This window comes from Malacoplasma penetrans HF-2 (genome assembly GCF_000011225.1).
GTDB lineage: Bacteria > Bacillota_I > Bacilli_A > Mycoplasmatales > Mycoplasmoidaceae > Malacoplasma > Malacoplasma penetrans.
The window spans coordinates 807,402-922,744 of the sequence record NC_004432.1 but is presented as its reverse complement, the minus strand read 5'-3'; the positions used below and the strand labels follow the sequence as shown (position 1 = coordinate 922,744).

Here is a 115,343-nt window from a genome sequence, read left to right as displayed (position 1 = left end):
TATTAATGTACTTGAAACATTAGGTTCAGGTACAAGAAATTTTGATTTACAAATTCCTATTTCTAGTATTAATTTTAATGTTCCTAATATGCAAATCTCAGTTAGTGGAACTGATGTAAGAACAACTAATACTACCATTAACTTTAATTACAATATTGGGATTAATTCTCAAAGTAGTTTGCCACAATTAACTTCTACTCCAAGAGGTAGTTCTAGTGAGGCAAAAGATCCAAACAAAATTTTAGTAAAACTTGGATATGCTGAGATTGCTTCAAATAAAGAAATAACTTTAAACCAAGAAGTGCTTCAAGAAGAGTTTGGAATTTATAATGTAGAATTTTCAAATGCTTCAATCAGTCCAAGCAAAAACACACAAAATGGGTATTCTGGAGTTTATACAATCACTTTGGATGTAACCCCAATTACTAACAAAGGTTTTGTTTGAGAAGATGGATCTTCAAATACTAAAAAGATATCTTTTGATACTAATGTTGATGTTGCTTTAATTACACCAGCAATAAATAAAACTATTAATTTAACAGGTTCATTAACTAGGATTTTTGATGTAAATACCCCAGCTAGCTATAGAAAAAGTACTGATATTATGATTGCACAAGACATTCATGCTAATTTAGAAAAATATTTTTCCAATGGAAATGATATAAAAACTGTTAACAATTTAACAATAGATGCTTCTGGTTCATTTCCTTCTGTTTCTTCATGAACAGGTTTAGCATATGCTAACTGATCAAGTAATGTTAAACACTCTACAGTATATGCATCTTCTTTGCCACAAATAAATATAACTTCACTAAATGATTTAAAAACTAAATGAGATTCTCAAGGACTTCAAAATATTTTGTTAGAATCTGGTTTGAAATTTAGCAACTCAACTTTTACTATTCAAAATTTATTAGGATTTACAGATGGAGATTTAGTTCACATGAATATATTTGTAGAATCAGGATATGGTGAAGATTTTACAGTAGATTTGCAAATCCCAGTTTCTGATATTAATTTAACAATTCCTGGACTTAGAGTTACTGCTAATGGTGAAAATGTTCAATATTTATTAATTGATACTACAAACTTTACTTATAACATTGGTATTGATGATACTGTGAATTTTGTAAAACCAAAAACTGGAGTTACATCATTATCTTCTGCAAACAAAAATAAAGTAAATGAAGCTTTAGTTTCTTTAGGCTTTGCAACTAGAAATTCAGGTTCTTATACTTTGAATTCAAATAAAATTTCAGCAGCATTAGGAGTCTTTAATTGTACTTTTGAAGGTGTTTCAATTACTGAAGATCAATCAAAACCTAACAACTTCACTATTGTGTTAAGAGCAACTCCAAATGTAAATTATTACTGAGAGAATGGTTCAAGAGATTATAAAGAACTTTCTTTTAAAGTAGATCTTGTTTCTTCTTAATAAATTATTTATTTTATAAAAATCTAAAGTTGATAAATGACTTTAGATTTTTTTATTTTTTGTAAAAGAGATTAAGATAATTAACTTTATCAAAGGTAATCATTAAAAGTTTAGATAGTCAATTCTTAAACAGTAAAATGATATAAAGTTTTAATGATTATTATAAAAATCACATCAATACAATTTATTAGTAATACATACCATTTAATTTCTTGTAATACCATTTTTACTACTATTTAAATAACTATTGATTAGGACAAATAATTAAATTTTTTAATATGTTATAACAAGTAGGAAATAATTTTGATATTGTTTCAATTTACTTTTTACTTTAATAGATTTTATTCCTTAAAGTAATAAGCATGAAAGGCACTATTGTTAATTTAAGGTATGAAATCACAAAGAAAAAAATTATTGAAAATCCTGTCAATAACAGGTATTTTTGTTGCAACTGCAGCTGTTCCTATAACATTATTATCTAAATATGTAATATCAGCTAGTTTAACAAATTCTAAAAATCAAAATAATCAAGATAACAACAATCAAGATGGTGGAGGAGACACTACACCACAAGCTCAAACAATTGTTCCTAAATTAAAATCATCTATTAATTTATCTGGTTCATTAGACAAAATATTTGATGCTAAAAATTCGTCTTCTTCTAATACTAATTCTTTGATTGCACAAGAGATTAAAAATAACTTAGATAAATCTTTTGATAATGCATCAGATTTGGAAAAAGTAAATAATCTATCAATTAGTGTAGATGGTGGTTTTTCAGGTGGTGTAACTTGAGGAAACAAACAATATGATCAAAATATTGGGTGAGGTAAAGAAACTGTAGGTAATGAAATTTTATATGGATCAAGTTTAGATCAGTTTAATATTTCTTCATTAGATGATTTTAAATCACAGTTAAATAATGATACAAAACTGAAAGATATTATTTCTAAGTCTGATGCTTCTAAATTTGATTCAACTGCAACTTATTCAATTGCTAGTGGAAGTAATCTAGGCTTAGTTGGTGATAATTTAGTTCATGTTAATGTTATAGAAACTGATGCTTCTAGCAACACTAAAAGTATAGATTTACAAATTCCAATCTCTAACATTAACTTAAATGTTTCAAATATGATTGTTTCAGTAAGTGGGGATAATGTAGAAACACAAACTAATAAAACAACTAATTTTTCTTACAATGTTGGTATTAGTGATCAAAGCCAATTTACAAATCCAGTTGATGCCCCTGTTGCAAGTGCTTCAGAAGTTAAGAGTGCAAATAAGATTTTAGTTAAATTAGGATATGCTGAAGTTGCAGCAAATAACCAAATAACTTTAAACCAGGATTTATTAAAAGAAGAGTTAGGAATTTACAATGTAACTTTTTCTAACGCTAATGCTTCAATTGCTCCAAATGGTTCAACAACAGATGGAACAACAGGTTCATATAAAATTTCTCTAGATGCCACTCCAACTCCTAATAAAGATTTTGTATGAGAAGATGGAACTTCAGATACTAAACCAGTATCTTTTAATGTTAATGTAAGTGTTGATGAAATCACACCATCATTAAATTCAACTCTTGATTTAAAAGGTTCATTAAGTAGAATCTTTGACACTAGTGGAAGTGGTACTAGAAAAGATACTAATACTGTAATTGCTGAAGATATTAAATCAAATTTAAATAATTATTTTTCTAATGGTAATGATTTAAAAACAGTTGAAGATTTAGATGTAACAGTAAATGGTAATTTCCCAACTTCTACTTGAACTGGAGTTGCTTATGATACATGAAAATCATCAACATCTTATACTGGTATATATTCATCAGAATCAGCACAAATTGATATTACTTCACTTAATGATTTAAAAACAAAACTAACAACTAAAGGTTTGTATGGAATCCTTTTAGCAGCAGGTTTAAAATTTAGTGGTTCTAGTTTTGCTATTCAAAATGAAATAGGTTTATCTGGTGGTGACTTATTGCATGTCAATATAAGAATAACATCCGAATGGACAACAAATCCTTTCACAGTAGATTTAGCAATACCAGTATCTGATATTAATTTAAAAGTTTCTAATCTTGGTGTATCAGTTTCTGGAAGTAATGTAAAAGCATTATCTAATGGATCTGTTAACTACACCTATAATGTTGGGATTGATGATACAGTAAACTTTGTTAAACCAACAACTGGTGTAACTGCATTATCTTCTGCTAATAAAACAAATGTTAATGAGGCATTAGTATCATTAGGGTTTGCAACTAAAAGTGGAACTAATTACACTTTAAATAAAGATAAAATATCTGCAGCTTTAGGAGTATTTAATTGTACTTTTGAAGGGATATCAATCCAAGAAGATGCATCTACTGCTAATAACTTTACCATTACTTTAAAAGCAACTCCTAATACTAACTATTATTGAGAAGATGGAACAAATGTTCCTAAAGAACTTTCTTTTAAGGTTGATCTTACAGTTTCTTAATAATCTATAAATAAATAGTTTAGTAACTTATAACATTTAATAAAAGATAGAGTCAATTGAAGTAACTCTATCTTTTTATATTTTTAAATATTTAAAATACTTATTTATATAATTTCTATTTAATCAGAAAACATTAAATGGACTTTTGACTTAGACTTATTTTTTTGTTAAACTATGGTAAATTTTAACGATTGAGCACTATGAGTGCTATTTTATAATTTTAATAAATAAGAACAGAAAGTTTGGTAATTGAAAAATGGCTAGAAAGTTAATTAATAAGAAAAGAATTTTAAAAACTCTAGGAATATTATCTTTTGGTATAGTTCCTATTGTTTTGTCTTCTTGTTCTTCTACTAGTACTTTAATTTCTAGAACTGTATCTAAAAATGATGGTAGTTTATTTGAAACTTATACTACATTAAAAGAACAAGCAAACTATGCATTGAATAGTGATACTGGAATGAAAGAGTTCTTAAAAGGAATTACAGATGACTTAATTCTTAATTGATTATATAGATTAAGCCAAACTTCTAATGTTAGTTTTTCTAACTCATATAACAACCAAAGAACACAAATTAATGAAGATTATAAAGATTTAGTAGACTCTTATAAAAAGACTCACGGAAGCTCTTGAGCTTTAAAATTTCAACAAGAGGTTTTAGATCCAGTAGGTGGAACTGAAGATGCTTATAAAAAAGACAAATGACATTCATGAGCTACTAGTCAATTTGAAACTTATTTATTTAATACAGATTATTTAACTTATAAAGATGCTAATGGAAATATAGTTGAACAAAGTCAATTAAGTTCAAAAACTGTAAGTGACTTATATACTGCTTTAAAAAATCAGAATTTTCAATTTGCAGTTCCAACTTCAAATACAAATGATTATGATGCTCAATATGCTAAGTTCATGCAATACATTTGAGATCAATATGTGCAAATTGAAAATCCATATGTAGTTAATATGTCTTTATGAAAGTATGGAACACCAACTCAAGGTCTTGGTAGTTTATATACACATGCTGAAAGTACTACAACTACACAAAATGAAGATTCATCAAATAGTGATTCATCATCAGGTGAAGATTCAGGTTCAACAACTACTACAAATACAGGAAGTTATATTTACCCATATTTTGGTAATGATTCATCAACTTCTTCTACTTCTGCAACTGGTACTTTAACTAAGTTTGCAAATTTTGTTAGTGCTGCAAATTCAGTGAGTGAAAGTGATGTAACATTGCCATCAACAGGTAATAATAGTTCTTCTCCTACTTCATCCAAAGTCAAAATCCCTTTCAAATCAACATATGACTCAGATGGGTATGGATTATTATATATTCCTAATTCTTATACTGATGACTCATCAACTTACATTCTTGCTAAAAACACTTCTATATATAGTGATCTATATATAGAGTTTGCTGCTGCAAGTAGTTATCTATTCTGGAGAAATAGTGGGATAACAGGCACTGATGTAAATATGGAAGCTGCTACAACTGGTACAACTTCTGGTAATTATGGAATTCCTTCAATAGATAAAGAAATTGAAAAAGATATATCAAATTCATCTGTTACATCTGATCCTACTTCATGAGTTGACTCAACAACAGGATTAGATAAGTTAACAGGTCAGTTTGTATCTACTGCAGACATATTTACAGGTTCAAGTGGTAAAAGCTATGAGCTACAACTAGATAAATCATATGTTAACCAAATTATTAATCCCAACGGTTCATTAAAAAGTTTATTAAATAAAGATTTATATGTAGTTGATTCATTTATTCCTAAAAATAACAATTTAACTAATTTCATGATGTTAAGAAACTCAGCTGGAGTTCATGCAATTTCAATTGATGGATATTATTATGTTAATGGTGCTTCAGAAGCTAAATCTACTTTAACTACAGCTGAAAAGAAAAAGAGAGCTGGACAAGTAGTTTTATTTAGATCTTTATACAATAATTTAACTAATAAAAACAATGGTGAAAGTGACTACAGTTTTTCAATTGATGTACAGAGTGAATTAAAAACTTTCTATACAAATAACCTAACATGATTAATTTACAATTATGCACAACAAACAGATCAAACATTATTTGATATGAAAGCTTTAACTTCATTATCAGATTCAGAAAAAACATTAGCAACTTCAATTAACAATTACTTACATGAAATTTCTTATTATACAAAAACAGATGACTATAACAAAGCTTTATACAATGGTAAAAGTACATATAGTGCAAATTATGGAATTGATGCATATAAAAATGGTTTAGCAGCTCCTTGAACTTACCAATCATTTACTGATACTGATTCTAATAAATATGATTCAAATCCAATTATTTCATTCCAAGTAGGAGCAACTGCAAGTATTGTAAAAAATCCTTTTGATACTACAACTACATCAAGTGCTTTAAACTATGATGGTTCAACTTATGTTTCTAACACTAGTTTAAAATCTTCAGTTACTGCATTAACAAATAACTTAAATGTATTAAGCAATGTATCATTTGAAGGTTTTAGATATTCTCAATATATTTACTCTAATCTATCTTATGTAAATTCAGCTATGAATGCTTTTGCTTCAGAGGGATCTAACTTAGCTAATTTAGTTAAGATAAATTATTTAAAGAGATATGTAAGTAATTATTTTGATGAATCTACATTGCAATTTAAAACAGGTCTTTCACAAGTTAATAATAAAGATTTAACTGAAAATCTTAACTATGGTTTATCAAACTTCTTCTTTAACTCTACCTTTGATGCTAGTACTAATAAGTGATTAAAATTCAGTGCAGCTGATACTGAATCATGAAATAAAGTTGTAGAACAAGCTCAAGGTGCTACTAACAAACAAAAAGAAGAATTGAAGAATTATAAAGTTAAACTTTGAAGACAAGAAAATCAAGTTTTAACTTCAACAGCAATTAGTAACTATTTGAGTTTATATACAACAGTTGCTTCAATAGTTTATTTATTGAATGATAATGCAAATTACTTTATGAATTATCTTTCTAACCAAATAACAGTTGGAAGCACTAGTTATATTGCATGACAAACTTCTCAAAATACAACATTAGAAAAAGAAGCTGGAACTTCTGCAACTGCTTTATTAAGTGCAAGTGTATTAAAAAGAAATATTAACAATAACTTTGTATCTTCTTATATTGGTGGAGAAAACTTGTATACTTCTAGTGGTAATTTAACGGTTACTTATGAAACAGATTTAAATAAATCTGGATGAACAGATACTAAAAGTCCTAATGTTGGTGGAAAATCTTCTTATCAAGATTCAACTACTGCAACTTCATATTATTCAATATCTAGCAATATGTTAGGTTTCTTAGGTTTACAAACAAGCTCTAGTAATTCTTTAAATTCTTTAATTACAGATAGAATATTTACAAACTTATCAACAGACAATCCTAATGGAACTGGAATTTTATATGGATATGGTAACAGCTATGATTCATTAATTAGTTATGTACAAAATATAACTAATATCAGTTCTATAAATACTATTGCAAATGATTTAGCATCAAAACTAAAACAATCATCTTTAAAACAAGTTGCAGATGATAGAAAGCTATCTTTAAGTCAAAAGAAAGAAAGAATAGTTACTGCTTTAACTAATTTAAGTACTAATTCATCTGAATCAATTAGAGATGTATTTAAATCAAGAAATGGAATAGTAACTGGAGATCAAACTTCAGAAAATAATGCACAAGGATTAATTACAGATTCTGCTAATCCTAGCACTCAATTCTCTTCATATGTTATTCAAATTAATAATAATGATGTTTCATCATTAAGTAGTTTCATTACAGTATTAAGTAATAACAATGGAGGAGCAAGTAGTGGAAGCACTCCAACTAAAGAAGATAATGCTTATGATATTTTCTCTAACTTAGTTGTTCAACAAGCAGTTAATACAACTTTACAAAGTACTATTTTAAATTTAATCATTGCTTCACAAGGTAAAATTAATGCATATGATGTAAGATTATTTACATCTCTTGGGCCACAATGATTAGCTAACTGAAAAGTTACAAATGGATCTTCATCTAGTTCATCAGGTGATAGTGGTAGTGGAGATTCTTCATCAAGTAGTTAATGGAAGTTAAGGGTATAGATTATGAAAAGAAAGAATATTAGAAAATTAATGTCTATGTTATTTACAGTTGGTGGAGTTATTACTGTACCTGCTGTTTTAACTTCTTGTAGTTCAATTTCAAGCGATTTATTAAATGAACTTGTAAGCAAGGGAAATGGTTTAAACATTGCTTCTAATACTTCATTAGCTGATGTTGTGAAGTATTCTTTAACAACTAGTACTGGTAATAAAAAATGATTATCTCAATTAGTAAATCAAGCAATTTACAATTGATATAATCATTTATCAAGTTCATCTAGTCAATCAAGTGAAAGAGCAGGGTATTCTAGAATTTTAAATACTCAAACTAAAACTATTAATGATGACTGAAAAGATACTTATGATTCTTCTAGAAAAAGTGAAGGAAGTAACTTTAATTTAAAATTTCAACAAGATACTTTAGATCCAAATGGTGGAACTGAAGATTCTTGAAAAAGACAAAAATAATTGGATTGAGCAAGTTCTACTTTCTCAACTGATCTTTTTGCTAATTTATATTTATCGGTAACTGATAGTAATGGTAACTATGTTAACCCTACAGTTGAAATTCTTCAACAAGCTTTAGAAGAAAGTTCTAACACTTCTGGTTCATACAAGTTTTCATTCTCTTCAAATGCTTTAAACAAATCTGTAGATACCTATGTAGCTAGTGAATATGCAAGTTTTCAAAAATTTATTTTTGATCAATGAGTTCAATCTGAAAACCCATTCATGATTAACTATGTTCAATGAAGTTACTCAAACCCTGAAAGTGGATTGGATGCAGTTTATAACAAAGATGCAATTGGAATGTCTGCAACTAGTACTACTGCATCTGCAAGTTATACTTTCCCATACTTTAATAACACAAAAACAAATGATGCAAATAGTAGTGTTTTAAAATTTGAGAACTTTATTAATGATGGTACAAAAACCGCAAATGCTTATGCAGATGTTGGAACTAAATCAATAAGTTTGGGGTTAACAAATTTAAATAGAACAGGTTTATATTCAGATGATACTTCAGCTAGTTATAAGTTAGTAATTAACACTAGTTCTTATAGCGACTTACAAGCTCCTTTAGCATTAGGATCAACATATTTATTTGATACAGCATTTACTACTTCTACAACCGGTGGCAGTGGTTCACAACAATCAACCACAGGAATTGATTACACAGAAAGAAGTAAGTTAACAAAAACTGCAAGTACTAATACTTCTACAGGTTCACTTGATCCAATTACTTCTAACTTTATTGTTGCAGATAAAGAAACTTTAAAGAACTCTACTTTAAGTGCTAGTGGTACACCAAGCAATGGAACTACTTATATACCTCATACTCAAATTGCTGATACTCTAGTTAAAAAGATATTATCTGATAATGCTTATACAAGTTTAACAAGTACAACAGGTGGAAGTAATAATAACTATAATTCTAGCAATGGCCTATATGCAATTGATGCATTTATTCCATCTAATACAAACTTAAACAATGTTTTATTTTTAAGAGACTCAACTGGGGTTTATGCAATAACTTTAGATGGTGAAAGTTATATTGCAAAAGCAACATCATTAAGTGATGCAAAAACTAGAGCAGGTAATGTTGTTTTATATAGACACTTACAAAATAAAACAAATTCAAATGCAGGACTATCAATTGATTTATCATCTAGTTTAAGTACATTCTTTACTAACAATAAAGATTGATTAGTTTATAAATATGCTACTACTCAATCAAATCAAAAACTTTTTGATTTTAACTTCTTAAGTGAGAGTGCAAGAAATGTATTAAGTGATTTATCAAATTATTTATACATAGTTGATAGATATCAAAGAATTGAAGCTTATCAAGAAGCAGTGTATTCTAACAAAGCTACATATTCTGGTAACTATGGAACTAAAACAGTATTAAATGGTTTTGCTTCACAATTCCCTTATACTTTTACAGATAGTGCAAATAGCTCTTCTGCAACAATTGGATACTACAAACAGTTAAGTACTTTAAAATTAGAAAATCCATTTGGAACAAGTGATTCATCAGTTGGTAATTACTTTACAACTGATCCATATGATACAACTAGTGGAATTTATAAAAAATTAAATGATGGTATTATAACTTATGTTAATTCATTGTCCATAAATCCATTAACTTCTTCTTTTGCTGGTTTTCAATATAGTGAATATATTCTTACAAATGACTTCTTTTTAAACCAAGCTATATTAGCAGTTGGCAGTGATGGTAATTTATTAAGTGATTTAATTAAGAAAAATATATTAGTAAGTTCTATCCAAGAAAAACATAGTGGTGCATTAACTAGTACTGATTACATGAATTATGATTCATATCAAGTAAAAAGTTATAGTAGTTCTGTAGGGAATTCAAATAGTTCAAGTGAAGATGTATCTCAATATATTAATAGTGCATTATCTAATTATTTCTTTAATTCAACATTTGATAGTAGTTCGAATAAATGAGTTAGATTAAAGCAACCTGTATACACAGATTATAGTGATGGAACTAAATCAACTTACCAAACACTTTCATACACTAATCTAGATACATATAGAAGAGATATGTGAGTAAATGGTAATTTAAGTTATACAAGTTCTAGTGCTGATAACTATGTATCATTCTTAACTGTGTTAGCAACAATTGATTATTTACTAGATAATGGTGGTTTAAATTTCTTAAGCCAATTATCTTCAAAATTATCTGATAGTGATACTAATTTATCATTCTTAGTTTGAGAAGGAAGCTCAGATGGTAATTTAGAAACAGGTAAGGATATAGCTAAAACAGGTTCTTCAACTTCTAGCACTGCTACTTACCTATCTGATGCAACTAAGTTATTGTATGGTGATTCAACTGATAATAAATACACAATTACAAATGTTGCTAACTCTCAATCTTCTGCATATTATCCAAGTAAATCAAATACCAATACATATGTAGAGAACAATAACAACAATTCAGCTTTCACAGATTCTACAACTTCATCAAATTATTATACTCATGTTGCAGATATGAAGAGTTTCCAAGGAATTCAAACAAATACATCTTCTTCAAACATTTCTTCATTTTTAACTACAACATTGTTTACTAGCCCTACAACTTATAATGATAGTAAAACTGGATTATTATATGGATATGCTAGTGATAGAGAATCACTTGCAAATCAGGTTGGAGAATACTCTGATTCTCAAGCAGTAGCTTTTGCTAGTACAATATCAAAATTATTTGGAATTGATACCTCAAGTGTGACTAATGGTAGATCATTAGCTTCAATAATAAGAACTGATAAAACTAATATACCTGAAGCTGCATTCCAACCAAGAAATGGATACATTAATAGTGGTACATTTTATAAAGATGCTTCAGATAGTGTAAATAATGTTAATTATGGTTCTTATGTTTTACAATTATCTAGTTCTAATTTAAGTAGCACAAATGCTTTTATCACTTATTTACAACAAAGTTTTAACTCTAATGATCCTGCTACTAAACCAAATGGATCAGCAACTCCTGGAACACCAAGTACAACAAATAACAATGCTGAAAATCAAGCTAAAAGTGTATTCTGAAACTTAGTAGTTCAACTAGCAACAGACTCTTCAGTACAAGGAACAGCAATATCAAGTTTATTAACAAATACTACAAGCAATAGAAAAGTAACTGTATATGATGTTAGATTGAATAACCAATTAGGTTCAAGATGAGCATCAAATTATAAAGATCAATCAAGTTCTTAATTTAAAAAACAATACAAAAGGAAAGATTACAATGAAAAGAATAAATAATAAATTTATTAATAAAACCAAAAAAGGAAAATTATTAAAATATGGATGAACTTTAGGATTAGGAGTAATTCCTGTAATTGCTTCTTCTTGTGGGGTAAGTTCTACATTAATTAAAAATTCTTACATTGTTACTGGTGATCAATTCACTAGTAATCTTTCACTTTCTAGTATTGCTACAAAATCATTACAGTCAACTAGTGGGATGTCTGCTTATTTAAAATCAGTAGTAGACAGAATTCTTTACAACTGATTAGTTAATTTAGGTAATAACAACAGTGAATATAAAACACTATTGGATAACAAAAGAAATTCAATTAATAACAGTTACAATGATTCAGTAAAGTCTTACAAGAAAACTCATGGAAGTAATTGAGAACTTAAGTTTCAACAAGAAGTTTTAGATCCAAATGGTGGGACAAAAGAAGCATATATAAATAGTCAATTATATTCTTTTGCTAGATCTACTTTTACTGACAAATTATTTTCTACTTTTTATTTATCAATTTATGATACTTCAAAAAATGAAGTAGTAATTTATCCTACAAAAGAGAATATTTTGGATGCATTAAAAAATTCATCAGGAATTACTAATAATGGTACAAATGCAAATCAAAATTTAAGATTTAAATTTGATAATAAAGTTGATTTAACTGCTGATGCAAATGAAGAACCTAATAAATCATTTGCAGCATTCCAAGATTACATTTATCAAAAATATGTAGAATATGAAAATCCTTATATTGTTGACAATGTTCAATGAAATTATTCAACACCAAGTGGATCTGATGGAATAAATTCACTTTATAAAATTCCAACTAATAGTTCATCTGGAGAAGGTGATTCAAATAGTGGTGATTCTTCAGGAAATTCTAGTGGAGACTCATCTTCTGGTGGAAGCACAGCTTCAACAAGTTCTTTTGTAACAAGAAGATCAAATTCTACAAGTGAAGCAGTACCAACTGCAGATGATGACTCTTCTTCTGGGGATAGCGGAGATTCTGATAGTGATAGTAGTACAACAACTACTGCAAATTCAGGTAGTTATGCTTTTCCATATTTTGGCAATGAAAATGGTACTAACAGTTCGTATGGTACAGTTACTAAATTTGTAAATTTCTTAAATGGTTCTTCAACTACAAGTAACTATATTACAAATACTGATACTGGTTTAAAAAGTATTGATAAGATTCATACTGATGGTGACTCAACTTTAAAACTAGTAAAAAATAGTACAATATTTAATGATCAAAGTGCAGAGTATGCTTCAGCTGTATCTTATTTGTATGGTGTTTTAAGTAGTACAAATGGTACAACTAATGGCACATCACAAATGACTGATATAAAAGGTCAAATTACACACAATATTGATCTAACTTCAGCTACTAATGGTTTAGACTACATTACTTCAAATTTTGTTTCAACTAGTAATTTATATACAAGCTCAAGTGGTTCAACACCTAGTATTAATTCATTATTGTTACCAAAAGAATATCTTTCTAACATTATTAATCCCAATGGTTCTTTAAGTGCTTTAAGTTCAAATAACTTATATGTCGTTGATAACTTTATTCCAGGAACTATAAAGACTAGCAGTTCTTCAACTGCTACTGGAAACCCTTTAGATAAATTCATGTTCTTTAGAAGTTCAACAGGAGTTGAAGCTGTATCAATTGATGGAAGTACAGTAATTGAAAAAGCAACAACAGTAAAAGATAAAAAAGCATATGCTGCTAATGTTGTTTTATATAGATACTTTATGGGCTCTGAGGGTCACTCAAATTTCACAATAGATTTAAGCTCAGAATTATCAACATTCTTTAGCTCAAATATAGATTGATTAATTTATCAATATATTAATGAAGGAACTAATTTTGCAGGTATTGATGGAACTTCAACTTCTCAAACAATGTTTAACTTAAGTGAAATCAGTGCAAATGACCAAACATTAGCTAGAGCAATTTCATTCTTTGTTCCAGCATCAACTTATTACAATAATATTTATTCAGCAGCTGAAAAAATGTATGCTGCTAAAAAGACATATAACCAAAATTATGGATATAGTGTTTATAGTAATGGGTTAGCTTCAAACTTTAATTACAACTATGGACAATCTACTGACGCTCAAAACAATTATGTAAATCCAAATATTTTTTATGAAAACACATTAGTTGCAGCGACTGCAAATAGCCCTTATTTAACAACTGCAACTTCTAAAAATGTTAATGCTACTACAGGGTCATCAGGCACTAGTGGTTCTTTATACCAACAAGTACTAAATAGCATAAGTAGTGTTGTTAGCAACATTAATAAACAAGATGCAGATTATAATAGATACACTCAATATTTATATTCAACTAACTATTATGTAAATGCAGCAATGACTTCAGTATTATCTAATACTGGATATGTATCTGCAGAAATTCAAAATCCTATTTTAAATAACTATATTGGTAGTTTTTATTCAGTAACAAATGGAAGTAATAGAAATAGTTTTTCTTTATCAGCAAATCCTTTTAGTACCAGCAATTCTTCTGATAGTACTAGCACAGGTGAACTCCAAACATACTTACAAAATGCTATGTATAATTTCTTTTTCTTAAGCAATTATACTGGTGAATCAAATAGTTTAATTTCATTTGGTGCAACTACAAATACTAAAAGCAGTTCTTCAATTTCAACAAGTAATAATGCAACAAATCTTTTAGGAAATATAAGAAGTTATAGTTTTGATCTTTGAAATGATAACAACTCTAAAGATATATCAACTCAAGCATCTAATTACAATACTTTATATAGAACAGTTGCAAGTATTAAATATCTATTAGGAACTGATTTATCTAACTTCTTACAATATATGAGAAGTTATGTAGGTAATGAAAAAGCATATGTTGCATGACAAAATTCTGAGAATACAAATGTTGGTGCTTTGAAAACTGGAACAACTACATATACAACGCCAACATCTCAAAGTTTAATAACACAATCTAATTTATCAATAAATACTAATAATGCAATTTATGGTAACTATGTTGGTAAGAGCCCTTACACTTCTTCTTCAAGTGGTGGAGGATCAACTTCAAGTCCAGCTAATGCTTATAACTTAGACACAAACACTTCTTATCAATCAAGTATTAATACAAGTTATTTTTCAATAACTTCTAATTCATTTACTAGTAATGGAAGTAGTGGTGGAGGATCTAACTCTTCAGTAAATACAGGATTTATGGGATTACAATTATCTTCATCAAATAGTTTACCTTCAGATGTAGCTAATGCATTATTTACAAAACCATATGATTATAATATTGGAACTACTGGTGTGTATTATCAATATGGTACTAAAGAAAATTTAAAATCAGAAATTACAAATACTATTACATTAGCTAACCTTACAACATTAGCTACTAATTTAGATTCATTAACAAACTATGCTCATAACCTTACTGGAATTATAAATAGTACTAAATCTTTAAATGAAAAGAAAGCTGATTTAATTAATGTAGTTGATTCATTAAGTGAAGAAGAATTCAAACAATTTAAAGGTTATGTTGGAAATTCTGTAACAAGTGGTAGCACTACTACAATCAATTCATATTCATCTGATGCAACTTCAGTTGCTAAATATGGAACATATGCAATTGAATTAAAAGCAAGTGACTTTAATTCTTTAAGTTCATTACAAACTGCACTTGGTGCAAGTAGTGGAAATGCAGAGTCATACAAACTAGCAGATGAAATTATATGTAACTTAATTGTTCAATATGCTTCACAAGCAAATAATCAAACTTATTGAATTTCAAATATTGTTGGAAACAACAAAATTAATATCTATGACATTAGAGCATACAATGCAATTTCAAGTGATGGAATTACTTGAGTTAGAAACTTTAAAACAATATCTAAATAAAAAGATTTAAAGTTAATTTTTTTTAAAAGATAAGAGACAAACTCTTATCTTTTTTTATTTTTCAACATTTTTTATTATTAAAATCTTTTTATATTTGTGTATGATATATTATTATATTGTTTTGTGAAATTCTACTATAATATTAAATATTTGGTTTTAAGATGAAAAAAATAAAAAACAAAAAACAAGCTTTTAAAGCTTTAGGTTTGCTTGCATTTGGTGTGACACCAATTGTTTTATCTTCTTGTTCTTCTTCTAGTACTTTAATTTCTAGAACTGTTTCTAAAGGAAATGGTTCTGCTTTATCTTCTAATACTACTTTAAGTAATTTTGCAGATAATGCATTAAATAGTGATACTGGAATGAAAGAATATATGCAAACAATTGCAGATGACTTAATTCTTAATTGATTATATAAATTAAGTCAAACTTCAAATGTTAGCTTTTCTAACTCATATAATAATCAAAGAGCTCAAATTAATGAAGATTATAAAGATTTAGTAGATTCTTATAAAAAGACTCATGGAAGTTCTTGAGCTTTAAAATTTCAACAAGAAGTTTTAGATCCAGTAGGTGGAACTGAAGATGCTTATAAAAAAGATAAGTGACATTCATGAGCTACTAGTCAATTTGAAACTTATTTATTTAATACAGATTATTTAACTTATGAAGATGCAAATAGTAATATTGTTGATCAAAGTCAATTAAGTTCAAAAACTGTAAGTGATTTATATACTGCATTGCAAAGCCAAAAGTTTAAATTTGCAGTTCCAACTACTAATACAAATGACTATGACAAAGAATATGCACAGTTCATGCAATACATTTGAGATCAATATGTGCAAATTGAAAACCCATATGTTGTTGATATGTCATTATGAAAATATGGTACTCCAACTCAAGGTATTGACCAATACTATACATTTGCTGAAAGTACTACAACTACTGAAAATGATTCAAGTGATGATTCATCTTCAGATAGTGATTCAGGATCAACTACTACTGCAAATGCCGGAAACTATATTTATCCATATTTTGGTAATGATTCATCAACTTCTTCAACTTCTGCAACAGGGACTTTAACTAAGTTTGCAAATTTTGTTAATTCAGCAAATTCAGCAACTGATACAAATGTTACTTTGCCTTCTACTGGTAATGGTGGTTCAGGTGGAGGTTCTGGAACACAAGTTAAAATTCCTTTTAAATCTTCTTATGATACTAACGGTTATGGATTATTAAATATTCCAAATTCTTATACAGATGACTCGTCAACTTATATTCTTGCTAAAAATACTTCTATATATAGTGATCTATATATAGAATTTGCTGCTGCTAGTAGCTACTTGTTCTGAAGAAATAATGGTATTACAGATGGTAATACAAATTTTGAATATTCTGCAGATGCAACTAATAGTTCTACACATTATGGCATAGATTCAATAGATAGCAATATTCAAAAAGCTATTGGAACAATTAACAATAGTAACTTAGATCCAGATACAACAACAGGGTTAGATTTAATAACAAAACAATTTGTTTCTCAAACAGATATTTTTTCAGGTTCAAGTGGGAAAAACTATGAATTAGATTTAGATTCTTCATATGTTAATCAGATAATTACTAAAAATGGTAAATTGAATGGTTTAAGAGACAATAAATTATATGTCGTAGATTCATTTATTCCCAGTGATAACAATTTAACTAATTTCATGCTTTTAAGAAACTCTGCTGGGGTTCATGCAATAACTATTGATGGTTATTATTTTATTAATGGTTCAAGTAATCAAACTTCAACACTAAGTGTTTCTGAAAAGAAAAAAAGAGCAGGACAAGTTGTTTTATTTAGATCACTATACAACAACTTAACTAATAAAAGCACTAATGAAAGTGACTATAGTTTTGCAGTTGATGTTCAAAGTGAACTAAAAACTTTTTATACAAATAATCTTACTTGATTAATTTATAACTATGCTCAAACAGAAGGACAAAATCTATTTGAGATGTCTTCTCTAACTTCTTTAAGTGACAGTGAAAAAACATTAGCTACTGCAATTAATAATTATTTGCATGAAGTTTCATATTATACAAAAGTAGATGATTACAACAAAGCTTTATATAATGGTAAAAGCACATATAGTGCAAACTATGGAATTGATGTATATAAAAATGGATTAGCAGCTCCTTGAACTTATGAATCTTTCACAGATGCAGATGCTACAAAATATGATTCAAACTCTGTTATTTCTTTCCAAGTTGCAGCAACAGCTAGTATAGTTAAAGATCCTTTTGCTACAGTTGCAAATGGTCAAACTGCACCTACTAACAACTATGATGGATCTACATATATTTCAAATACTAGTTTAAAATCATCTATTACTACATTAACAAATACTTTAACAGCATTAAGTAATGTGTCATTTGAAGGGTTTAGATATTCACAATATATTTACTCAAATTCTTACTATGTTAATACTGTTCTTATAGCTTTTGGAGCTGAGGGTTCAGATTTACAAAATTTAGTTAAACTTAATTATTTAAAAAGTTATGTAAGTTCATATTTTGATGATTCAACATTACAGTTTAAAAGTGCATCAGTGGGATCACAAGACATAAAAGATTATTTAAATTATGGTCTGTCTAATTTCTTTTTTAATTCTTCATTTGATTCGAATACAGTTAAATGATTAAAATTTGGGGTTACTGAAAGTTTAGCTTGAAACAAAGTTATTGAAGCTCAAACAGGAGCAGTTAACAACCAAAAAGAAGAATTAAAAAATTATAAAATCAAACTTTGAAAACAAGAAAACCAAGTATTAACTTCAACTGCTATTTCAAACTATTTAAGTTTATATACAACTGTAGCTTCAGTTGTATATATGATAGAAAATAATGCTAGTTACTTTTTAAATTATTTATCTACTCAAGTAACAATTGGTTCAACTGCATATGTTGCATGACAAACTTCTCAAAATGAAGTTTTAGAAAAACAAGCTGGAACAGATGCTACTCAACTATTAAGTGCTAGTGTATTAAAAAGAAATGTTAATAATAACTTTGTTTCTTCATATATAGGTGGAGAAAATTTATATACTACAAGTGGTAATTTAACTATTACTTATGAAACAGATTTAAACAAAAATAATTGAACAGATGTTTCAAGCCCTAATATTGGTGGAAAATCTTCTTATCAAGATTCAACTACTGCTACAAACTACTATACAGTTTCTAGTGGTATGTTAGGTTTCTTGGGATTACAAACAAATTCTACTAATTCTATGAATTCTTTAATTACAGATAGAATCTTTACCAACTTATCAACAGACAATCCTAATGGCACTGGAATCTTGTATGGATATGGTGATAGTTATGACTCACTAATTAGTTATGTTCAAAATATAACTAACATTAGTTCTATTAATACTATTGCAAATGATTTAGCATCAAAACTAAAACAATCATCTTTAAAACAAGTTGCAGATGATAAGAAGTTATCTTTAAATCAAAAGAAAGAAAGAATAGTTACTGCTTTGACTAATTTAAAATATAATTCTTCAACAAGTATTTCTCAAGTTTTCCAAGCAAGAAATGGAATTGTAAATGGCACTGAAACTTCAGAAAACAATAATAAAGGATTTATTACAGATTCAGCTAATCCTACAACTCAATTCTCTTCATATGTTATTCAAATAAATAATAGCAACTTATCATCATTAGATAGTTTTATTACTGTTCTAAAAAATAATAATGGAACTACAGGTTCTTCAGGTACTCCAACACAAGAACAAAATGCTTATGATATTTTCTCTAACTTAGTTGTTCAGCAAGCAGTTAATACAACTTTACAAAGTACTATCTTAAATTTAATCATTGCTTCACAGGGTAAAATTAATGCATATGATGTAAGACTATTCACATCTCTTGGACCACAATGATTAGAGAACTGAAAAGTTACAAATGGATCTTCATCTAGTTCATCAGGTGATAGCAGTAGTGGGGATTCTTCATCAAGTAGTTAATGGAAGTTAAGGGTATAGATTATGAAAAGAAAGAATATTAGAAAATTAATGTCTATGTTATTTACAGTTGGTGGAGTTATTACTGTACCTGCTGTTTTAACTTCTTGTAGTTCAATTTCAAGTGATTTATTAAATGAACTTGTAAGCAAGGGAAATGGTTTAAACATTGCTTCTAACACTTCATTAGCTGATGTTGTGAAGTATTCTTTAACAACTAGTACTGGTAATAAAAAATGATTATCTCAATTAGTAAATCAAGCAATTTACAATTGATATAATCATTTATCAGGTTCATCTAGTCAATCAAGTGAAAGAGCTGGGTATTCTAGAATTTTAAATACTCAAACTAAAACTATTAATGATGACTGAAAAGACACTTATGATTCTTCTAGAAAAAGTGAAGGAAGTAACTTTAATTTAAAATTTCAACAAGATACTTTAGATCCAAATGGTGGAACTGAAGATTCTTGAAAAAGACAAAAATGATTGGATTGAGCAAGCTCTACTTTCTCAACTGATCTTTTTGCTAATTTATATTTATCAGTAACTGATAGTAATGGTAACTATGTAAATCCAACAGTTGAGATTCTTCAACAAGCATTAGAAGATAGTTCTAACACTTCTGGTTCATACAAGTTTTCTTTCTCTTCAAAAGCTCTTAATAAATCTGTAGATACTTATGTTGCTACTGAATATGCAAACTTCCAAAAATTTATTTTTGATCAATGAGTTCAATCTGAAAACCCATTCATGATTAACTATCTTCAATGAAGTTATTCAAACCCTGAAGAAGGATTGGATGCAATTTATGATAAAGATGCAATTGGGATGTCAGCAACTAGTACTACTGCATCTGCAAGTTATACTTTCCCATACTTTAATAACACAAAAACTAATGATACAAATAGTAGTGTTTTAAAATACCAAAACTTTGTTGGTAATGCATCTACATCAAATGTATATATTGATACTGGTTCTAAAGCTGCTGATTTAGGATTAACAAATTTAAATAGAACTGGTTTATATTCTGATGATACTTCTGCTAGTTATAAGCTAGTAATTAATACTAGTTCTTATAGTGATTTACAAGCTCCTTTAGCACTAGGATCAACATATCTGTTTGATACTGCTTTTACTGTTGCTAGTTCAGGTTCTAGTGGAAGTGGTTCTGCTACAACTGGAATTGATTACACTGAAAGAAGTAAGTTAACTAGAGCAACTGCAACTACAACAACAGGATCATTAGACCCTATTACTTCTAACTTTATAGTTTCTGATAAAGAAGCATTAAAGAATTCAACTTTAAGTTCTACTGGATCTAATTCAAATACTTCTACATCAACTTATATTCCCTATACTCAAATAGCAGATAGTTTAGTTAAGAAAATATTATCTTCTGGGGCTTATAGTAGTTTAACTACAAGTAGTGGTGGAAGTGGAGGTTCATCTAATGGTTACCAAACAGCAAATGGTTTATTTGCTATTGATGCATTCATTCCATCTAACAATGGACTAAATAATGTTTTATTTTTAAGAGACTCAACTGGTGTTTATGCAATTACTTTAGATGGTGAAAAATATATTTCACAAGCAACAACATTAAGTGATGCAAAAACTAGAGCTGGTAATGTTGTTTTATATAGACACTTACAAAATAAAACAAATTCTAATGCAGGGTTATCAATTGATTTATCTTCTAGTTTAAGTACATTCTTTACTAATAATAAAGATTGATTAGTTTATAAATATGCAACTTCACAAACAACTCAAAATCTATTTGATTTTAACTTTCTAAGTCAAAGTGAAAAAAATGCTTTAAATGATTTAACAACATATTTATATATTGTTGATAGATATCAAAGAGTTGAAACTTACCAAGAAGCTGTATATTCTAACAAAGCTACATATTCTGGAAATTATGGAACTAAAACTGTATTAAATGGTTTTGCTTCACAATTCCCTTATACTTTCACAAATAGTGCAAGTGCAAATACAACAACTTCAACTGCAGCAACAATTGGATACTACAAACAATTAAGTACTTTGAAATTAGAAAACCCATTTAGTGACACTGCAATCAATAGTTACTTCACTACTGATCCATATGACACAAATAGTGGAATTTATAAAAAACTAAATGAAAGTATTTCTGCATATGTTAGCTCATTATCTATTAGTCCTTTAACTTCTTCTTTTGCTGGTTTTCAATATAGTGAATATATTCTTACAAATGACTTCTTTTTAAACCAAGCAATATTAGCGGTTGGAAATGATGGTAATTTATTGAGTGATTTAATTAAGAAAAATATATTAATAGATGCATTTAATACAAATCATGCAAATGCTTTAACAAGCACTGATTATATGGACTATGATTCATATGAACTTAAAAATTTCACAAGTTCTGTAACTGGATCAAGTTCAGATGATAAAGATTATATTAATAGTGCATTATCAAATTACTTCTTCAATTCAACATTTAGTAGTAGCTCTAATAAATGAACTAGATTAAAAGAAACAGTAAACACAGATTATAGTGATAGTACTAAATCTACTTATCAAACTATTTCTTATACAAGTTTTGATACTTACAGAAGAAATATGTGAGTAGATAGCAATCTAACTTATACTAGTTCTAGTGCAGATAATTATGTTTCATTTTTAACTGTTTTAGCAACAATTGATTATTTACTAGAAGGTAATGGAAGAAATTTTATAAGCCAACTATCTTCTAAATTATCAGATAGTGATAGTAACTTATCATTCTTAGTGTGAGAAGGAAGTTCTGATGCAAATTTAGAAACTGGGAAAGCAATAGCTAAAAACCCTTCATCAAGTACAACTGGAACTGATAAATATTTATCAGATGCTACAAAGTTGTTGTATGGTGATACTACAGATAAGCAATTATTAATTACTAATAATGCAAATTCCCAATCATCTGCATATTACCCTAGTAAATCTAATATAAATACATATGTAGATCAAAACAATAATAATTCAACTTTCACAGACTCTACAACTTCATCAAACTACTATACACATGTTGCAGATATGAATAGTTTCCAAGGAATCCAAACTAATGTATCTTCTTCTAACATTTCTTCATTATTAACAGCAACATTATTCACTACTCCTACAACTTATAACACTAATAAAACAGGGTTACTGTATGGGTATGCAAGTAGTAAAGAAAATTTAAAGACATTAGTTAGAAGTTATTCTAGTTCACAAGTAACTGCATTTGCCAATACACTAGGAAAATTATTTAATATTGATACTTCAAATATTAATGATGTGGATTCATTAACTACATTGATTGATGACACTGCAAAAATTCCAGAAGATGCTTATAAACCAAGAAATGGCTATATAAATGAAGGAAATTTCTATAAAGATTCACAAGATAATGTTAATAACATGAACTATGGATCATTTGTTATTCAATTATCAAGTGTAGATTTAAACAACAATAACAATGGTGCTAATAACAATGGTGCTAATAACAATGGTGCTAGTGGTTTCTTCAATTATTTAAAAAACAGTTTTAGCACAAGTGATCCAGCTACTAAACCAACTTCGTCTTCAACACCTTCAACACCAAGTGCAACTAATTCTGAAGCAGAAAAACAAGCTAGAAGTGTATTTTGAAACTTAGTAGTTCAACTAGCAACAGATTCTTCAATCCAAGGAACTGCAATATCAAGTTTATTGACAAACACTACAACCAATAGAAAAGTAACAGTATATGATGTTAGGTTGAATAACCAATTAGGTTCAAGATGAGCATCAAATTATAAAGACCAATCTAGTTCTTAATTTAAAAAAGTAATACAAAAGGAAAGATTACAATGAAAAGAATAAATAATAAATTTATTAATAAAACCAAAAAAGGAAAATTATTAAAATATGGATGAACTTTAGGATTGGGAGTAATTCCTGTAATTGCTTCTTCTTGTGGGGTAAGTTCTACATTAATTAAAAATTCTTACATTGTTACTGGTGATCAATTCACTAGTAATCTTTCACTTTCTAGTATTGCTACAAAATCATTACAGTCAACTAGTGGGATGTCTGCTTATTTAAAATCAGTAGTAGACAGAATTCTTTATAACTGATTAGTTAATTTAGGTAATAACAATAGTGAATATAAAACACTATTGGATAACCAAAGAAATTCAATTAATAACAGTTACAATGATTCAGTAAAAAGTTATAAAAAAACTCATGGAAGTAATTGAGAACTTAAGTTTCAACAAGAAGTTTTAGATCCAAATGGTGGAACAAAAGAAGCTTATATTAATAGTCAATTATATTCTTTTGCTAGATCTACTTTTACTGATAAATTATTTTCTACATTCTTTTTATCGGTTTATGATACATCAACTAATAGCATAGAAGTTTATCCAAGCAAGGATGATATTTTAAATGCATTAAAAAATACTTCAGGAGTTAATGGAACAAATTCAAATTTAAAATTTAAATTTGATAACAAAGTTGATTTAACCACTAGTGCAGATGCAGAACCTAATAAATCATTTGCAGCATTCCAAGATTACATTTATCAAAAATATGTTGAATATGAAAATCCTTATATTGTTGATAATGTTCAATGAAATTATTCAACACCAATTGGATCTGATGGAATAAATTCACTTTATAAAATCCCAACTAATAGTTCATCTGGAGATGGTGATTCAAATAGTGGTGACTCTTCAGGGGATTCGTCTTCTGATGGAAGTACTTCTTCAACAAGTTCTTTTGTAACAAGAAGATCAAATTCTACAAGTGAAATAACACCAACTGCAGATGATGATTCTTCATCTGGTGATAGTGGAGATTCTGATAGTGATAGTGGTACTACAACTACTGTAAATTCAGGGAGTTATGCATTTCCTTATTTTGGTAATGAAAATGGAACTAACACTTCAGGAGGGACTGTTAAGAAATTTAGAGAATTTTTAACTAAAGCTATTTCTAAGTCTAATTTCATAGAAACTAGTGATACTGATGTAGGTTTAAAAAATATTGAAAAATCACTTACCGATGGTGATTCAACTTTAAAATTTGTAAAAAATAGCACTATCTTTAATGATCAAAGTGCAGAATATGCGTCTGCAGTTTCTTACTTGTATGGGGTGCTTGGCAAAACAAATGGTTCTAGTAACTCACAATTGCAAGATATAAGTAACAATATAAAACATAATATAGATTTAACTGCAACAACTTCTTTTGATAACATTACATCAAATTTCATTTCAACTAGCTCTCTTTATACAACAAGCTCTGGAAGTTCATCTGCAAATATTTCATATTTAAAATTAGATAAGTCTTATATTTCAAACATTATTAAAACAACAGGTTCTTTAAGTAGTGTGGCTAATAGTGATTTGTATGTGATAGATAATTTTATTCCAGGTACTGTAAAAGTTGATGGTAGTACATCATCTAACAATTCTACCAATTCTTTAGATAAGTTTATGTTCTTTAGAAGTTCTACAGGTGTTGAAGCAGCTTCAATTGATGGAAGCACTTTAATAGAAAAGGCTACAACAGTAAATGATAAAAAAGTAAAAGCAGCTAATGTTGTATTGTATAGATACTTCATGGGAAATCAAGGACATTCCAACTTTACAATAGATTTAAGTTCAGAGTTATCAACATTCTTTAGTTCTAATATTGATTGACTAATTTATCAATATGCAAATGATAGTTCACAAACAGGAATTGATGGAACTTCTCTTGGTAGACAAACAATGTTTGAATTAAGTGATATTAGTGTAAGTGATCAAGCATTAGCTAAGGCTATCTCATTTTTCACACCAGCTTTAACTTACTACAACAATATTTATTCAGCTGCAGAAAAAATGTATGCTGCTAAAAAGACATACAACCAAAATTATGGATATAGTGTTTATAGTAATGGTTTTGCATCTAATTTTAACTATGCATATGGATCAATAGATGATGCTAAAAACAACTATGTAAATCCTAATATCTTTTATGAAAATGCAATGTTAGCTTCAACTGCTAGTAATCCATATGTTGCTACTTCAACAACAAAAAATGCTAACACATCATCTAGCAGTAGTGGCACTACTACTTCATTATATGCTCAAGTATTATCTACTATAAATGCAGTGGTCAATGCAATTAATAAACAAGATGCTGATTACAATAGATACACACAATACTTATATTCAGATAATTATTATGTAAATGCTGCAATGACTTCAGTATTATCAAATACTAGTTATGTATCTGCTGAAATTCAAAATCCAGTTTTAACTTCTTATATTAGTAATTTTTATTCTGTTACATCAAATAATAACAATTACAACACATTTAATTTAAGTTCTACTAATCCTTTCTCTTCTTCTGGTAATTCTTCAATAACAGACTTACAAAATTATTTACAAAGTGCACTTTATAATTTCTTTTTCTTAAGCAACTATATTGGAGAAACTAATAGTTTATTTTCTTTTGGGGCAACTACTAATACTAAAACTGTTTCATCTATAACTACAAGTAATAATGCTACAAATCTATTAAAAAATATTAGAGATTATAGTTGGGATTTATGAAATGATAAAAATGCTTTAGATCCTTCTACTCAAGCATCTAATTACAATACTTTATATAGAACAGTTGCAAGTATTAAATATCTATTAGGAACTGATTTATCTAACTTCTTACAATATATGAGAAGTTATATAGGAAATGAAAAAGCTTATGTTGCATGACAAAATTCTACCAATACAAATGTTGGTGCTTTAAAAACTACAAGTAGTTACACAACTCCAACTTCTCAAAGTTTAGTTACTCAAGAAAATTTATCAATAAACACTAATAATGCAATTTATGGTAATTATGTAGGTAAAAGTCCATATAATAGTTCATCAAGTGGTGGATCAAATTCAAATGCTACAGCAAATGCTTATAATTTAGAAACTAATGCTTCTTACCAATCAAGCATTAATACAAGTTATTTTTCTTCTACTTCTAATAACTTAACTACAATGAATGGTAGTTCTACAAATTCTGTAAATGTTGGATTTATGGGATTACAATTATCTTCATCTAATAGTTTACCTTCAGATGTTGCTAATGCATTATTCACAAAACCATATGATTACAATATTGGAACTACTGGTGCTTTTTATCAATACACAAGTAAAGAAAACTTAAAAGCTGAAGTATCAAATATTATTACACTAGCAAATTTAACAACACTAGCAACTAATTTAGATACTGTAACTAATTCTAAATATAACTTCAGTGGAATTATAAACACTACTAAATCATTAAATGAAAAGAAAGCAGATTTAAATGCTGTAATTGATTCAATGTCTGATAGTGATCAGTTATTTACTCAATTTAAAAACTATGTTGGTGTTTCAACAAGTGGTACAACTACTACAATTAATTCATATTCATCTGATGCAACTTCAGTTGCTAAATATGGAACATATGCAATTGAATTAAAAGCAAGTGACTTTAATTCACTAAGTTCTTTACAAACTGCTCTTGGTGCAAGTAGTAGTGATACTAATTCTTACAAAGTGGCAGATGAAATTATATGTAACTTGGTAGTTCAATATGCTTCACAAGCAAGTAATCAAACTAATTGAATATCAAATATAGTTGGAACTAATAAAGTAGATATTTATGACATTAGAGCATACAATGCAATTTCAAGTGATGGAATTACATGAGTTAGAAACTTTAAAACAATTTCAAAATAATAGCAAAATAAACAAGACATAAGCTAATCTGTCTTGTTTATTTTTTATTAAAATATATAAAAATTTTAGTAACTCTAATATTAAAATTTTTGTGTATGATAAAAAACAAAAATCTGATTTTCAAAAATAGTATTTTTAGATCTTCTAACTTATCAAGTGAGTTAAAAGATTTTTTTATATCTATTTTTAATAAGAAACATCCTGATAATTATTTAAAATCAGAGTTTATTAAAAATACTTTTGTATCATCAAGTTTATTTTTAATTACTATATTGCTAATAGTTACAGGTTTTTTTGGATATTATGGAAACAGTGGAAACTATGTAATAAATGATAGATTAAACTTAGTTGGTAATAGTGCTGATCAAATGCCTCCAATTGGAGAAAGTAATCCAGTTACTAATTGAGCAAATTTAGGAATGATTCCTGCTAACTTAAGAGTAATTAGAGCAGTCTTTGATTTAGCTATTGTTTGAACCTTATTTTTTTATCTATATAGTATTAAGATTGGATTTATTTATATTAAAAGAAAAGCTAAACCATTTTATTGTTTATTTCCTTTTCTTAATTTAATTCCTATCTTCTCTTTGACTTTCATAATAGTTAATTGTTCTAAAAATATAGATTTATTAATTATTAAGTATCAAGTTAATAAATTTTTTAGTAGTGAAGATTTCTTATTAAGACAATTTAGAATTGGTTCTAAGAAAAGATTACTTTTGTTATTAGAGTGAATTATTTATTTGCCTTTAATTCCAATTTTATTTATTTCTGATTATAGTGATTCTCAATTAAATAACTGGGGAAATAATTTTTGATTTTATACTGTTTCATTTTTTACATTACAAGGTAATATGTTAGTTTTCTTATTTGTTACCTTAATATTATTTTTTCCAGGATGACAAATATTTAAAAATAATTTATTTCAAATTATGGCAACTACATACATTACTATTGTCACTACAGTGTGATGTTTAATATTATTACCTAACTTTATTTTGACTAATACTTTTCCAATATCAATTTATGGGAAAATATCTACAATTTGAATTCATATAGTTACACCTTGAACTTTTATATGACTATCAATTTATTTAATGAAAACAACTTATAAGTTTCAGTGTCATAGAAATATTTTTAAAACTGCAGCATTAGTCATTGTTTATCCATTAATGTATGCTTTGTATTTAATTATTTTGCCTTTTAATACTGGAGTATCAGTTTATTCTTGGGTTACTAATTTAAATCCAAATCTTGCAATCTTTACAAATTATTTAGATTCAGGTTCAGATATCAATTTTGGAAACCCAATTTATTCAGTATTTTTTGTATTGCAAGAAATCATTTTTGTAATAATTGGTTTAACTTATATTGTCTTTAACTACAAATGAGTTGATAGAAATAATCGGAAAATGAATTTTAATTAATTTCAATTTATAAAAATAAATTGTGGTAGACTTTATTAATTTAAATAATAGTTTATAAATATTATTAAAAAATAATCAAAAAATATTAAACCTATAATCCTACTTAATTGTTGATGGGTCTAATCTTATTATGATAATTTTCAAAAAATAGAAAAGGAGGAAGAAAAAACTTTTATGGACTTAGCAACAGGAAAGAAAATAGGTTTTTGAGCATCATTATCAATAACCCTAGGTTCAGTCATTGGAATTGGTATCTTTTTAAAAAATGGTAGTGTAATGAAAGCAATTGCAGAAAGCAATGGTGAATTTAATTATTTCAATTTTTGAGGATTGATTTTATCATGGGTAATTGCAGCTATTATTTCTTTATTTGCAGCTTATTCTTTCTCTGAAATTGCTACAAGCAAACAGAATAAGAGTGGATTAGCTGGATGAGTAGAAGTATTAGGTGGAGTAAAACCAGGATTTTTCACAAGAATTGTACACTCAGGATTTTACTACTCAGTATTATTAGCGTGTTTACCATCAATTGCATTAGAAGGGTTATTTAAAGCAATTAATAATGCTATTAATGGACCAACAGCTACTATGCACTTTGGTTGAGTATTTTTAGCAGGATTTTGTTTATTTATAGGATTAACAGCTTTAAACTTCTTTGCTTTAAAACTATCTAGTAGAGTTCAATTTGTTGGAACTATTATAAAAATGTTCCCACTAGCACTAGCAATTGTTGTTGGATTAATTGGAGTTAATGATTCTCATGTAATTGATAAAGGTACAACAGGTTTAGCACCAGGTGCTTTTTATCCAACTACAGATATGCAATTCTTTAATTTTTCTGGAATAATTACAGCACTTCCAGCAGTACTATTCTCATTTGACTCATTTTTAGTTGTAGGAAATCTTGCAAATGATGTTAAAAAACCTGAGAGGAATGTTCCTTTTATAGCATTACTAACTATAATAATAAGTTCTGTTATATACATCTTAATTTCAATAGGATCAGGTTTAACTGGAGAAAGCTCAGTAAGTGGTATATTACAATCATTTTTACCAGACAGCCCAAAAATAGCAAGTACAGTAGACATAATTGTTAATGTCTTTATTACATTAAGTGCAGTCTTTGTAGTAAATGCAATTCAAATGGGTTCACTAAAAAGCTGTGAAGGGTTAATTGCTTCAAAAGAAATTATGTTCTACAAAAACTTAGAAAACCTAAATGATAAAAAAGAAAATTTAGGAACACTAGTTTTATACTTAATTCAAATTCTTTTCTACATGCTTCTCTTTGGAATTCCAGCAGTAGTAATGAATAATGATGCAATTTTAGATAGTGCTACAAATGCTCCAATCTTAATTTTCTTCTTAGTATATGCATATACTATGATTATTGGGATTAAAGATAGATATACTAAAAAACAATGTAAGAGAGTTAAAGGGTATGTATTTACAGCAAGTGTTGCTTCTGTATTAATAATCATGGTCTTTATATATGTAATGTTCTACAACAACATTTATTTAGCAATTGTTAATGCTAATAGAGTAAGTAGCTCAGGATTATTCTTCTCTAATGGAGATGCTTGATATACAAAATATGATGCAATTTTATTCTGATTAATGTTTATTTGATGTATTGCTTTCCCAGTGGTAAATTACTTTGTTATTAAAAAACAAACTCCAGTGGATGAAAGAATGACAAATAAATTATTTAAACCAATAAAATGAAATAGTTTTATTAAAACTAGAAAATTTGCTACTAAGTAAACCAATTTCTTATTAAACTTTCATTGGATAATAACAATGAAAGTTTTTTATATAATTTTAAAATTTGTAATTTAAAATTTTATTTTTAATTTAAGATATTAAGGATATATAAAAATCTAAATTAAATTTAATAATGGAGAATATATGAAAATTACATCTGTTAAAAATGAAAAGGAATTAGTAAGTTTTGAAATTGATTTATCTGAAAAGAAATGAAATGAATTTTTAGATAAAGAAATTTTAAAAGCATCTAAAAATTTAAAGATGCCAGGATATAGACCTGGAAAAGTTCCTTTAGAAATCGCTAAGAAAAATATTAATATGCCAGTTTGCTTTGTTAATGCTTTAAGTTCAGCTAGAGAAAGAATTGAAGATTGAATTATTGATCAAGATGAATTCAAAAAAATGGCTGATGAAATTTGTGATTTTGATCCAGTTACTTCAAAACCAAATAATAGCAATAATGTTCTAAATAAAACAGTATCTTTTACAATGTCTTTTGGTAAGTACCCAGAATTCAAAGTTAAAAATGTTAAAGATATTAAAATTGAAAAAATTGAGTCAAAAGTAAACAAACAAATGGTTGATCAAGCAATTGAAAAAGAATTAGCTAAAAATGAAACTATGTCTGTAAAAGAAAGAGCTGCAAAATTAAATGATATTGTAATCATTGATTTTAAAGGGTATGTTGACAATGTTGCATTTGAAGGTGGAGAAGCTAAAAACTATGAACTTAAATTGGGTTCTAAATCTTTTATTGATAACTTTGAAGAACAATTAGTTGGCTTAAAAGCTGGAGATAAAAAAGATGTAAATGTTACTTTTCCAAAAGATTACCATGTTGCTAATTTAAAAGGAAAGAAAGCTAAATTTGAAGTAACAGTTCATGTTGTTAATGAAGTTGAAACTCCAAAACTTGATGATGAATTTGTTAAATCTTTAAATTTAAAAAATGTTAATACAGTAGCAGAATACAAAAAACATTTAGAAGCAGAGCTTCAAAAACAATTAGATGGAACAGTTGATAACCAAATTCAATCAGCTCTTTATACTGAATTAAATAAAATGGTTCCAAGTGATCTTAAAATTCATGAAGGTTTAGTAAACAATGTTGCTGAAATCTTTATTTCAAGATTAATGATTTCTTTAATTGGTAAAGTTGTTAACATTGATGAATTTGTAAAAATGATTGATGGTGGTAGAGGTGCTTTAACTAAAGAAAAATTAATTGAAGAAGAAAAAAACCAAGCAAGAGAATATTTAAAAGTTAAGTTTGCTTTAAAACAATATTCTAAAGTTGAAAAGATTTCTGTTTCAAATGAAGATATTGAAAAAGAAATTAAAGAAATTGCAGCTAACTCAAATACTAAAGAAAAAGAAATTAAAGAAGATTTTGCAGTTTACTCTTCTATTAAAAGAGAAGCACTTGATAAAAAAGTATTTGAATACTTAAAAAACCAAGTAGCTAAAGCTGCTAAATAGTCCATTATAAATTTTTTATACATAACTAAATTAATTAATTTAATTTAGTTATTTTTGTTTAAAATACTAGGTATAAAAAATTATCACTTAAATATTTAAAGTGCTAATTTTTTATGTATAATATGAAGTATTAGGTTTTATCAATACTATTATTTCAGGAGGGAACATGAATAATAAGAAGAATGAAAAAACAACAAATAATAAAGAGATTGCTAATGTTTTAGTTACTAGAGGAATAGTTTTTTATCCAAACACAAAAATAAGAATTGAGATTGGAAGAGAAAAATCTATTGCTGCTATTAATGACAGTAAAGAGAAAAAACAAAACATGATAGTTGTTTCTCAAGAAAACCCATCAATTGATTCTCCAAGTAAAAATGAAATTTTTACTGTAGGTACACTTTGTTCATTTGAAATAGATAACAAGCATCCAGATGGTTCTTATAGTATTATCTTCACTGGTATTAAAAGAGTAAAAATTAACAAGCTATCTGAAAAAGCATCAGATGGAGAAATTAAAACTAAATTCTTTTATGCTGATTATTCAGAAATTGAAGAAGATACTAAACTTAGTAAGTCTAATGAAGAAGCAATTAAAGATCTACATGCTAAATTTGAAAATGAATTAAACAATTTAACTTTCTTCCCTAAAAAAGATCTAGCTCTTTCAAAAGAAAATAGACATACTATAGTTGACTGATTACCAATTGCTTTAAAATTTTCTTTAGAAGAAAAACAACAATTATTAGAAGAACCAAGTCTTTCTAAAAGAATTGAAAAAATTTTAAGTTTCACAATTGATGAGAGAGTATCTCAAAAAATTGATTCTGAAATTTCAAAAAAGATTAACACTAATCTTTCTAAACAACAAAAAGAATTTTACTTACGTGAACGAGTAAGAGCAATTAAAGAAGAATTAGGTGATATTTCTAGTAAAGAAGATGATGCTGAATCTATTAGAGATAGAGTTAGAAATAATCCTTATCCAGAACATATTAAGAAAAGAATTTTATCTGAAGTAAACAAATTAGAAAGTTCTAGTAACTCTAATGAATACTCAATGTCTAAAACATATATTGATTGATTAATTGATTTACCTTACTGACAAAAAACTGATGATGTTGATTCATTGGCTGATGTTGAAAATGTATTGAATAACAATCACTATGGGTTAGAAAAAGTTAAAGAAAGAATTATTGAATATTTAGCAGTTAGAATGAAATCTAAATCTGCAAAAGGTTCTATTATTTGTTTAGTTGGTCCTCCAGGTGTTGGGAAAACTTCATTAGCTCAATCAATTGCTGAAGCTTTGAAAAAGAAATTTGTAAAAGTTTCATTGGGTGGTATGAGAGATGAAGCAGAACTTAAAGGGCATAGAAAAACTTATATTGGCGCAATGCCAGGTAGAATTATTAAAGCTATGAGTAAAGCTGGAGTTGTTAACCCAGTATTCTTATTAGATGAAATTGATAAACTTGGAAGCGATCATAAAGGTGACCCTGCAAGTGCAATGCTAGATATTTTAGATCCAGAACAAAACAATAGATTTAGTGATAACTACATTGAAGAAGATTACGATCTATCAAATGTATTGTTTATTGCTACTGCAAACTATGAAGAAAATATTCCAGAACCTTTACATGACAGATTAGAAATTATTAGATTAAGTTCTTATACTGAAAATGAAAAACTATCAATTGCTAAAAACTATCTAGTTAAAAAGATCTTAGTTGAATCTGCTCTTAAAAAAGATGAACTTAAATTTACTGATGATGGTTTAAGTTACATTATTAAAAGATATACAAGAGAAGCTGGAGTTAGAGAAGTTGAAAGAGCAATTAGACAAATTGCTAGAAAGTTTGTTGTAAGACAACAAAAAGAAAAACTTACTAGTCAAACAATAGGTGTTGAAGAGGTTAAATACTACCTTAAAAAAGAAATCTATGATTACACTAAAAAGGATAAAGAATATATGCCTGGTGTAGTTAATGGAATGGCTTACACTACTGCTGGTGGTGACTTACTTCCAATTGAAGCCACTTTTGCTCCTGGAAAAGGGAAAATTGAAATTACAGGTAACTTGAAAGAAACAATGAAAGAATCTGTAAATGTAGCATTAGGATATGTAAAAACAAATGCTGTTAAATTTGGAATTGATCCTAAAATCTTTGGAGAAATTGATTTACATGTCCATGTTCCAAGTGGTGGAATCCCTAAAGATGGGCCAAGTGCTGGAATTGCTCTAACTACTGCAATTTTATCTGCTCTTAAAAATGTTAAGATCCCAAGTAATGTAGCAATGACTGGTGAAATTACTTTAAGAGGAAGAGTATTAATCATTGGTGGTGTAAAAGAAAAAACTATCTCTGCATATCGTGGTGGAGCTAATGATATCTTTATGCCTAAAGAAGATGAAAGATATCTTGATGATGTTCCAGAAGAAGTTAGAAGCAAAATTAAGATTACTTTAGTTGATACATATGATGATGTATACAACAGATTATTTAAGTAGTTTTAAATCAATCTAAATATTAAAGATACTTGAGATAAATCAAGTATCTTTTTTATTTGCATAATAATGTTTTTCATAATCACAAATCATTTAGTAAGATTAATAAAACTTAAATATTTAATAGAAAGATAAAATTATTTTTTTATTAAAATATTTATTAGATTTGGTTTTTAATTAATAGTGTGGAGTTTTTTAAAATATGGAATCACTAAAACTTAATACTAAATATTTATTTGGTAAAAATGCCATTTTTGAATTGGAAAAAGAATTATCCAATTCAAAGTATAAAAAAGCATTAATATTAACTGGTAGTAGTTCATATAAAACTAATGGAAGTTTTGATGATTTAACTAAGGTTATCAATAAAGTAAATCTTCCTTATATTCATTTCTTAGGGATTGAACCAAATCCAAGATCTAGAACTATTGATAAGTGTGTAGATTTTGTAATTGAAAATAAGGTGGATTTAATTTTTGCATTAGGTGGTGGGAGTGTTGTTGATGCTTCAAAAGTTATAGCAACACTTGCAACTAATAAGAATTACTATGAAAGTAGTTGAGATTATGTTTTAGATTCTTCTCTTGCTAAAAACAAACCAATAGATATTATCTCTATTATTACATTAGCTGGAACTGGTAGTGAAAATAATGGAACAAGTGTAATTACTAATTCTGAAAAGTGAGAAAAGAAAAGTGTTTATAATGCATTAGCAACTCCAATCATTTCTGTACAAGATCCTTCTTATACTTTTACAGTAGATGCATGACAAACTGCTAGTGGAATATTTGATTGCTTTTCCCATTTATTAGAACAATACTTTGGTAAATCAACTTTTGATTGAACAAGAGAATATATCTTTGCTAATTTAAGAGTTCTAATTAATTATGCAAAAATGGTTATCTTAAGACCATTACACTTTGAAGCCAGAGCAAATGTATTTTGAACTACAACAATGGCTTTAAATGGTTTAGGAAGTTTTAAATGTGAATCTGATTGAAGTGTACATACTATTGAACATGCAATTTCAGGTTTATGAGATGTTACACATGGAGCAGGGTTAGCTTTTGTAACACCAACTTATCTAGAAATTAGATCTCAAAATGAACAATGATTTAAAGATAAAGTTATACAATTAGGAAGAAATGTTTTCAAAACTCAAACTCTTGAGTCTACAATTAAATTTATAGTTGATTTTATTAAATCAATTAATCTACCAACACGTTGATCTGAATTTGGTAACATTGCTAAGTTTGATGAAAAAGATGCAAGTTATTTATTGAATCATAGTTGTAGATTTGGTGAACCAAGTATGAAAGAAACTTATCAAAAAGTAATTTGAGCATTAATGGAGAAAAAATAATATGAGAAAAATAACAATAGGAAATTATTTATTAGAAAGATTATCTGAAATTGGAATTAAAGACATCTTTGGAGTACCAGGAGATTTTAATTTAGGTTTTTTAGATGACATTATTAAAAATGAAGACTTAAACTGAATTGGATGTACAAATGAATTAAATGCATCTTATAGTGTTGATGGATATGCAAGAGTAAATGGTATTGGTGCAATTCTAACAACTTATGGAGTTGGTGAATTAAGTGCAGTTAATGGAATTGCTGGAAGTTATAGTGAAGATGTTCCAGTTATTCACATTGTTGGTACACCTAAAAGAGAATACTTTAAAAGACATATGATTTTACACCACTCATTAGGAACAAGTGATAGTTTTGGAGCTTACAAAAAAATCTATGAAAACATCACAAGTTTAACTGTTTGATTAGATGCTAAAAATGCAATTAACCAAATTAACAATGCAATCAAATATGCTGTGTTTTATAAAAAACCAGTTTATATTATGATTCCTCAAGATGTTGCTAGTTTTGAAATAATGGCAGATTCTGATTTATTATCTTTTGCTTCTGGGTTTGATTTAGAAGAACATAAAGAAATTATTGAAGATGTTAAAAACAAAATTAATAATAGTAACCAAGCTGTAATAATATCAGGTCATAAAGTTATAAGATATGGATTAAAATCTGATTTAGAAAAGTTTGTTAATAGAAATGGAATTAATGTTGTTACAACAGGATTTGGTAAAGGTTCAGTTGATGAAACTAATGAATTGTATTTAGGTGTTTATAGTGGATTAAAAACTCCAGATGCAGCTATTGCTAAAATTATAGATACTGCCGATCTTGTTTTAATAATTGGTAACAAGTTTACAGATTTAACTTCATCATTTTTCCAATTAAACTTTAATAAAGATAATGTTGTAGAAATTAGTGATACTCATGTTAAGTATGACAATAAAATCTTTACTAACCACTCATTTGGATTCTTAGTAAAAATGTTAGCTAATGATACTAATATCAATTACAAAGGTTTAAGTGTTTTAGAAAATAGAGTTGCAGTTGAATTTAATCCAACAGAAGAAAAAATTACTTACAACAGATTACAAGTGGCTTTAAATAATTACTTTGTTGAAAAAGATATTTTAGTTTCAGATGTTGGTACTTGTACATTCTTATCTCAATACATCCAATTAAAAAAAGATATGAAATTTATTATGCAACCATTATGAGCTTCAATTGGATTTAGTTTCCCAGCAAGTATTGGTGCACAAATTGCTTCAAACTCTAAAGTAGTAAACATTTTAGGTGATGGTGCATTTAATATGGTGTTTAATGAATTAATCACTGTAATTAATAAACAAATTCCAATCACTACAATCCTTTTAAATAATAATGGTTATACAATTGAAAAAGTAATTCATGGAGATGGAAAACCATATAATGAATTACCAAAAGTAAATTACTCTCAACTTATTAAAGCTTTTGATCCAGAAGGTGAAAAAAGTATTTCACTAAGAGTTACAAATGAAATTGAACTTCAAGAAGCATTAGTAATTAGTAGAAGCTCAGATAAATTTGTTTTCATTGAAGTTTGTTTAGAACAAAATGATATTCCAGAAGCTTTAAAAGGTTTCTTTAACAAGTAATATCTAATATTTATAAATTAAAACCATCTCAAGTCAGAGATGGTTTTTTATATTTATTGAAATTGAATTAGGTCAATAATATTTTTATTTTTTTGGATTAAGAATATTTAATTATTTTATAAGTTGATTTATTAAAAAATAATTTAAGATATTAATTAGCAAATAGGTGAATTTATGATTGTTAACTGTATTGATATTGCTAATAATATCTTAGATAAATTTAAAAGTGATTTAGAAAAATTAAAAAAGAAAAAGATTATTCCTCACATGGCAATAGTTAAAATTAATGATGATGCTGCAAGTGATAAATATGTTTCTATTAAATTAAAAAAAGCTGCAGAACTTGGTGTTAAAACAACTTTAATAAGTGAAGGAATAAAAACACAAGATGATTTAATTAAGCAAATCCATATTTTAAATAATGATGATTCAATTGATGGATATATTATTCAATTACCATTACCAAAAGGATTTGATAGTAATGTCATTTGTGAGCATATTGATGTTAATAAAGATATAGATGGATTATCTAGTTTTGCAATATCTAGAAATTTAGCTAACTCCAATCTTTTTCACCCTAAACCTTGTACAGCTAATGGAATTATAGAAATATTAAAACAATCAAATTATTCAATAGAAGGTAAGCATGCTGTTATCATTAATAGAAGTATGATTGTAGGTAAACCTTTAATAGGTTTATTTTTAGAAAATAATGCCACTGTTACAGTTTGTCATACTAAAACACAAAACTTAAAAGAGATGACTAAAACTGCAGATATAGTTGTTGTAGCAATTGGTAAACCAGACTTTTTAACAAAAGACATGGTTAATCCCAATGCTTTTGTAATAGATGCTGGTATTAGTGTGGTAGATGGTAAAGTTGTTGGTGATGCAGCTAAAGATCTACAAGAATATGTTAAATATATTACACCAGTTCCAAATGGTGTAGGAAGATTAACTGTAGCTATGATATTTAAAAATTTAATGGATTTAGTAAAAGAAAAATACAATGAAAGAATATAAAGACTTATTAAAACTGGTTTTAGATAATGGGATAATGCAAGAGAACAGAACTGATACTGATGCTATTGCATATTTTGGAACACAATCTAGATATGATCTAACTAAAGGTTTTCCATTATTAACAACTAAGAAAATGGCTTATAAAGCAATTTTCCATGAATTATTATGATTTTTAAAAGGTGAAACTAATATTAAATACCTTGTGGATAATAATGTAAAAATCTGAAATGAATGACCTTATGAAAACTATAAAAAATCTCCATATTTCAAAAATGAATCTATTGATGAATTCATTTTAAAAATTAAAGAAGATGATTCATTTGCTAAACAATTTGGTGAACTTGGACCAGTATATGGAAGACAATGAAGAAATTTTAATGGGGTAGATCAAATTACTAATCTAATAGAAGAGATCAAGAAAAATAAGTATTCTAGAAGATTAATTGTAAGTGTTTGAAATCCTAGTGAAATTAAAAATATGTTATTACCACCTTGTCATTGTTTATTTCAATTTTTTGTTAATTCAAAAAATGAATTATCTTGTCAGTTATATCAAAGAAGTGCAGATCTATTTTTAGGAGTTCCTTTTAATATTGCTTCATATAGTTTATTAACTTATATGATTGCTCAAGTTACAAATACTACTGCAAAAGAATTTGTTCACACTATTGGAGTAGCTCATATTTATAACAATCATATTGATCAAGTTAAAGAACAACTAACTAGAGAACCATTGCAATTACCAACATTAGTATTAAATAAAAATATTAAAAATATCTTTGATTTTAAAATAGAAGATATTGAAATTAAAGATTATAATTCTCATCCAGCTATTAAAGGGAAGGTAGCAGTATAATGTTTATTTCTATTTGATGTGAAGATAAAAATAGAGGAATAGGTAAAAACAATAAATTACCTTGAAACATTAAAGAGGATTTAAATCTATTTAAAAAACATACTTTAAATAACACTATAGTAATGGGGAAAAACACTTTCTTATCAATTGGTAAAGCTTTACCAAATAGAAAAAATATTGTTATTTCTAAAACATTAGATGCATCCTTATATAAGGATATAGAAGTATATGATGATATTGAACAATTCTATAATGAATATAAAAATAGAGATGAATCAATATTTATTATTGGTGGTAAAAGTATCTATGATTATTTTATTAACAAATGTTCAATACTATATGTATCTAAACTAAATTCAGCATATGAATGTGATTTATTTATGGATAATAGCTTTGATGGTTTTGAAATAGTAAACCAAAAAGAATATGAACAATTTACATTTTTTGAATATAGAAAAGTTTAATCAACTTTATAATTGATATGCACAAAAAAGTGGAATAAATGATTATTTTAACTTTTACTTTTTTTAGTTAGAATATGATAACTTAGAAAGATGAACTATTAATTAACTGCTACTATTAACTAATTTATAGAGATTAGTTTTATAGCAGTTAATTTTAATAAACTTAAAGGAATTAAATAAATATGAAATTTTCAAAAAAATTATTATTAGGTACTGCTTCTTTTTCAGCTATAGTTTCAGTTCCTGTTTTATTAGCGAGCTGTGGAGCAGTTTCTTCTAATTCATCTGATCAAAACAATAATTCAGATAACAATGGATCAGGAAGTAACAATTCTAATAATAGTAATGAACAATACTCAGATGAATCTGCAGATTTAGAAGCTAGTGTTATGGTTTCAAATGGTACAAATGATAGAACTATGAGTGAAGCACAAATAAGTAGACAACAAAAAAATGCAGCAGATGCAAAAGTAGAATTAGAGGCTTTGCAAAAATATGAAAAGAAAGAAGGAGACGATGATTCTGATCCTGCTTTAAAAGCAATGGTAGATAAAGTAAATGAACATAATGCTAAAAAACAAAGTATTTCAGATAAATCATTTGATCTCCAAGCAAAGGTTGATGCAGTAACAGGAACTGAAGAAAGTGATTACATTAATGTATGAACTGAAATTGCTAAGGCATATAAAGAAAATAATATTGGTCATTTATTTGTTTCGAAATCACAATATTTAAGTACATATAAAGAAACACATAAATCTTTAATTATAGATAAGAACATAAATCAAGATATAAGCAATGATAATAAAATATATAGTTATTTTCTTAGTGACTATTTACATTTAGCATCATTAAAAGAAGAGTTTTTAATTTATGCTTATGCTAAGAAAATGGACAACCCCTATGTATTAGGCAAAGGTCAAGAAGATGTTAAAAATCTTTATGGTTATCTTACTCATAACATTAAAAAAGAAAAAGAGAGTTTACAGTTCTTGTTGGATTATGCATTTGCTGCATAACATATTTGAATAATTAATAAGAATATATAAGTTGTTCATACATAGTGTTTACAATGATTTTTCTTATTAATATCAAATAACTAAATTTCATTTCATATACACAAAAAGGTAGAGTTAATTAGAATTAACTATACCTTTTTTATTTTGTTAGTTTAACATATTTCATTTATATAACAAAAATCAATAAGATAGACAACAATTTATATCTAAAACAAAATTAATAACATATATTTTTTGTATTTATTTCCTTTTATAGTTCAGATAATTCTAATTATTTCTCCTCATTATTTTTTAGTTTAACTGGTAAATTTGTCTTTTTTATATTTCAAAATTTGAAAGGTAATAATTATTAACTAAATATTATGAAAATTAAAAAAATTAAATTATTGAAAGCTCTTGCATTAACCGGAGCTTTTGGAATTGTTGCAACAGTTCCAGTAATTGTTTCTTCTTGTTCTTCAACAAGTGATAACAATGGAGGGAATGGAAACAATAACAACAATGGCAACCAAGATGGTAATGGTCAACAACAAACTGAAATTACACCAACAATAAAAAAAGAAGTATCTCTATCAGGTGCTTTAAGTAAAATTTATGATGCAAATAAATCTACAAGTGATTTAATTGCTGAAGATATTAAAGCAAATCCAACAAATTATTTTGACAATGGAGAAGCTTTAAAAGATCTTATTAAAGATGCAACAGTGAGTGTTAATGGTGGATTTACTGAATCTACTTTCAAAGGTGATACATATGAAACTTGATCAGCTAAAGTTGGTGATAAAAAAGGGACTTATGCACAAGCTTCAAAACAATTGGATATTAAATCAATAAATGATTTAGAAACACAACTTGGAGATTCAAATAATATAAAAATTATTTGTGATGCTATTCCTACTTTGAAATTAACTAATGGTTCTGATTATAAAGTTGAAAAGAATGCACTAAAATTAGATGGTGATCTACTACATGTTAATATATCAGCAAAAGAAAATGGAACAACTGCAGTAAGTATGGATTTAGCTATACCAGTATCTGATCTAAATTTAAAGATAGATGCTTTAAAAATATCAGTTAGTGGAACAGGTATTAAAGAATCTACTGATTTAACTACTAATTATAAATTCAATGTTGGTATTGATAATACAGTTAAACCAATAACAAATGCTACAGGAACTGTAACTGCAGGTGATAGAGAAAAAGTGATGACAGTAATGAAAGCTTTAGGGTATACTGTTTCAGGTCAAGATGATAAATTAGACAATGATAAACTTTCAGATGCTTTAGGTTTATATAACTGTAACTTTGAAGCAGTTAGTAGCAAACCCGTAAGTGGTCAAGCTAATAAATATACTATTACATTAAAAGCCACTCCAAATGAAGGATATGTTTGAGAAGATGGAACAAACAACCCTAAAACAGACATTACATTTGAAGCGACTTTAAATTAAAAAATAATAATAAGTTAAATACTTGTTTATTTTAATAATAGAAAAAAGGTAGAGTTAATATAAATTAACTCTACCTTTTTAAGTTATACATTTAACATATTTCATTTATATATCAAAAACACTCAATATTCTTAATAATTAATACTCAAAATTAAATAAAACACAAAGAAATTTTGCATTTTCTTTTATTTCTTTAGAAGTAATTTATATTATCTCTACTTACAATTTTTATTCATTTAACTGGTAAATTTGTCTTTTTTAAAATTTCAAAATTTGAAAGGTAATAATTATTAACTAAATATGAAAATTAAAAAAATTAAATTATTGAAAGCTTTGGCATTAACCGGAGCTTTTGGAATTGTTGCAACAGTTCCAGTAATTGTTTCTTCTTGTTCTTCAACAAGTGATAACAATGGAAATAGTGACAATAATCCAGGTGGCCAAGGAGATGGTGGCCAACAACAAACTGAAGTTACACCAACAATAAAAACTGAAGTATCTTTATCAGGTGCTTTAAGTAAAATTTATGATGGTAAAAAAACTACAAGTGATTTAATTGCTGAAGATATTAAAGCTAACCCTACAAACTATTTTGATAATGGAGATGCTTTAAAAGAACTTATTAAAGATGCAACAGTAAGTGTAAATGGTGGATTTACTGAATCAACTTTTAAAGGTGAAACATATGATGTTTGATCAAAAGATGCAAAAAAGGGAACATACCCGCAATCTGCTGCACAATTAAACATCAAATCAATAAATGATTTAGAAACACAACTTGGAGACTCGAAAGCAATTCAAACACTTTGTGAATCTATTTCTAGTTTAAAAATAACAAATGGTTCTGATTATAAAGTTGAAAAGAATGCATTAAAATTAGATGGAGATCTATTGCATGTTAATATAACAGCAAAAGAAGATGGAAAAACAGACCGTGTTAAAATGGATTTAGCTATTCCTGTATCAGATCTAAATTTAAAAATAGATGATTTAAAAATATCAGTTAATGGAACAGGAATCAAAACATCAACTGATTTGACAACAAAATACACATTTAATGTTGGTATTGATAATACGGTTAAGACAATAACTGGAGCTAAGGGAGTTTTAGCAGAAAATGAAAGAAAAGAATTTTTAAAAGTAATGAAAGCTTTAGGTTACACTGATACAGCTGGAACTAATTTAGATAACGATAAACTTTCAGATGCATTAGGATTGTATAATTGTTCTTTTGAAGTTACTGGAGTTGATCCAGTTACTGGTAGTACAAGTGGAGAATATACAATCAAATTAAAAGCTACACCTAACAAAGATTATGTTTGAGAAGATGGTACAAACACACCTAAAACAGATGTATCATTTGTTGCTACTTTAAGTAATAGTTAAGAAATAAAAACATTGTTTATTTTAATAATAGAAAAAGGTAGAGTTAATAGGAATTAACTCTACCTTTTTTATTTTTATCTATTTAACATATTTCATTTATATACCAAAAATACCTAATATTGTTAATAATTATTACTCTCAATGAAATAAAACACAAAGAAATTTTGCATTTAGTTTTAATTTATTTAGAAACAATTCCTATTATTTCTACCCATCAATTTTCATTTATTTAACTGGTAAATTTGTCTTTTTTATATTTCAAAATTTGAAAGGTAATAATTATTAACTAAATATTATGAAAATTAAAAAAATTAAATTATTGAAAGCTCTTGCATTAACCGGGGCTTTTGGAATTGTTGCAACAGTTCCAGTAATTGTTTCTTCTTGTTCTTCAACAAGTGATAACAATGGTAATGGAAACAATAACAATGATAATAATGGTGGAGGAAGTGGAACTGACCAACAACAAGGTACAACTTACACTCCTGCTATTAAAACAGAAGTTTCTTTAAGTGGTTCATTAAGTAAAATTTATGACACTACTACTGGAGACTCTAGAAAAAACACTAATGAAATGATAGCTCAGGATATTTTATCAAATCCTGAAGATTATTTTACTAATGGTGCAGATTTAAAAAATGTTCAAGGTTGAAGTGTTACTGTAGATGGTAATTTTGATTCACAATCTACATGAACAGGAGAAGCATATAGTGCATGATCAGCAAATGCTACTTTTTCAGGTGTTTATGCAATTGCTTCAGAACAATTAAACATAACTTCATTAAATGATTTAAAAACTCAATTGAGTGATTCAACAAAACTAAAAGCAATTTGTGATGCAATTCCTGGTTTAAGATTTAGTAGTGCTACTGCTAGTAGTTATCAAGTTCAGAATCAAGTAGGTTTTACAGGTGATGACTTATTGCATATTAATGTAACTGCTCAAGATGGTAATAATACACGTAATATGAATCTAGGAATTCCGGTATCAGATCTTAATTTAAAAATTACTGGTCTTAAAGTTTCAGTAAATGGTACTAATAATGAAACAGGTAATAATGTTGAATCTGTTGAAAACTTAACTACTGATTTTACTTATAATATTGGTATTAAAGATACTGTAGACTTTACACAACCAACTACAACTCCTACAACTACAGAAGCTAATAAAAATAATGTTAATGAAGCATTAAAAGCATTAGGCTATACAAAGACAGATGGGTCTTTAGATAATGATAAAATTGCTGCTGCAGTAGGAATATATAATTGTACTTTTGTTGCTTCTTCTATTCAAGAAGATAGTAACACACCAAATAAATTTACTATTACTTTAAAAGCTACTCCAAATGAAAATTATGTTTGAGAAGATGGAACTAGAGAAGCAAAAGATGTTTCATTTGATGTTACTTTTACAGTAAATTAGTGATCAACAAATAAACAAACTATAAATAAAAAGTAGAGTTAACAAGAATTATTTCTAAAAAATAGAAACTAAATGCAAATATTTTTTGTTTTTTATTTCATTTTGGATATTAATTATTAACAATATTAGATATTTTTGATATATAAATGAAATATGTTAAATAGATAAAAATTAAAAAAGTAGAGTTAATTCTTGTTACCTCTACTTATTAATTTTCTGTTTAACTAGTAAATTTGTCTTTTTTATATTTCAAAATTTGAAAGGTAATAATTATTAACTAAATATTATGAAAATTAAAAAAATTAAATTATTGAAAGCTCTTGCATTAACCGGGGCTTTTGGAATTGTTGCAACAGTTCCAGTAATTGTTTCTTCTTGTTCTTCTACAAGTGAAAACAATGGTAATGGAAACGGGAATGGTGGAACAGATGGTAACACTCAACAAACAGAAGTTACACCTGCAATAAAATCTGAAGTATCATTAACTGGAGCATTAAGTAAAATATATGATACTAAAACAGGCACAGACAGAGAAACAACTTCTCAATTGATAGTTAAAGATATTAAAGCTAATCCAGAAAATTATTTCACTAATGGTGAAGCTTTAAAGGATGTAATAGCTAGTGCTACTGTAACAGTAGATGGAGGTTTTACAGAATCAACATTTACAGGTGAAGCATACAGTGTTTGATCAGCTAAAGCAGATGTTAAAAAAGGAACATATTCACAAGCATCAAAACAATTGGATATTAAATCTATAAATGATTTACAAACAGTTTTAGGTGATTCTGCTGCAATTAAGGGAATCTGTGATCTTATTCCAAACTTAAAATTAAATAATGGTACTGATTATAAGGTTACAAATAATGGATTATCATTATCTGAAGATTTATTACACATTAATGTAACAGCAAAAGATGGTCAAACAGATGTTAGTATGGATTTAGCTATTCCAGTATCTGATTTAAATTTAAAAATAGATGGTTTAAAAATATCAGTTAGTGGAACAGGTATTAAAACTAGTGAATTAACAACAAATTACAAATTTAACATTGGTATTGATAACACTGTTAAAACACTAACACCTGCTGCTGTAACATTAGCAGAAGCTGATAGAACAAATGCAGAAAAAGTATTAGAAAAATTAGGATATGCTACTGTTTCAGGTTCTACTTACACATTAGATCAAGATAAACTTGCAGATGCATTAGGTTTATATAACTGTAAATTTGAAGCTGTTAAAAGTGAAAAAGATAGTACTAATAATAATAAATATACAGTTACTTTAAAAGCAACACCTAATGATGGTTACTTTTGAGAAGATGGTACAAACGGAGCAAAAGAAGATATTTCATTTGTAGCAACTTTTAGCTAAAAAGTTGTTTTAAAACAAATTACATTAATTTTTTTTATTAAAAAAAGTAGAGTTAATCAGCATTAACTCTACTTTTTTTCATAATCCAACTTAACATATTTCATTTATATACCAAAAATTACTTATATGCTTACTAAATATTTTCCTAAATTAAATAAAACACATATATTTTTTGTATTTATTTGAACTTTTATTTCAGATAATGCTGATTATTTCTACTGATGATTTTGACTTAACTGGTAAATTTGTCTTTTTTATATTTCAAAATTTGAAAGGTAATAATTATTAACTAAATATTATGAAAATTAAAAAAATTAAATTATTGAAAGCTCTTGCATTAACCGGAGCTTTTGGAATTGTTGCAACAGTTCCAGTAATTGTTTCTTCTTGTTCGTCAACTGATAACAATGGAGGAACTGGTGATAACAACACAGGTGGTGGAGGTAGCGGAACTGACCAACAACAAGGTACAACTTATACTCCTGCAATCAAATCAGATGTAACTTTAAGTGGTGCATTAAGTAAAATTTATGACACTACAAACACTGGTGATTCCAGAAAAAATACAAATACTTTGATAGCTGAAGATATTAAAGCTAATCCAGAAAATTATTTCACTAATGGAGAAGACTTAAAGAAGGTAGAAGGATGAAGTGTTACTGTTGATGGTAGTTTTGATTCAAATTCTGTATGAACAGGAGATGCTTATTCAAAATGATCTGCTGTAGCTGATACTCACAAAGGTGTTTATAAGTCTACTTCAAAACAACTAAATATAAATTCTTTAAAAGATCTTAAATCTCAATTAGATACTTCAGCAAAAATAAAAGCTATTTGTGATGAATCAAATTTAGTTTTTAGTACAGCTGATGCAGACAGTTACAAGATCCAAAATGAATTAGGGTTTACTGGAGGTGATTTATTACATATTAATGTAACAGCAACTCAAGCAGGTAAAACTCTTAATATGGATTTAGGGATTCCTGTATCAGATCTTAATTTAAAAATTACAGATCTTAAAGTTTCTGTAACAGCTTCTAATAATTCAACAGGAAATAATGTTGCAGCTGTATCAGATTTAACAACAAACTTTACATACAACATTGGTATAAAAGAAGAAGTTACTGCACCTACTGAAAAACCAAATTTAGCAAAAACAGATAAGGGTGAAGTGATGAAAGTTTTAAAAGCACTAGGATATACTCAAACTGGTGATGAGACTAAATTGGATAATGATAAAGTTTCTAATAGTTTAGGTTTATACAATTGTGAATTTACAGCTGTAAGTGCTACTCCTGTAGAAGGTTCTGAAGATAAGTTTACAATTAAACTTAAAGCAAAACCATTGACTGATTATGTTTGAGAAGATGGTACAAACACTGAAAAAGAAATTTCTTTTGAAGCTACTTTTACAATGACAGGAAACTAATATAAATTAAATAAAACAAACTAAGTTTTAATAAATTCAAATTCCTATTTAATGGGAACTAAACAAAAATGCCTCTTTAATAAAGAGGTATTTTTGTTTTTAATGAACTAATAAATCTAAAAAAGTGTGTTAACAAAACATTTATTTTTTTGTAATTTTATTAAAAATATTTAAAGTTCAAAAGAAAATATACACTCTATAAAAAAAACAACTTGAACCAAACAAGTGTTAAAAATATATGCATTTATTTAATTGGACATATTACTTTTTTTAGTTAATAATAAGTAATTAAAAATTAAAAGAGAAATAAGTAGGTAAAAAGAACACAGAAGTAAAATTGTTTTTACTTTGTTTTTTCTTTTATTTATTTAACTATTATTTTTTTATTTATTAAATTACAGAAAGGAATGATTATTAACTAAATATGAAAATTAAAAAAATAAAATTATTAAAAGCTTTAGCATTAACAAGCACTTTAGGAATTGTTTCAATAGTTCCAATTATTATTTCTTCTTGTTCAGTTGCAGACAATAACACAAATGATAACTCAAATAATAATAATAATAATAACGGTAATAACAGCAACAATGAAAACAACTCTGGTCAAGGTAATGGTGATAGTAATAGCAATAACCAAGGTGAAAGTAATCCTAATGAAAACAATGGGAATGGTAATCAAGGAGACCAACAAACTGAAACTATTACTCCTAAAATAAAATCAACAGTAACACTGGGTGGTGCTTTAAGTAATATCTATGACACAGCTAATACTAGTAATACAAATAATTTAATAGCAGATGAAATTAAAAAGAATCTTAGTGAAGTATTTGATAACGGGGAAGCATTAAAAGACATTTCTAGTTTAGACATTAGTGTAAATCATAAATTTCCAGATTCAACTTGGACTGGTTTGCCTTTTAACCATTCATCGGATGGTTCAAGTGTGTTTTGAGGGAACGATCAAGCAGACCAAACTAGTATACTAATTGAACCAGAAAATAAATTATTGTATCCATCTAAAACTCAACCTCTTACTATTTCATCATTAAGTGATTTGAAAACACAATTGAATGATTCAAAACTTAAAGAGATTCTTAAAGATACCGAAACAAAACCAGAAGCTAACACAACATATAGTGTTGACAATGCTTTAGGTTTTACTAATAAAGCTTTAGGTTCTGACAATAAAGATTTACTTCATGTTAATGTTGTAGGAACAACAAAAGTAGAAGGTTCAGAAGATACTACTACTAACTATGATTTACAAATTCCAGTTTCAGATTTAAATCTAAAATTAACTGATTTAGAAGTAACAGTTAAAGGGGATAATGTAACTACATCTACATTAAGAACAACATTAACTTATAATATTGGAATTAATGATTCTACTAATCAAGATAATGAAGGTGCTAAACCTCAAGCTACTGAATCAGATGCTGGGAAGCTAGATACTATATTAGTTAAATTTGGATATGCAAATGAAGGAACTCAAGGTCAAGAAGCAACATTAAATAATGAGAACTTAATTGAAGGTTTAGGAATTTATAATGTTACTTTTTCAAAAGACTCTAATTCTAAAATAGAACCCAAAACTAATAGTGGTAATGAAGAAAATGAAAAAACATATACAATCACATTAAGTGCTAAACCAAATGATGGATATGTATGAGAAGATGGAACTAGCACGGCAAAAAACATTTCTTTTGATGTAATTCTTGATATTACTGCAGCTGCGCAACCATAAAATTTGGTTATAAATAAAAAATAAACTAAGTATTTTATTAAATAAAAAAGTAGAGTTAATTGGAATTAACTCTACTTTTTATTATGCATTAGTTTAACATATTTCATTTATATACCAAAAATGGTTTATATAGTCATTAATTAGTACTGAAAATGAAATAAAACACATAAATTTTTTGTATTTATTTGAATTTAATTTCAGATAATTCCAATTACCTCTCCTTAATAATTATTGCCTTAGTTTAACTGGTAAATTTGTCTTTTTTATATTTCAAATTTTGAAAGGTAATAATTATTAACTAAATATGAAAATTAAAAAAATTAAATTATTGAAAGCTCTTGCATTAACCGGAGCTTTTGGAATTGTTGCAACAGTTCCAATAATTGTTTCATCTTGTTCTTCTACTGATAATGGTGGATCAGGAAATAATACAGGTGGAAATGGAAATCAAGGTGATGGTGGAGGATCAGGCAATACTGACCAACAAGAAAATAAAACTGTTAAGCCAGAACTTAAAGATAATGTGGAATTAAATGGTAAATTAAGCACTATTTATGGAACAGATTCTAAAACTACAAATGAATTAATATCAGAAGATATTAAAGCAAATCCAGAAAATTATTTTACTAATGGTTCTGAATTAAAAGATGTTATTAATCAATCTACTGTAACTGTAGATGGTGGATTTAGTGCATCTCAATGAACTGAAGGAAGTGATTATACTACATGATCTGCAGTTACAGGAGTTGTTAAAGTTACTTACCCTGCTGCTGCACCACAAATAGATATTGCTTCATTAAATGCATTAAAACAAGAAACATTTAAAGATGATACTACTATACAAGCTTTTTTAACTGCTGCAAATTTAAGTTTTTCTAACACTTCAAGTTTTACAGTTGAAAATAAATTAGGCTTAACAAATGGAGACTTACTTCATGTAAATATAAAAGCAAATAGAACTGCAGCTAATGGAGGAAATCTTAATTTAGATTTACAAATCCCTGTATCTAACATTAACTTAAAAACAATACTTAAAGTTTCAGTTAGTGCAACAAATAATTCTACTGGAACAAATATAGAAGCAGTAAGTGATTTAACTACAAACTTTAGTTACAACATTGGAATAGATTCAACGCTTAACTTTACTCAAACTGGTACTGCTCCTACTGCTACTACAGCTGAAGCTAATAATGCAACAGAAGTTCTTAAAAAATTAGGGTATCAAACAGGCAATAATTTGGATAATGATAAAATATCAGCAGCTCTAGGAATTTACAATTGTAAATTTACTCCTAAGAGTGCTACAGAAAAACAAGGTGCTACAGCAGGTCTTGGTGGTAATAAAGTTTATACTGTTGTAGTAGATGCAGCACCATATGATTCTAACTATGTTTGAGATGATGGTTCAACAGATACTAAAGAGTTTTCTTTTGATGTTAGTTTAACTGTAAACTAAATAAGTTTTTAAATAACAAAAATCTATATTAAAAAAATTTAACAAAAAGTAGAGCTAATAAAATTTGCTCTACTTTTTTGTTTTATACATTTCCTTTTCATAGATATAAATTTTTATTTAATAATGGTTTTGAAAAAAATTATTTTAAATTTATTAAAATTCAATAATCTTGTTAATTTTAAAATTATCTTTTTCATTAAAATTTGTGTTTAAGATTTGAAGAAATTTTTGTAAACTAATTATTTATATAAAACCAATCTAATTGCAATTGACTTAAACCTTACTTTAAGTTTTACAATGATAACAAATCATATTAATTTAAAGGAATAATATTATGGCTAATAATAAAACTTTAATTGCTTATTTTTCATTAACTCAAAATACTAAAAAAGCAGCAAATGCATTACATTCAAAAGTTAAATCAGATGTTTTTGAAATATTAGCAAAACAACCATATACAGCACAAGATATTGATTACAATACAAAAGATTGTCGTGCAGAAGTTGAAGCTAATACAGATGCAAGACCAGAAGTTGCTAATAAAATAGAAAATTTTGATGATTATGATGTTTTCTTTATTGGATTTCCAATTTGATGATATACAGTTCCAAAAGTTGTTTGTACTTTTTTAGAATCTTATGATTTTAAAAACAAAACAGTTATACCTTTTTGTACATCAGGAGGTTCTTCTTTAGAATCAATAATCTCAGATTTTAAAAAATGTGTTCCTAATGCAAATGTTAAAAAAGGAAAACTAATTAGTAGTTATTCATTAAATAATGATATTCAAAGTCTAATTAATCAATTAGATTAAAGCTTAATAAATTTATATCTTTAATTTAAACAACATAATATTTGCTTGTATTTAAGTGTTTATATACATTAGATATTATTATGGTAAAGTTTTTAATTTTCCAATTAGTCTTTTAAATTTAATTCTTGTTAGAATATAGTAATTAATTACTTAAGGGAATATTATGAAATTAGCAGAAGCTTTACAAGAAAGAGCAGATTTAAGCAGAAGTATTGAAGAATTAAAAAATCGTTTAAAAACTAATGTTTTAGTTCAAGAAGGAGAAAAACCTTCAGAAGATCCACTTAAATTAAAACAAGACTTAGATAATGCAATTGAACGTTTTCATTATTTAGTAGCCAAAATTAATTTAACTAATTCTTTAATTAAAGTTGATGGAATTACTTTAACTGAAATGATTGCTAAAAAGGATGCACTTTTAGTTAAGATTCAAGCTTATAAAGATGTTGCATATTCTGGAAGCCAAGGTTCATATCGTGCAAGAAATAGTGAGATTAAAATTAAATCTACTATTATAGTTTCTAACTGACAATCTAAAATTGATAGTATGTCTAAAGAACTACGTTTATTAGATAACAAATTACAAGAAAGTAATTGAGCAATTGATCTAATTGAATAATTGTTAAGTTGGTAACAATTACAGGGCGAATATCACGCAGGCAACAGCGTTAGTTGCAATCCTTGTTGAAACAATATAATTAAATTTAAATTAAAAATACACTTATTGTTATAGCTAATAATGCAAAAGTGTATAGTTATTAATTATTGTTTATTACCATGATGTTGACTGTATTGTGAGGGAGGTTTGGGGTTTGTTAACAAACAAAGAGACATTTAAAAAATGTCTTTTTTTAATTCTGAAAATTATTAAAGTTATTTTATTTAATGATATAAATCAATTTAGATTTATTTAGTTAATGCTTTTTTAATACTAAATTTGAAATTCCATAACTTAAAAAAGGTAGAGTTAATGTAAATTAACTATACCTTTTTTGTTTTTATCTATTTAACATATTTCATTTATATATCAAAATGACTTAATATAGTTAACAATTAGTATTCAAAACAAAATTAAACACATATATTTTTTGCATTTAGTTTATCTTTTGTAGAAATAATTTACATTATCTCTACTTGCTGTTTTTCTTATTTAACTGGTAAATTTGTCTTTTTTAAATTTCAAATTTTGAAAGGTAATAATTATTAACTAAATATGAAAATTAAAAAAATTAAATTATTGAAAGCTTTGGCTATGACCGGGGCTTTTGGAATTGTTGCAACAGTTCCAGTGATTGTTTCTTCTTGTTCTTCAACAAGTGATAACAATGGAAATAATAATGGTGGTAATGGAAACCAACAAACTCAAACTATTACACCTGAACTTAATGAAACTGTAAACTTAAGCGGTTCTTTATCTGATATTTATGATTCAACAGGAACTCTAAATGCGAATCAAAAAATAGCTGCTGATATTAAAGATAATCATTTAAGTGATGTTTTTGCCAATGGTCAAGCATTAAGTGAAGTATCTGATCTATCTGTTACAGTTAGTGGAGAATTTTCAAGAGCATTATGAACAGGTTTAACTTTTAATGGTGAAACTGGAAATTGAGAAGATTCTGAAGATAATTCAAATAATATAACAATTGCAGATGCAAACAAGCTTGTATATACATCTGAAAGTGATCAAATAAATATTGAATCATTAGATGATTTGCACAATAAACTAAGTGTAAGAGAAACTTTAAAAACTGCTTTAGAAAATGCTGGTGTTGCTAGTATTCCAGAAACTACTACATTAGCAGTAAGTAATAATCTAGGTTTTACAAATGGAGACTTACTTCATGTTAATGTAACTGCTACACCAACAGGAGCTAGTGCAACTGCAACTAATTATGATTTACAAATTCCTGTTTCAAATCTTAATTTAGTGGTTCCTAATTTAACAATTACTGTTGCTGGAACAAATGTAGGTGAAGCTAATAGAACTACAACTAACTTTAATTTTAATGTTGGGATTGATCCTACACTTAATTTTAGTCAAACAGGTAATGCCCCATCGGCAACAACTGATGAAGTTACAGGAGATGATGCTGCATCAACTATATTACAAAAATTAGGTTACACTACTGCAACTGGTAGTACTGATTTAAGCAATGACAAAATTTCAGCTGCTCTAGGAATTTATAATTGTAAATTTACTCCAACAAATGCAACTGAAAATACTAGTGCTACTGCAACAAACAATGGTAATAAAGTTTATACAGTTACTGTAACTGCAGAACCATATGATACAAGTTATGTATGAGATGATGGATCTTCAGGTTCTAAAGAATTTACTTTTGATGTAAGCTTGACTGTTAATTAAAAGTTAATTTAAATACTATAACAAACTACATATGTTAGTGTCATTATAAAAAGTAGAGTTAACACCAATTAACTCTACTTTTTATATTTTTATCTATTTAACATATTTCATTTATATATCAAAAAGACTTAATATAGTTGTTAATTAACACTAGAAATAAAATAAATAACATAAATTTTTTGCATTTAGTTTAGATTTTGTAGAAGTAATTGGTGTTATTTCTACATACTAATTTTTCTATTTAACTAGTAAATTTGTTTTTTTTAAATTTCAAATTTTGAAAGGTAATAATTATTAACTAAATATGAAAATTAAAAAAATTAAATTATTGAAAGCTTTGGCTATGACCGGAGCTTTTGGAATTGTTGCAACAGTTCCAGTAATTGTTTCATCTTGTTCTTCTACAAGCGATAACAATGGTAATGGAAATACTAATGGAAACACAGAAACACAAAAAGTTACTCCAGTACTAAAAGATTCAGTAGACTTGAAAGGTTCATTAAGTAAAATTTTTGATACTACTGCAACTGATGCTGCTTCTAGAAAATCAACTAACACTTTAATTTCTGAAGACATTAAAGCAAATCCTGAAGACTACTTCACTAATGGAAGTGATTCTAATGTACAAAGTGCAATTCAAAGCGCAACAATAGATGTTGAAGGCAATTTTTCTAATGCATCTTGAACTGGAAATGCTTATGATACTAACACAAATACATGAAGTGGTGTAACTATTGAAGATGCAAACAAGTTAGTTTATACTTCAAATTCAGCACAATTAACTTTTAAAGATTTAGATGGTTTAAAAGCAGAATTAGAAAAAACAACTGGAACAGATAGTAAAACTGTTGCACAAGTTGCATTAGAAGCAGCAGGAGCAACTTTTGCATCAGGAACTACTATAACTATTGAAAATAGATTAGGATTTACAAATGATGATTTAATTCATGTAAATGTTAAAGCTGCTCCATCATCTGGGAATCCTGTAAACTATGATCTTCAAATCCCTACTTCTGACTTAAACTTATCTGTTACAGGTTTAAGCATTAAAGTAACAGGGGAAAATATCACTGAAGGTGAAAAAACAACTACAAACTTCACATATAACATTGGTATTAAAGAGGGTGTAATAGTTCCAACTGATAAACCCAATCTAGCTACTGCAGATAAAGGTACTCAAATGAAAGTTATGGAAGCATTAGGTTATACAAACACTGCTGGTGATGCTTTAGATGATAATAAAATTTCAGTTAAATTGGGATTATACAATTGTAAATTTACATTGGTTTCTGCTACAGAAGACACAAATAATGCAGGTACATTTACAATTAAGATAAGTGCTACTCCTAATGAAGGATATGTTTAAGAAGACGGAACAAATAGTGCCAAAGAATTCACATTTGATGCATCTTTTACACTAACAAGCTAATTGATTTTAAAATGATTATTAATTAAAAAAGTAGAGTTAACTTGAATTAACTCTACTTTTTTTGTTTTTGTTCATCTAACATATTTCATTTATATATCAAAAATAGCTAAGTTAGTTATTAATTGATACCTAAAAAACAATTAAGCACATATATTTTTTGCACTTTGTTGAATTTTATTTAGAAATAATTCAAGTTATTTCTCCTATATGTTTTTTGTTATCTAACTGGTAAATTTGTCTTTTTTAAATTTCAAATTTTGAAAGGTAATAATTATTAACTAAATATGAAAATTAAAAAAATTAAATTATTGAAAGCTTTGGCTATGACTGGAGCTTTTGGAATTGTTGCAACAGTTCCAGTAATTGTGTCAGCTTGTTCTTCAACAAGTGATAATAATGGAAACAATAACAATGGTGGTGACACTAATCAACAAACTCAATCTATTACTCCAAAAATTAAAACTGAATCTAAATTATCAGGTGCTTTAAGCAATATTTATGATACAGCTAATACTGGAAAAACAAATGAGTTAATTGCAAATGAAATTAAAAAGAATCTTAGTGAAGTATTTGAAAATGGTGAAGATTTAAGTAAAGTAAATGACTTACAAGTATCAGTTACTCACACATTTCCAGCATCAACATGAACAGGATTAAGTTTTGATGCAGCAAGTGGTAATTGAAAACACTCAACTGATTCTAATCAAGATGTAACAATTACTGATGCTAATAAATTATTATATGCATCAAAAACTCAAGCACTTGATATTTCATCATTAAGTGATTTAAAAACTCAATTAGATGATACTAAACTTAAAGCAATTTTAACTGACACAGGAGTAACTCCTGCTGCTGATACTACATATAGTGTAGCTAATGCTTTAGGTTTTACTAATAAAAAGAAGGATGACACAAACAATAGAGATTTACTACATGTTAATGTTGTAGGTACAAAAACAGGATCAAACCCTGGAACAACTAACTATGATTTACAAATCCCTGTGTCTGATCTTAACTTAAAACTTACTGACTTAAGTGTTACAGTAAAAGGAACTAATGTAGCTGAAACAACAGAGAAAACTACATTAACATACAACATTGGAATTAATGATGTGGTTGAATTTGTAGACCCAAGTGCGAAACCTACTGTTGCAGCAAGTGTTAAAACCAACAAAGAAACAATGAATGCTTTAAAAGCATTAGGATATACTGCAACTGTTAGCGGACAAGATCAAATAGACAATGACAAAGTTGCTGCAGCATTAGGTATTTATAATTGTACATTTACTTTAGCTGCAGAAAACCCTTTGGTAATTGATGATGCTACTAATAAATTCACTTTCAATCTTGTAGCAACACCAAATTCAGGTTATGTTTGAGAAGATGGAACTAACACTGCAAAACCAGTTCAATTTGCAACTGATTTTACAGTTAGCTAATTAAAAATAAATAAGCAAGCTATATAAGAAAAAAGGTAGAGTTAATAAAGATTAACACTACCTTTTTTATTTTTATCTATTTAACATATTTCATTTATATACCAAAAACAACCTAGATTGTTAATAATTAATAATCAATATGAAATAAAGTACAGAAAATATTTGCATTTTATTACCTTTATTTAGAAGTAATCTTTATTATCTCTACTTACTAATTTTTCTATTTAACTAGTAAATTTGTCTTTTTTAAATTTCAAATTTTGAAAGGTAATAATTATTAACTAAATATGAAAATTAAAAAAATTAAATTATTGAAAGCTTTGGCTATGACCGGAGCTTTTGGAATTGTTGCAACAGTTCCAGTAATTGTTTCTTCTTGTTCTTCAACAAGTGATAACAATACAGGTGGGGATGGCAATGGTGGAGGAACACAAACTCAAACTATCACTCCACAATTAAAAGATAGTGTTAGTCTAAGTGGACCATTATCTGATATTTTTGATTCAACAGGAACTCAAAATGCTAATGAAAAAATAGCAGCTGATATTAAAGACAATCATTTAAGTGATGTTTTTGATAATGGAGATGCTTTAAAACAAGTAAGTGATTTAAAAGTTACTGTTGCTGGAGATTTTAAAAGAGATAGTTGATCTGGTGGTACTTATGATGCAGCTTCAGGTGGTTGAAAATCTGATTCAGGTGATGTAACAATAAGTGCAGCAAACAAATTGGTTTATGCTTCTGAAAGTCCTCAACTTAATATCAGTTCACTTAATGACCTTAAAACACAATTAAGTGTTAAAGCAACATTAAAAGAAGCATTAGAAAAAGCAGGAGTTTCCACAATTGCTGATACTACAACTTTAGCAGTTAATAATAACATTGGGCTAACTGATGATTTGTTACATATTAATGTTTCATCTACTCCACAAGTAGCATCAGGCCAAACAGCTACTACAACTAATTATGATTTACAAATTCCTGTATCTAACATTAATTTAGTTGTTAACAATTTAACTATTACAGTTGCTGGAACTAATGTAGGAGAAGCTACAAAAACTACAACTAATTTTAAATTTAATGTTGGTATAGATGCAACACTTAGTTTTAAACAAACTGGGACAGCGCCAGATGTATCAAAAACAGAATCAGAAGCTGAACAAGCAACATTAGCATCTACTATATTGCAAAAACTTGGTTATGTAAGTTCTGGAAATACTTTAAGTGATGATAAAATTTCAGCAGCTTTAGGAATTTATAATTGTAAATTCACTCCTAAAAGTGCTACTGAAAATACTGAAGTTCAACCTGATTCAGGAATTACAGGATCAAATAAGGTTTATAAAGTTACTGTAACTGCAACACCTTATGATACTAATTATGTTTGAGATGATGGAACAACAGGTCCTAAAGATATTTCATTTGATGTAAACCTTAAGGTTGCTACTAGTTAATATTGTTTCAAATTTAAACAAACTATAAACAAAAAAGTAGAGTTAACGATAATTAACTCTACTTTTTGTATTTCTATCTATTTAACATATTTCATTTATATATCAAAAACCTATGATATAGCTAATAATTAATTCTCAAAATAAAATAAATGACATATATTTTTTGCATTTAGTTAAGTTATTTGGAGAAATAATTATCGTTACTTCTACTATCTATTTTTCTATTTAACTAGTAAATTTGTCTTTTTTAAATTTCAAATTTTGAAAGGTAATAATTATTAACTAAATATGAAAATTAAAAAAATTAAATTATTGAAAGCCCTTGCATTAACCGGGGCTTTTGGAATTGTTGCAACAGTTCCAGTAATTGTTTCATCTTGTTCTTCAACAAGTGATAATAATACAGGTGGAGATAATAATGGTGGAGGAACACAAACTCAAACTATTACTCCACAAATCCAATCTGCTGTTACTTTAAATGGTGCATTGAGTGATATCTATGATACTGCTAATTCTTCTTCTGAAAATACTAATGCTAAAATAGCAGAAGAAATTAAAAACAATCTTGAAACAGTCTTTACAAATGGTGCTGCTTTAAGTGATGTTAGTGATTTAGAAATTACAGTATCTCATAATTTCCCAGAATCAACTTGAATTGGAACTGCTTATTCTGGGGACAGTGGTTGATATTCTGCACAAATGGACACTGTTCTATATGATTACACATTAAATCCTCTAACTATTTCATCATTAAGTGATTTAAAAACACAACTAAGTGATTCAAAAATTCAAGAAATTTTTACAGCTGCAGGTACAACTACAACTACTAATGCTACATATGCTGTTCAAAATGCTTTAGGTTTTACAAATAAAAATAATGGAGCAGAAAATAGAGATTTACTTCATGTTAATGTTTTAGAAACAGTTCCAGGTCAAAGTGGAGGAGATCCTACTACAAAGAATTATGATCTTCAAATTCCAGTTTCAGACTTAAACTTAGAACTTAAAGATTTAAGTGTTACAGTAAAAGGAACAAATGTTGCTGAAACTACATTAACAACTACATTAACTTACAACATTGGTATTAATGAAGCACAAAACTTTACACAACCAACTACTAATCCAACAGTTCAAGGTTCTGATATTCAAAACGATGATGCTAATGCTGCCAATAAAGCTTTGGTTGCATTAACTTATGCAACAGAGGCAGATGGTCAAACAACATTAGATAATGAAAAAATCTCAGCTGAACTTGGTATTTACAACAGTGTATTTACTGCGGTATCTATTAAACCTGTAGATGGTGGAAATAATCAATATACTATTACTTTGAGTGCTACACCAAAAGATGGTTATGTTTGAGAAGATGGATCAAATACTGCTAAACAAGTTTCATTCAATGTTACTTTCACAGTAAATTCTTAATTAAATTTGTAAACTGTATTTATTAAGCAAACTACAAATAAAAAAGTAAAGTTAATTTTTATAACTTTACTTTTTTCTTTTTAGAACATATTACTAATATATAAGATTGCTTTCAATACATTTTAATAAACTATAATAGAACCATTGTAAAATCATATTTTTATCTATGAAGAAAAAGAAAGTAAATAAAACTATCATTTATTATGCAATTTTTATATTCTCTGCATTACTAATAATATTTGGATCTATTTTCTCAGCAACTAACTATAATTCATTTAAAAATTATCAAATAGCAAAAGAATATTATGATTTAAATAACAATGAAAAATCATTTAATGAATTAGTACAAGATTTTAATAGTGAGTTTAATAAATTATCAAATTTAGAAAAAGAACAAAAGACAAAAGAATCAATAGAATTTTTTAAACAATACCCAACATTCAATGATTTTAAAAAAGCTAATCCAACACTTACTAATAATGAATTAGCAGAATATAAATATTATCAATTTAATTATTATTACACTATAGATGGTTCTATTTTTATAGTTAGTTTATTTTTGTTATCACTAGGATTAACTATATCTATATCTGTATTACCTCCTTTTGTGTTGATGGTTAAAAAAAGAAAAGCTACATTTAATAAAAATAATTCAGATAGTGGCAAAAGAAAAAACAAAACTGTAAATAAAAATAGAAATTACAAAAAGCAAAATAATAAGAAAAAGTAAAAATACTTTTTAATATTTTTCTTTATATAATAATGTTTTATATAGAAAAGTAATTTGAATATTTTTAAAGTCTATATATTGATAATTATGAATATCAGAAAAAAGTAGAGTTAACTCAAATTAACTCTACTTTTTTTGTTTTTGTTCATTTAACATATTTCATTTATATACCAAAAATCACCAAGATGAGGACTAAATAAAGACATCAGTTAAATAAAGCACATAGATTTTTTGCATTTTCTTTAGTTTTTGGAGAAATAATTTGAGTTATTTCTCCTAACTTTTTTCATTTAACTGGTAAATTTGTCTTTTTTAAAATTTCAAAATTTGAAAGGTAATAATTATTAACTAAATATGAAAATTAAAAAAATTAAATTATTGAAAGCTTTGGCATTAACCGGGGCTTTTGGAATTGTTGCAACAGTTCCAATAATTGTTTCTTCTTGTTCTTCAACAAGTGATAACAACACAGGTGGAAACCAAGATGGGCAACAAACTCAAAAAGTTACTCCAGTATTAAAGGATGAAGTAGATTTAAAAGGATCATTAAGTAAAATTTTTGATACTACAGCAACTGATGCTTCTTCTAGAAAAAGCACTAATACTTTAATCTCAGAAGATATTAAAGCAAACCCTGAAAACTATTTTACTAATGGTAATGAAACTAATGTAAAAGAAGCTATTGAAAAAGCAACAATTGATGTTGAAGGTAATTTCTCTAATGCTTCTTGAACTGGTAATGCATATAACACAACTTCAAATGGATGAGACGGTGTAACTATTGAAGATGCAAACAAATTAATTTACACTACAAGTTCAGCACAATTAACTTTTAAAGATTTAGATGGTTTAAAAACTGAATTAGAAAAAAATGGAACAGATAATAAAACAGTTTTACAAAATGCATTAGAAGCAGCAGGGGCAACAATAGAAGCTGATACAACCTTAACTATTAAAAATAGAGTTGGATTTACAAGTGGTGATTTAATTCATATTAATGTTGAAGCTGATAAAAGTGGAACACAAACTCAATATGATCTTCAAATTCCTACATCTAATTTAAACTTATCTGTAACAGGTTTAACTATTAAAGTTAGTGGGGATAATATAAATACAAATGAAAAAACAACTACAAACTTTAAATATAATATTGGAATAGATTCAACTCTTGGTTTTGAACAAGCAAAAGGTGCAGCTCCAGAAGAGACTGCAAATAATCTTAGTGATGCAGCTACTGCAGCTAAAAACATCTTAGTAAAATTAGGTTATGTAACTACTACAGGTGGATCAGATTTAAGTAATGATAAAATCTCAGCAGCTTTAGGAATCTATAACTGTAATTTTACTCCTAAAAGCGCTACAGAAAAACAAGGTGCAACACCTGATGCTGGGGTTACTGATGCAAACAAAGTTTACACTGTTACTGTAACTGCAACTCCTTTTAATGATACTTATGTATGAGATGATGGATCAAGTGGTGAAAAAGATTTCTCATTTGATGTAAGTCTTAAAGTAAACTAAAAGATTAAGTTTTTTTAAAACAAACTATATTAAAAAAAGTAGAGTTAACTGGAATTAACTCTACTTTTTTGATTTTTATCTATTTAACATATTTCATTTATATACCAAAAATGATTCTTATTGTTGATAATTTGTAACCAAAATCAAATAAAAGACAAAAAATATTTGCATATTGTTTGAATTTTTTAGAAATAATTCCAGTTATTTCTACAAACTATTTTTTCTATTTAACTGTTAAATTTGTCTTTTTTATAATTTCAAAATTTGAAAGGTAATAATTATTAACTAAATATTATGAAAATTAAAAAAATTAAATTATTGAAAGCTCTTGCATTAACCGGGGCTTTTGGAATTGTTGCAACAGTTCCAGTAATTGTTTCTTCTTGTTCTTCAACAAGTGATAACAATGTAAATGGTAATGGTGGTCAAGGTGGAGACCAACAAACACAAACTTCTGTTAAACCAGACTTAAAATCAGAAGTTAATTTAAGTGGTAAATTAACAGGTGTTTATGATACTTCTGCAGACAACAGAAAAGATACTAATACTTTGATAAGTGATGATATCAAAGCAAACCCTGATAAATACTTTAATAATGCTGCAGATATTAAAGATGCTATTAAAGATGCAAAAGTAACAGTAAATGGTAATTTTAGTGCTTCAGAATGAAACACTCAAGGTGCTAAAGACTATGCTGAATGATCTAAAGATAATAGTCAAGCTATCCCAACAGTTACTTACCCAACTGCTGCAAAACAAATTGATATAGCTTCTTTAAATGAATTAAAAACAGTTACTTTTAAAGATTCAGACACAATTAGTACTTTTATAACAGAATCAAAAATAACTATTGATAAATTTTCAGAAATGGAAAAATTTAGAGTAGAAAATAAATTACACTTATCTTCTGGTGATTTACTTCATGTAAATTTAAAAGCAGATAATAAAACTACTGGTCAAGCAGGATTAAACTTAGATTTACAAATCCCTGTGTCTAACATTAATTTAAAAACAAGTCTTACAGTTTCAGTAGATGCAACTACAAACACTACCGGAAATAAAATAGAAGCTGTATCAGATCTTAAAACAAACTTCAGTTATAACATTGGTATTGATAGTACTGTGAATTTTACAGATCCTAAAATTTCTCAAAGCTTAACAAAAACAGAAGCAGATGATGCTACAGAAGTGTTAAAGAAATTAGGTTATGCTGGTACTGATGGAACTATTGATAATGATAAAGTTTCTGCAGCTATTGGAGTTTACAACTGTAAATTTACTGCAGTTTCAAGCAAAGAAGATACTACTGTTTCAGCAAAAACAGGTAAAAAGGCTTATAAAGTTACTTTAAGTGCTGAACCGTTTGATTCAAATTATGTTTGAGATGATGGTCAAATAGGTGCTAAACAAGTTGATTTTACTGTTCAATTAACTGTTAACAACTAATTAATTAATAATACAAAACAAACAATTAATACTAAAAAGGTAGAGTTAATGAGAATTAACTCTACCTTTTTTATTTTTATCTATTTAACATATTTCATTTATATACCAAAAATGGCTTAGATTGTTAATAATTAATACTCAAAATGAAATAAAAGACAAATATTTTTTGCATTTTGTTTTAAATTTGTAGAAATAATTCTCATTATTTCTCCTTATTAATTTTCATCTATTTAACTAGTAAATTTGTCTTTTTTAAAATTTCAAAATTTGAAAGGTAATAATTATTAACTAAATATTATGAAAATTAAAAAAATTAAATTATTGAAAGCTTTGGCATTAACCGGAGCTTTTGGAATTGTTGCAACAGTTCCAGTAATTGTATCTTCTTGTTCTTCAACAAGTGATAACAATGGAGGAAGTAACAATAATGGTAATGGTGATAATCAACAACAAACAGAATTAACACCAGCATTAAAATCAAATGTTAATTTACAAGGTAAATTAACTGGAATCTATGATACTAATACAACTGATAGAAAAAATACTAGTACTTTAATTGTGGCTGATATGAAAGCAAACCCAGACAATTATTTCACTAATGGTAATGAAATTAAAGAAGGAATTCAAAGTTCAGAAATAACTGTTGATGGAGGATTTAGTACAACTTCATCATGAGATGGGGATGCATATGATACATGAAAAACTGGCGCTACTCAAGTTATGTATCCTACTGCTGCACCTCAAATTAATATAGCTTCATTAAATGATTTAAAAGAAACAACTTTTAAAGATGAAACAGCTATAAATAAATTTTTTACAGATGCTAGTCTATCTGAATCTGTAAAAGATGTTACAGGTCTAAATGTTGCTAATAAATTACATCTAGAAAATGGTGATTTATTACATGTAAATGTTAAAGGAACAAAAACTGATAAATCAGAAGTTAAAATTGATCTACAAATCCCAGTTTCTAATTTAAATTTAAAAACAACTTTAAAAGTTTCTATAAAAGGTGGAACTAACATTAAAGAAGTAACTGATCTTGAAACAAGTTTTAGCTACAACATTGGTATTGACGCAACTCTTAACTTTACACAAACAAAAGGTACTGCACCAGAAGTGACTTCAAGTGATGTTAGTGATGAAGCTGCTGCAGCTAAAGCTATCCTAAAAAAATTAGGATATACAACTGGAAGTGATGATGCCATAGATAATGACAAAATTTCAGCAGCTCTAGGAATTTATAATTGTAAGTTCACTGCTAAAACTGCTAAAGTAAATGATAAAGAAACACCAAATGCAGAAGTTACTGGTTCAAATAAAGTTTATACAGTAACTGTAACTGCAACTCCATATGACTCAACTTATGTTTGAGATGATGGTGCTGAAGGTGGTAAAGATATTTCATTTGATGTAAGTCTTAACTTAAAGTAATCTAAAAACTTAAAATTAAAACAAACTATTAAAAAAAGTAGAGTTAACAGGTATTAACTCTACTTTTTTATTTTTATCTATTTAACATATTTCATTTATATACCAAAAATCATTTAGATTGTTAATAATTCATACCTGAAATGAAATAAAAGACATATATTTTTTGCATTTTCTTTGCACATTTTTAGAAATAATACCTGTTACTTCTACTTGGAAATTTTTCATCTATTTAACTAGTAAATTTGTCTTTTTTAAAATTTCAAAATTTGAAAGGTAATAATTATTAACTAAATATGAAAATTAAAAAAATTAAATTATTGAAAGCTTTGGCTATTACCGGTGCTTTTGGAATTGTTGCAACAGTTCCAGTAATTGTTTCTTCTTGTTCTTCAACAAGTGATAACAATACAGGTGGAGACACTAATCAAGGTGGAGGAACTGGTGGAGACACTCAATCTGAAAAAATCACACCTGAATTAAATGACAAAGTTAGCTTAAGTGGTTCGTTAAAAGATATTTATGATTCTACTGGAGCTACTAAAACAAATGAATTATTAGCAAAAGAAATTAAAGATAACATTAATACTGTTTTCAAAAATGGTGAAAAATTAGAAGCTGAAACAGATTTGAAAATTACTGTAAATGGTAATTTTCCAGAAACTTTATCTAACTGAAAGGATCTTCCTTATATAGATTCTACAGAGGCAAGTAATCCTACTCCTGCTAAAAGTTGAAGTGCTACAACAAACTTGCAAACAGTAGTTTATGCTACTTCTTCAGAACAAATAAATATTAAATCTTTAGATGACCTTCATACACAATTAAGTGTAGAAAAAACATTAAAAGATATACTGAAGGCTGCAGGTGTTACAAACACAGATACATCAACTTATGAAATAAAAAATAGACCTGGGTTAACAAATGATGACTTGATTCATGTTAATGTTGGAGGTACAGCAAATGATACAAACAAAACTAAAACTATATATGACCTTCAAATCCCTACATCTGATATTAATTTAGTTGTTAGTGATCTATCTGTTAAAGTAGAAGGAAAAAATATTGAAACAACAGACAGCACAAAAACAACTACTGAATTAGACTTTAATATTGGAATTGATTCTACTACACACTATAACCAAACAATTGATGTAACTGAAGCAGATGAAAAAAATGTTGAAGTAAACAAGGTTTTAGAAACATTAAAGTTTGTTAAAACTGATAAAACTATAGATAATGAAGCATTAATAAAAGAACTAGGTGTTTATAATGTTACTTTCTCTTTAGATGGTGCATCTATTGCTAAAAAAGAAACTACTGCAAGAGCAGCTACTCCTACAGAGTATGTAGTAACTTTAAAAGCAACTCCAAATAAAAATGATAAAAATACTTATGTTTGAGATGATGGAACATCTGGAACTAAAGATATTACTTTCCCCGTAACAATAAAAATCGGATCATAATAGAACATTAAATAAAAACAAACTTTAAAAGTAGTGTTAATAATTAACACTACTTTTTTCATTTATATAAATTGAAACAATTTTTTTGTTAATACTGACAATATATGATTAATCAAATAAAAGCCTTTAGTTATTTAAATATAAAATATAAAAAACATTATTAAAGTTCAACAAGACCAGACAAGAGAAGTTGCTATAAAAAATTTACGTTGTTTTGGTTATTAAAATAAAAATATATTAATTTTTTAAATAAATTAATTTATTTTTGTTTTCAACAACACATAATTAATTTGTTAGTTAGTTTAAAAACTAAACAATAACTTTATTACTCAAAGAATTCAGGTTAAGAATATTTACATATCATTATAAAAGTCTATGAATTTCACAAAAGCAATATTTTTATAAAAGCAAATATCACAAAAAAAAGTAGAGTTAACGCCAATTAACTCTACCTTTTTATTCTTATCTATTTAACATATTTCATTTATATCTTAAAAACACTCCAAGTGATTATTAATTAATATGAATATCAAAATAAAACACATATATTTTTTGTATTTATTTCAACTTTTGTGGAAGTAATTGGCGTTACTTCTACTTGTTAATTTTTATTTATTTAACTAGTAAATTTGTCTTTTTTAAATTTCAAATTTTGAAAGGTAATAATTATTAACTAAATATGAAAATTAAAAAAATTAAATTATTGAAAGCTTTGGCAATGACCGGGGCTTTTGGAATTGTTGCAACAGTTCCAGTGATTGTTTCTTCTTGTTCTTCAACAAGTGATAACAATACAGGAGGAGAAAATAATAATCAACAAACTCAAAAAGTTACTCCAGTATTAAAAGATTCAGTAAGTCTAAGTGGTTCATTGAGTAAAATTTATGACACTACTACAGGTGAAAATAGAAAAACTACTAATGACTTAATTACTGAAGATATTAAAGAAAATCCAGAAAATTATTTTACTAATGGTAGTGAATCAGCAGTAAAAGAAGCTGTTAAAAATGCTACTGTAACAGTAGAAGGAAATTTCACTACTGCAGGATCAGAATCTCCTTGAAAAGAACTTCCTTATCTTGATTCTTCAGAAACAAGTGAAAATGCAACTGCTGCTAAAAGTTGAAAAGCAACAACAGGTTTACAAGAAGTTACTTATGCTACAAATTCAGATCAAATTGAAATTAAATCTTTAGATGATCTTCATACTAAATTAAGTGTGGAACAAACTCTTAAAGATGCTATGAAAGGTGCAGGTGTAGCTGATACAGATACTACAACTTTCACGATTAAAAATAGAGCTGGTTTCACAAATGGTGATTTAATCCATGTTAATGTTGAAGGAGATAAGAGTGGAACTAAAACTCAATATGATCTTCAAATTCCAACATCTGATATCAACTTGTCAGTAACTGATTTAACTATTAAAGTTGAAGGAACTAATATTGAAACATCTCAAAAAACAACAACAAATTATGATTTCAATATTGGTATTGAACCAGAAACACATTATGACCAAGGTAGTACAACTGTAACTGCAGCTAATGATGCAGCTGTAACAGTAAATAAAGTTCTTCAAGATTTAAGCTTAGCAACTGATGCTAATGGTACATTAAATAATGAAGCTTTAATTAAAGCACTTGGAGTTTATAATGTAAACTTCTCTAATCCTACAATTGCTCCAAAAGAAGGTGCAACAACTAGAGCAGAAAAAACTTATACTATTACTTTAGATGCTAAACCACAAAGTGAAAAATATGTTTGATCTGATGGTTCTGATTCTAATACTACTAAAAAAGTTACATTTGATGTAAAAGTAGATGTTACTACTACTTCATAATTAAATATCTAAATATTTTTAAAACAAACTATCAATAAAAAAGTAGAGTTAATAAGAATTAACTCTACTTTTTTCATTTTTATCTATTTAACATATTTCATTTATATACCAAAAATAAGTTAGATTGTTAATAATTGATATCCAAAATGAAATAAAAGGCAAAAAATTTTTGTATCTTGTTTCACTTTTTTAGAAGTAATTCTTATTATCTCTACTTAGTAATTTTCTGTTTAACTGGTAAATTTGTCTTTTTTATATTTCAAAATTTGAAAGGTAATAATTATTAACTAAATATTATGAAAATTAAAAAAATTAAATTATTGAAAGCTCTTGCATTAACCGGGGCTTTTGGGATTGTTGCAACAGTTCCAGTAATTGTTTCTGCTTGTTCTTCAACCAACAATGGTGGAAATAATCAAGGGGGAGGTTCTGGGGGAACTACTCAAACAGAAAAAATTACACCTGAATTAAATGAAAAAGTTAGTTTAGGGGGTTCATTGAAAGATATTTATGATTCTACAGGAACTAAAAAAACTAATGAATTAATAGCTGAAGAAATTAAGGCTAATATTAATAGTGTTTTTAAAAATGGTGAAAAATTAGCTGCTGAATCAGATTTAAAAATTACTGTAAATGGTAATTTTCCTGAAACTTTATCTAATTGAAAAGATCTTCCATATCTAGATTCTTCTGAGACTGCTGATAATGCTACAGCTGATAAAAGTTGAAGTGCAACAGCAAGTTTAAATAAAGTTTTATATCCTACAACTTCAAAACAAATTGATATTAAATCATTAGATGATCTTTATACTAAATTGGATGAAGCTACAATAAAAGCAGCTTTAAAAGAAGGTGGAGTAACAACTACAGAAACTTCAAAATCATTTACTATTAAAAATAGACCAGGATTAACAAATGATGATTTAATTCATGTTAATGTAGAAGAAACTAAGTCTGATGATACTAAGGTTCAACATGACCTTCAAATTCCTACATCTGATATTAATTTAGTTGTAAGTGATTTAACTGTAAAGGTTGAAGGACAAAACATTGAAACAACTGAAAATACTAAGACTACAACTGAATTTGATTTCAATATTGGAATTGATACAACAACTCATTATAATCAAGGTTCTGAAACTTCAACAGCTCAAACTGAAGATGCTGTAAAAGTTGAACAAGTTTTAAAAGATTTAAAATTAGCAACTGCAGATGGCAACAATACTAAATTAGATAATGAAGCATTAATTAAAGCACTTGGAGTTTATACTGTTACTTTCTCATTAGATGATGCAAAGGTTACTAAAGATTCAGTGCAATCAAGAGCTCCAGTTGATACAAAATATACTGTTACTTTAAAAGCTACTCCAAATAAGGATAGTAACAATACTTATGTTTGGGATGATGGAACATCAGATGCTAAAGATATTACTTTCCCAGTAACAATTAAAATTGGTTCATAATAAAACTATTGACTAAAACAAACTAAAAAGTAGTGTTAATTACTAAACACTACTTTTTTATTTTTTTTGAAAATAATACTTAGCTAAGTCACTTATTTACAGAACTCTTTCTTTAAATTAAAAAACATAGATTAGAGAAAATGAGTAAGTGTATTAATAAGGTCTAGGGTTTCTAACATAAAAAAGGTAGAGTTAACATAAATTATTTCTCCAAAAACTTAACAGAATGCTAAAAATATATGTTTATTATTATTTTCTTGATAACAATTAGTAACCATTTAAACCATTTTTGGTATATAAATGAAATATGTTAAATGGATAGCATTTAAAAAGGTAGAGTTAATTTATGTTATTTCTCCTTATTAAATTTTTTCATCTATTTAACTAGTAAATTTGTCTTTTTTAAATTTCAAATTTTGAAAGGTAATAATTATTAACTAAATATGAAAATTAAAAAAATTAAATTATTGAAAGCTCTTGCATTAACCGGAGCTTTTGGGATTGTTGCAACAGTTCCAGTAATTGTATCTTCTTGTTCTTCTACAAGTGATAACAATAATGGAAATGGAAACAATAATAATGGTGGAGGATCTGATGGAAATACTCAATCAGAAAAAATCACACCTGAATTAAATGATAAAGTTAGCTTAGCAGGATCATTAAAAGATATTTATGATTCTACTGGAACTAAAAAAAGTAATGAATTAATAGCTGAAGAAATTAAAAACAATATTAAAGATGTTTTTAAAAATGGTGAAAAATTAGCAGCTGAAACAGATTTAAAAATTACTGTAGATGGTGGATTCCCAGAAAAATTAACAAACTGAACTGATCTTCCATATGTAGATAATACAGATGATGCTAGTAAAAAAGATCCAAATAAGAGTTGAAGTGCTATAACTGATTTAAACCCAGTTCTTTATTCTACAAAGTCAAATCAAATTAATATTAAATCTTTAGATGATCTTAAAACAGAACTACAAAAGACTGATGTTTTAAAAAATGCTTTAAAAGATGCAGGGGTTTCAACTGCAGAAACATCAACAGCATTTGAAATTAAAAATCAACCAGCTCTTACAAATGATGATCTAGTACATGTTAATGTAATAGAAACTAAATCAGACAAATCAACTGTTCAACATGATCTTCAAATTCCTACATCTGATATTAATTTAGTTGTAAGCAATTTATCTGTAAAAGTTGAAGGAAAAAATATTGAATCAACTGATACTACTAAAACTACAACTGAATTCAATTTCAATATTGGAATAGATTCTACTCAACATTATGATCAAGGAAGTGCAAAGTCTGCTGCAACTACAGAAGGTGATGTTGATGTTAATAAAGTTTTAAAAGATTTAAACTTAGCTACTGATGATAAAGGAGCATTAAATAATGAAGCTTTAATTAAAGCACTTGGAATTTATAATGTTACTTTTTCATCTCCGAGTATTAAAAAAGCTACAGTAACAGCAAGAGCAGCTACTGCTACATCATATGAAATTACTTTAAAAGCTACTCCTAACAAAGAAGGTAATAATACTTATGTTTGAGATGATGGTACAACAGAAGCAAAAGATATTACTTTCCCAGTAACAATTGATATTGGTTCATAATAAATTTCTACTAACCAAAACAAACTAAAAATAGAGTTGAGTTTATTCAACTCTATTTTTTATTTGAAATTAATATAACTAACATTTATGTAAATACTTAAATTTAAGATTTATAATCAAAATATGTTATCAGGCGGTGCCATTAAAATATGGCTGAGAAAATACGCTTATGACCTGATCTAGTTAGTACTAGCGGAGGCAAGTGATAATATATAAATTTGAATTTGTATATTTATTTCTAAGTCTCCATAACAATGGAGACTTTTTTATTTATTGCTGATAACTAAGGTAAATAAAATGAAATATAAAATTTTAAAAACAATATCTATTAATAGTTTTTTATTATCACCACTATTATTAGCATCATGTGGATATAATGCTAATAATTATGTATTTGTTTTAAGTGGAACAGCAAATAGTGGTGATTATAATAAATTTGCATTAGATGTACAAAATGCATATAACCAATTAAAAAACAGTAATGACAAATATAAACATTTAAGTGATATTACAATTACTGTAAAAGGAAATATTGATGACAATCAATCTAAAAAAGATTTGATAGAAAATGGAAGTGCAGATTTTGCTTTTATTTCTTCTCAATCTTTAGTATCAAATAACTTTTATCAAAAGGTTAATCCTTTAATTCAAACATTAACAACTTCTTTTGTATTTGATACAAATATGGATCAAGTATATGTTGATGGTAATGAATCAGATCCCTTAAGAACAATTGCAAGTAATATGCAAAGTGTTAGTTTTGGAAGTAATTATAGTTATCCATTTAATACTTGAAAAGATGAAAAACAAGTTGATTCAAATAATAAGACTGTTCAGCCATATTATGACTGGAATGGAATTAGATATAATGCTTTTTATAATTTTGATAATTCTACTTTAGTTAATGGATATCGAGGAATGATTTTATTATCTGGAACTGAACAACAAATTAATGGAGCAATAAATGCTTGAAATAACAAAAACTGAGATGAATTTAGAAACTATGGAATTATCACTGGTGAAAGTGGTTCAGCTGGAACTTATTTATTACAAGAGCAATTAATTAAAAAACACTTCAATTTATCTTCATCAAATTGAACAATTGCTGAAGATAAATTAGCAAACCCTAATAAATATGAAACTGATGCAAATGGAGGAACTAGTAAGATTGGAAAATATTCTAATTTTGTAATTAGTTTTACAGATGAAGGTTCATTTGCTTGAACTCACAACAATAATGATAGTAGTGATTATGTTCCAATAAATGGAAACAAAATAAAAATCTTTAGTGTTACTAATCCTGCAATCTATGATGTTGGTATTTTTAACAAATTTATAGATAGTGAAGTAGCTACTTTATTAAGTGAAGTAATTATTTACTTATATGAAAATAACAATAACCTATATGGGGAAGGATTAGGATACAATGGATATAGAAAAATTACAGATTTTAATAAAGAAGTATTAACTCCTATGGTTAATGCATTAGGAGTTAATAATGCTTAAGTTATTGAATTGATCAGTTAAGAATTTTAAACAAGAACAATTAGTTATTAAAGAACTTAACCTTTCTTTTTATGATGGACAAGTTGTAGCTATTATTGGTAGTTCTGGAGTTGGTAAAACTACATTTTTAAATTCTTTAGCTTTAAATACTGAAGTTAATAGTGGAGAGATTTATTTTGATAATAAAAAAATAGAATTTAATAAAAAAACTATTTTAAAAAAATATAGAAAGAATATTGGGTATATTAGTCAAAAGAATTCTTTAATTGAAGATATTTCTGTATTTGATAATTTGAAATATGTTTTATCAGATAAGAATAATTTTTTATTTAGTTTTTTAAATATCATTACTATAAAACAAAAAGAAAGAATCTACGAAGTTTTACTAGATTTAGGAATATTAGATAAAGTCTTTTATAAAGTAAAAGATTTAAGTGGCGGTGAATCACAAAGAGTTGAAGTAGCTAAAATTTTATTAAAGAAACCTAAAATTATATTAGCTGATGAACCAATATCAAATCTAGATGCATTAAATTCTTCTTATGTAATTTCTTGTTTTAACAAAATTGCTAAAGAAAATTTTTCTATTGTAATTATTAATCTGCATAGTTTAGATCAATTAAAAAATAATATTGATAGAGTAATTGGGTTAAAAGAATCTAAAGTTCTTTTTGATAAGAAACCTTTAGAAATAACAGAGCAAGATTTGAGGTTATTATATGAAAAATAATCTAGTTAAATCTAATTTCTTTTTTAGTTATATAGATAATGAAAATAAATACAAAAAGAAAAAAATATCACTTCAAACTAAAATATTAATTTCTATTGCTATTTTAGTATTAGTGGTAGTTTCTTTTATTGCTGTTGGTTTTAATGTATCCCCAAGAGGATTGCTAGTATTTAGTAATAGAATTAGCGAAATATTTTCCTTTTCAAATTCTATAAGTGATTATCCAAATTACTCTTTAGTTCAACTATCATTAAACTTTTTATGGATAACTATTAAAGGTGTTTTAATAGGAACAACTTTTGGATTTATTTTAGCTTTTATTACTTCAACTTTTAGCAATAGTCACTTATTTAAAAATACAATTTTAGAGAGAACTATAAGAGTAATAACTGCTTTTTTGAGAGCATTTCCAACTATTATATTTGTTTATTTATTTAGTACAATTTTTTCTAAAAATTTATCTTTAGTATTAGTTTTATTTTGGTTTAGTTGATTATGACTTCACAAGTATATGTCTGAGTTTTACCAAAATTTAAATTACTATCCTTACTATAATTTATTAATTCAGGGATACTCTAAAACAAAATCTTTTTTAAAAACTATCATTCCTCAGATTAATAACAAATTCATTTCTTTATTTTTATATTCATTTGATTCTAATATGAGATGAAGTTCAATTCTTGGAACATTAGGATTGGCTGGAATTGGGGAATTAATTGAAAAAGCATCTCATGGTCAATATTCTAGTATGGGTATTCCTGTTCTAACCATTATGCTATTTATGTTATTTTTAGAAACTATAATTTTTCTTTTTAATAGATTTCTATTTGTTCATAAAAGTGTTGTATTTAATAAAACTATGAAAGATTTCACATCTTATAAAAATATTAAAACTTATATAAAATTATTTTTATTAATTAGTTTAGTTTCATTAATACTAGTTTCTTTAATAACTTTAAATTGAACACATACTAGTAATGATGGTATTAACTTTATTAAAAGCTGATTTAATCCAAATTGAAATATATTATCAGATACTACTAACTTCAACATCACTTTAGACATATTAAATCTTTTTGCCCAAGTCATAGTAATTATGAGTATAGTTTTTATACTTTCTTTATTATTAATATTAATTAGTTGTTTTAAATTATTTGGGTATTACTCTTTAATTGGGATTTTTATTTCAACAATTATTAGATCATTACCGATGATTGCTATCTTTTTTATTTTTAATCCAATTTTTATAGATCCAACTTCTACAATTTGTTTAATACTTGCAGTTTCAACAAGCACTGTAATTTGTAAAAATATAACTGAAAGTATTAATAAATTAAAATCAGATATTATTAGTTCTTATTTAATTCAAGGGTATAGCAAAATATATGTATTTTTTAGATATATATTGCCTTCAATAAAAAATGATTATGTAACTTTATTTTTATTTGAACAAGAATCACAATTTAGAGAATTAATTACTTATGGGGCTTTTGGAGCATCTGCAATTGGATTTAATATTTCAGTTTATTTTGCAGGCACTAGAAAGCAATGAAATAATATGTTTGCTTTTGTTTGGGTTTCATTTTTTATTATTGTTTTTATGATTGCTGTCCATTATTTAATAAAAATATTTGTTCTAGAAAATAAAAATATTTTTAAACTTGTGTCTGATGCAAAATTAAAACTATTAATACAATTTAAAATAATTAAAAACCAATTTGAGAAAATATAAATAATCTGATAATTTCATAAAATCAAAACTAGTGTTAAAAATATATGCATTTTATTTTGGTATTTCTGCAACATTATATTAAATAATTGATAATTAAAAATTAAAACCAATTAAGTCAAATAAACAAAATCAAAAAAACAGAGTTAATTTTAATTATTTCTAATTTCAAATTTTCTTTATTTAACTAGTAAATTTGTCTAATTTTGAAAATTTTGAAAGGTAATAATTATTAACTTAGTATGAAAAACAAAAAAATTAAATTATTAAAAACTTTAGCAACTGTTGGTTCATTTGTAATAGTTTCAACAGTTCCTGCAATTATTTCTGCTTGTTCTTCAACAGCTGATCAATATACTGGAATTACACCTGTGATTAAATCTGAAGTTTCTTTACAAGGTAAATTAACAGGAATTTATGATACATCTACAGGAAGTGATAGAAAAGATACAAATACTTTAATTGCTGAAGATATTAAAGCTAATCTTGATAAGTATTTTGTTAATGTAGATGAATTAAAAGATGTAATTCAAACTTCTACTATTACTGTTGATGGTGGATTTTCTGAAAAATCAACTTGAGAAGGAGAGAACTTTGAAACTTGATCAACAGATGCAAGAGGAGTTACTAAAGCTCCATATCCTTCAGCTGCACCAAAAATAGATATAACTTCTTTAAATGCTTTAAAGGATGAAATATTAAAAGATGATGCTTCAATTCAAAAATTTTTAAAAGATGCTAATTTGCCTTTCACAAGTAATGCTAGTAATTTTAGGTTACTAAATAAACCTGGTTTAGAAAATGGTGATTTACTTCATGTAAATATAAAAGCTAACAGAAATAGAAATAATAATAGTGATCTTAATTTAGATCTACAAATCCCTGTTTCTAATTTTAATTTAAAAACAACTCTTAAAGTTTCTGTTTCTGCTAGTAATAATGTAGATGGACAAAATATTGGGAAAGACTTTAATTTAACAACACATTTTAACTATAGTATTGGGATAGATCCTGCAGTGAATTATAAGGCATTGAAAACCGCATTAGAAGTAACCCCTCAAGAATCTGTTGATGCAACAGAAATTTTAAAATTATCAGATTATACTGATTTTTCAGGAAATTTAGATAATGATAAAATAGCTTCTGCAGTTGGAGTTTTTAATTCTAAATTTACACCTGTATCAAGTGTTAAAGTTGAGGGATCTCAAGACATGTATAACATCACTTTAACAGCAGAACCATTCAGTGATTTATACTTTTGAGATGATGGAAGTACAGGATCTAAAACTATACAGTTTCAAATAAAACTTAATGTTAAATCCCAAAATGCCCAAGGCTAAAATAGTTAGTTTTAATATTAGATAACAAATGTATCAAATACAAAAAGGTAGAGTTAACGGAAATTAACTCTACCTTTTTTATTTTTAGTTATTTAACATATTTCATTTATATATCAAAAACATTTAATATAGTTAACAATTATTATTCAAAACAAAATTAAACACATATATTTTTTGCACTTTGTTTCTATTTTTTGAGAAATAATTTCCGTTATCTCTACTTGATTATTTTTCTTATTTAACTAGTAAATTTGTCTTTTTTAAATTTCAAATTTTGAAAGGTAATAATTATTAACTAAATATGAAAATTAAAAAAATTAAATTATTGAAAGCTCTTGCATTAACCGGGGCTTTTGGAATTGTTGCAACAGTTCCAGTAATTGTTTCAGCTTGTTCTTCAACAAGTGATAACAATACAGGTGGAGGAGACAATACACAAACTAAAACTATTACCCCACAAATTAAATCTACTTCTACACTTTCAGGTGCTTTAAGTAGTATTTATAATCCAGCAAACAGTTCTAATACTAATGCTTTAATAGCTGATGAAATTAAAAAGAATCTTACAGAAGTGTTTGATAATGGCGATGCTTTAAACAATGTTAATGACTTAGAAATTACAGTAACTCATAGTTTCCCTGAATCTACATGAACTGGTTTAACTTTTAACTCTGATACAGGGAATTGAGGAAACTCTACAAATGCACAAGATAATGTAGAAATCCAAGAAGCCAATAAATTATTGTATCCTACACAAACTACAGAACTTAATATTTCTTCTTTAAGTGATTTAAAAGAACAATTAAATGATGATGCAAAATTAGAAAAGATTCTTGATGATGCAGGTGCTACAGTAGATGCAGATACAGTTTATAGTGTAAATAATGGTTTAGGTTTCACAAATAAAAATTCAGGTTCTGAAAATAGAGACTTACTTCATGTTAATGTTGTAGGGACAAAAACAACAGCTGGACAAACTCCTACAACTACAACAACAAATTATGATTTACAAATTCCTGTTTCAGATTTAGATTTAGAAATCAGTAATTTGAGTGTTACTGTAAAAGGTAGTAATGTAACCGAAACAACTGCTACAACTAATTTCACTTATAACATTGGAATTAATGATGCAGAAAATTATGTGGATCCAAGTACAAAACCAACTGCTACTGAGGAAGAGGCAGGCAAACTTGATGATGTATTAGTTAAATTAGGATATGCAACTGCTGCAACAGGAGGGGCAACAGAAACAACATTAAATAATGATGCAATTATTCAAGGTTTAGGAATTTACAATGTTACTTTTGCTAGAACTACTACTGAAGGGGTTCAAGGAATAGTTCCAAAAGAAGATGCATCAAACAATGGAAATGAAAAAACTTACACTATTACATTGAGTGCAACTCCTAACCAAGGTTATGTTTGAGAAGATGGAACAAGCAATGCTAAAGATATTTCTTTTGATGTAATTCTTGATATTACTGCAGCTGCACAATCATAGGATTTTGTTTAGAAATTAAAACAAACTAAGTATTTTATTAAACAAAAAAGTAGAGTTAATTGGAATTAACTCTACTTTTTATTATGCATTAGCTTAACATATTTCATTTATATACCAAAAATGGTTTATATAGTCATTAATTAGTACTGAAAATAAAATAAAACACATAAATTTTTTGTATTTATTTGAATTTAATTTCAGATAATTCCAATTACCTCTCCTTAATAATTATTGCCTTAGTTTAACTGGTAAATTTGTCTTTTTTATATTTCAAAATTTGAAAGGTAATAATTATTAACTAAATATGAAAATCAAAAAAATTAAATTATTGAAAGCTCTTGCATTAACCGGAGCTTTTGGAATTGTTGCAACAGTTCCAGTAATTGTTTCATCTTGTTCTTCTACTGATAATGGTGGATCAGGAAATAATACAGGTGGAAATGGAAATCAAGGTGATGGTGGAGGATCTGGTGGTACAGGCCAACAAGAAAATAAAACTGTTAAACCTGAGTTATTAAAAGATGTAAGTTTAGGTGGATCGTTAAGCACTATTTATAGTAGTGGTTCTGATTCAAAAACTACAAATGAATTAATTTCTGAAGATGTTAAAACAAATCCTGAAAAATATTTTACTAATGGTACAGAATTAAAAGATGTTATTAAACAAACTAAAGTAACTGTAGATGGTGGATTTAGTGCTTCAGAATGACAAAATGGAGATCCATATTCTACATGATCAACTTCAAATGGAATTGTAAAAGTTACATATCCAGCAGCAGCTCCACAAATTGATATTGCTTCACTAAATGATTTAAAACAAAAAACTTTTAAGGATGATGCAGCTATCCAAACTTTTTTAACTGCAGCTAACTTAACTTTTACAGGTGTGACTAATTATACTGTTGAAAATCAATTGAGTTTATCAAGCGGGGATTTACTACATGTAAATTTAAAAGGTACTAAAAGTGGTGGAAATTTAAATGTTGACTTGCAAATTCCAGTGTCTAACATTAATTTAAAAGCAACTTTAAAAATTTCAGTTGATGCAACAAATAATGAAAGTGGAACAAATATTGAAGCAGTGACTGATCTTACAACTAATTTTAGTTACAATATTGGAATAGATTCTACAGTAAACTTTACACAAACAGGAGCAACTCCTACTGCTACAGAAGCAGAAGCAAAAGATGCTCAAAAAGTTTTAGAAAAATTAGGATATGTTTCATCAGGAGCATTAGATAATGATAAAATATCAGCAGCTTTAGGTGTATATAATTGTAAGTTTGTTGCAAAATCTAGTGAGCCTGGTGAAGGTGGGAAATATAATGTTACTCTAACTGCAACACCTTTTGATAGTAATTATATTTGAGATGATGGTACTTCGGGACCAAAAGATCTTCAGTTCCCAGTGTCACTTACAGTTTCTTAATATTCATAAATAGGTTTATTAAAAATGTTAATAAAAAGTAGAGTTAACACCAATTAACTCTACTTTTTTATTTTTTATCTATTTAACATATTTCATTTATATATCAAAAATACTTAATATAGTTATCAATTAACAGAGGAAATGAAATAAATAACATAAATTTTTTGCATTTAGTTTAAATTTTGTAGAAATAATTGGTGTTATTTCTACATACTAATTTTTCTATTTAACTAGTAAATTTGTCTTTTTTAAATTTCAAATTTTGAAAGGTAATAATTATTAACTAAATATGAAAATTAAAAAAATTAAATTATTGAAAGCTTTGGCTATGACCGGAGCTTTTGGAATTGTTGCAACAGTTCCAGTAATAGTTTCATCTTGTTCTTCAACAAGTGATAACAATACTGGTGGTGGAAATAATGGGGGAGATACACAAACACAAAAAGTTTCTCTTCAACTAAAAGATTCTGTTGATTTAAAAGGTTCATTAAGTAAAATCTTTGATACTGAAGCAACTAATGCATCATCTAGAAAAAGTACTAATACTTTAATATCTGAAGACATTAAAGCAAATCCAGGAACTTACTTTACTTTCACTGAAACAACAGAAGAAACTGTTAAAGAAACAATTCAAAATGCTACTGTAGAAGTTGAAGGTAATTTCTCTAGTTCTAGTTGAGAAGGTCAAGCATATAACCAAGAGTCTGGAAACTGAGGAGCAGATTCATCTGTTGTTACTATAGACCCTGCAAATAAATATTTATATCCTACAAATTTAGATCAATTAACTTTTAAAGATTTAGATGGTTTAAAAACTGAATTAGAAAAAACTGGAACAAACAACAAAACAGTTTTACAAAATGCATTGGAAACAGCAGGGGCAACAATTGATGCTGGTGCTCAATTATCTATTGAAAATAGATTGGGTTTAACAAATGATGATTTACTTCATGTTAATGTTAAAGAAACTAAAGCTAATACAGCTGATAAAAACTATGATCTTCAAATTCCAGTTTCTGATTTAAATTTATCAGTATCTGATTTATCTATTAAAGTAACTAGTGACAATATTGAAACTGGTGAAAAAACTACAACTAAATATGACTACAATATTGGAATTGATCCAACAACTCATTATGTACAAGGGACCACAAAACCTAGTGCAAATGATGAAGCAAGTGTAGATGTTAATAAGGTACTTGAAGACTTAAGTTTAGCAACTGATGCTAATGGTACTTTAGATAATGAAGCATTAATCAAAGCTCTTGGAGTTTATAATGTTCAGTTCTCTAATCCTACTATTGCTAAAAAAGCTACTACAACAAGAGCTATAGAAGATACAGTGTATACAATTACTTTAAAAGCTACACCTACAGCTAATAAGAATTATGTTTGATCTGATAATGGAAATAGTGAAGAAAGAGATATTACATTTGATGTAACTCTTGCAATTGGAACTAACTAATTATTTTTTTAAAACAAACTATATTAAAAAAAGTAGAGTTAACTTGAATTAACTCTACTTTTTTTGTTTTTGTTCATCTAACATATTTCATTTATATAACAAAAATAGCTAAGTTAGTTATTAATTGATACCTAAAAGACAATTAAACACATATATTTTTTGCACTTTGTTGAATTTTATTTAGAAATAATTCAAGTTATTTCTCCTAAGGTTTTTGTTATCTAGCTAGTAAATTTGTCTTTTTTAAATTTCAAATTTTGAAAGGTAATAATTATTAACTAAATATGAAAATTAAAAAAATTAAATTATTGAAAGCTCTTGCATTAACCGGGGCTTTTGGAATTGTTGCAACAGTTCCAGTAATTGTTTCATCTTGTTCTTCAACAAGTGATAACAATACAGGTGGAGATAGCAACACACAAACTCAAACTATTACTCCAGAATTGAGAGAGACAGTTAATTTGAGTGGTGCATTAACTGATATTTATGATTCAACTGGTGCACAAAATGCTAATCAAAAAATAGCTGCTGATATCAAAGAAAATCATTTAGGTGATGTATTTACAAATGGTGAAGCATTAAGTCAAGTAAGTGATTTAACTGTTACAGTTAATGGTAATTTTTCAAGAGACTCTTGAGCTGGATTAACTTTTAATGGGGAAACAGGTAATTGAGAAGATTCTGCAAATAATCAAAATAATATAACAATTGCTGAAGCTAATAAACTGGTTTATACTTCAGAAAGTGAACAAATAGATATTGAATCATTAAATGACCTTCATGAAAAATTAAGTGTCAGAGATACATTAAAAACAGCATTAGAAAATGCTGGAGTTGCTCAAATTCCTGAAACTACAACTTTAGCAATTAACAATAATCTTGGTTTTACTAATGGGGATTTGTTACATGTTAATGTTTCTGCTACTCCGACAGGTAGCAATCCAACTATAACAAACTATGACTTACAAATTCCGGTATCTAACCTTAATTTAGTGGTTCCTAATTTAACCATAACTGTATCTGGTACTAATGTTGGAGAAGCTAATAGAACTACAACTAACTTTAATTTCAATATTGGTATTAATGATACTGTGTCTGAAACGGATGAAAAGGGAGAATTAGCCGCAGATAACAGAAGTGCTAATGAAGCATTAGTTGCTTTAGGTTTAGCTACATCTTCTACTGATAGCGGAAACACAACATATACTATTGATAATGATGCAGTTTCAGCAGTGGTTGGTGTTTACAACTGTAATTTTGCATCACCTACAATTCAAGCTGTTGATGAAAGTGCAGGAACTTACACTATTACTCTTCAAGCAACACCATTAGATGGTTATGTTTAAGATGATGGAAGTACTGAAGCAAAACCGGTTACAATTAATGCAACTTTTACAGCTCCAGCAGCTCCCTAATAATATTAAATTATTAAAAAACAAACTATAAATTAAGTAATTAAACAAATAAAAAAGTAGAGTTAACGCTAATTAACTCTACTTTTTTTGTTCCTGCTTATTTAACATATTTCATTTATATATCAAAAATATTTAATATAGTTAACAATTAATTCTCAAAATAAAATAAATGACATATATTTTTTGCATTTAGTTTATCTTTTGTAGAAATAATTAGCGTTACTTCTACTAACTAATTTTTCCTTATTTAACTAGTAAATTTGTCTTTTTTAAAATTTCAAAATTTGAAAGGTAATAATTATTAACTAAATATGAAAATTAAAAAAATTAAATTATTGAAAGCTTTGGCTATGACCGGAGCTTTTGGAATTGTTGCAACAGTTCCAGTAATTGTTTCTTCTTGTTCTTCAACAAGTGATAACAATACAGGTGGAGATAATAATGGTGGAGGAAACACTCAAAACCAAACTATTAGTACTCAGTTAAGATCTTCTGTTACTTTATCTGGTGCTCTTTCTAATATTTACAATCCAACTAGTGGATCTAACACAAATACATTATTAGCGGCACAAATTAAAAGTAATCTAAATAGTGTGTTTGAAAATGGAGAAGCTTTAGCAAATGTAGATGATTTAGAAATTACTGTAAATGGTAACTTCCCTACAACTTCAGAATGAACTGGAACTACTGCTTTTGCAGGAAACAATGGGTGAAATGCAACTCAAGGTTTAACAGATGTTTTATATGATTGAAACACTGCAGCACTTAATATTTCTTCTTTAAATGATTTGAAAACTCAATTAACATCAGAAAAAATAACTAGCATTATAACTGAAGCAAGTAGTGCACCAGCTTCTGGAACAGTTTTTACAGTAGTTGAAAATTCTGCTTTAGGATTAACAAATAATGCTGACAGCATAGATGCAAATGCATCAAGAGACCTTTTACATATTCATGTAACTGGAACAGAAGGAAGTAATACTACAAATTATGATCTTCAAATCCCTGTATCTGATCTTAACTTAGTTGTTTCAGATTTAACTGTTACAGTAACTGGTACAAATGTTGAACAAACTGGTAGTACAACAACTAATTTTACTTACAACATTGGAATTAATGAAACTGCTAACTTTGTTCAACCAACTCAAGCTCCTAGTATTAATAGTGCAGATACAAATGGTGATGGAAATAAAGCTCTTGTAGCATTAGGTTATGCAAATGAAAGTGATGGAAATTATACATTAAACAATGAAGCGATTTCAGCTGGAATTGGTGTTTATAATTCTGAATTTTCTAACCCAACAATTGCTGCAACTCAAGGTGGTTCAAGTAACCAATTCACTATTACTTTAAGTGCTACACCTAAAGAAGGTTATGTATGAGAAGATGGAACAAGAGATGCAAAATCTATTTCATTCCCAGTTACTTTCACTGTAACAACAGCTTAAAATTAAGATTTTTAAACAAACTATAAATAATAAAAAAAGTAGAGTTAACTGAAATTAACTCTACTTTTTTGATTTTTATCTGCTTAACATATTTCATTTAAATACTAAATAGTCTTGATATTTCTAATAATTAATGACCTAAATGAAATAAAAGACAAAAAATATTTGCGCTTTGTTTTATTTTTTTGGAAATAATTTCAGTTATCTCTCCAAATTGATTTTCTGTTTAACAAGTAAATTTGTCTTTTTTAAATTTCAAATTTTGAAAGGTAATAATTATTAACTAAATATGAAAATTAAAAAAATTAAATTATTGAAAGCTTTGGCATTAACCGGGGCTTTTGGAATTGTTGCAACAGTTCCAGTAATTGTGTCAGCTTGTTCTTCAACAAGTGATAACAATACAGGTGGAAACACAGGTGGAGATGGAACACAAAATCAAACTATTAATCCAGAGTTAAGAGAAAGTGTTAATTTAAGTGGTGCATTATCAGATATTTTTGATTCAACAGGAGCACAAAATGCTAACCAAAAAATAGCTGCTGATATTCAACAAAATCATTTAAACGATGTATTTGTAAATGGACAAGAATTAAGTCAAGTAGAGGATTTAACTGTTAGTGTTACTGGTAATTTTTCAAGATCATCTTGAGATGGATTAACTTTTAATGGAGAAAGTGGGAATTGAGGTTCTGTGGGAGAAGACGGAAATATTACTGATAGTGTAAATATAGAAGAAGCTAACAAATTGATTTATACTTCTGAAAGTGAACAATTTGATATTAGTTCATTAGATGATTTCAAAACTAAATTATCAACTGGGGATAAATTAAAAACTGCTTTAGAAGCAGCAGGTGCTGGAACTATAGATAACACTACAACTTTAGCAGTTGCTAATAACATTGGTTTTACTGATGATGATTTATTGCACATTAATGTTACTGCTACACCAGCAGGTGATTCTCCTACTGTAACAAACTATGACTTACAAATTCCAGTATCTAACCTTAATATAGTAGTTCCTAATTTAACTATTACAGTAGCAGGTACTAATATTGGAGAAGCTAATAGAACTACAACTAACTTCAGCTTTAATATTGGTATAGATGATACAGTATCTGAAAGTAATGAAAGTGCTTCATTAGCTACAGCAAATAGAAATGATGCAAAACAAGCATTAGTGGCTTTAGGTTTAGCTTCTTCTTCAACTGAAGGGGGGAATACAACATACACAATTGATAATGATGCTGTTTCTGCAGTTGTAGGGGTTTATAATTGTAGATTTGATATTGATAGTGCTACAATTGCACCAGTTGGAGAGTCAAATGATAACTTCACTATTACTCTTCAAGCGACACCACTAGAAGGTTATGTTTGAGATGATGGAAGCAATGGATCTAAACCAGTTACAATTAATGCAACTTTTACAGCTCCAGCAACAGGGTCTTAATAAGTATAATTAATTCCTATAGTTAAGATAAGTATAAATTAACAACTAAAAAAGTAGAGTTAATAAGAATTAACTCTACTTTTTTTCATTTTTATCTATTTAACATATTTCATTTATATACCAAAAATAACTTAGATTGTTAATAATTAGTACTCAAAATGAAATAAAAGGCAAAAAATTTTTGTATTTAGTTTCACTTTTTTAGAAGTAATTCTTATTATCTCTACTTAGTAATTTTCATTTATTTAACTAGTAAATTTGTCTTTTTTATATTTCAAAATTTGAAAGGTAATAATTATTAACTAAATATTATGAAAATTAAAAAAATTAAATTATTGAAAGCTTTGGCTATGACCGGGGCTTTTGGAATTATTGCAACAGTTCCAGTAATTGTTTCATCTTGTTCTTCAACAAGTGATAACAATGGAGGAAATGGTGATACTAACCAAGGTGGAGAACAAAGTCAAACTATTATTCCACAAATAAAATCATCAGTTACATTATCTGGAGCTCTTACAGATATTTATAATCCAACAGATATTTCTAAAACAAATTCTTTAATAGCAGATGAAATAAAAAATAATCTTGCTGATGTTTTTGATAATGGATCTGATTTAACTAATGTTAGTGATTTAGAAGTTTCTGTCACACATACATTTCCAGCATCTACATGAACAGGATTAAGTTTTGATTCAACAAGCGGTAATTGAAAAGCTGAAGGTAGTTCAGGAAATGATGTAACAATTGACAATGCTAACAAATTAGTATATTCTTCAGAAAGTCAACTTAATATTTCATCACTAAGTGACTTAAAAACACAATTGGATGATACAAAACTTAAAGAATTTTAACTGATGCAAAAGTTACGCCAGCTGCTAATACTGTATATAGCGTAGCTAATTCATTAGGTTTTACTAATAAAGCTTTAGGTTCTGACAACAGAGATTTACTACATGTTAATGTTGTAGGGACTACTACAACAACAGGTGCAAATCCAACTACAACAACAACAAACTATGATTTGCAAATTCCTGTTTCAGATTTAAATTTAGTTATTTCTAATTTAAGTGTTACAGTAAAGGGAACTAATGTTACTGAAACAACATTAGAAACTAACTTTACTTATAATATTGGAATTAATTCTGCATCAAATTATGAAGAACCTACAAATAAACCTTCAATAACTCAAGCACAATCACAAACATTAGATGCTAATGTTATATTAGAAAAATTAGGTTATGTTACAGCATCAAGTGGGACACCTACTACATATACAGTAAACAATGACACAATAGTTAAGGCCTTAGGTGTTTACAATGTTACTTTTACTAATACAGGTGCAACAGTTACTGAAAAGACAGATGCTAATAATGCAGCAAATCAAAAAACATATACAATTACATTAAATGCCACTCCTAATGATGGGCACGTTTGAGAAGATGCTACTAACACTTCTAAACCTATAACATTTGATGCAATTTTAGGTATTACAACTGCTTAGTGATCTTGCATTTAAGTATAAATAAAATTAAATTCTAAAATTTAATAAACTAAAAAAGGTAGAGTTAATAGGTATTAACTCTACCTTTTTTATTTTTATCTATTTAACATATTTCATTTATATATCAAAAACAACTTAGATTACTAATAATTAATACTCAAAATGAAATATAAGACAAAAAATTTTTGCATTTTGTTTCTATTTTTTAGAAATAATACCTATTACTTCTACTTACTAATTTTCATCTATTTAACTAGTAAATTTGTCTTTTTTAAAATTTCAAAATTTGAAAGGTAATAATTATTAACTAAATATTATGAAAATTAAAAAAATTAAATTATTGAAAGCTTTGGCTATGACCGGAGCTTTTGGAATTGTTGCAACAGTTCCAGTAATTGTTTCAGCTTGTTCTTCAACAAGTGATAACAATACAGGTGGAAATGGTGGTACTGACCAAGGTGGAGGAAGTACTCAAACTGAAAAAGTAACTCCTACATTAAAAGATGAAGTTGATTTAAGTGGTTCATTAAGTAAAATTTTTGATACTACATCAGAAGCATCTAATAGAAAAACAACTGCTACTTTAATTTCAGATGACATTAAAGAAAACCCTGAAAATTATTTTACTAATGGTAATGATGAAAAAGTAAAAGAAGCTGTTAAAAATGCTAATGTAACAGTAAATGGAAACTTTTCTAATTCTGAATGAACAAAAGAAGGGTTACTTCCATTTGGAGAAGATGGGAATTGAAAAGATTCTACTACTACAGTAACTATTGAAGCTGCTAACAAACTGGTTTATGCTACAAGCTTAGATCAAATTAACATTTCTTCATTAAATGATTTAAAAACTCAATTAACTAAAGATAATGGATTAAAAAATATTTTAGAAAAATCTGGTGCATCTACTATAGCTGAAGGAACAACTCTTTCTATTGAAAATAGATTAGGTTTTACAGGTGGAGATTTACTTCATGTTAATGTAAAAGCAAAACCTACAACTGGAAATGAAACAAACTATGATCTTCAAATTCCAGTATCAGATATTAATTTATCAGTTCCAAGTTTAAGTATTGAAGTAACTGGTGATAATATCGAAGCAAGTAATAAAACAACAACTAAATATGATTTCAATATTGGAATAGACCCAGTTGTAAATAATTATAATCAAGGAAGTAAACCAACTGCAGCTACTGACTCTGATGTAAAGGTAAATCAAGTTCTTCAAGATTTAAAATTTGGAACTATTGATACACAAGATAATACTAAAATTAATTTAGATAATGAAGCATTAATTAAAGCACTTGGTATTTACAATGTTACTTTTTCAGCTGAAGGAGCTTCAATTAATAAGAAGTCAACAACTACAAGAGCAACTGATACTGTATTTACAGTAACTTTAAAAGCTACACCAACAGCTAACAAAAACTATGTTTGAGCTGATAATGGAAATAGTGAAGAAAGAGATATTACATTTGATGTAACACTTTCAATTGGATAATAATTGATAAGTTTACAAACAAACTATATAAGAAAAAGGTAGAGTTAACGAGAATTAACTCTACTTTTTTATTTTTTTATCTATTTAACATATTTCATTTATATACCAAAAATGTCTTAGATTGTTAATAATTAATACTCAAAATGAAATAAAAGACAAATATTTTTTGCATTTTGTTTTAAATTTGTAGAAATAATTCTCGTTATTTCTACTAACTAATTTTTATCTATTTAACTGGTAAATTTGTCTTTTTTATATTTCAAAATTTGAAAGGTAATAATTATTAACTAAATATTATGAAAATTAAAAAAATTAAATTATTGAAAGCTTTGGCTATGACCGGAGCTTTTGGAATTGTTGCAACAGTTCCAGTAATTGTTTCTTCTTGTTCTTCAACAAGTGACAACAATGGTAATGGAAATAATAATGGTGGACAAGGTGGAGACCAACAAACACAAACTACTATTAAGCCAGCAATCAAATCAGATGTACAATTAAGTGGAAAATTAAACAATATTTATGATGCATCTACAACAGATAGAAAAGATACTAATACTTTAATATCTGATGATATTAAAGCCAATCCAGATAAATACTTCACTAATGGCGCAGATATTAAAGATGCTATTAAAGATGCAAAAGTAACAGTTAATGGTAACTTTAGTGCTTCAGAATGAAATGATCAAGGTGCTAAAGAATATTCTGAATGATCTAAAGATGGTAACAACAATATTTCAAAAATCCTTTACCCAACTGAAGCTGCACAAATAGACATAGCTTCTTTAAATGAATTAAAAACTAAAACTTTTAAGGATTCTGAAACAATTAATAAATTTATAACTGATTCAAAAATAACTATTGCTAATTTAGCAAATATGCAAAATTTTAGAGTTGAAAATAAATTATATTTGTCTGATGAAGATTTATTGCATGTAAATTTAAAAGCTGACAATAAAACTGCTAATCAATCAGGTTTGAACTTAGATTTAGAAATACCAGTATCAAACATTAATTTAAAAACAACTCTTACTGTTTCAGTAGATGCAACTACAAATACTACTGGTAATAAAATAGAAGCAGTATCAGGTCTTACAACTAACTTTTCTTATAATATTGGAATTGATAGCACTGTAAAATTCACTGATCCTAAGACTTATCCAACAGTAACAACTGATGAAGCTAAAAAAGCAGAAACTGTATTAGAAAAATTAGGATATGCTACAAATACAAGTGGAAATATAACTTTGGATAATGATAAGATTTCTGCAGCAATTGGGGGTTTATAATTGTAAATTTACTGCAGTTTCAAGTGATCCAGATACTAGCGTTACAGCGGATGCTGGAAAAACTGCTTATAAAGTTGTTTTAAGTGCTGAACCATATGACTCAAATTATGTTTGAGATGATGGTACAACAGATGCTAAGCAAGTTAGCTTTACTGTTCAATTAACAGTTAGTTAGTCTTTTTGTAAATAAAAATAAACAAACTATATAAAAAAAGTAGAGTTAACAGGAATTAACTCTACTTTTTTATTTTTATCCATTTAACATATTTCATTTATATATCAAAAATGGCTTAGATTGTTAATAATTATTATCAAAAATGAAATAAAAGACATATATTTTTTGCATTTTCTTTCCTATTTCTTAGAAATAATTCCTGTTAGGTCTACTTAATAATTTTCATCTATTTAACTAGTAAATTTGTCTTTTTTAAAATTTCAAAATTTGAAAGGTAATAATTATTAACTAAATATGAAAATTAAAAAAATTAAATTATTGAAAGCTCTTGCATTAACCGGAGCTTTTGGAATTGTTGCAACAGTTCCAATAATTGTTTCTTCTTGTTCTTCGACAGGTGATAACAATGGAGGAAGTGGAGACAATAACAATGGTAATCAAGGTGGCCAAGATGGACAACAAACTGAAAAGGTTACACCTGAATTAAAATCAGAAGTTTCTTTATCAGGATCACTTGATAAAATTTATGACTCTTCTACAAAAGATAGAAAAACTACTAACCAATTAATTGCAGATGATGTTAAAGCTCATCCAGAAAATTATTTTACTAATGGTGATAAAACTGAAGTAAAAGAAACTATTAAAAATGCAACAGTAACAGTAGATGGTAAATTCACTACAGAAGAAACTGAATCCCCTTGAAAAGATGTTGCGTATCTTGATGAATCTTCTGATGCAAACAAAACTGATGCAAACAAAAGTTGAAGTGCTACAAAAGATTTAAAACCTGTTCTTTTTCCAACAACATCAGACCAAATTGATATTAAGTCATTAGATGATCTTCATTCTAAATTAAATGAGGCTAAATTAAAAGAAGTATTTACAAATGCTAAAATTGCAAATGCAGATAAAACAACTTTCACTGTTAAAAATAAATTAGGATTTACAAATAGTGATTTAATTCATGTTAATGTTGAAGGGGATAATAGTGGAACTAAAACTCAGTATGATCTTCAAATTCCAACATCAGACATTAATTTATCAGTTTCTGATTTATCAATAAAAGTTGAAGGAACTAATATTGAAGCACAAGAAAAAACTTCAACTAAATTTGATTTCAACATAGGAATTGATTCTAAAGAAAATTTTAATCAAGGTTCTACTGAAATCGCTTACAATACAAAAGATTTAGTAAAAGTTGATGAAGTTTTAGAAAAATTAGGGTTTGCTAAAAAGAATGGAAGCAGTACTGAACTAGATAATGATGCAATAATAAAAGGTTTAGGTATCTATAATGTTAATTTCTCAGGTCAAGAAATTAAAGAAAAAACAGTTACTACTAGAGAACAAAAAGATACTACTTATACTGTTAGTCTAAAAGCTAAACCAACTAGCAATAAATATGTTTGAGCAGATGATTCAACATCTGATGAAAAAACCATCTCTTTTGATGTAACAATCAAAATTGGAACAAAATAGTATTTAATTTAAACAAACTATAAAAGGTAGAGTTGATAAACAACTCTACTTTTTTAATGTTCTAATTATTTGATGTTTTTAGAACTAATGATTTTTTAATAATTTCTATATAGTTGTTTCTAAAAGGATGTTTAAAATAAAGTTTTTATCTAGTTAATGTTAGAAAAATATTGTTGATTCACAAACTTTCTATAGAGTTTAAACCATATAAAATGTTATATATTTAATGATTTTTTAACACTAAATAAAACCTTTTTTCTAGCTTAAAATTACTTAAAATTTTCTTAATAAATTACCCCTAAAAATCACTAAAAAATGACCCTAAAAACACTAAAAATCAGGAGAAACTAAAAACTATCATATTTTTTAAAAAATTATTTATTTTTTTAAATTAATTTATAAAAAAATATGCAAAAATAATAAAAATTGCACTTTTTTTTAACTTTTTGATTAAAGGCTATTAAGTTAATGTTAAATTTTATAGGTATTATAATTATTTTCATTAATTCTTTTTTGTTATTTTTATATACAATGTAATTAACAAATGAGATAAGGTTATAATAACTATTATTTATAAAGCATCTATAAGTGAACTTTACTAATAATATGAGTTTATTAAAGTAGTAATCTTTTTACTAAGTTTTACTTTTACTTTTCTTGCTAGAAAGGATTGGCAATCTATGAATAGCTATAAAGAGTCGGATATTAAAGTCCTTGAAGGACTAGACCCTGTACGGAAAAGACCGGGGATGTATATTGGTTCTACCGATCAAAGAGGACTACATCATTTAATTTGAGAAATACTTGATAATGCTGTTGATGAAGTAATGGCAGGTGTTTGTGACACTATTAAAATGACTTTACATAGAGATGGTTCATTTTCTGTAGAAGATAATGGTAGAGGGATTCCAACAGGGATTCACCCTAAAACTAAAATGTCTACAGTAGACACTGTTTTTACAACTCTACATGCTGGTGGTAAGTTTAGTGATAGTGCTTATAAAATGTCAGGTGGTTTACATGGGGTAGGTAGCTCTGTTGTAAATGCTTTAAGCTCATATTTAACTGTAACTGTAAAAAGAGATGGGAAAATCTATGAATCTCAATATGTAGATGGTGGAAAGATTAAACAAAAATCTCATATCATTGGATCAACTAATAGAACTGGTACTACTGTTAGATTTTTACCAGATGCTTCTATTTTTAAAAATATTGCCTTTAGTCCTTCAATTATCTTTGAAAGAGTCCAAGAGACTTCTTTCTTATTTAAAGGGTTAAAAATTATTTTTGAAAATGAGTACACTAGAAAAGTAGATACTTTCTTAGCTCAAAATGGAATTAGTGAATTTGTATCTTTTATTAGTTCAAATCAGAAAACAATTTCTGAAGTTATTTATATTGAAGGTAAAGAGCAAGATATTGAAGCAGAAATTGCTTTTCAATATAATGACTCAAACTCTGAAACTTTTGTTTCTTTTGCAAACTCTGTAAAAACTAAAGAAGGTGGAACTCATGAGACTGGGTTTAAAACTGCACTAACAGAAACTTTAAATGATTATGCAAGAAAGTGAAAGTTATTAAAAGATAAAGAAAAAAACTTTGAAGGAAGTGACTTTAGAGAAGGATTAGTTTGTGTAATAAGTGTTAGAATTCCAGAACGTCTAATTTCTTATGAAGGACAAACTAAGAATAAACTATTCACTCAAGAAGCATATTCAGTTGTTAAAAATATAGTTAAAACTAAATTTACTTACTGACTAGAAGAAAATAAGAAAGATGCTAAAACAATCATTGAAAAAGCTTATCTTTCTAGAGAAGCTAGAATTGCAGCAAAAAAAGCAAGAGAAGAAGTTAAACAATTAAAAGGTCAAAAGAAAGAAAAAATTCTTTCTGGTAAACTTACACCTTGTCAATCTAAAGATAAAACAATTACTGAATTATTTTTAGTTGAGGGGGACTCAGCTGGTGGTAGTGCAAAATTAGGAAGAGATAAAAGATATCAAGCAATCTTACCTTTAAAAGGTAAAGTTATTAATGTTGAAAAAGCAATGTTAAAAGACTTATTAAAGAATGAAGAAATAAGTACTATTATTTCTTCAATTGGTGGAAGTATTGGTTCAGATTTTTGCTTACCTGATGTTAAATATAGCAAAATCATTATTATGACAGATGCAGATACTGATGGAGCACACATTAGAATCTTGCTTTTAACTTTCTTTTATCGTTACATGAAAGAATTGATTGAAAGTGGTAGGGTTTATATTGCTCTTCCACCTTTATATAAATTCACTAATACTAAAAATAAAAAAGAATTTTATGTTTGAGAAGATTATGAATTAGAAGAACTTAAAAAAGATAATCCAAACTATGAAATTCAAAGATATAAGGGATTAGGTGAAATGAATGCAGATCAATTATGAGATACTACAATGGATCCTGAGACTAGACAATTAATTCAAGTTTCAATTGAAGATGCTGCTTTAACTGAAAGAAGAGTTTCAATTCTAATGGGAGATGATTCTAGTAAGAGAAAAGAATGAATTACAGATAATGTTGACTTTGAAATGGAGGGTTAGAATTTATGAGTAAGCAAAATGATAAAATATGAAACCGTTCATTAGATGACATCATGTCTGAAAGTTTTGGTAAGTATGCCAAATACATTATTCAAGATCGTGCTCTTCCTGATGTTAGGGATGGATTAAAACCAGTTCAAAGAAGAATTTTACATGCCATGAATGAGTTAAAAATTCATCATGATAAACCTTATAAAAAGTCAGCTAGAACTGTTGGAGAAGTTATTGGGAAATACCACCCACATGGTGATAGTTCAATTTATGAAGCAATGGTGAGAATGTCACAAGAGTGAAAAAACAACTTACCATTACTTGATATGCAAGGAAATAAGGGTTCAATTGATGGTGACTCTCCAGCTGCGATGAGATATACTGAGTGTCGTTTATCTAAATTTGGTCAAACTATCCTAAAAGACATAGATAAAAACACTGTTAAATTTATTAATAACTTTGATGATTCTGAACAAGAACCTACTGTTTTACCATCTTTATTACCAAACATCTTAATTAATGGGGCTACAGGGATTGCTGCAGGTTATGCTACAAACATTCCCCCATTCAACCCGAGTGAAGTAATAGATGGAACAATTTATAGAATTTTAAGACCTGAATCTAGTCTTGCAGAACTTGCAAAAATTATTAAAGGACCAGATTTCCCAACTGGTGGAATTATTCAGGGAAAAGAATTTATCCAAGAGATTTATAAAACTGGAAAAGGTAAATTCTTTATTAGAGCAAAGATTGAAGAAGAACCAACTAAAAGTACTAAAAATGTAAAAAGACTTATTGTTAAAGAAATTCCATATGATACTAATAAGTCAGCAATTGTTAAGTCTTTAGATGAAATCAAATATAATAATGAGTTACCTGGATTTAAAGAAGTAAGAGATGATTCTGATAAAAATGGTATTTCTATTGTATTAGAGTTTGATACTGAAAAAGATTTAGAAATTATTAAAACATTTTTATATAAGAAAACTCAATTACAAATTTCTTACAATGCTAATATGGTTTTAATTAAAGATAGAAAACCAGTACAAGCAGGATTGTTAGAAATTTTAGATTCTTTTATTGAACATGCTAATAATGTAGTTATAAAAGCTGCACAATATGATTTAGAAAAATCATTATTAAGAAAAGAAATTATTGAAGGTTTAATTAAAGCGATTAGTGAAATTGATGTTTTAGTAAACCTAATTAAGTCTTCAGTTAGTAAAGAAGAAGCAAAACTTAAAATTCAAGATTATTTTAAAGTTAATGAGAGACAATCTGAAGCAATTGTTAATTTAAGATTGTATGTTTTAACTTCTTTTGATACTGAAAAACTAAAAAAAGAATATGAAGAATTATTAGAATTTATTAAAGAAAAAGAACTGATTATTAACTCAGTTCCATATCGTAATAAATTCATTGTTTCAATTTTAGAAAACCATAAAAAGAGCTTTGGATATAAGAGAAGATCTTTAATTGAAAATGAAGTAGAAGAATTAGAAATTGAAACTGTTGATATTGTTGAAGAAAGAAATGGGACATGTATTGTTACCAGAGACAACTATATTAAGTTTATTGATGATGTTTCAATTGAAGAACTAGATCTTTCAAAAGCAAAAATTAAAGATGCTGATATTCCAGTTGATATCTTTAGATTATCAACTTTAGATCATTTAGTGTGTTTAACAAACCGTGGAAAAATGATTACAATTCCGGCATATAAAATCAAAATGACAAAACTTAAAGATAATGGTGTTCATATTAATGAATTAATCACAATTGATTCATTTGAAAAAACTATTTTAGCTTTTGGTGTGTCAAAATATTCAGATATCAATACTGAAATTCTGGTTGCTACTAAAAACTCTTTAATTAAAAGAATTAGTTTAGAAGATATCAATTTATCTAAAAATGCAAAATCTTCAACTTATGTTAGTTTAAAGGGTGGCAACGATGATGTAGTAAGTGCTTATATTCTTAAAAAAGAATATTCTGAGGTTGTTAGTGTTACTCAAAATGGATATGCAACAAGATACAAAATTGATGAAATTCCATTAGTTGGTAGAACTGCAGCTGGTGTTAAAAACATGTCTTTAAAAGACAAAGATTTAATGGCATTTACTGTTCCAATTCCTAAACATGAAAACTTCTTATTTTTCATTTCAAATAGAGGTGCTAAAAGAATTCATATCAATGACATTGTTGTAACTAGTAGATCAAAACTTGGTAAAAGAATTTTCCAACAAATCGATTCAAACCCTTATATTGTAAATTCTGGATTTATGGTAGGTGGTAGAAGCAATGTTTTCATGTTGTTAGAGTCAAATGAATTAGTGAGCTTAAAAGTTGCTGAAATCCCAATTACTGAAGCTGATTCTAGAATGAATTTAATTACTAAAATTGGTAAGTCTTCAATTTTAAAAGGAACTTATTTAACTATTAATAAATCTCATATTGAAACTAGTCAAACAAATAATTTCTTAACACTTAATAGTGAAAAATCTTCTTCTAGTGAATTAAAAGAAAATAGTGATGATAATGAGGATGATGAGCACCACTTTGTTGAAGATGATGTGGAAATTATCCCAATTGAAAAATTAAAAAAACAATTAGAAAAACAACAACCTAAAGAAAATGAATTTGAATCTTCTACTAATTTTAATATTTTAGAAGAGATGGAAAAAAATAAAAATAGTAGCAAATCAAATACTAAAAAAGAAATAGAACCATCTATTGAAAAAGTTGAAGAAAAAACTGAAGATAATCAGATTCAAGAAGAAGAGTTAGAAAATAATTCTGATGAAATAATAGAAGAATCTGATAATGAAGAATTAGCTTTAGAAGATGCTGAAGAAGAGAATGAAGATAACAATTCAGATGAATCTGATGATGATATCAAAATAACTGAAAGTGAAGATTCTGAAGATGATAATTCAGAAGACTATGAGTCTGATGATGAAAATGATGAATTAGAAGATTCTACAGAAGAAACTGAAGATGAAGAATATTATGATGATTCAGAAGAATCAGAGGATGAAACTGAAATAACTGAAAGTGAAGATTCTGAAGATGATAATCAAGATGAATCTTATGATGAAGAAGATGATTCTGAAGAAACTGAAGACTATGAGTCTGATGATGAAAATGATGAGGAATACTCTGATGATTCAGAAGAAACTGAAGATGAAGAATATTCTGATGAAGAAAATGATGACGAATCAGAAGATTCAGAAGAAAACAGTGAAGATGATTCTGAAGAGCTTTATGATGAATCAGATGAAGATAGTGAATCATATGATGAAGAAACTGAAGGCTATGAATCTGATGATGAAAATGATGAGGAATACTCTGATGATTCAGAAGAAATAGTAGATGAATCTTATGATGAAGAAGATGATCCTGAAGAAACTGAAGACGAATCAGAAGATTCAGAAGAAAACAGTGAAGATGATTCTGAAGAACTTTATGATGAGTCAGATGATGAAGAAACTGAAGACTATGAATCTGATGATGAAAATAATGAGGAATACTCTGATGAATCAGAAGAAATAGAAGATGAATTTTATGATGAAGAAGATGATCCTGAAGAAACTGAAGATGAAGAATATCCTGATGATGAATCAGATGATTTAGATATCTCAGATGAAGATGAAAATGAAGATAATGATTCAGATGAATCTGAGGATGAAACTGAAATAACTGAAATTAAAGATTCTGAAGATGATAATTCAGAAGACTATGAGTCTGATGAATTAGAAGATTCTACAGAAGAAACTGAAGATGAAGAATATTCTGATGATTCAGAAGAAAATAGTGAAGATGATTCTGAAGAACTTTATGATGAATCAGATGAAGATAGTGAATCAGATTATGAAGAAACTGAAGACTATGAATCTGATGATGAAAATGATGAGGAATACTCTGATGATTCAGAAGAAATAGAAGATGAATCTTATGATGAAGAAGATGGTTCTGAAGAAACTGAAGATGAAGAATATTCTGATGAAGAAAATGATGACGAATCAGAAGATTCAGAAGAAAACAGTGAAGATGATTCTGAAGAACTTTATGATGAATCAGATGATGAAGAAACTGAAGACTATGAATCTGATGATGAAAATGATGAGGAATACTCTGATGATTCAGAAGAAATAGAAGATGAATCTTATGATGAAGAAGATGATTCTGAAGAAGAAACTGATGACGAATCAGAAGATTCAGAAGAAAATAGTGAAGATGATTCTGAAGAACTTTATGATGAATCGGATGAAGATAGTGAGTCAGATGATGAAGAAACTGAAGATGAAGAATATTCTGATGATGATTATGAAGAAGAATTAGAAAATGAATTTGAAGAAGATGAATCTAGTGATGAAGATGAAGAAGAAAGTGAATTTTCTTTTGATGATCTAAATGATATGGAAGAAGATGACTTAGATGATGAGGATAATGAAGATTAACAATCTTTTTTATAAGTAAGACTATGGATTCAAATTTTAAAGTTTTAAATAAAATATCAAAAAAAGCTAGAACAATTATTGTTCTATCTTATTTTTTTATCTTCCTAGCTGTTATATTTGCAATAATTGGTATTGCTGTTTATAAAAAGGAATTTATTGAAAATCCTTTTTATTTTATTGCTTTGATATTATCTGTTATATCTGTAGTTTCTATTTATCTTTCAACTTGAATCTTAAGAAATAAAGCTTTTAAAACAATTGAAAAAATAGATGTTTTTGGAAATGATTTTGTAGATGATTTAGAAAAAATATTTTGAGGTCCACTAAGTACATGAAATAGAATCATTAAAAAAATTAAGATAATAAATGACAGTATCAACAACTTATCTGATGAAGAACTTAAACAGCTAAATAACGAATTAAAAGATAAGAATTCAAAAAAAGATAAAAAAAATATTAGCGATCAAAAAATTCTAGAATCTGAAAGATTGTATGTAAGACATTTTGATGAGAAAGATTTAGAGACTGTTTATAAATACAGAAATGATAAAGAATGTTATCAGTACCAGTCATATAGTTCATTTGAAAAAAATGACTTACTAAAAATGTTCAATGAAAATAAAGCCAAAGGCTTATATAGTGAAGCAGCAAATTTTGCTTTAGTGTTAAAAGAAACAGATGAATTGGTTGGTGAAATTTTTGTATCTAAAAAAAATGTAGGTAAAGAATATTTTATTGGGTTTACTGTAATGCCAAAATTTCAAAGGAATGGGTATGCTTTTGAAATTATTTCTGAATTATTGGTAGAGGTTGCTCCAAAACTGGATAAATATACTTTCTTCTGTACGGTTTATGAACAAAATATTAAATCGGTTAATTTGATTAAAAAATTAGAATTTAAATATGATTCATTTTTTTATGATGAAAAAGGAAGAATATTAGTTTATAAAAAAACTTATAATTAATTTATGAAAAAAATAAATACTTTTTGATTAAATTATTTAAGACCTAATTTATTTGTTAGAGACATTTCAGAAATTAATTTAGAGTCATTAAGAATTAGTGATATTAAGTTAATTGTTTGTGATCTTGACAATACTTTAGTTCCTTATTTTACAAGGTACCCAAATAAGTTTGCTTTTGATTTTATTAATAAAGCAAAGCAAATGGGATTTAGTATTTTAATAGCTTCTAACAATACTAAAAAAAGAGTTTCTACATTTGTTAAAAAATTAGAAGAAACCTCAAGTATTGAAGGACATTTGTGAAGCTGTAAAAAACCAGTTGCTTTCAAAATTATTAAGTGAATTAAAGAAAATGGTTTTTCTTTTGATCAAACTGTTTTTATAGGTGATCAATTTTTAACTGATGTTTTGCTTGCGAATAGAGTAAAATCAAAAAGTATTTTAGTGTTTCCTTTAACTGATTCTAAAAACAATTCTGACATTAATATTTTTTTCAAATTAATTGAAAAATTTATTTATAAAAAATTATCTCAAGAAAATGTTTTGAATCAATATGATGTAACACTAGGTGAATTAGAGGATTATGAAGATGAATTACTATAATAAAAAATGTTTAGGATGTGGAGAATTTTTTTCTAAAGATGAAAAAAGCCCAAGTTATGTAAAAGAAGCCAAAGAAAACACACTTTATTGTCAAAGATGTTTTAGACTAAAAAATTATGGTGTTTTAGATAATAGTAATATTGATGATGCTTTCATTGAAAATAATTTATCTTCAATTGATTTTTCACTTGGTTCAATTATTTTAGTTGTTGATGTTTTTAATATTGAGGATTCACTAATTGATGAATTTAAAAATAATAAAAATGTTTTACTAGTGATTAATAAAATTAGTTTTTTTAATATGTTTAAAAACATTTTGTCAGTTACTGAAAGAATTAAATCATATATAAAAAAACTAGGATGAAATCAACAAGTAATTTTTTATGATTCTGTTAATAAATTTAATATCAAAAATATTAATGCATGAATCGAAAAAGAAGCTAAAGCAAAAAAGAAAGTTTATATTGTTGGAAAAACAAATGTTGGTAAATCTTCTTTAATAAATGCTTTACTGAAGTTCAATGACAAAGATCCTTGTTTATCTGTAAGCCCTATAAAAAACACAACTGTTAATTTAAGAAAAATTGAACTTAGTAAATACAGCAGTGTAATTGATACTCCAGGTTTTCAGAATGAAAATAATTTCCTATCAATAATAAAACAAAATAATAAATTAAACTTTAAAAAAATGGTTCTAAAGTCTTTTGCTTTAAAAGATGATAACCAAGTTTTCTTTTTAGAAAACATAGCTAGAATTGAATGTAGTGAAATCCAAAAAGGGTTAAATAGTTCAATTTCATTTTTAATTATTGATAAGTTTAATATTCACAGAACTAATATTAAAAATAAAGAAAAAATTTTAAATAAAGCTAATGAAATGTTTAATATTTTTTTAGATGATAAATACAAACTTAAAGAAATTATTTTTAGTAATTTAGAAAAAGATATTAAATATACAATGTTTCTTAATGGGCTTGGAATTATGTCAATAAAAAATGTTCAGGAAATTAAAGTCTTTTTCCCTGAACATTTTAAGGTTGAATTAATTAAAGAATTTATTATTTAAATTATTTTAACCCTCAAGTTTTTTTGATGAAAGCATCAACTGGCGCTGCTTTTTCTGTTCCATTAATAAATGGATTTAAACAAGTTTGTGATCAAGTAGAATTCTTTGCATTTGCATTTCTTGAATCATAGTATGTAAGCATATCTTTATCATATACATCAACTTCTTGTTTTAATTGATTGATATTATATTTTTGTTTATAAACATGATTAATTTTAGGTTTGATCTCATTTTGTGATTCAATATATCCAATTGTTAAACCAATTATAGGAACAATGTTCCCTTCTAAATTTAAAGTTTCTTTGATTGCTTCTAAACTTGCTCTTACCATCCCAATATAACAAGCACCTAAACCTAATTGTAATGCTGCATTATATGCAAAAGAAGCTGCTATAAAAGCATCTCCAGATGCTGTTAAAAAGTTATTTAAATTATCTGTTCTGATTTCTTTGTTTTCTTTTAAAGCAACATGATTAAGTCTATTGTTGTCTGCACAAAAAATAATAAACAATGGTGCATTTACAATGTGAGATTGTGTTTCTAATCCCATTGAGATTTTTTGTCTTAATTCTTTATCTTCTACTATTATTGCAGAAAAATCTTGAGAATTAGTACTTGTAGGTGAACTGTTAATAACCTTGATTAAATAATCAATTTTTTCTTGTTCAATAGCTGTGTTTTTATAATTTCTTTCTAATCTTCTTTTTAAAATATTTTCTATTACTTGCATAACTTTTTCCTTTCAATTCGATATAATAAAAAATAACTTTTAAAATCAGTTTATTCTAAAAGTCAGGTAATTATTTTAATACTTGTTTTAATAAATTATTAAAATATTTTTAGGTATTCAAATGATAAAAAATTAAAAACTCACCAACTAAAAATTGGTGAGTTTTTATCTATTAATATTTTTACATTTTATTAATGAATTCTAAATATTGTTTAGAACTATCCACAATAATGCTTGTGTCATTGAATTCCACACCAACATCATAAATTGCATGAATTCCTTTAAAATTTGCTTGCACAAATCCACAAGAAGCAATGAATGGTTTTAAGATTTTATCTAATGAATTTTCATTTTGATAAAAATTAATTGGTGCACCTAAGGATACTGCAAAACCTATATTTTTGTTAACAAGTTTTTTTCCATTACTTCCATATGCTCAACCATATGTATAAACTTTATCAAATCATTCTTTTAATAAACTTGGACAATTAAATCAGTAAATTGGAAATTGGTAAATGATGTTATCATATTGTTCAAGTAATTTTTGTTCATTCTCAACATTTATTTTGTAATCTGGATATAAATCATAAAGATTGTGAATTTTGATATTGCTATCAAATTTTGATAAATTATCTAATCAACCTTTATTAGCTTTACTATTTTTTAAATTAGGGTGTGCAACCACAATAATTGTTTTTTTAGTACTCATAATTTCTCCTTATATTTTTTCAGACAAATATTAGTATATTACTTAAACCACAGTTTAAGTCAATATCATTTATTTTTTTTAAATGAGAAATTTAAATTATTTTTTGATGTGCTATTTGAGTATTTTTTAAAAAAATAGTTAAAAATTTTAAAAAAATGACACTTTTTTTATGACATTTGCCCCAAAAATTTACAGACATATAATAGAGAGGTAAAAAACGGGGATTAAAATTGTTAATATTTTTTATCCAATTACTAAACTATAAAAATTAATAATTTGTTTTAAAACAAACAAAGCCAAATTATCTAATACATATAGTTAATTAATTTACCACTCATCAATAGATTTAATTTACAAAGGAATCAAAAAATTATGAATGACAAATTTAATAACAACCAAAAAATAAATTCTGATTCAGGGTCTTTTACTGGTCCTTTAAAAGAAAAAGATTTTGTTAGAAAAATAAAAGGTTGTAAAATTGTAAATGTTAGAGATTTTGAAGAATCATTCAATGTTTATGAAAATGAATCTGAAAATGAAATAACTGAAACAACTTATATTAAAGGATATGTGGAAATGGTAGTTAGTAGAAAATATCAAAAACCTATTATTTTAGGACCAACAGATGGTCGTGGTGGTGGCACTATTTGTGGAGGCGATGCCCATGATGAAATTAATAAAAAATTAGATTATCTTATTGATGAAATGAAAGAAATGAAACAAGATATTAAAATTCTTAAAGAAGACGTTGCTGTTCTTAAGGAAGACGTTGCTGTTCTTAAAGAAGATGTTGCTGTTCTTAAAGAAGATGTAACTATTCTTAAAGAAAAAGTTTCAGTTCTTGAAGCAGATATGGCAGATGTAAAAGCCGGCAAATACTGCAAGAGCCATAATTCACCTGACTTTGTTTAATATATAAGTTTACAACCTTTAATAACCTTAATGATAACAACTATTCACTTAGTTGTTATTTTTATTTAACTAAGCAAAACCACAAGCAAAGTTGTTTGGTTAGTAATAGTAAAGTTATTAATTTAAATACACAATAAGGATCTTTCTAATTAATTTTATTAAGTTAAAAAACCATAAGAAATTATTAGATTTAGTTAGAAAAAATAGTTTTTAATTAAAAAAAAAAAAATTATTGTTTTTTTTATGACATTAACCCTAAAAATTTACATACATATAATGAGTAGACATAAAAGAGACTACTCAAAATATAAGAAGTTATAAATAAATAAAGATAAAAAAATTAATAAAATAAATCTTTAAAAAATATAATAATTATTATTGAACAACAAACTTCCTTGGAGATTAAAGTGAATTACAAAGAAATAATAATAAATGAATTGCTTAAATCTAAGTTAACTCTTGGAATAGCTGAATCTGTAACTGGTGGAATGATTGCCTCTACTTTTGTTGATGTACCAAATGCATCAAAGGTATTTAAAGGTGGTATTGTAGCTTATACAGATTTTGCAAAAAAAGAATTACTTAGAGTAAATGGTGATACTTTAGACAAATACACTGCTTATTCTGCAAATGTAGCAAGAGAGATGGCTAAAGGAATTAGAGATAAATTGAAAACAGATATTTCAATATCAGTAACAGGTCATGCAGGACCATTCAACAATGTAGACATTAATGAATACAGAGAATGCAAGGCATATTTTTGTATTATCATTGTAGATAAAGCATATGATTTTGAAATAACTTTAAAAGATGAAGGAAAAACAAACAATAGAATTACTATTGTTTCAAAGATTATTGAAGAACTTTTTAAATTAGTTTATCGTCCAGATAAGTTTAATGAATAAAACTAATTAACTTTATTTATTTTGCTTCTTAGCTTTTTATAAAAACTTAAGAGGTAAAAAATTATGAATAGTATGACAGAACAAAAAGCTTTAGAATTAGCAATTAAAGAGATTGAGAAAAAATTTGGAAAAGAAACTTTTTCTCAATCTGAATCTTTTGATAACCAAGTTATTAAAAGTGGGAGTATTTTATTAGACAATGCAATTGGAGTTGGGGGATACCCAAAAGGAAAGATTATTGAAATTTATGGAAATGAATCTTCTGGTAAAACAACAATAGCATTACAATGTGTTAAAGAATGTATTAAAGAAGGTGGTAGTGTTGCATATATTGATGCTGAATGCTCAATAGATTCAAAATACTTATCACACCTTGGGATTGATCCAACTAAATTATTAGTTGCAACACCAGAATATGGTGAACAAGCATTTTCTATAATTGATGCATTAATTAAAACTAATATGGTTGATTTAATAGTAGTAGATTCAGTTGCAGCATTAGTTCCTAAAAATGATATAGAATCATCAATGGAAGACCAATCAATGGGGACACATGCAAGAATGATGTCAAAGGGATTAAAGATCTTGCAAACATCTTTAAGCAAACATAAAACTACTGTAATTTTTATCAATCAAGTGAGAGAAAAAATTGGCGTAATGTTTGGTAACAACGAAATTACAACAGGTGGAAGAGCATTAAAGTTTTTCAGCACTTTAAGGTTAGATGTGAGAAGAAGTGAATTAATTAAATCAGGAACTGATGTAATTGGAATTAGATCTAAAATTACTGTTACTAAAAATAAAGTTGCGCCTCCTTTTAAAAATTGTTTTGTTGATATCTTTTTCAACAAAGGATTTGATCCAACAAAAGAAATCATAGATTTTGCAATCGAGTATGAAATTATTAAAAAATCAGGATCTTGATTTTATTATAATGAGACAAAACTAGCACAAGGTAGAAATAACTTAGATTCATATTTAAAAGAAAATAATGAAATATATGATGAAATTAAAAAACTTGTTTTTGATGAAATTGATAAAAATAATAAGTAAATAAAAAGTAAAAAACCTAATTAAAACATAAAGATTTTAATTAGGTTTTTTGTTTGTTGACCACAATTATACCACTTTATTTTACTTATGATTCATTAAAAAAATGATGATATAAAATGTCTTTATTAAGAGCAAAAAAATTTTGCGATTAATTTTAATTTTAAAATTTTTTTGTTTTTAAATTTTTTTCGACTAGTTGGAAACTTTAAATTGTAGATGTATTTCTACATTAATTTTTTTAGCGAATAATAAATTCGGAAGGAAAAGATAATATGACTACGTGATGATTAGGTCTACTTTCTGAATTGGTTGGTACTGCTGTGTTAATTCTTTTAGGAAATGGTGTTTGTGCATCAGTTTCTTACAAAAGGATGAATGCTAATCAATCAGGAAAATGAATCTTAATTTCATTTGCATGAGGTCTAGCAGTTTTTGCAGGTGCTATGGTCTCTATTGCCATGGGTGGAGATGGATGATTAAACCCAGTGGTTTCTATTATGCAAGCTATCATTGCTTCTAAAAATCCTGGTGGACTTTATGCTACAGGGATTTTAGCAACTGGAAGTGTAGCTGCAGGTATTGCTGCAACTTTCTTTATTTCAGTTATTTTCCAAATGCTAGGTGCAATGTTAGGACAAAGTGTTTTAAACTTTATTAACTACAAATTTATTAAAGACAGAGAAAACCCACTAGATGTAATTAGAGGTGCTCATTCAACTGGTGCAGCTTACAAAAACAAAGAAGATAAAGCAACAATCTTTAACTTATCTTATGAATTTGTTGGTACTTTAGTATTAACTGGAATGATTTTAGTTTTTGGAAGCAATAAGAGTGGTATTCCAAGTGTAAACATTGGTCCATTATTTGTAATGTTAATTATTACTTCTATTGGTATGTCTTTAGGATCTGCAACTGGTTTCTCATTGAACCCAGCAAGAGATTTAGGTCCAAGAATTGTTTTTGCAGGTCTTGTTAATTTCTTAAGAAAAGAAGATAAAGTTGCTGGTATCTGTGATTGAGGATACAGCTGAGTTCCAGTTGTTGCTCCAATGGCTGCTGGAGTAGTAATGGGATGCTTTGGTTTAATTTAATTTTTTAAAAAAAGGAAAATGAAAGAATTTAACTTTCAAGGTGATATATAAATGTACGATTTAACAATAGTAGGTGGTGGAATAATTGGTTCTATTATTGCCTACAGACTTTCAAGATATAATTTAAAAATTTTATTATTAGAAAAAAATCCAGTTTATGCTGATGAAACATCAAAAGGTAACTCTGGTGTAATTCATGGTGGATTTGATCCAGAACCACATAAACTTGAAGCAAAATTAAATGTTTTAGGAAACAGAATTTGAAGAGAAGAAATCTTTAAAGTTCTAGATTTTTCTAGAGCACAAGTTGACTCATTAATTATTGCTTTCAATGAAGAAGAAATGGATGCAGTAAAGATGCTATATGACCGTGGAATAACTAATGGTGTATTAGCTTCTGATATGAGAATTATTTCTAAAGAAGAATTATTAGAAAGAGAACCAAACTTAAACAGAGATGTTGCTGGTGCATTGTTATGTACAAGTTCATGAGCAATTGATCCTGTTCAAGCTACATCTGCATTTTTAGCAGTGGCTGAAGGTAATGGAGTAGAGTTAAGAAAAAATTCTGAAGTTACTGGAATTGAATTTGTAAACAATCAATTCAATATTGAAATTAACAATAGAGAAATTGTAAGCTCAAGATACATTGTTAATGCTGCTGGTCACTATGCTGACAGAATTGCAGAAATGGCAAATTGTGGAGACTTTAAACAAACAACAAGAAGAGGGGGATATAGAATTTTAGACCGTTCTCTTAATGGTGTTGTTAAATCAATTTGTTTCATGGTACCAACTATTCATGGTAAAGGTGTAATAGTTGCTCCAATGTTAGATGGACATGTATTGGTTGGTCCAACTGCTGAAGAAGGAGTTGCTAAAGAAGATACAAGATTAGTAACTAGAGAAAAATATGATTACATTGGTGATATTGGTAAACATATAATTCCATCTTTAGATATGAGTAGAACTGTGATGACTTTATCAGGTTCTAGACCAATAGATGTAGAAACTAATGACTTTGTTATTAGATGTGCAAAAAATAATAAGAATTTCATTAATGCTGCTGGAATGCAATCACCAGCTTTAGCTTCTGCTCCAGCAATTGCTTTATACATTGAAAAACTATTATCTAAGAGTGGTTTAGAATTAATTACTAAAGACTTCTACCACAAGAAATATAAAGTATTTCACTAATACTAAATTATTAAGGGTAAAAATATGGATAATACAAAAAAATACATTGTGTCATTAGACTCTGGTACTACTTCTTGTAGAACTATTATTTTTGATCAAAATGGTAATATGGTATCTTCTGCTCAAACTGAATTTACTCAATATTTCCCACAATCAGGATGAGTAGAACATGATGCAATTGAAATCTGAACTACACAATTAGGTACTTTACAAAGTGCAAAATCAAGAGCAAATATTAAATCTCATAATATGGCTGCTATTGGGATTACAAACCAAAGAGAAACTGTAGTTTTATGAGATAAAGAAACTGGTTTACCAGTTTATAATGCTATTGTTTGACAAGATAGAAGAACAAGTGAATATTGTGATGAATTAATTAAACAAGGAAAAGCAAATATCATTTCTTCTAAAACTGGGTTAATTATTAACCCATACTTCTCAGGTACTAAAATTAGATGAATTCTAAAAAATGTTCCAGAAGCTGCTCAAAAATTACAAGAACATAAATTATTAGCTGGAACAATTGATACTTGATTAATTTGAAAATTAACAGACGGTAAAGTACATGCAACTGATGTTACAAATGCATCAAGAACAATGTTGTACAACATCAACACATTAGAATGAGATCAAGAAATTTTGGATTTATTAGAAATTCCAAGAGAAATTTTACCAGTGGTAAAATCATCTAGTGAATTATATGGAACAATTAATCCAAAATACTTATCACAAAGAGCAACAGCTGCTGTTCCTATTATGGGTGTAGCTGGTGACCAACAATCATCATTATTTGGTCAATTATGTACAGAACCTGGAATGGTTAAAAATACATATGGAACAGGTTGTTTTACATTAATTAATACAGGTGAACGTGCAATCTTTTCTAAAAATAAACTAGTAACTACAATTGCATGAAAACTAGGTAATCAAAAACCAATTTATGCATTAGAAGGTTCAGTGTTTATTGCTGGATCTGGTATTAAGTGATTAAGAGATTCAATTAAAGTTATTTACAATGCACAAGAATGTGATTTCTATTGTGGATTAGCTGACCAAGAACCTCAAAATGTTTACATGGTTCCGTCATTTACAGGTCTTGGAGCACCATATTGAGATTCAAGTTCTAGAGGTGCTATTTTTGGACTTGAAAGAGGAACTAAAAGAGAACATATTGTTAAAGCTACAATTGAAGCAATTGCTTTCCAATCAAATGATCTTTTAAGCGCTATGCAAAAAGACATTGGTAAAAAAATCAATATTATGAAAGTAGATGGTGGTGCATCAAATTCAAATTATTTAATGCAATTCCAATCTTCAATTAGTGATGTAACAATTATGAGACCAACTAATATTGAAACTACTGCACTTGGTGCAGCTTACTTAGCAGGATCAGCATCAGGATTCTGAAAATCAATTGATGAACTAAAAAAACTTAATCCAATCGATAAAAGCTTTAGGCCCGGATTATCAAAAGAAGTTGTTAATAAAAAACTTAAAGGCTGACAAGAAGCTGTTAAAAGAACATTCAATTGAACTAATTCAATTTAAAAAAACTTATAAAAAACTAAATAAATTTACTACTGAAAACGCATGTGTTTTTAAAAAAAAAAGGGGTTTTTTTTTTTTTTTGAAATAGTAATACAATTCTTACTAATTGATGTTTTTTAATATATGAAAAATACTAAAAATAAATTTATTAATCTCAAAAAAGATAAAAAAGAAAAATATTTATATAACTTAATTTGATGAATTACAATTTTGCTTTGAATATTAGTTGTGATTCTTTCCTACTATGTAAATATTATTTTGCAATGAGAGAATACTAATTTCTCATATTCAAAAATAGCAACAAGAATTTTGATATTTTTCAATTTTATATTCTTTAGCTTATTGTTTTGCAACAATATAAAAGAGTTTATTCAGACTTTATATTACATTTTTATTAGAAAAAATATAAGAGCAGAAAGAGTTCTAAGAAATAAAGATTATTTGCTAAATAAATCTAAAATTAATAATTTAAACTATGTTGTATTTATTGTTTATTGTACATGTAATGATTTTGATGAAGAAAGTATAACTGAAAGTCTAAAGCAAGAATATAAGAATTGCCAATTTTTTATACTAGATGATTCCAATAAAAAAGAATATAAAGATCAAGTTAATAAATTTGCTAGAAAATATGAAAATGTAAAAGTTATAAGAAGAAAAAATAATAAGGGTTTTAAAGCTGGGAATATTAACAACTTTTTATTAAAAAGAAAAGATTATGATTTCTTTATCATATTAGATGCAGATGAAATAATTCCAAGTGATTTTGTTGGGAAATCTTTAATGTATTTTGAAGAAAATAAGGAATTAGGAATATTGCAAGCTAAAAATCTTTGTACAAGACAAACTAATTGGTTTGACTATATTGGGAGTTATATACATAACTATCAATGACAAAATCAATACAATGTAAGAAATAGTATAGGCATGTTAAATTTATGTGGCCACGGTGCAATGATTAAAAGAGAATGTTATGAAAAATCAGGAGGTTTTCCAGAAATATTACTAGAAGATTGAGCACTAACATTTCAAGCTTTAAAAAATAATTTCTTAACAGCTTATGCTAATAATATTGTTTGCTATGAAAAATTCCCAAGTGACTATATTTCATTTAAGAAAAGGCAATTTAGATGAACTATGGGAGGGGTTGAATGTTTTAAAAAGATAGGATGAAAAATTTTCTTTTTTAAAGCTCCATTTTTTAAAAAAATAGATATCTTTTTAAATCAAGCAAGTTTCTTTATAACAATATTTTCATTACTTTCTCTTGTAATAAATATTAGTATTCTATATCCATTGAATTTTAGTTTCAGTTATTTTGATTGATACATATTACTATCAGTTATTTTGACTTCAATTCCATTAATCAATTTAACAATGTTTTATTGGAAGAAAGTAAATTTTTTCCATCTAGTGTTAGTTTTACTTTTTCAATATTTAGTTTATCTATCATTATTTACTTCTTCTATTACAGCAGTCATTAAAGGGCTTTTTGGAAAAAGATTTTCTTTTTTTGTAACACCTAAAAAAGAAGGTGAAAAAGTCTCTATATGATATGCAATTAAAACTAATATTGTAGAAATAATAGTATCTACAATTTTGTTAACATCAGTAGTTTTAATAAGTATATTCATACCTAAAATTGGTCTATTTGGACTGTTATGAGTTTTTCTTACTATTTGTCCTTTATACATGTCTATTGTTTTTACAATGGTGCCAAATATAAAGATAAATAATTTTCATAGAAATAATGTTACCAATCAATATTCTAGTCTTGTAACTTTTCCATAATTTTTAAATTTATTAAATCAAAATGGAGTAAAAATGAAATCATTTAATAAAAAATTAAATACTTTTGTTTCTTTAAGTAGTTTTATTACAGTTTCCTTACTTTCAACAACATCACTTAATTCAGAAAAAGTTATTTCATTAGATGTAACTAAACTTCAATCAAATTCAATAACTAAAACAAATCAAAAATGGATTGATTCTATTAAAGAATCTGCACAAAACACTAACACTATTAAGATATTTTTCACAAGAAGTGCTGCTCTTGTTTATCAAGAAAGTATTATAGCTTTAACATATATGCTTTCTTTAGATGCTACATCCCAAATATCTAACAACCAAAGCATAAAACCTATTGCTTATTTTATGAGAAGTGATGACTATACAAATAACAGATTTGATTATTCAGTCATTGAGAGTAATGAAAATTTACTATTAGTTAAAGAAACTAATGACATAACTTCTGTTTCTAATAATGAACTATATAATACTCATCCTTTAGATAATCATTTAGTTAAAATTTATGAATATTATAAGACATTACTAGATTCAGGCAAAAAAATAGATATATGAGGTGCTGATTTATCAATTGATTCTATTTTTAATAGTGGTTCATATAATGGGTTATCAAAATTGTTGCCATATATAAATAAGATATATACTCTTTCAGATGGTAATGCTCAAACATTTAGTTTTGCTCAAACTTATGTTTCAAGATACAAAGAAAATAATTGAACTGAAGTTGAAACAAAAGAGAAGTGACAAAAGTTGATAAACAATAGTACAACAGATGATGAAAGAGCTCAATTATTAGCTCAATATAGATTCCAAGATTTTTTAAAGTTAAGTGATGTTATTGTAGTTTTTCATATTTTAGAATATGATGATGCTCCATTACATTGAGGTTTAACAAAGGAACAAATGTATGATGTTTATATATTTGATATTGGGTATTATGGAGTATCTAATCAACTATATGGAACTTCTAATAGCAATCAAATTCAAAAGTTTATAAGTAACTATGAATTGTTTTTTAAAGTGAATATTTCAAACTTTTTAGACTTTATAGAGGTTGGTTCAAATTATTATGATAAGAATAAGAAGAACCTTGTTTGAATGGGCGATAATCTTTTACCAGTAGATCTAAGTGATCAAATAATTAATGATGAAATTCAAAACACTTATGCATCAATGGTAAAAAAATATCCTCCAAATGAATATAATTACTTCTTTAAACACCACCCATCATATTCAATTGAAGATCAAATAAAGCTAACTAATCATATTGTTGAAAAAGCAAATATTAATCCAATTATTTTTAAATCATTTGGATGGGAATTATTTTTATCTTGAGATAACTATCAACAACATATTAATAATTCAACTTACACACCTTTCTTTACAAGCAAAACAAATCAGAGTATAAATCCTCAAACCTCTTTTGTTGGTTTACTTTATTCTACTTCAGTAATACTTACTACATATTCATTTACTTTGAATGAGTATGGATATACAGAAGAACAAGCATTTCTTTCTATTGCTTCTAGTAATTTTCCTATTGTAGGAACTTATGGATTATGAGGGTGAAACATTTATTTATCATCTGAACCATATGATGAAAATGTTTCAAGAAATTTAAATTTCTTAGATTCAATTTACAAACCCTATCAAAAATTTTATGAAATGTACTTAAACAACAAGAAAACTACAAATCAATTCAATAGAGAAGTTAATGAAAATACTGACAATAATTCAAATAGTCTAAAATATTTTTATATTCCTTTGATTACTTTATCTTTATTAGTTCTGATTGCTGCATGTTCATATATGTTTTTAAAAAGGAAAAATAAAAATGAAAAACAAAATTAAAAAAATATCATTAGTTTCAACTATTTTAGGAGCATCAATTTTTGTTACTTCTTGTGCTCCAGTTTCATCTGAATTAGAGATGGTTAAAACTGTTAAAAGTTTTATAAAAGGTGTAGATATTTCAAGTTATGTAAATGTAACATCAAATTTTTTAAATGAACAAAATATTAAAAAAGATGATAAATCTTCATATAGTTACAAAGAATATGAAACTGAAAATATAACTATAAATAACACTCAACAAACAATCCAAGATTATATTGATAATAATTTATATTCATACATTGATGACAATGGAAATAGAAAATATCAAAACTTTTTCAAAATTTTAAAAGATCAAGGTGATGTGAATTCAATTCGTTTAAGACTTTGAAATGATCCATATGACGAAAACAAAAAATCATATATGGGAGAATTAGAAGGTGTAAATGATTTAGATACAGATATTTATATTATGAAACAAGCTATTAAAGAGGGTATAAATCATTTCAATCTAGATTTTCACTATTCTGATTTTTGGGCAGATCCTGGTCATCAAATTAATCCAAAAGCCTGAGATGGTTTGGATACTGAAGGCATAAAAAAAGCTATTAAAGATTTTACTTATAATTCATTAGTAAAGATTTACCAGGAAACAGGTGTTTTACCAGCTCAAGTACAAATTGGGAATGAAATTACTAAAGGTTTTGTTTGAGGAAATGATGATTCTAAATTTGAATCAGATTACTTAAAACCTGATGTTTCAATAAAATACTTAAGAAGTGCAATTGAGGCAGTTAATGAAGCACAAGAGTATATAAATAAAACATACAATAAAAACACAAATATAAAAATAGCTGTTCATTTAGAATCTCTAAGTAGTCAAACTTCAAAAAAGGCTATATCAACATTTTTAAATGATCAGTTTATTGATGAAAATTTAGATATTGTTGGTGTAACTTATTATCCATTTTGAAGTTTGAATTTAGAAAAATTTAGACAAGATTTTTCTAGCTTTTGAACAAAGTTAGGTAAAGAAATCATCTTTGAAGAATACTCAACTCCATACACTTCAGACAATACAGGGTATACAGGAGATTTAGATTATAAAACTAATAGTAATAGTATTCCAACAACTAGCAGTGGTCAAGTTGTTATGCTGAATGCTTTTTTAAATCTGATTTCACAATTAACTCCTGATAAAGAAACAGGATTTTACTATTGAGAACCCGGATGATTGTACAAAGGAAAACAAACTTGAGCTAGCCAATCAGGGATAAATTACATAACAAACAGTGATAAAAGCTTAGATTGAAAATATGGATACAATTGAAGTAATCAAGGTTTATTTGATAGAAATGGAATTATGCTACCATCTTTAAAAGTTCTTAAAAATTTTGAAAGAAATCCAATTGACTATTATCAATTTAATTTTTTTTCATGAGTTATTTCAGATTTAGTTAATCCAATAAAAAATGATTGGGGAGCATATAATGATCAATTGTTAAAACAAATTGATTTATTTTGAAATAAAAATACAAAAAAGTCTGAAATTAACAAAGAATTATTTAAAGATTATGATGGTAGTTTTTCAAATCATATAGATTATTTCACGAGTGATTTAAGTAAAGAATTATCTAATGATGAAATAATGTTATTAGTTAAGAAAACTTACAAAAGAATTATGTGGAATGATTTAACAATAAGCAATATTTCATATGATTCAATTAATAACTCTTATAAAGTTGAAATAGACACTAACAATTCTTTCTATTATTTTGGAATAGCAAATATTGTGATTAATATAAAAGATTATTGATCAAAATCAGTTGACTTATCAAATGAAGAAATTTCAATAGAAAAGTCTGACACAAATTGAGCATCCAAAATATTTGAATTTATTAATTCACAAGATAATAAAAACAGTTTTAATTTAGATCAAACTATTTGAAAATACTTTAATTTAAAAGGAGGTATATCAAATCAAGACTTTTCTAGTGGTTTGTGGTTGTATGATGAAATCAATAGCAAAAATAGATATAGCAACTGAGCAATTTTAAAAACTGATAAGATTTATGTAAATGAAAACTCAACTGAAATTAGTAAACTTAATAATGAAAAATATGAATGACCTAATGATGGGTTAAAAGATATTTTCAATAATAACAATA

70 protein-coding genes, 2 pseudogenes and 1 riboswitch (3 of these 73 running past the window's edge) are annotated in these 115,343 nt (G+C 27.0%); of the genes and pseudogenes, 70 read left to right on the top strand and 2 right to left on the bottom strand.

Annotated features, from left to right (window positions below):
- A protein-coding gene (locus MYPE_RS05805) for a P35 family lipoprotein (RefSeq protein WP_011077526.1) crosses the window boundary here: on the top strand, window positions 1-6 show its 3' portion. The gene continues 609 nt to the left of window position 1, outside the view; 6 of the gene's 615 nt are visible here — the last part of the coding sequence; the start codon falls outside the window, past its left edge; it ends in the stop codon at window positions 4-6.
- Window positions 1-1,435 carry the 3' portion of a P35 family lipoprotein gene (locus tag MYPE_RS03645; protein WP_324293363.1) on the top strand. Its footprint begins 35 nt before the window's first position, so only the last 1,435 of its 1,470 coding nucleotides appear in the window; its start codon lies beyond the left edge, outside the window; it ends in the stop codon at window positions 1,433-1,435. Before MYPE_RS05805 ends, MYPE_RS03645 begins: the two co-directional genes overlap by 41 nt.
- A gap of 390 nt (window positions 1,436-1,825) precedes the next feature.
- Complete coding sequence (locus MYPE_RS03640; RefSeq protein WP_011077524.1) at window positions 1,826-3,919, top strand: P35 family lipoprotein; 2,094 nt, start codon at window positions 1,826-1,828, stop codon at window positions 3,917-3,919.
- 256 nt (window positions 3,920-4,175) lie between these two features.
- Window positions 4,176-8,039 (top strand): DUF3713 domain-containing protein, encoded by a 3,864-nt coding sequence (locus tag MYPE_RS03635; protein ID WP_011077523.1) that lies wholly within the window; start codon window positions 4,176-4,178, stop codon window positions 8,037-8,039.
- A gap of 21 nt (window positions 8,040-8,060) precedes the next feature.
- A pseudogene (locus MYPE_RS03625) lies at window positions 8,061-11,807 on the top strand (DUF3713 domain-containing protein).
- Window positions 11,808-11,838: 31 nt separating this feature from the next.
- Entirely contained in the window at window positions 11,839-15,762 is a 3,924-nt protein-coding gene (locus MYPE_RS03620) for a DUF3713 domain-containing protein (protein ID WP_011077520.1), read from the top strand.
- 161 nt (window positions 15,763-15,923) lie between these two features.
- Window positions 15,924-19,778 carry a DUF3713 domain-containing protein gene (locus MYPE_RS03615; protein ID WP_011077519.1) on the top strand — a complete coding sequence of 1,285 codons (3,855 nt, stop codon included), beginning with the start codon at window positions 15,924-15,926 and terminating at the stop codon, window positions 19,776-19,778.
- Between the two features lie 21 nt (window positions 19,779-19,799).
- Window positions 19,800-23,597, top strand: a complete 3,798-nt coding sequence (locus MYPE_RS03610; RefSeq protein ID WP_011077518.1) for a DUF3713 domain-containing protein — start codon at window positions 19,800-19,802, stop codon at window positions 23,595-23,597.
- 32 nt (window positions 23,598-23,629) lie between these two features.
- On the top strand, window positions 23,630-27,523 hold the full coding sequence (locus tag MYPE_RS03605; RefSeq protein WP_011077517.1) for a DUF3713 domain-containing protein: 3,894 nt from the start codon (window positions 23,630-23,632) through the stop codon (window positions 27,521-27,523).
- A 95-nt stretch (window positions 27,524-27,618) separates the two neighbouring features.
- Window positions 27,619-28,950 (top strand): DUF1600 domain-containing protein, encoded by a 1,332-nt coding sequence (locus MYPE_RS03600; RefSeq protein WP_011077516.1) that lies wholly within the window; start codon window positions 27,619-27,621, stop codon window positions 28,948-28,950.
- A 174-nt stretch (window positions 28,951-29,124) separates the two neighbouring features.
- Complete coding sequence (locus tag MYPE_RS03595) at window positions 29,125-30,714, top strand: APC family permease (protein WP_011077515.1); 1,590 nt, start codon at window positions 29,125-29,127, stop codon at window positions 30,712-30,714.
- A 144-nt stretch (window positions 30,715-30,858) separates the two neighbouring features.
- Window positions 30,859-32,196 (top strand): trigger factor, encoded by a 1,338-nt coding sequence (gene tig / locus MYPE_RS03590; protein WP_011077514.1) that lies wholly within the window; start codon window positions 30,859-30,861, stop codon window positions 32,194-32,196.
- Between the two features lie 166 nt (window positions 32,197-32,362).
- Complete coding sequence (lon, locus tag MYPE_RS03585) at window positions 32,363-34,708, top strand: endopeptidase La (protein ID WP_011077513.1); 2,346 nt, start codon at window positions 32,363-32,365, stop codon at window positions 34,706-34,708.
- Window positions 34,709-34,907: 199 nt separating this feature from the next.
- On the top strand, window positions 34,908-36,068 hold the full coding sequence (locus MYPE_RS03580; protein ID WP_011077512.1) for an iron-containing alcohol dehydrogenase: 1,161 nt from the start codon (window positions 34,908-34,910) through the stop codon (window positions 36,066-36,068).
- A 1-nt stretch (window position 36,069) separates the two neighbouring features.
- Complete coding sequence (locus tag MYPE_RS03575) at window positions 36,070-37,707, top strand: alpha-keto acid decarboxylase family protein (protein WP_011077511.1); 1,638 nt, start codon at window positions 36,070-36,072, stop codon at window positions 37,705-37,707.
- Between the two features lie 174 nt (window positions 37,708-37,881).
- Complete coding sequence (locus MYPE_RS03570) at window positions 37,882-38,730, top strand: bifunctional 5,10-methylenetetrahydrofolate dehydrogenase/5,10-methenyltetrahydrofolate cyclohydrolase (protein ID WP_011077510.1); 849 nt, start codon at window positions 37,882-37,884, stop codon at window positions 38,728-38,730.
- Window positions 38,717-39,586 (top strand): thymidylate synthase, encoded by an 870-nt coding sequence (locus tag MYPE_RS03565; protein WP_011077509.1) that lies wholly within the window; start codon window positions 38,717-38,719, stop codon window positions 39,584-39,586. Before MYPE_RS03570 ends, MYPE_RS03565 begins: the two co-directional genes overlap by 14 nt.
- Window positions 39,586-40,050, top strand: coding sequence for a dihydrofolate reductase (locus tag MYPE_RS03560; protein WP_011077508.1), 465 nt, complete (start codon window positions 39,586-39,588; stop codon window positions 40,048-40,050). Before MYPE_RS03565 ends, MYPE_RS03560 begins: the two co-directional genes overlap by 1 nt.
- Before the next feature lie 182 nt (window positions 40,051-40,232).
- Entirely contained in the window at window positions 40,233-41,069 is an 837-nt protein-coding gene (locus MYPE_RS03555) for a lipoprotein (RefSeq protein ID WP_011077507.1), read from the top strand.
- 362 nt (window positions 41,070-41,431) lie between these two features.
- A complete protein-coding gene (locus MYPE_RS03550; protein ID WP_011077506.1) occupies window positions 41,432-42,520 on the top strand; it encodes a P35 family lipoprotein in 1,089 nt (362 codons plus the stop codon).
- 300 nt (window positions 42,521-42,820) lie between these two features.
- Window positions 42,821-43,906: a P35 family lipoprotein gene (locus MYPE_RS03545; RefSeq protein WP_011077505.1), complete on the top strand. Its 1,086-nt coding sequence runs from the start codon at window positions 42,821-42,823 to the stop codon at window positions 43,904-43,906.
- Between the two features lie 295 nt (window positions 43,907-44,201).
- Entirely contained in the window at window positions 44,202-45,329 is a 1,128-nt protein-coding gene (locus MYPE_RS03540; RefSeq protein WP_011077504.1) for a P35 family lipoprotein, read from the top strand.
- 286 nt (window positions 45,330-45,615) lie between these two features.
- Window positions 45,616-46,704 (top strand): P35 family lipoprotein, encoded by a 1,089-nt coding sequence (locus MYPE_RS03535; protein WP_011077503.1) that lies wholly within the window; start codon window positions 45,616-45,618, stop codon window positions 46,702-46,704.
- A 298-nt stretch (window positions 46,705-47,002) separates the two neighbouring features.
- Window positions 47,003-48,133: a P35 family lipoprotein gene (locus MYPE_RS03530; RefSeq protein ID WP_011077502.1), complete on the top strand. Its 1,131-nt coding sequence runs from the start codon at window positions 47,003-47,005 to the stop codon at window positions 48,131-48,133.
- Between the two features lie 424 nt (window positions 48,134-48,557).
- On the top strand, window positions 48,558-49,877 hold the full coding sequence (locus MYPE_RS05445; RefSeq protein ID WP_011077501.1) for a P35 family lipoprotein: 1,320 nt from the start codon (window positions 48,558-48,560) through the stop codon (window positions 49,875-49,877).
- A 304-nt stretch (window positions 49,878-50,181) separates the two neighbouring features.
- Entirely contained in the window at window positions 50,182-51,333 is a 1,152-nt protein-coding gene (locus MYPE_RS03520) for a P35 family lipoprotein (RefSeq protein ID WP_011077500.1), read from the top strand.
- 334 nt (window positions 51,334-51,667) lie between these two features.
- Window positions 51,668-52,147 (top strand): flavodoxin, encoded by a 480-nt coding sequence (locus tag MYPE_RS03515; RefSeq protein ID WP_011077499.1) that lies wholly within the window; start codon window positions 51,668-51,670, stop codon window positions 52,145-52,147.
- Window positions 52,148-52,310: 163 nt separating this feature from the next.
- Window positions 52,311-52,766 (top strand): DIP1984 family protein, encoded by a 456-nt coding sequence (locus MYPE_RS03510; protein WP_011077498.1) that lies wholly within the window; start codon window positions 52,311-52,313, stop codon window positions 52,764-52,766.
- 594 nt (window positions 52,767-53,360) lie between these two features.
- Complete coding sequence (locus MYPE_RS03505) at window positions 53,361-54,515, top strand: P35 family lipoprotein (protein WP_011077497.1); 1,155 nt, start codon at window positions 53,361-53,363, stop codon at window positions 54,513-54,515.
- A 304-nt stretch (window positions 54,516-54,819) separates the two neighbouring features.
- Window positions 54,820-55,881 (top strand): P35 family lipoprotein, encoded by a 1,062-nt coding sequence (locus MYPE_RS03500; RefSeq protein ID WP_011077496.1) that lies wholly within the window; start codon window positions 54,820-54,822, stop codon window positions 55,879-55,881.
- A 347-nt stretch (window positions 55,882-56,228) separates the two neighbouring features.
- A complete protein-coding gene (locus MYPE_RS03495) occupies window positions 56,229-57,383 on the top strand; it encodes a P35 family lipoprotein (RefSeq protein WP_011077495.1) in 1,155 nt (384 codons plus the stop codon).
- Window positions 57,384-57,670: 287 nt separating this feature from the next.
- Complete coding sequence (locus tag MYPE_RS03490; protein ID WP_011077494.1) at window positions 57,671-58,837, top strand: P35 family lipoprotein; 1,167 nt, start codon at window positions 57,671-57,673, stop codon at window positions 58,835-58,837.
- Window positions 58,838-59,125: 288 nt separating this feature from the next.
- A complete protein-coding gene (locus tag MYPE_RS03485; RefSeq protein ID WP_011077493.1) occupies window positions 59,126-60,262 on the top strand; it encodes a P35 family lipoprotein in 1,137 nt (378 codons plus the stop codon).
- 166 nt (window positions 60,263-60,428) lie between these two features.
- A complete protein-coding gene (locus tag MYPE_RS03480; RefSeq protein ID WP_011077492.1) occupies window positions 60,429-60,992 on the top strand; it encodes a hypothetical protein in 564 nt (187 codons plus the stop codon).
- 354 nt (window positions 60,993-61,346) lie between these two features.
- Window positions 61,347-62,513 (top strand): P35 family lipoprotein, encoded by a 1,167-nt coding sequence (locus MYPE_RS03475; RefSeq protein ID WP_011077491.1) that lies wholly within the window; start codon window positions 61,347-61,349, stop codon window positions 62,511-62,513.
- Between the two features lie 294 nt (window positions 62,514-62,807).
- On the top strand, window positions 62,808-63,959 hold the full coding sequence (locus MYPE_RS03470; RefSeq protein ID WP_011077490.1) for a P35 family lipoprotein: 1,152 nt from the start codon (window positions 62,808-62,810) through the stop codon (window positions 63,957-63,959).
- A gap of 297 nt (window positions 63,960-64,256) precedes the next feature.
- A complete protein-coding gene (locus MYPE_RS03465) occupies window positions 64,257-65,393 on the top strand; it encodes a P35 family lipoprotein (protein WP_011077489.1) in 1,137 nt (378 codons plus the stop codon).
- Between the two features lie 293 nt (window positions 65,394-65,686).
- Window positions 65,687-66,856, top strand: a complete 1,170-nt coding sequence (locus MYPE_RS03460; RefSeq protein WP_011077488.1) for a P35 family lipoprotein — start codon at window positions 65,687-65,689, stop codon at window positions 66,854-66,856.
- 679 nt (window positions 66,857-67,535) lie between these two features.
- A complete protein-coding gene (locus MYPE_RS03455) occupies window positions 67,536-68,696 on the top strand; it encodes a P35 family lipoprotein (RefSeq protein ID WP_011077487.1) in 1,161 nt (386 codons plus the stop codon).
- A gap of 296 nt (window positions 68,697-68,992) precedes the next feature.
- Entirely contained in the window at window positions 68,993-70,159 is a 1,167-nt protein-coding gene (locus tag MYPE_RS03450; protein ID WP_011077486.1) for a P35 family lipoprotein, read from the top strand.
- 443 nt (window positions 70,160-70,602) lie between these two features.
- Window positions 70,603-71,775: a P35 family lipoprotein gene (locus MYPE_RS03445; RefSeq protein WP_011077485.1), complete on the top strand. Its 1,173-nt coding sequence runs from the start codon at window positions 70,603-70,605 to the stop codon at window positions 71,773-71,775.
- 122 nt (window positions 71,776-71,897) lie between these two features.
- Window positions 71,898-71,995, top strand: a riboswitch (TPP riboswitch).
- A 77-nt stretch (window positions 71,996-72,072) separates the two neighbouring features.
- Window positions 72,073-73,281, top strand: a complete 1,209-nt coding sequence (cypl, locus tag MYPE_RS03440) for an ABC transporter thiamine pyrophosphate-binding lipoprotein p37/Cypl (protein WP_011077484.1) — start codon at window positions 72,073-72,075, stop codon at window positions 73,279-73,281.
- A complete protein-coding gene (locus MYPE_RS03435; RefSeq protein ID WP_011077483.1) occupies window positions 73,274-74,011 on the top strand; it encodes an ATP-binding cassette domain-containing protein in 738 nt (245 codons plus the stop codon). The genes cypl and MYPE_RS03435 overlap by 8 nt, the downstream gene beginning before the upstream one ends.
- Window positions 74,001-75,743, top strand: a complete 1,743-nt coding sequence (locus MYPE_RS03430; protein WP_011077482.1) for a PhnE/PtxC family ABC transporter permease — start codon at window positions 74,001-74,003, stop codon at window positions 75,741-75,743. The genes MYPE_RS03435 and MYPE_RS03430 overlap by 11 nt, the downstream gene beginning before the upstream one ends.
- A gap of 239 nt (window positions 75,744-75,982) precedes the next feature.
- On the top strand, window positions 75,983-77,080 hold the full coding sequence (locus MYPE_RS03425) for a P35 family lipoprotein (protein WP_011077481.1): 1,098 nt from the start codon (window positions 75,983-75,985) through the stop codon (window positions 77,078-77,080).
- Between the two features lie 301 nt (window positions 77,081-77,381).
- Window positions 77,382-78,581, top strand: coding sequence for a P35 family lipoprotein (locus MYPE_RS03420; RefSeq protein ID WP_011077480.1), 1,200 nt, complete (start codon window positions 77,382-77,384; stop codon window positions 78,579-78,581).
- A gap of 304 nt (window positions 78,582-78,885) precedes the next feature.
- The gene (locus MYPE_RS03415; protein WP_011077479.1) at window positions 78,886-80,010 is read left to right on the top strand and encodes a P35 family lipoprotein; all 1,125 of its coding nucleotides are present in this window, start codon (window positions 78,886-78,888) and stop codon (window positions 80,008-80,010) included.
- Window positions 80,011-80,299: 289 nt separating this feature from the next.
- Entirely contained in the window at window positions 80,300-81,475 is a 1,176-nt protein-coding gene (locus MYPE_RS03410) for a P35 family lipoprotein (RefSeq protein WP_011077478.1), read from the top strand.
- A gap of 284 nt (window positions 81,476-81,759) precedes the next feature.
- A complete protein-coding gene (locus MYPE_RS03405; protein ID WP_011077477.1) occupies window positions 81,760-82,821 on the top strand; it encodes a P35 family lipoprotein in 1,062 nt (353 codons plus the stop codon).
- 380 nt (window positions 82,822-83,201) lie between these two features.
- Complete coding sequence (locus tag MYPE_RS03400; protein WP_011077476.1) at window positions 83,202-84,338, top strand: P35 family lipoprotein; 1,137 nt, start codon at window positions 83,202-83,204, stop codon at window positions 84,336-84,338.
- A 289-nt stretch (window positions 84,339-84,627) separates the two neighbouring features.
- A complete protein-coding gene (locus MYPE_RS03395; RefSeq protein WP_011077475.1) occupies window positions 84,628-85,788 on the top strand; it encodes a P35 family lipoprotein in 1,161 nt (386 codons plus the stop codon).
- A gap of 311 nt (window positions 85,789-86,099) precedes the next feature.
- Window positions 86,100-87,289, top strand: a pseudogene (locus tag MYPE_RS05530) (P35 family lipoprotein).
- A gap of 316 nt (window positions 87,290-87,605) precedes the next feature.
- On the top strand, window positions 87,606-88,790 hold the full coding sequence (locus MYPE_RS03380; protein WP_011077472.1) for a P35 family lipoprotein: 1,185 nt from the start codon (window positions 87,606-87,608) through the stop codon (window positions 88,788-88,790).
- Window positions 88,791-89,086: 296 nt separating this feature from the next.
- Window positions 89,087-90,076 carry a P35 family lipoprotein gene (locus MYPE_RS03375; RefSeq protein WP_011077471.1) on the top strand — a complete coding sequence of 330 codons (990 nt, stop codon included), beginning with the start codon at window positions 89,087-89,089 and terminating at the stop codon, window positions 90,074-90,076.
- Complete coding sequence (locus MYPE_RS05930; RefSeq protein WP_011077470.1) at window positions 90,042-90,251, top strand: P35 family lipoprotein; 210 nt, start codon at window positions 90,042-90,044, stop codon at window positions 90,249-90,251. Before MYPE_RS03375 ends, MYPE_RS05930 begins: the two co-directional genes overlap by 35 nt.
- Window positions 90,252-90,545: 294 nt before the next feature.
- Window positions 90,546-91,730 carry a P35 family lipoprotein gene (locus MYPE_RS03370; protein ID WP_011077469.1) on the top strand — a complete coding sequence of 395 codons (1,185 nt, stop codon included), beginning with the start codon at window positions 90,546-90,548 and terminating at the stop codon, window positions 91,728-91,730.
- Window positions 91,731-92,410: 680 nt separating this feature from the next.
- Window positions 92,411-94,306, top strand: a complete 1,896-nt coding sequence (gene parE, locus MYPE_RS03365; RefSeq protein WP_011077468.1) for a DNA topoisomerase IV subunit B — start codon at window positions 92,411-92,413, stop codon at window positions 94,304-94,306.
- A gap of 5 nt (window positions 94,307-94,311) precedes the next feature.
- Window positions 94,312-98,757, top strand: a complete 4,446-nt coding sequence (gene parC / locus MYPE_RS05705; protein WP_011077467.1) for a DNA topoisomerase IV subunit A — start codon at window positions 94,312-94,314, stop codon at window positions 98,755-98,757.
- Between the two features lie 23 nt (window positions 98,758-98,780).
- Window positions 98,781-99,722, top strand: coding sequence for a GNAT family N-acetyltransferase (locus MYPE_RS03350; RefSeq protein ID WP_011077466.1), 942 nt, complete (start codon window positions 98,781-98,783; stop codon window positions 99,720-99,722).
- A gap of 3 nt (window positions 99,723-99,725) precedes the next feature.
- Window positions 99,726-100,325 (top strand): YqeG family HAD IIIA-type phosphatase, encoded by a 600-nt coding sequence (locus MYPE_RS03345; protein WP_011077465.1) that lies wholly within the window; start codon window positions 99,726-99,728, stop codon window positions 100,323-100,325.
- Complete coding sequence (gene yqeH / locus MYPE_RS03340; protein ID WP_044891281.1) at window positions 100,312-101,391, top strand: ribosome biogenesis GTPase YqeH; 1,080 nt, start codon at window positions 100,312-100,314, stop codon at window positions 101,389-101,391. The genes MYPE_RS03345 and yqeH overlap by 14 nt, the downstream gene beginning before the upstream one ends.
- A 1-nt stretch (window position 101,392) precedes the next feature.
- Here yqeH and MYPE_RS03335 read toward each other — a convergent pair whose 3' ends face one another.
- Together MYPE_RS03335 and MYPE_RS03330 are read right to left on the bottom strand one after the other, a co-directional pair.
- On the bottom strand, window positions 101,393-102,121 hold the full coding sequence (locus MYPE_RS03335) for a nitroreductase family protein (RefSeq protein ID WP_011077463.1): 729 nt from the start codon (window positions 102,119-102,121) through the stop codon (window positions 101,393-101,395).
- A gap of 181 nt (window positions 102,122-102,302) precedes the next feature.
- The gene (locus MYPE_RS03330) at window positions 102,303-102,830 is read right to left on the bottom strand and encodes an NAD(P)H-dependent oxidoreductase (RefSeq protein WP_011077462.1); all 528 of its coding nucleotides are present in this window, start codon (window positions 102,828-102,830) and stop codon (window positions 102,303-102,305) included.
- Window positions 102,831-103,202: 372 nt separating this feature from the next.
- Here MYPE_RS03330 and MYPE_RS05435 point away from each other — a divergent pair, with 372 nt between their 5' ends.
- The 9 genes from MYPE_RS05435 to MYPE_RS03285 form a co-directional block, all read left to right on the top strand.
- Window positions 103,203-103,742 carry a hypothetical protein gene (locus MYPE_RS05435; RefSeq protein ID WP_011077461.1) on the top strand — a complete coding sequence of 180 codons (540 nt, stop codon included), beginning with the start codon at window positions 103,203-103,205 and terminating at the stop codon, window positions 103,740-103,742.
- 407 nt (window positions 103,743-104,149) lie between these two features.
- The gene (locus tag MYPE_RS03320) at window positions 104,150-104,647 is read left to right on the top strand and encodes a CinA family protein (RefSeq protein ID WP_011077460.1); all 498 of its coding nucleotides are present in this window, start codon (window positions 104,150-104,152) and stop codon (window positions 104,645-104,647) included.
- Window positions 104,648-104,710: 63 nt separating this feature from the next.
- The gene (recA, locus tag MYPE_RS03315) at window positions 104,711-105,700 is read left to right on the top strand and encodes a recombinase RecA (protein WP_011077459.1); all 990 of its coding nucleotides are present in this window, start codon (window positions 104,711-104,713) and stop codon (window positions 105,698-105,700) included.
- Between the two features lie 272 nt (window positions 105,701-105,972).
- Window positions 105,973-106,791, top strand: coding sequence for an MIP/aquaporin family protein (locus MYPE_RS03310; RefSeq protein ID WP_011077458.1), 819 nt, complete (start codon window positions 105,973-105,975; stop codon window positions 106,789-106,791).
- Between the two features lie 51 nt (window positions 106,792-106,842).
- Window positions 106,843-107,988 carry a type 2 glycerol-3-phosphate oxidase gene (glpO, locus tag MYPE_RS03305; RefSeq protein WP_011077457.1) on the top strand — a complete coding sequence of 382 codons (1,146 nt, stop codon included), beginning with the start codon at window positions 106,843-106,845 and terminating at the stop codon, window positions 107,986-107,988.
- Window positions 107,989-108,012: 24 nt separating this feature from the next.
- Entirely contained in the window at window positions 108,013-109,536 is a 1,524-nt protein-coding gene (gene glpK, locus MYPE_RS03300; protein WP_011077456.1) for a glycerol kinase GlpK, read from the top strand.
- Window positions 109,537-109,659: 123 nt separating this feature from the next.
- A complete protein-coding gene (locus MYPE_RS03295) occupies window positions 109,660-111,327 on the top strand; it encodes a glycosyltransferase (protein ID WP_011077455.1) in 1,668 nt (555 codons plus the stop codon).
- A gap of 33 nt (window positions 111,328-111,360) precedes the next feature.
- Window positions 111,361-113,193 carry a hypothetical protein gene (locus tag MYPE_RS03290; RefSeq protein WP_011077454.1) on the top strand — a complete coding sequence of 611 codons (1,833 nt, stop codon included), beginning with the start codon at window positions 111,361-111,363 and terminating at the stop codon, window positions 113,191-113,193.
- Window positions 113,177-115,343, top strand: partial view of a glycosyl hydrolase 53 family protein gene (locus MYPE_RS03285; protein ID WP_011077453.1) — the 5' portion only. 161 nt of this gene lie beyond the right edge of the window; 2,167 of the gene's 2,328 nt are visible here — the first part of the coding sequence; the start codon lies at window positions 113,177-113,179; the stop codon falls past the right edge of the window. Before MYPE_RS03290 ends, MYPE_RS03285 begins: the two co-directional genes overlap by 17 nt.